Below are 115,343 nucleotides of genomic sequence, written 5' to 3' on the forward strand. Positions count from 1 at the left end.
CGCATCATGCGCGAGATCGCGGCCGGCCCCGGGCGCCTGCGTCCGGTGAGGCTCGAGCAGGGCATGATCCTCGAGTTCTGAATTTCCTCGCGGCGCCGGCTAGTGTGCTGAGTTAGAAATTCGCATACAAAATCGTTCAAGGCTGGCGAGGATGTCGTCAGTTGATTTGGTCCATGCGAAGGGTTTGGGATCATCGTTGTAGCGAGCAAGGTAGTCGCGGATGGCCTGCTCGAGTTGGCGGGTGGAACGGTGGGTGCCGCGACGAATCTGTTTTTCGGTGAGCTCGGCAAACCAGCGTTCGACCTGGTTGATCCAGGAGGCCGAGGTCGGGGTGAAATGGACGTGGAAACGCGGATGACGGGCAAACCAACTCCTGACCTTTGGCGTCTTGTGCGTGCCGTAGTTGTCCATCACCAGATGGATGTCCAGACCGGCTGGGACGTTGGCTTCGATGGTGCGCAGAAAGGCCAGAAACTCGCGGCTGCGGTGGCGTCGGTGCAGTTCCCCGATGACTTCTCCGGTGGCGACATCGAGCGCCGCAAACAAAGTCGTTGTGCCGTGGCGCATATAGTCATGCGTTCGCCGTTCGGGAAGTCCCGGCGCCAGCGGCAGGATCGGCTGGGTGCGGTCGAGCGCCTGGATCTGGCTCTTCTCATCGACGCACAACACCATCGCCTTGACCGGGGGATCCAGATACAACCCGACGATGTCGCGGACCTTGTCGACGAACAGCGGATCGGTCGAGAGCTTGAATGTTTCCTGCCGGTGCGGTTGCAGGCCGAAGGCGCGCCAGATGCGGCTGACCGCCGTCTGCGACATCCCCATCTCGCGCGCCATGCTGCGCGTACTCCAATGGGTGGCATTCTTCGGCACCGTTTCGAGCGTCTTGGCAATCACCGCATCGACACGGGTATCGTCGATCGTACGCGGCGCCCCCGAGCGCGGGGCATCGAGCAGGCCATCGAGCCGATTCGCGTCAAAGCGGTTGCGCCATTTCGATACCATCTGCTGCGACACCGACAAGCGTTGCGCGACAACCTTGCTGTCGACACCCGTCGCACACTCGAGAACGATCCGCGAGCGCAATGCGAGCGCCTGCGCGGTCTTACGCCGACGCGTCCAGGCTTCAAGCTGCTCGCGCTCGCTCTCGTTCAGCACGATCTCCACCTTCGGTCTGCCCATCGCTGCCTCCTGTCGCCAATCGTACGGCATGAGAGACCAGCGGATGAGCTAGTTGTTCAACAAATTTTTAACTCAGGACACTAGAATGGCTCGCCCCTGCACGCCCCGTTGAGTTCCCAGACACCACGAACAGGAATGCCCATGACAGCAGCGCCCGGACGAGCCGGGAAAGCGAGCGACGTTGCCGGCCGTCTCGCGTTTTTCAAAGGACTGCAGGCGATCACGGCGCGCATCGACGCCGCCGACGACGTCGATCGCGTCATCCTCGACCTTTCCGCCGACCTGTGCGCGCTGTTCGACGCCGACAGCCTGTGCTTCTTTGCCCTCGATGAGGCCGGCACGACGCTCGTTTTGCGCGTCAGGACCGGCGCGGCGCCCGCTGAAGCGCGACTCCCGGTCGCGGCGCACAGCATTGCCGGCTACGTCGCACTGCGCCGGCAGCCCGTCAATATTCGCGATGTGCAGGACCCCACCGAGCTCCGCGCGATTTCCCCGGAGCTGCGCTTTCACCGCAGCGAAGACGACGAGCGCTGCGGCTACCGCACGCGGCAAGTGCTTGCGGCGCCGGCCATCGATCCTGCGAGCGGCGCGCTGCAGGGCGTGATCCAGCTGATCAACGCGACGCACGGCGAGGACTTTTCGGCGGTCGCGAAAGACGGTCTGCTCGGGCTCGCGCAGGCGCTGGGTGTCGCATATGCCCGGCGCGGCAAAGCGCCGGCCGCGCTGCGCTCGCGCTACGACGCGCTGGTCGTCGACGGGCGCCTCGGCGCGGACGAACTCGACGAGGCGGTGCGCCGCGCCCGCGAAGGGGCGGCGACGGTCGATGACGTGCTCGTCGCGACTCGCGGCCTCGCGCTGTCCGAGCTCGGCCAAGCCGCGGCGCGCTTTTTCCACGTGCCGTACGAGCCCTACCGCCAGGATCGCGTCAAGCAGCTCGATCTGCTGCGCAACATCAAGCGCGAGTATGTGCAGCAGAACGGCTGGCTGCCGCTCGAAGAGACGCCCGAAGGCGTCGTCGTGCTCGCCTGGGACCCCGAGCAGGTCCGCGCGTCGCGCATCGCGCACAACGTGTTCCCGAAGCGCCGGCTCGCTTTCCGCGTGACGACGCGCGACGAGTTCGACCGCACCGTCGATCAGTATTTCGAGCCTTCGATGGAACTCGGCTCGGTGTCCGACCTGCTGCAGGACCTGCCCGAAGACGAGCAGGACCTGCCGGTCGCCGACGACGTCCTGGCCGCGGCCGACAACGAACTCGTCAAGCTCGTGAACAAGGTCATCATCGATGCGTACCGGCAGGGTGCATCGGATATCCATATCGAGCCGCGCCCGGGCAAGGACAAGACCCATATCCGCTTCCGCAAGGACGGCACGCTCGTGCCGTACATCCAGGTGCCGGCGAGCTACCGCAACGCGCTCGTGACGCGCATCAAGATCATGTGCGACCTCGACATCTCGGAACGGCGCAAGCCGCAGGACGGCAAGATCCGCTTCCGCAAGTTCGCGCCGCTCGACATCGAGCTGCGGGTCGCGACGGTGCCGACCGCCGGTGGCATGGAAGACGTCGTGATGCGCCTGCTCGGCCACAGCGAGCCGATCCGGCTCGAGCAGCTCGGGCTGACCGCGCACAACCTCGAGCGCCTCCGCCGCACGGTCGCCAAGCCCTACGGCCTGTTCTTCGTCTGCGGGCCGACCGGCTCGGGCAAGACGACGACGCTGCACTCGATCCTCGGCCATCTCAACACGCCGGAAACGAAGATCTGGACTGCCGAAGACCCCATCGAGATCACGCAGAAAGGGCTGCGCCAGGTGCAGGTCAACCGCAAGGCCGGGCTCGATTTCGCCACGATGATGCGCGCGTTCCTCCGCGCCGACCCGGACGTCATCATGGTCGGCGAGATGCGCGACCTCGAGACGGTGTCGGTCGGCATCGAGGCGTCGCTGACCGGCCACCTCGTGCTGTCGACGCTGCACACCAACAGCGCGCCGGAATCGATCGTGCGCCTGCTCGACATGGGCATGGACCCGTTCAACTTCGGCGACGCGCTGCTCGGCGTGCTCGCGCAGCGCCTGGCGAAGCGGCTGTGCATGCGGTGCCGGCAAGCCTACTGCCCCGACGAGGCGGAAGTCCTGCAACTGCTCGACGAGTATTGCGAAGACATGCACGCGACGCCCGAATTTCGCGCCGATCCGCTCGCCGCCCGCGCCGCAGCGTTCGAGCGGCTGCGCAGGACGCATGCGGACGCCGAAGGCCGCTTCACGCTGTACCGCCCGGTCGGCTGCGCGCAGTGCAACTCCGGCTACAGGGGGCGGGTCGGACTGCATGAGCTGATGCTCGCCTCGACCGAGATCAGGCGGATGATCCAGGAGCGCGCGCGCGTCACGCAGCTGCTCGGCGTCGCGCTCGCCGAGGGCTTGCGCACGCTGCGCCAGGACGGCATCGAGAAAGTGCTCGGCGGCATCACCGACATGGCGCAGGTGCGGCGCGTCTGCGTGCGTTGAACGGTTAGAATCCGCCGCTCGAACGAACAGGAGAACTTCCATGCACCGCATCGCCCCCAGCCTGCTCTCGGCGGATTTCGCCCGCCTCGGCGAAGAGGTCCGGAATGTGGTTGCGGCCGGCGCCGACTGGATCCACTTCGACGTCATGGACAACCATTACGTGCCGAACCTCACGATCGGCCCGCTCGTCTGCGAAGCGATCCGGCCGCACACTAGCGCGCCGATCGATGTCCACCTGATGATCAAGCCGGTCGATCGCATCGTCCCGGACTTCGCGAAGGCCGGCGCGAACATCATCACTTTTCATCCCGAAGCGTCCGAGCACATCGACCGCACGCTGCAGCTGATCCGCGACTGCGGCTGCCAGGCAGGCCTGGTGTTCAACCCGGCGACGCCGCTGCACTATCTCGACCATGTGCTCGACCACGTCGACATCGTGCTGCTGATGAGCGTCAATCCCGGCTTCGGCGGGCAGAAGTTCATTCCCGGTACGCTGCCGAAGCTGCGTGCGGCGCGCGAGAAGCTCGACGCGTACGAGGCGGCGAGCGGGCGGGGCATCCTGCTGCAGATCGACGGCGGCGTGAAAGTCGACAACATCGCGCAGATCGCTGCCGCCGGCGCCGACACCTTTGTCGCCGGCTCGGCGGTGTTCGGCGCCGGGCGCGACGCCGACCCGCACCGTTACGACAGCGTGCTCGCCGCGCTGCGCGCCGAACTCAAGAAGGCGGACGCGTGAGCGCGCAGCGCTTCCCGGTGCGCGCCGTGCTGTTAGATCTCGACGGCACGCTGCTCGACACGATCGCGGACCTCGCCGAAGGCGCTAACCGCATGCTCGCCGAGCTCGGCCGGCCGACACGGCCGCTCGCCGAGATCCATTCCTTCGTCGGTAAAGGCATTCCGCACCTCGTGCGGCGCTGCATGACCGAGAACGCCCGGGCGAGCGAAGCCGAAATCGAAAACGCCGTGACGGTCTTCCGTCGCCACTACAGTGAAGTGAACGGCCGGCACACGACGATCTACCCGGGCGTCCTAGAGACGCTCGAGGCGATGCGGGCGATGGAGCTGCGGCTCGCGTGCGTGACGAACAAGGCCGAAGCGTTCACGCTGCCGCTGCTCGAACGCATGCGGCTCGATCGCTATTTCGACGCCGTCGTCAGCGGCGACACGCTGCCGGTGAAAAAGCCCGATCCGGCCGTGCTGCACCACGCGTGCGGCCTGCTCGGCGTCGCCAGCGCGCACGCGCTGATGATCGGCGACTCCGCCAACGACGCGCTCGCCGCGCGCGCCGCCGGCATGCCGGTGCTGCTCGTGACCTATGGATATAGCGAAGGCATGGCCGTGGACACCATCGAATGCGATGGGCTACTATCGACCGCCACCGGGGCGCTCGAGCGCATCGAAGTCGTCTGACCGATCTGCCGTCCCGCTTGCACCCCTCATGAACGAATCGACATGACCCACCAGAACCGGGCTTCGGACAAGGAACGCAACGAGTCTGCCGCAGTGCTGCGCTGTTGGCGGCGCCGGTGCTCGTGGCCTGCGGGCCACTAAAACACGACCGCTTTCGCGGGACGCCCGCGCGCCCGCACTCCTTGTCCCGATCGAACCGTTTTTTGTGGAATTTCCATGCTTGAGCACGAATTCAACGCGCTGGCCGCGCAGGGCTACAACCGCATTCCGGTCACGCTCGAAACTTTTGCCGACCTCGACACGCCGCTGTCGATCTACCTGAAGCTCGCCAACGAACCCTACAGCTACCTGCTCGAATCGGTGCAGGGGGGCGAGCGCTTCGGCCGCTACTCGATGATCGGTCTGGCGGCCTCGACGCGCATCGAAGTCTACGGCCGCTCGGCGCTGCTCTTGACCGGCAACCGCCTCGTCGAGCGGCGCGACTACGGCGACCCGCTGAACTACGTCGCCGAGTTCATGGCGCGCATCAAGGTGCCGCCGCGCGACGGCCTGCCGCGCTTCGCCGGCGGTCTGGTCGGCTGCTTCGGCTACGACACGGTGCGCTACATTGAGCCGCGCCTCGCGAAGACCGAGAAGACCGACACGATCGGCACGCCCGACATCCTGCTGCTGCTGTCCGAGGAAATCGCGATCGTCGATAACCTCTCCGGCAAGCTGACGCTGGTCGTGTATGCGGAACCCGAAGTGCCGGGCGCGTTCAAGCGCGCGAAAAAACGCCTGCGCGACCTGCTCGCGCGGCTGCGCGCGCCGGCGACGATTCCCGCCGACGCGCACGCCGAATCGCAGCCCGCGACGTCGAGCTTCGGCGAGGACGCGTTCAAGGCGGCGGTCAACCGCGCGAAGCAGTACATCATCGACGGCGACATCATGCAGGTCGTGCTGTCGCAGCGCATGAGCAAGCCGTATGCGGCGAGCCCGATGGCGCTGTATCGCGCGATCCGCACGCTGAACCCGTCGCCGTATCTGTTCTATTTCAACTTCGAGGACTTTCACGTCGTCGGCGCGTCGCCGGAGATCCTCGTGCGGCTCGACGAGGACGGCGGCGGCAAGCGCGTCACGGTGCGGCCGATCGCCGGCACGCGCCCGCGCGGCGCGACGGCCGCGGACGACCTCGCGCTCGAAGCGGATCTTCTCGCCGACAAGAAGGAACGCGCCGAGCACCTGCAGCTCCTCGACCTCGGGCGCAACGACGCCGGCCGCGTCGCCGAGATCGGCAGCGTGAAAGTCACCGAGCAATTCACGGTCGAGCGTTACTCGCACGTGATGCACATCGTCTCGAACGTCGAAGGGCGGCTGAAGGACGGGCTCAACGCGCTCGCCGTGCTGCGCGCGACGTTCCCGGCAGGCACCGTGTCGGGCGCGCCGAAGCTGCGCGCGATGGAGATCATCGACGAGCTCGAGCCGGTCAAGCGCGGCATCTACGCCGGCGCTGCCGGCTACATCGGTTTCCACGGCGACATGGATCTGGCGATCGCGATCCGCACCGCAGTCATCAAGGACGGCCATATCCACGTCCAGGCGGGCGCCGGCATCGTCGCCGATTCGAACCCCGACGCCGAATGGACCGAGACGCAGAACAAGGCGCGCGCGATGCTGCGCGCGGCGGAAATGGCCGAATCGGGGCTCGATACGCGGGTCGACTGAACGCGCGGCCGGCAGCGCGATCCGCTCCCTAGACTGCCGCGAGCGCGCGATCGAGGTCCGCGACCAGGTCGTCCAGATCCTCGATGCCGACCGACAGGCGCACGAGCGCGTCGCCGATGCCGAGCGCGGCGCGCACTTCCGCCGGCACCGATGCGTGCGTCATGATCGCCGGATGTTCGATGAGGCTCTCGACGCCGCCGAGGCTCTCGGCGAGCGTGAACAGCTCGCAATGTTCGAGAAAGCGCCGCGCTTCGTCCTCTGCGCCTTTCAGCACCGCCGTCACCATGCCGCCGAAGCCGCGCATCTGACGGCACGCGAGTTCGTGCTGCGGGTGGCTCGGCAGGCCGGGATAGATCACCCGTGCGATTTTCGGATGGCGCTCGAGCCACTGCGCGACCGCGAGGCCGTTGGCGCAGTGGCGTTCCATGCGCAGCGCGAGCGTTTTCAGGCCGCGGTTGACGAGGAAGCAGTCGAACGCGCCGGGAATCGCGCCGACCGCGTTCTGCAGGAAGCCGAGCCGCTCGGCGAGCGCGGCGTCGCGCACGACGGCGACGCCGCCGACGACGTCCGAGTGGCCGTTGAGGTATTTCGTCGCCGAATGTACGACGACGTCGAAGCCGAGCGCGAGCGGGCGCTGCACCCATGGCGACGCGAACGTGTTGTCGGCGACCGCGAGCACGCCGCGGCGCTTCGCGACGCGCGCGACGACTTCGAGGTCGACGAGCTTCAGCAGCGGGTTGCTCGGCGACTCGACCCAGATCATCCGCGTCTCGGGCGTGATCGCCGCTTCGAGCTCGGCTTCGGAAGCGAGCGTCGAATAGCTGAAGCGCAGGCCCGCCGAGCGCCGCCGCACGCGCTCGAACAGGCGCCGCGTGCCGCCGTAGAGATCGTCGAGCGCGACGACGTGCGCGCCGGCGTCGAGGAGTTCGAGCACCGTCGCGGCCGCCGCCATGCCGGAGCCGAACGCAAAGCCCGCGGCGCCGTCTTCGAGCGCCGCGATGCAGCGCTCGTACGCCCAGCGCGTCGGGTTGTGGCTGCGCGCGTAGTCGAGCCCCTTATGCACGCCCGGGCTCGTCTGCGCGTACGTCGAAGTCGCGTAGATCGGCGTGATTACCGCGCCGGTCGCCGGGTCCGGTGCCTGCCCGGCATGCACGGCGAGCGTCGAGAATCCGGCTTTGTCGGTCATGGTCGCTTGACCCGGCGACGCAGGTGGTTCAGCAGGTCGATGCGCGTGATCAGGCCGACGAAAGTATCGCCGTCCATGACGATCACGACCATGCCCTGGTCGAGGATCTGTACCACGCGCGCGAGCGGCGCGTCCGGCTGCAGGGTTTCGAGCCGCGTGCTCATCACCGATGACACCGTGTCGCCGAAGTGCGTCGCTTCGCTGACGACCGCGTGCAGCACGTCGGACTCGTCGATGATGCCGACGACGTCGTTGCCGTCCACGACCGGCAGCTGCGACACCTGGTACAGCTTGAAGCGGCCGAACGCGGTCAGCAGCGTGTCGTCCGGGCGCACCGTGACGACCGAGCCTTCGGCGTAGCGCCGCTGCACGAGGTCGGTCAGGTCACCGCGGGCGGGGTGCGCGAGGAAACCCTGGTCGTACATCCAGAAGTCGTTGAACATTTTCGACAGGTACTTGTTGCCGCTGTCGCACGCGAAAGTCACGACGCGCTCGGGCCGCTCGCGGCTGCGGCAGTAGCGCAGCGCCGCGGCGAGCAGCGTGCCTGACGACGAGCCGGCCAAGATGCCTTCCTTCGCGAGCAGCTCGCGCGCCGCCGCGAAGCTCTCGGCGTCGTCGATCGTATAGGCGTCGGCGACCCCCGAGAGGTCGGCGATCGGCGGCACGAAGTCCTCGCCGATGCCTTCGACGAGCCACGCGCCGGCGTCGCTCATTTCGCCGGTCCTGACAAAATGCGCGAGCACCGAACCGGCCGGGTCGGCGAGCACCATTTTCACGTGCGGCGCGACCTTGCGGAAATAACGTGTCAGTCCGGTCAGCGTGCCGCCACTGCCGACGCCGCAGACGACCGCATCGAGCCGCTCGCCGGTCTGCGCCCAGATCTCCGGGCCGGTCGTCTGCTCGTGCGCGTCCGGGTTCGCGGAATTGCCGAACTGGTTGATATAGACCGAGTTCGGCGTGCGCGCGGCGATCGCCTCGGCCATGTCCTGGTAATACTCGGGATGGCCTTTGCCGACATCCGAGCGCGTCATGACGATTTCGGCGCCGAGCGCGCGCAGGTGGAAGATCTTCTCCTGGCTCATCTTGTCCGGCATCACGAGCTTCGTGCGGTAGCCTTTCGCGAGGCCGACGAGCGCGAGCGCGAGGCCGGTGTTGCCGGCGGTCGCCTCGATCAGCGTGCCGCCGGGGCGGATGCGGCCCTCGCGCTCGGCCGCGTCGATCATCGACACGGCAATGCGATCCTTGATCGAGCCGCCGGGATTCTGGCTTTCGAGCTTGATGAAAAGCTCGCATGACCCGGTATCGATGCGGGTGATCGGCAGCAGTGGCGTGTTGCCGATGAGGTCGAGCAGGCTTGCGGGCGCCATCGATGCCTCCTCCCGAGCCGGGCCGGACGTGGCTTGGAGCAAAATGTCACGGCGTCGCAAACTCGCCGCAAGCGTGCGACAGCACAGCGACGCGCGGAGTTCGCGCGAGCGCGGCAATTCGGGCCGCTTCGGCGCCGCCGCCGTTCTTGACGGGGCGGGCGGCTGCAGGCTGCCCCGGTGCTTTTCGAGCGGAATGCGCAAGCCGTATTGAACCCGATCGCCCGGAGAGCCTCTGAATGAGCGATGCCGCGATCGCATTCATCCGCTGTTCTTTCCCCGTCACCCCGCACACCATCATGGGAGGCCCCGATGACCGAAACCGTGACCATTGCCTGTCCGCACTGCCACGTCCTGAACCGCTTGCCCGGCGGGCGTCTCAGCGACGACCCGAACTGCGGCAAATGCCATCGGGCGCTCTTCACCGGCCATCCGGTCGAACTCGACGCCGCGAGTTTCGACGTGCATGCAGGTCACGGCGAGCTGCCGCTGCTCGTCGATTTCTGGGCGTCGTGGTGCGGCCCGTGCCGGACGATGGCGCCGGCGTTCGAAGAGGCCGCGGCGAAGCTCGAGCCGCATGTCCGCCTCGCGAAAGTCAATACCGAGGAGGCGCAGGATCTCGCGGGGCGCTACGCGATCCGCAGCATCCCGACGATGGTGCTGTTCCGCGCCGGCCGCGAAGTCGCGCGCCAGTCCGGGGCGATGAACACCGGGCAGATCCTGCAGTGGGCGAAAGCGCAGGGATTGTGAAGGTACGACGTCGAATCCACGAGGTCGACTGCTTCCGGTAAAAGTCTGCGGACTTCTCCTGCCGCCTGCAGGGCTCAATCGCAGCGTATGCGATGCAGCGCCGGATGAGTCCGGTCGATCTCTTCGATCGGGCGCTTTCTGCCCGCCGGCGACAGCGCCGTGTAGGCGCCGAGCAGGTCGGCGGGGAGCCGCCCGACGATGCCGGACAGATCGGCGAAGCGCACGCCTTGGCGCACGAGGTAGGCAATGTAGCTGTGGCGCAGCGCCGCGCCCGTGATCTCGTCTGCGCCCGGAACGCCCGCGTCGTGGGCGGCGTAAAGAAGCGTCGCGTCGAGTGCGTCGGGCGTTCCGCCGCTCGCGGCGGGGACGACAGGGCCGTCGGCCGTCTCGGGACGGTGTTCGCGGTACCGGCCCAACTGCGCCGCGAACGCCGCAGACAGCGGTACGACCCGATCGGGCAGGAGAATGCGGCGCTCGGCCAGATCGAGGGCCGGCCATTTCAGCCCTGCGAGCTCGTCGAACGACAGGCCGGAAAGCAGCGCCAGCGCGCCGACGCGAGCGTCGTCGGGCAGTTCGTCGAGCAGCTGCGCGATCTCGGCTTCGTCGAGTTCGCGCAGCACTGGCGCCGCGCCGGCGAGCAGCGCCGACGGCGCGAACTGACCGAGTGTCTCAGGCGAGCGCGCCGTCGGCAGCTGCACGCTGCGCGGCCACGCGGGTGCAATGACGAGCGACGGAGCCGGGGCGCTGCGGTTGAACAGCTCGACGATCCACGTCGTCAGCAGCGCGAGCAGCAGCGACGCCGTCACGCCGATCGCCGCGTCCCGGCCGTACTGGGGACGCCACGGCTCGGCCGGCGGGTAAGCCGCTTCGAGCGTCGTGACTTCCGGGACGCGGATGCGCTCGGCAGCCTGCAATCCGGTCGCCGTGACGACGGCTGCGCGGTGCATTTGCTCGAGTCCGGTGAGCTCCTCCTGCATCGCCTTGAACTCGCCCAGCCGCGCCGTGAACGCCTGGACCGTCCGCCGCTCGCCGCCCGCCTGTTGCGTCAGCCGGTCGACAGCCGCGCGCGCCGCTGCGACTTCCTCTTCAGCGTCGCTCAGCGCTGCCTGCTGCCCCTTTTCGCGGACCTGCTTCATCTGTTCGTCCAGGCTCGCGATCCGCATGCGCAGCGCCTTCGCGCGCGGATCGAACGCGAGGAAGTCCGGGGTATAAACCCGCTCCAGCTCGTGCTGCTCCTCGCGCAACTGCGACGCACGCTGCTCGAGGTTCGACAGCGTCGGGTTGTCGCGCGCGCGGACGATCGATTTACCGGCGGCAATCGAATCGCGCAGCGAACGCAGCTTCGCTTCGGCGGCGACGAGCCGGTCGTTCGCCGCGTTCAGCGATTGTCCGACGCCCTTGACCTGGGTGAGGACGCGGTTTTCATCACGTTCCAGCGAGACGATGTCGTGGTCGCGGCGGTAGTCGTCGAGCGCACGGCGCTTCTCGGCGACGCGCTCTTCGAGTTTCGCGGCTTCGTCCTGCGCCCGGGTCGCACGGCTGCCCGAATCCTGGCGATAACGCTCGGTGAGCTCGCTGCGGTAAGTGTCGATCAACGCGTTGACGAGCGGCGCGAGCGCTTCGGCCGGCCGGCCGCTCGCTGCGAGCTCGACAACGTCGGTTCCTTCGACCGGCGTCGCGTCGAGCATGCGCCGATAGTCCTCGACGCCATCGCCGCCCTCGTCGGCGCCGGCCGGCAGTGGCGTCCCGACGGCGGCGAGCCGGGCGGCCGCTTTCTCGACGAGCGGGCGGCTCGTGAGCACTTCGATTTCGGTCAGGAACGCCGCCCGGGCCGCCGTCCTGCGTTCGTCGGCGGTGTCGCCGTTGCCCGGCATGTCGATCCGCAGCTGCGCGACGGTGCGGTATTCGGCGGGACGCGAGTAGTCGTAGATCAGGCTCGCGGCGGCCAGCAACAGGAAACTCAGGCCGAAGACGGCGATGCGCCGCCGCTTGTGCGGTGGCGAGTACGCGGTCGAAGCGAGGCCGGGCCAGAACGGATCGACAGTGACCGGGCCGGTGTCGTCGCGGATCATGTCATCGATCCACAAAGAGTATTCGGGCCGCATGCTGCGGGGCGCGAACGGGCGCAGCGGGTCACCGCTGCACGACCCGCTGCGCAAACGCGCGAAGCGAATTCTTCCATGGGCCTGTCTCCTTCCTCGTCGCATCACGTCGACTTGACGTATGGATTAAGTGGATGAACTGCGTATGCCTATTGAAGCACTCCGGCGGGGAAAACTCATGCACGTATTCATCCGCTTACAGTCTCGCCGGGGCAGCGACCGAGCCCTGCCGTCCACGCTGCCTGTTGCCGTCTGCGACCTGTTGCGAGGGGAGCCGGGGGCGCATTGTGGCGCCATTGACGCAGGCTCGTGCGGTGCCCCGCAGCGTGCGCAAGATTGATTTGAGGCAGGGGCGAAATCGCGCGCGGTGCCCGCCCGCCCGGCTTTCAGCGGTGGCCCTTGGCGGACGGCCATGGGTCGTCGCGATCCTCGCGGCGCTGATCGAGCCGGTGCCGGATGCGCTGCGCCAGCGGCCCCAGGCCGAACGGATGATCGAGTGCGAGCGCCCGGGCGCGCTCGAGCAGTTGCGCCCGGCCCGGCGGAAAATGCCGATCCTTGCTCGCGAACACGATGCGGTTCGAGTCTTCGTCGGCGCGCACGGCGACCATCCTGCCGTCGAAGCTGTCGCGGATGCGCGACGCATAAAGCCCGTAGCGTCGGTCGCCCGACCACAGGTTCACCACCATCATGCCGCCTTCCGCCAGCGTCGCGCAGCAGTGATCGTAGAAGCCGGCCGAGCACAGTTGCTCCGGCATTCCGGCGGCATCGAAGCCGTCGACGAGAAGCACGTCCGGCGCTTCGCCGGGGTCGCGCACGTATTCGGCGCCGTCGCGACACACCACCTGTAAACGCGGCCCGTCCGGCGGGATTCCGAACGCATCGCGAAGGGCGATCACTTCCGGGTTGATTTCGACGGCGGTGACGCGGGTTGCGGGCATCGTCTTGAGGCAGTATTTGAGCAGCGAGCCGCCGCCGAGGCCGATCATCGCGACATGACGCGGCGCGGCGTGGAACAGCAGGAAGCCCATCATCGTGCGGGTGTAGTCGAGCGCGAGCGCGTCCGGATCGTCGAGCGCCATCTGGCTCTGGATCGTCAGCCCATCGAACTGCAGCGTGCGCTGGCCGTCGGCGTCGACGACGAACGGATGACCGTCGCCGCGCAGCGCCAGCAAACTGCACCAGCCCAGAAAGGTCTCGCTGTCGCTCACCCGCGGCCTCCTTGCGTTTGCCCATTGCGCTCGCAACAGGTGCACATTACATTGCAAACAATCGCACGCTCAATGTTAATTTCATGTTAATCGATATGAAAGAAAACCGCACTGCCCGCCTGACCCTGCTGATCGATCCGCAGAAGAAGAAGCTCTTCGAGGAAATCTGCGCGAGCAAGGACCTGACGCCGTCGCAGGTCGTGCGCCGCCTGATCCGCCAGTACGTCCAGGAGAACGCGGGCAGCCGGGAGTTGCCCGACTGGCTGAAGGACAACGATTGACACTGCTTCCGGCCCCACGTCGCTACTTTGAACGTGGCCTCCGCCCGCGTATCATTTGACCAGTTTTATGACCAACAGGGAGCAGGTCATGCGCACAGTCAGTCTGGCGGAAGCCAAAGCGCATTTCAGCGAACTCGTTACTCAGGTCGCCGGAGGCGAAGAAGTGGTGATTACCCGGCACGGGCAGCCCATCGTCCGCCTGAGCGGGGTCGAGAAGACGAAAGTGCCGCTTGCCTCTCGCGCGCGATTTCGCGCCCAGTTGCAACGTCTCGAACACCCCTCCGCGACCCTGATTCGCAGCCTGCGCGACGAAGAGCGCTGAGATGCTCTATCTGGACACCAGTTTCGTCGCCCCCTTGGTGTTGAATGAGGACGTGAGTCCACAAGTCGAAGCATTCCTGATAGAACAGGCGGCCGGGAGTCTCGCGGTCAGCCAATGGACGCGCGTCGAGTTTTGCAGCCTGATGGCCCGGGAAGTGCGGATGAAACACTTCAGTACCCAGACCGCAGAAGCGGTCATCGCGGAGTTCGAGACACTGCTTCAGGAGTCCTGTCAGGTCTGGCTGCCCAGCGCAGCCGACTATGAACTGGCCAGGACGTTGCTCGTCCGATTCGACACGGGCTTGCGCGGCGGCGATGCGCTGCATCTGGCCATCGCCAGGAACCAGCGGGCAGACAAAATCCTGACCCTCGACGAAGGCCTCCTCAAAGCCGCCAAACTTCTGAAAATTCCGGCCGGGCGCGGCATCCGTTAGCACTTCGTGATCCACCGCAGGCTGGAGCGCGTCATGACACCCCTGCACGAACTGTTGAGCCGCATCCGCTGGGACGAGGCCTTCGGCGCCGCGCAGTTCGAGCTCGGCTATTACGACCGGGTCGAGCGCCGCATCGTCCGCGTCGATCTGCGCGACCTGTCGTTCGACCCCGAAAACCGCGCGATGCTCAGGCTCGTCGACGACGAAGGCCACACGCGCAGTTTTCCGCTGCATAGGGTGAAGCAAGTATTCCGCAATGATCGCCTGATCTGGCAGCGGGAACGCTGAGGCGCCGTCCAGCTACGTCAATTCTGGCTGTCGTAGATCGCGTCCTCGATCCCCTCGTCCGACAACCCGAAGCACTGCTGTGCCACCTACGTCCGCAGCATCCGCGCCATACCCACCGGCGCCCGACCGCGGCCTTCGCCCTTCGGATAGAACCCCCGATCTCGGCGCCCCGCGCCGCCCACGGCGTCACCGCCTCGACCTCGGCGCGCAACCGGTCGCGCCGCGTCTGCTTCTTCTTGGCAGCGTACTCCAGCTCGGAAGAGCTCGATTGCGTCGGTTCAGGTCTCGTCGTCGGTCAACAGCCGCCATTATCTCAAAGGCATGCCAGCCGCGGACCGGTGACGGGGAAAAAATCAGCGGTTCCTTAAGGTTCATCGCCTTTGGACCCACTGCGAGTGAAACCTGGCCGTGCCCAGCGCGATGACCGGCTCTGCCAGCCGCTGTTGCTCAAGGCCGAGAGGATTGTTGGCGATGGCAACGTGACGGCAGCCGCGAAATGAGCCTGACGACGCCTCCATGTGGGGTCGCATCGGATTCGATACAATCCAATCCTATGTCCGCGTTTTCCTCATCCTCTGCGGCTCTCCATCGTCGGCGCTGGCGAAAGCCTGCCGCCTGATTGACCTGTTGCGCCTGTGTGGGCGCGCGAGCCTCCCCTTCTGCGTGTGACCCTGCCTTGTCCAGTGCGCAAGAAAGGGGGTGTCCAAATGAGGATTGTGGTAAAAAAGAAATAAATCAATAGGATGCATCGAATATGCTGCTGATGATCGACAACTACGACAGCTTCACCTACAACCTCGTCCAGTATTTCGGCGAGCTCGGGGCGGACGTCAAGGTGTATCGCAACGACGAGATCACGCTCGAACAGCTCGCGCTGATGAAACCCGCGCAGCTGGTGATTTCGCCCGGTCCGTGCACGCCGGCCGAAGCGGGAATCTCGGTCGCGGCGATCCGCGAGTTCGCCGGCAAGCTGCCGATCCTGGGCGTGTGCCTCGGGCACCAGAGCATCGGCGCGGCGTTCGGCGGCCGGGTCGTCCATGCGCAGCGCCCGATGCACGGCAAGACGTCGCCGGTGTTCCACGAAGGGCAGGGGGTGTTTCGTGCGTTGCCGAACCCGGTGACCTGCACCCGCTATCATTCGCTCGCGATCGAACGCGACAGCCTGCCCGACTGTCTCGAGATTACGGCGTGGACCGAAGACGGCGAGATCATGGGCGTGCGGCACCGCACGCTCGCGGTCGAAGGGGTGCAGTTCCACCCCGAGTCGATCCTCTCCGACCACGGCCACCAGCTGCTGCGGAACTTCCTCGAACAGAACTGAAACCGGCGCCGGGACGCCGCGAAACGCTCCCGCCCACTTTTACGAATTGCTCCTACAGGCCCGCCATGACCATCACCGCCCAGGAAGCGCTGCAGCGCACGATCGACCACCGCGAGATTTTCTATGACGAGATGCTGTCGCTGATGCGCCAGATCATGGCTGGCGAGATCTCGCCGGTGATGACTGCGGCGATCCTCACCGGCCTGCGCGTCAAGAAGGAGACGATCGGCGAGATCACCGCGGCAGCGACGGTGATGCGCGAGATGTCGACGCCGGTGCGCGTGCCGGGCGCGGACCAGAACTTCCTCGATGTCGTCGGCACCGGCGGCGACGGTGCCAACACGTTCAATATCTCGACGACGACGATTTTCGTCGCCGCCGCCGGCGGCGCGCGCGTCGCCAAGCATGGCGGGCGCAGCGTGTCGTCGAAAAGCGGCGCTGCCGACGTGCTCGAGGCGCTCGGCGTGAAGCTCGGCCTGACGCCGGAGCAGGTTGCCGAATCGATCGAGGCGACCGGCATCGGCTTCATGTACGCGCCGGCCCACCACAGCGCGATGAAGAACGTCGCGCCGGTGCGCCGCGAAATGGGGGTGCGCACGATCTTCAACATCCTCGGGCCGCTGACGAACCCGGCCGGTGCGCCGAACACGCTGATGGGCGTGTTCCATCCCGACCTCGTCGGCATCCAGGCGCGGGTGATGCAGCGCCTCGGCGCGGATCACGTGCTCGTCGTCCATGGGCTGGACGGCATGGACGAAGTGAGCCTCGGCGCGGCGACGATGGTCGGCGAGCTCAAGGACGGCGAAATCCGCGAATACCAGATTCACCCGGAGGACTTCGACCTGCAGATGGTCGGCAGCCGCAACCTGCGGGTCGAGACCGCCGACGAATCGAAAGCGATGTTGCTCGGCGTGCTCGACAACCAGGCCGGTCCGGCGCGCGAAATCGTCATCCTCAATGCTGGTGTCGCGCTCTACACCGCGAACCTCGTCGATTCGATCGACCTCGGCATCCGGCGCGCACGTGAGCTGATCGAGAGCGGCGCGGCGCGCGCGAAGCTCGACGAGTTCATCGCCTTCAACCGCAAGTTCGCGTGAGCGCAACGATGAGCGACATCCTCGACAAAATCCTCGCGGTCAAGCGCGACGAAGTCGCCAAAGGCCGCGCGGCACGCCCTCTCGCACAAGTCCGTGCCGAAGCCGAAGCGCTCGCTGCGCCGCGCGATTTCGTCGGCGCGATCGGCGCGAAGATCGCCGCCGGAGACGCTGCGGTGATCGCCGAGATCAAGAAGGCGAGCCCGTCGAAAGGGGTGATCCGCGAGGATTTCCGCCCCGCCGAGATCGCGCTGCAGTACGAGCGCGGCGGCGCCGCGTGTCTGTCGGTGCTGACCGACCGGCAGTTCTTCCAGGGGGCGCCGGCGTATCTGCAGGCAGCGCGGGCGGCCTGCGGCCTGCCGGTGCTGCGCAAGGATTTTCTCGTCGACCCGTGGCAGGTGTATGACGCGCGCGCGATGGGCGCGGATGCGGTGCTGCTGATCGTCGCAGCGCTCGAGCTCGCGGTGATGCGCGATATGGAAGCGATTGCTGCGAGCCTCGGCATGGCGGTGCTCGTTGAGGCGCACGACGCGGCCGAGCTCGATGTCGCGCTGCAGCTCTCGACGCCGCTCGTCGGCATCAACAACCGCAACCTGCGCACCTTCGACGTCAGCCTGCAGACGACGCTCGATCTGCTCGCGCGCGTCCCGGCCGGGCGCATCGTCGTCACCGAATCGGGCATCCTCGCGCCCGCGGACGTCGCGCTGATGCGGGCGAACGCGGTCAATGCTTTCCTCGTCGGCGAAGCGTTCATGCGCGTGCCGGACCCGGGCGAGGGATTGCGCGCGCTGTTCGGCTGAGCTGGACCGACGATGGCGCCCGCAGTCGAGACTTCGGTGCGGCGCCCATTTTTCCGCATCGCGGCCGGACTGCTGCTCGTCGTGCTGCTGCTCGTCGTGGCAGCGGCGCTGTTCGCGACGTGGCTGGTGCGCACTGAATCCGGCCTACGCCTTGCCGCCGACGCGGTCGGACGCCTGAGCGGCGGGCAGGTCGTCGTCGAGAACGCGGCCGGTCGTCTCGCCGGGCCGCTCCGGATCGGCGCGCTGCGCGTCGCCACCCCGGACCTGCGGCTGCGGCTCGACAACCTGGCGCTGCAGTGGAACCCTGTGGCGCTGCTGTTCGACCGCCATCTCGACATCGCGTCGGTCACGATCGACGAAGTCACGCTGGCACGTCGCCCCGCTGACGCGCCCGCTCCCTCCCAAGGTCCTCCGGCAACGCTCGAACTGCCGTTCTCGCTGTCGTTGCGGGCGCTGCAGGTCGGACGCGTCGCGGTGCTCGACTGGCCGGCCGAAGGGGCCAATGCGGCGCCGGCCGAGGCAGTGAAGTTCGAACTCTCGTCGCTCGCGGCTACGCTCGCGAGCGACGGGCGGCACCATCGGATCGAAGCCCTCTCCGCGACGCTGCCGTTCGGCCAGGCGAGCCTGTCCGGCGAAATCGACGGCGGCGCGGCGCCGTTCGCGCTGTCGGCGAGCGGCGCGCTGCAAGGCGAGCGCGCTGGCCATGCCTACACGCTGAACCTTCGCGCCGATGGCGACCTCGTCGCTCCGCACCTGCTTGTCGAAGCTGAAGGCGCAGGGCTATCCGGCAGCGCGGATATCCTCGCCGCGCCGTTCGAGCCGGTGCCGCTGCGCCGCCTGCGCGCCGCGCTCGGCGATCTCGACCCGTCCGCGTTCCAGCCGGACGCGCCGAAGGCCGCGCTGCGTGTCGAAGCCGACCTCACGTCCGCTCCCGGCGAAGCGTGGGTGCTCTCGGGGCCGATCACGATCGAGAACCGTGCGCCCGGTACGCTCGACCGCAACGCGGTGCCGGTCGAGCGCATCGCGGCGCAACTGCGCTGGACGCCGACCGAAACAAGTGCCGATTCGCTGCTCGTCGAGCTGCCCGGCGCCGGCACCGTCGCCGGAAACGTCCACTGGTCGCCGGACACCGGCACCGCATTCGGACGCGTGACCGCGATGCTGCAGCTCGCTGGCATCGATCCCGCCCGGCTCGACGCGCGACTGCCGAAAAGCGAAGTCGCCGGCACCGTCGAAGCGGCAGGCGACGCGTCGCGGCAGACGGCGCAGCTCGAACTGCGCGTCGGCGCCGCGCGGATTCGTGCCGACGGCGAACTGACGGCGACGGACGACGGTGCGCAAACGCTTGTCGCAACCGGCCAGCTTGCGGCGTTCGATCCGCACGCGCTGCTTGGCCGCGCGCCTGTCGCGAACCTGAACATGAGCTTCGAACTGCGGGGTGAACTGGGTGAGCCGCGGCGTTTCGACGTCCGCTGGCAACTGCAGCCGAGCCGGCTCGAAGGCCGGCCGCTGAACGGAAACGGCCACGTCGTCATCGATGGCGAGCGGCTCGCCGACAGCGACATCGACCTGACGCTCGCGCGCAACCGGGTGCAGGTGAAAGGCGCGTGGGGCGGGCGCGGCGACGAGCTGCAGATCGACGTTGATGCACCGGCGCTCGCCGCGCTCGGCGATGAATTCGGTGGCCGCGCGCGCCTCCAAGGGACCGTCAGCGGCACGCTCGAGCGCCCCGGCGCGAGGTTCGACCTGTCGGCGACGGCGCTGCGCGTGCCGGGCGGGCTGCGGGTCGCGGGAGTCGACGCGCACGGCCGGTTCGCCGACGGCATCGACGGGCCACTCGAACTCGCGCTCGACGTCAGCGGATTGGGCCGCGGCGAGGACGAGAACCTCATCGACCGCGCGAAGCTCGGCGTCAGCGGGAAAGGCACGGAGCACGTCATCGACTTCACGGCGAGCGGCCTCGAGGACGACACGGTGCGCATGCGCCTCGAAGGCAGGCTCGTGAGGACGCCCGAGGCTGGCGGTTCGGCAAACGCCGCAGGCGGGGCCCGAGGGGCAGCCAAACCCGACTCCGCGCCGCCCGCCGATCCGCGCGCGCGCTTCGCGTGGCAGGGGCGTGCGACGACGCTCGAAACCGGTGGGCGTTTCGAAGCGCGGCTGACTTCGCCGGCGCAGCTCCAGGTCGGGGCCGAACGCATCGCGCTCGGGACGGCGACGTTCGACGCCGGCGAGCGCGGCCGCATCCGGCTCGACGAAACGCAATGGACGCCGCAGTCGATCGCCGCCCGCGGTTCGCTGACCGGGCTCGCGCTGCGCCTCGCGAGCCGGCCCGACGGACGCAGCGAAGGGCGCCGCGAAGGGAGTGTTGGGCGCGAGCGCGGCGCGCTGGTGCTCGGGGCCGAATGGGACGTGCAGCTCGGGCAGAGCGCGAACGGCAGGGCGCGCGTGTACCGCGAGTCGGGCGACCTGAGCGTCAGCGGCGAGCTCCCGGCGCGGCTCGGCCTCGAACATCTCGAAGCCCGACTGACTGCGCGCGACAACCGCCTCGCGCTGTCGCTCGACGCGCGAGGCTCCGAACTCGGCGAACTGGTCGGTTCGGCGACCGCGCTCGCCGAACGCGACGCGGACGCGGGCTGGCGGCTCGTGCCGGACGCGGCGCTGCTCGGCTCGGCGCGGCTGGAAATGCCGTCGATCGCGTGGCTCGGGCGCCTGATGCAGGAAAACATCGTCACCGGCGGCAGCCTCGCGGCCGATTTCGCGCTCGCCGGCACGGCGGCCGATCCGCGCGCGAGCGGCAGCGTCGACGGACGCGGGCTGTCGGTCGCCCTCGTCGACGAAGGGCTGCAGCTGAGCGGGGGGGAACTGCGCGCGGAGTTCGACCGCGACCGGCTGCGCCTCGTCCGCCTCGAGTTCGTGTCGCCAAATCGCGTCCGGCCCGCCGACGGGCGCGTGCCGGTGGCGCGCTTCACGCGCGAGCCGGGCCGCCTCACCGCGTCGGGCCAGATCGCGCTCGACAGCGGAACGGGGCGTTTTGTCTACCAGGCCGACCGTCTGCCGATCCTGCAGCGGCCCGATCGCTGGCTGATCCTCTCCGGCGGCGGCACCGCGCAGAGCACGTGGACCAGCCTCCACCTGGAGGCGGAGTTTCGTGCCGACGCAGGATACGTCGAGCTCGCCGATTCGCCGCCGCCGAGCCTCTCCGAAGATGTCGTGATCCTCGGGCGCGAAACGCCGTCCGGCAAAGGCGGCTTCAAGCTCTCTGCCGACGTGCTGGTCGCGCTCGGCGAGAACCTCTACCTGTCGGCGCTCGGCGTCGATACGCGGCTCGCGGGCGAACTGCAGCTGCGCGTGCGCGACGGCGAGCGGCTCAGTGCGATCGGCACGATCGCGACCGTCGGCGGCACCTATCAAGGCTATGGCCAGAGCCTCGTCATCGAGCGCGGCCGGATCAATTTCCAGGGACCGCTGAACAACCCGGGCCTGAACATCGTCGCGCTGCGCAAAGGGCTCGCGGTCGAAGCCGGAGTCGCGATCGTAGGCAGCGCACGGCGGCCGCAGGTGCGGCTGGTGTCCGAACCGAACGTGCCGGACCCGGAGAAACTGTCGTGGCTCGTCCTCGGCCGACCGCCGACGGCCGGCGGCGGCGCCGACCTCGGCCTGCTGCTGCCGGCCGCGCAGGCGCTGTTCGGCGGGCCGGGCGGCGGCATCACCGAACAGCTGTCGCGCAGCCTCGGCTTCGACCAGTTCTCGATCGGGCAGGGGGAACTCAGCAGCGTCACGCGCGGTGCGACGAGCCGGGTGGTCGGCGAAGGTTCCGTCGTCACCGGCGAAGGCACCGTCAGCGGACAGGTGCTGTCGGTCGGCAAGCGCCTGTCGTCGGACCTGTTCCTGTCGTTCGAGCAGAGTCTCGGCGGCGCCGAAAGCCTCGTCAAGCTGACCTACCAGCTGACCCGACAGGTCTCCGTCGTGGCGCGCGGCGGCAGCGACAACTCGGCCGACGTCTATTACACAATCTCCTTCAAATAAACGGGAATGCACGTGCCGCAGCGTTGTCCTAGCAGCAGCGATTCCCAAGGAGGTGATCCGTATGACGGAACAGGAAATGCCCGCGGCACGTGAAACCGCCATTCTGGCCGGTGGCTGTTTCTGGTGCCTGGAGGCGGTGTTCAAGGATGTGGAAGGCGTGGAATCGGTGACGTCCGGCTATACCGGCGGACGCGTCGATTCTCCGTCCTATCGCCAGGTGTGCGAAGGCGGAACCGGCCACGCCGAAGCCGTGCGCATCGTGTTCGATCCCGAAGTGATCGGCTACCGTGATTTGCTGGAGATATTCTTCGTCATCCACGACCCGACGAGCCTCAACCGGCAGGGCAACGACGTCGGCACGCAATACCGTTCCGCGATTTTCGCGACGACGGACGAGCAGTTGCACGAGGCGCTCGCGCTGATCGAGGAAATGGGCGAGATGCGGGTGTATCCGTCGGCGATCGTGACCAAAGTCGAGCGGGCCGGCACGTTCTGGCCGGCGGAGGATGTGCATCGCGATTATTACGCGCGCAACTCGGATCAGTCGTATTGCCAGTATGTCGTCGCGCCGAAGATCGCGAAATTCCGCGAGAACTTCGCCAGCCGGCGCAAGCGTGGAGGGTAGAATCCGGATTTTCCCCTCAACCAGGAGAGTACCGATGTCCCAGACCACGACCGCCAGCGGCCTCATCATCGAAGACATGGAGGTCGGCAGCGGCGCGACGGCCGAAAAAGGCAAGAGCGTGTCGGTGCATTACACCGGCTGGCTCACCGACGGCCGCAAGTTCGATTCGAGCAAGGATCGCAACGATCCGTTCGAATTTCCGCTCGGCGCCGGCCACGTTATCCGCGGCTGGGACGAAGGCGTGCAGGGCATGCAGGAAGGCGGCCGGCGCAAGCTGACGATTCCGCCCGAACTCGGCTACGGCGCGCGCGGCGCCGGTGGCGTGATCCCGCCGAATGCGACGCTGGTGTTCGAAGTGGAACTGCTGAAAGTCCGCTGAGCACCGCCCATTTGGCGCCCAGCTGAACGCGACTTGCCGACCGGCACTCCGGGCCGCGCGCCGCTATCGGCAGCTGCGTCGCGCATGCAGGACGGGCGCCGCGATTCCCGCCTAGAGAGCTAACCTCGCGCGTTCCGAGCGGTCCAACCCGGCAACGGAAAGGCCGACGCCGCACGGGGCGTTTTTCCCGGTCCCGTCCTGCGGATCGGTCTCCACTCCGCGCCACTTCCGGCCGCAATCGCCACAAGCGAGCGCGGAAGAAAGTGCCGCATCTTCGACACCCGCGAAGGAGGCCAGCATGAGCGTATTTTCCACTCCCGATTTTGCCGACCACGAACAGGTCGTGTTCTGCAGCGACGACAAGCGCGGCCTGAAGGCGATCATCGCGATTCACAACTCGAACCTCGGCCCGGCGCTCGGCGGCTGCCGCATGTGGCCGTACGCGAACGAGGACGAGGCGACGCGCGACGTGCTGCGGCTGTCGCGCGGCATGACCTACAAATCCGCAATGGCGAAGCTCGCGCTCGGCGGCGGCAAGTCGGTCGTCATCGGCAACCCGCGCACCGACAAGACGCCCGCGTTGCTCGAAGCGCTCGCGCGCGCGATCGACCGGCTCGGCGGACGCTATATCGCGGCCGAGGACTCGGGCACCAGCGTCGCCGACATGAAGCTCATGGCGCAATTCACGCCGCACGTCTGCGGCGTCCGCGACAAGCCGGCCGAGCACGGCACGCGCAGCGGCGACCCGTCGCCGTCCACTGCATACGGCACGCTCGTCGGCATCCGCGCGGCAGTGAAGGAGCGGCTGGGCCGCGATTCGCTCGACGGCTTGCGCGTCGCGGTGCAGGGGCTCGGTCATGTCGGCCTCGATCTCGCTCGCCGGCTGAGAGCGGCGGGCGCCGAGCTGTGGGTCACCGACCTCTATCGCGAGCCGCTGCGCAGCGCTGGCAAGGAACTCGGTGCGACCGTCGTCGCGCCGGATGAAATCTTCGGCCTCGATGTCGACGTGTTCGCGCCGTGCGCGCTCGGCGCCGTCCTGAACGACCGAACGATCCCCGAGCTGAAGGCGAAGATCGTCGCCGGCGCCGCGAACAACCAGCTCGCTGAAGCGCGGCACGGCACCGCGCTGATGAACCGCGGCATCCTGTATGCGCCGGACTACGTCATCAACGCCGGCGGCATCATCGACGTGTATTACGAGCGCATCGGCAACTTCGATCCGGCGGCGCTCAGGCGGCACATCGAGGGCATCCACGACAACCTGCTGGAGATTTTCGCGCGTGCGCGCGCCGAAGAGCGGCCGACTGGCGAAGTCGCCGACGCGATCGCCGAGGAACGCTTCAGGCGCTGACGTCGTGGGCGCCGGCGGCAGCTGGCCACCGTCCGCGCTTTCCGCACGCGGTGACTCTGCGGCGAACGGCCGCCGTGGTTTACCATGTCCGCCGTTCCGTTCCCGTTGTCATCATGCGCACCCTCACTCCGCACCAGGCCCTGCTGCTGTCGATCCTCGCCGCGCTGACGACGATCGGCATGAAGGCGGGAGCGTGGTGGCTGACCGGCTCGGTCGGATTCCTCTCCGACGCGCTGGAGTCCCTCGTCAACCTCGCCGGCGCGTCGTTCGCGCTGCTGATGGTGTCGCTCGCGCGCGCTCCGGCCGATCCCGGGCACCCGTACGGCCACGGCAAGGCGGAGTATTTCTCGGCCGCGTTCGAAGGCATGCTGATTTTCGTCGCCGCGCTGGTGATTCTCGCGACGGCCGTCGAACGCCTGATCCATCCGCAGCCGCTCGGCGCGCTCGGCCTCGGCACGGTGCTGTCGGTCGGCGCGAGCCTCGTCAACCTGGTGGTCGCGCGCATCCTGTTCGACGTCGGGCGGGCGCATCGTTCGCTCGCGCTCGAAGCCGATGCGCGTCATCTGATGACCGACGTGTGGACGACCGCGGGGGTCGTCGCGGGCGTCGGCCTGGCGAGCCTTAGCGGCTGGCACTGGCTTGATCCGCTCGTCGCAGCCGGCGTCGCGGTGAATATCCTGCGCGAAGGCTGGAGCCTGATGCACCGCTCGGTCGATGGGCTGATGGACCGCGCGCTCGACGACGCCGAAATCCGGCGCATCGAGGCAGTGCTGCAGTCCTGCTGCAACGGCGGCGGACGCTTCGTCAACCTGAAAACGCGCGTCGCCGGCGCGATGCAGTTCGCGCATGTCGATCTGCGCGTGCCGGGAGACTGGACCGTCGCCCACGCCCATGCCCTTGCCGATGCGGCCGAGGAGGCAGTCAGCGCGCAGACCGGGACGCGCCTGACGACCCATATCGAGCCCATCGATTAGCTCTCCGCGGCACGCGCCGAAGACCTGCTCACGTCGTTGCCGCAGCCCCTCCGGGTTCGGCCATCGAATCGCCAATGATCTGCCGCGCGTAAGTCGTCTGCTCTTCGGTCGCGGTATGCGCGACGAGGACGACGTGGCCGCTCGCGAGCGCATCCTTGACGAGATCGGCGACGTCGCCCTTGCTGTTCTCCGCGCCCGCCGCCGCCCCGACGATCGCGCCGAGGCTCGCTCCCCAGCCGAGCATCGACAGCGCGCCGAGCACCGGGCTGGCGACGAACAGGCTGATGTTCGCCGCGGCGAGCGCCACGGTCCCCGCAGCGCCGGCGAGCGTCCCGACTGCAGTGCCGATCGCGCCGTCGCGCAGCACTTCCTTCAGCACGTCGTCGCTGTCGGCCGTGGCGTCCTCGTTCTCGCGGCTGCGGCCCGGTTCCAGCAGCGTCGCCTTGTCCCGTGGCAGGCCGCGCTGAACGAGCCGGTCGAGCGCTGCTTCGGCCGCCGCGCGCGTCTCGTAGACACCCAGTACTCTGTGCAGGTAGTTTTCCATCGTGTGCTCCTGTCCGGCGGACGGTGCGCCGTCGCACGCGTTTTCCGCATCCGGGATATTAACCCGGCGATTAAATACAACCGTTCGCCCTGAGCTTGTCGAAGGGCACGCCAGGGCTTCGACAAGCTCAGCCCGAACGGTATTTAGTTGCCGGGCTAATAGAGTGCGGCGGAGACGTTCGCGTTCCGAAGCGCTACCCGGATACTCCGGCGAAGGCTCTCCCTACGCGTGCTGCGACGCGGTCCGGGCTCAATCCTTGCGGGAGTCGTCGAACCGTTTCCGGCTGCGGCGCACGGCAAGGTGCGCGGCGAGTCCGATCGCAGCGATGAGGACGATGAAGATGAGCGGATGCAGCAGTTCACGCATGGAGCGTACTGTAGCGCGGCACGTGCCGGGGCGAGCGCGCGCTGCGCGCCGATTCCGTAAACTTCGTCGATGATGCGCCCGCGCCGATGACCCGCTCCGCCCGTCCCGTTCGCACGGCGATCCTGTTCGCCACGGTGTTCGTCGAAGGCTTTTCGTCGCTCGGCGCGGAGATCATCGCGTTGCGCCGCCTCGTGCCGCATCTGGGCAGCGCGATCACCGTGACGGCGCCGACGATCGGTTTCTTCCTCCTCGCGCTCGCGCTCGGCTACCAGGCGGGCGGGCGCGTCGAGCGCGATTTCCTCGGCCGCGTCAGGCGCAACTTCCTGATCGCTGCGGCATTGATCGCGGTCGGACTGGCCGGCCCGGTCGTCGACGCGCTGTTTGTGCACGTCACGCCGGCGCCGCTCGCGTACCTCGTCTTCGTCGCCGGCGTGGTATGCCCGATCGCGTGGCTGCTCGGCCAGACGGTGCCGGTGCTGACCAACGTGCTGCGCGACGATCGCGTCGGCGCGCGCAGCGGCGCGGCACTGTACTGGTCGACGCTCGGGTCGTTCCTCGGTTCGCTGTCGCTGTCGCTGCTGGTCATGCAGTGGCTCGGCGTTGCCGCAGCGATCCTCGTCTGCGCGGCGCTGCTCCTGTGCCTCGTGCCGTGGCTGCAGGATTCCGGGGAACGGGCGGTGGCGGCCGATCTGCCGCTCATCGCGCTGGTCGCCGTCTTCGCGTTCGGCGGCAACGTGCTGCTGCCGCAACAGATCGAAACCGCCTACGCCACTTACCGGGTCGGCCCGGTGGCGCTGCCGGATATGAACGACCCGCGGGTGTTCTGGATCAACAACCAGGTCGCTTCGATCATCGACGACAGCGACCCGCCGCGCTACACGCGTTACATCGAGCGGCTGCGCACGGTGATGCTCGACGAAATGGGTTTTCGCAACCGCAGCATCCTCGTGCTCGGCGCTGGCGGCTTCACGCTTTCGCATCGCGAACCGCTCAACGACTACCTGTACGTCGATATCGATCCGGCGATACGCGAACTGGCGGAGCGGGAATTCCTCGGTACCGGGAGTCGCGGGCGTTTCGTCGCCGCCGACGCGCGGCGTTTCGTCACCGACACCGACGAGCGCTTCGACGCGGTCGTCGTCGACGCCTACAGCGCGCTCACGAGCATTCCCGCGCATCTGGTCACGCGCGAATTCTGGCACGGGACGCAGCGCGTGCTGGCGCCGCAAGGCGTGATGTTCGCGAACCTGATCCTCGATTCACGCCTCGCGACGCCGTACGCACGCAACCTGCTCGCGACGATCCAGTCGGTCTATGGCCCGTGCGCGGTCGAAATCCTGTTCCGCGGCCGCCCGCTGTCGAACGTCCTCGTGCAATGCTTCGCCGGCAGCCCGCCGCCGGCCGCCGAGCCCTATACCGACGAGCGCAACCGCGCGGATATCGACGTGCTGCGCTCGGCCCCGGGCGATTAGCGCGGGGCCGAGCGCGCTGCGGGTGGTGCCGTTTCGCCGGCTTTCGAGCCTGCTCCGTGCGCATAGGCGTGGGTGAACTCGGCGCCGAGCAGGAACACGAGACTCGAGTAATACACCCACACGATGACGACGATGAACGTGCCTGCGGCGCCGAACCCGGAGGCGAGCGCGCTCTTTCCGATGTAGAGGCCGATGAGGAATTTGCCGATCGAAAACAGCAGCGACGTGACCGCCGCGCCGATCCAGACATCGTCCCACGCGATCGGGACGCTCGGCAGGATCTTGAAGATCATCGCGAAGAGTCCGGTGATGACGGCGAACGACACGAGGAAATTCACCGCCTGCAGCGTCAGCTCCCAGTTGCCGAACCAGCCGCCCCACCATTCGCCGAGCGCGGCGAGGGCGGCGTTGAGGATCAGTGACACGATCAGCAGGAAACCGACGCCGAGCACGATGCCCAGCGACAGCAGGCGCGCGCGCACCAGACCGCTGATGCCCGTTTTCTGCTTGTCCGGCGGGACTTTCCAGACGATGTCGAGATCGGTCTGCAGTTCGGCAAACACGGTCGTTGCGCCGACGATCAGCGTCAGCGTGCTGACGACGGTCGCGATCGTGCCGCCTTCGGGATCGCGCGCCGCCTCGAGCACGGTCTGGATGCCGGTCGCGCCGGTTTCGCCGACCATGCCGCCGAGCTGCGCAACGATCGCGTTGCGCGCCGCCTCTTCACCGAAAACCAGGCCGGCGATCGCGATCGCGATCAGCAGCAGCGGCGCGAGCGAGAACACCGTGTAAAAGGCGATCGCCGCGCCCATGCTCGACGCGCGGTCGTCGATCCACGCGGCGACCGACTGCTTTGCCAGGCTCCACAGCGTTCGTGCCGAAATTGCCACGGTGCACCTCCGATGGCGATTTTTCGCTGCGACGCTGGCAAACCGCGTACCCGCTGCCTGCAGTAGGGGCTGCCGCTTCAGATCTCGCGCGCGATCTCGGCGAGGATGTCGGCGCCGTACGCTTCGAGCTTGCGATCGCCGATGCCCGAAATGCCCGCCAGTTCAGCAAGGGTCACGGGCCGCGCGAGCGCGATTTCGCGCAGCGTCGCGTCGTGGAAGATCACGTAGGCGGGGACGTTGCGTTCGCGCGCGGTGGCCGCGCGCCATGCGCGCAGGCGGTCGAACAAGGTCAGCGGCACGCCGTCCGGGATCTCCAGGCGGGTGCTGCGGCTGCGTTTCGCCCGGCGCTTTTCCGGCGCAAGGCGCAGCGCGAATTCGGCTTCGCCGCGCAGCAGCGGGCGCGCGAGGTCGGTCAGCGTCAGCGCGCTGTGGCGGTCATGGTCGACGGCGAGGAGCCCGCGCGCGACGAGCTGGCGGAACAGCGTGCGCCAGGTCTTTTCGTCGAGGTCGGCGCCGATGCCGAACGTGCTGACCTTGTCGTGCTCCCAGTCGCGCACCTTGTCGGTGAGTTCGCCGCGCAGCACGTCGATGACGTGGCCGGCGCCGAAGCGCTGGCCGGTGCGGAACACCCCCGACAGCGCGCGGCGCGCCGCGTCGGTCGCGTCCCACGTGCGCGGCGGCTCGAGACAGTTGTCACAGTTGCCACACGCCTCGCCGGCTTCGCCGAAATGCGCGAGCAGGAACTGGCGGCGGCAGCCGGTCGTCTCGACGAGGCCGACCAGCGCGTCGAGGCGTGCTCGCGCGCGCCACTTGAAGTCGTCCGCGCCTTCGGACTCGTCGATCATGCGCCGCTGCTGCACGACGTCCTGCGCGCCCCACGCCATCCACGCCTGCGCCGCAAGGCCGTCGCGCCCGGCGCGGCCGGTCTCCTGGTAATAGCCTTCGATCGAGCGCGGCAGGTCGAGGTGCGCGACGAAGCGCACGTCGGGCTTGTCGATGCCCATGCCGAACGCGATCGTCGCGACCATGACGATGCCGTCCTCGCGCAGGAAGCGGCTCTGGTGCGCGGCGCGGGTTTCCTGCGCCATGCCGGCGTGGTAGGGGAGTGCGCGGATGCCCTGTTCGCCGAGCCACGCCGCGGTCTCCTCGACCTTGCGCCGCGACAGGCAATACACGATGCCCGCTTCGCCGGCGTGATCGTCGCGGATGAACGCGAGCAGCTGGGCGCGCGGATTGTCCTTGTCGACCATGCGGTAGCGGATGTTCGGCCGGTCGAAGCTCGACACGAAGCGCCGGGCGTCGCCGAGCGCGAGCCGCCGGGCGATTTCCTCGCGAGTTTCGGGGTCGGCCGTCGCGGTCAGCGCGATCCGCGGCACCGCCGGGAAGCGTTCGGACAGCACCGACAGCTGCAGGTATTCCGGGCGGAAGTCGTGGCCCCACTGCGACACGCAGTGCGCTTCGTCGATCGCGAACAGCGCGATGCGTCCGGCTTGGTGCAGCCGGTCGAGCGTCGCGAGCAGGCGCGCCGTCAGCAAGCGTTCGGGCGCGACGTACAGCAGGTCGAGCCGTCCGGCGACCAGATCGCGCTCGACCGCGGCGGCTTCATCGGCGGCCTGGCTGGAATTCAGATACGCGGCCGCGACGCCCGCTTCGCGCAGCGCGCTGACCTGGTCCTGCATCAGCGCGATCAGCGGCGACACGACCACCGCAGTGCCCGGGCGCATCAGCGCCGGGATCTGGAAGCACAGCGACTTGCCGCCGCCGGTCGGCATCAGCACCAGCGCGTCGCCGCCGGCGGCGACGTGTTCGACGATCGCCTCCTGCTCGCCGCGGAAGGCGGTGTAGCCGAAGACGTGTTCGAGAAGGTGGAGCGAGGAGGGAGGAGCTGCGGCGGGAGTCATCGGCGGCATTTTAACGGCGTCGTGCGCCGGCGGGCGGCCGATCGGCGTCGGGGGCGTTGCAGCGGCGCGCGCACCCGTTGCCACGCGCGCGAGTTCAGCCGCCGCGGATGCGCCCTAGGAGGGCCGTCGTCGAGCGCTCGTGCGCGAACGGAATCGAATGCACGGTGCCACCCCAGCTGCGCACTTCGCTGGCGCCGACGATCCGCTCGGGCGCCCAGTCGCCGCCTTTGACGAGGACGTCGGGCCGGGATTCGAGGATGCACGCGAGCGGCGTGTCTTCGTCGAACCACGTCACGAGGTCCACGCATTCGAGCGCGGCGATGACGGCAGCGCGATCCTCGAGCGGATTGACCGGCCGGTCGTCGCCTTTGCCCAGTCGCCGCACCGACGCATCGGTGTTCAGCGCGACGATCATTGCGGCGCCGAGCGCGCGCGCCTGCGCGAGGTAGGTCACGTGGCCGCGATGCAGAATATCGAAACAGCCGTTCGTAAACACGAGCGGTCGGGGGAGCGCTGCGACACGGCGCGCGAGTTCCTCGGGCGGGCAGATCTTGGTCTCGAAAGCGGGGAAAAAATGGCGCATTTTTCGTGTCGGAGGGGGTGACCGCCGCGATTCTAGCGCGGAAGCGCGCGGCAGGTTGGGCGCTGCAGCGCCCACGCTGCGGGAAAACCCTGACTCGGCCTCGCATTCCCGGTCGGCAGTAAGCGATTAGCACGTATTGCGCTGCAAAATATTGATGATGCTCAAAAACCTGTATTGCGAACGCTGATTTTGCTATGGCATGATCAGTTCGACTACACGGAAAAGTCTTTCATCATCAGGACGGAAATTCCTTCCGGGTAGCGGTTTGTTCTCGCCGGCGTGCAGCGATGCGCGGCTTCCGGCGCCGGCCGTCACGGTTCGGGAACCGGGCTCGCGCGTCATGCGCTTCCGCGTCCCCGGCGACGCCGACACTGCATTCGATAGAGGTTGGGACATGCGTCTTGCCGGTCGCGTTGCAGCTCCAGTCATCCTGCTCCCCGTAGCTTCCGCTGCCGTCGCGCAGAGCATACCGAGCAAATTCAACCTCCCGCCGCCTGTCACGTCGATCGGCGCCCAGATCTACGATTTGCACAACCTGATGCTGATCATCTGCCTGGTGATCTTCATCGCGGTGTTCGGCGTGATGTTCTGGGCGGTGTTCCGGCATCGCAAGTCGCGCGGTGCAGTGGCGGCGAACTTCCACGAGAACACGTCGGTGGAGATCGCCTGGACGATCATCCCGGTGTTCATCCTGCTCGGGATGGCGTGGCCGGCGACGAAGACGGTGCTCGACATGAAGAACACCGCGGACCCCGACATCACGATCAAGGCCACCGGCTACCAGTGGAAATGGGGCTATGACTACCTGCAGGGCGAAGGGCAGGGGATCCGCTTCGTCTCGAACCTGTCCACGCCGCGCGACCAGATCGAAGGCGCGGCGCCAAAAGGCGAGCACTACCTGCTAGAGGTCGATAACCCCCTCGTCGTGCCGGTCGGCAAGCGCATTCGGGTGCTGACGACCGCCAACGACGTGATCCACTCGTGGTGGGTGCCGGCGTTCGGCGTCAAGCAGGATGCGATCCCGGGGTTCATCCGCGACGCGTGGTTCCGCGCCGAGACCGAAGGCGTGTATCGCGGCAACTGCGCCGAGCTGTGCGGTCGCGACCACGGCTTCATGCCGGTCGAAGTGCACGTCGTGTCGCAGCAGGCTTACACCGAATGGGTCGCCCGCCAGCTGGCCGCCGGGGCGGTCGGCTCTGCGACCGCAGGCGCATCGGCACCGGGTGTCCCTCCGATGCCGGCCGCACCGGCTGCCGAAGGGGCTGCGCAGTCCGCTCCGGCGAACGCGGCCCCGGCAGGCAACTGAACGGCAGCACGAGCGCAGCACCCGCTCCGGCCAGCACGCCGGAGCGGAACGTCAAGGAGGCAGCATGGCCGCGGTAACTCCCGATCAGTTGCACGACCACCATCACGGCCCGACCGGGCTGATGCGCTGGATCACGACGACGAATCACAAGGACATCGGCACGATGTACCTGATCTTCAGCTTCGTGATGTTCCTGTCCGGGGGCGTGCTCGCGCTGACGATCCGCGCGGAGCTGTTCCAGCCCGGCCTGCAGATCGTGCAGCCCGAATTCTTCAATCAGCTGACGACGATGCACGGGCTGGTGATGATTTTCGGCGCGATCATGCCGGCTTTCGTCGGCTTCGCGAACTGGCAGATCCCGCTGATGATCGGCGCGAGCGACATGGCGTTCGCGCGCATGAACAACTGGAGCTTCTGGCTGCTGCCGCCGGCGGCGATCCTGCTGATCGGCTCGTTCTTCGTGCCGGGTGGCGCCACCGCCGCCGGCTGGACGATGTACGCGCCGCTGTCGGTGCAGATGGGCATCGGCCAGGACATGGCGATCTTCGCGGTGCACATCATGGGGATCAGCTCGATCATGGGCGCGATCAACATCGTCGTCACGGTGCTCAACATGCGCGCACCCGGCATGAGGCTGATGAAAATGCCGCTGTTCTGCTGGGCGTGGCTGATCACGGCCTATCTGCTGATCGCGGTGATGCCGGTGCTCGCCGGCGCGGTGACGATGGTGCTGACCGACCGGCATTTCGGCACGAGCTTCTTCAACGCCGCGGGCGGCGGCGACCCGGTGATGTACCAGCACATCTTCTGGTTCTTCGGCCACCCGGAGGTGTACATCATGATTCTCCCGGCCTTCGGCATCATCAGCCACATCATCCCGACGTTCGCCAGAAAACCGCTGTTCGGCTACGCGTCGATGGTGTACGCGCTTGCAGCGATCGCGATCCTGAGCTTCTCGGTGTGGGCGCACCACATGTTCACGACCGGCATGCCGGCCGTCGGGCAGCTGTTCTTCATGTATGCGACGATGCTGATCGCGGTGCCGACCGGCGTCAAAGTGTTCAACTGGGTTGCGACGATGTGGCGCGGTTCGATGAGTTTCGAGCCGCCGATGCTGTGGGCGGTCGGCTTCATCCTGGTGTTCACGATCGGCGGCTTCACCGGCCTGATCGTCGCGGTCGCGCCGATCGACATCCAGGTGCAGGACACCTATTACGTCGTCGCGCATTTCCACTACGTGCTGGTCGCCGGGAGCCTGTTCGCGCTGTTCGGCGGCGCGTACTACTGGCTGCCGAAATGGACCGGCCACATGCCTGACGAGCGCCTCGGCAAGATCCATTTCTGGTGCTCGATGGTGTTCTTCAACATCGCGTTCTTCCCGATGCATTTCCTCGGGCTCGCCGGCATGCCGCGGCGCATCCCGGACTACGCGCTGCAATTCGCCGATTTCAACATGCTCGCGACGATCGGCGCGTTCGGCTTCGGCCTGTCGCAACTGATCTTCATCGTCGTCGCGGTGAAATGCGTGCGGGGCGGCGCAAAAGCGTCGGCGCGCGCGTGGGAAGGCGCCGACGGGCTCGAATGGACGGTGCCGTCACCGGCGCCGTACCACACTTTCGAGGAAGCGCCGGTGGTGCGGTGATGATGATCATGACAAGGGACCCGCGCCGCTCGGCCAACATCCGCACTGCGCTGGTGCTGGCGGCGCTCGCCGTCGCGTTCTTCGTCGCCGTCATCTTCAAGTATGGAGTGTTCGCGCGATGAGCATGATTGCTGCCGAGAACCGCCGGCTGCTGTTCCGTCTCGCAGTGGCGGCGGTGGTGATGTTCGGCTTCGGCTTCCTGCTCGTGCCGTTCTACGAAAAGATCTGCGAGGTCGCCGGCGTGAACAACCTGCTGCAGCCGGACCGCGTCGCGAATTCGCAGGTGGACGCTTCGCGCACGATCACCGTGCAGTTCGACGCCAACACCCATGACCTGCCGTGGCGCTTCCGTCCGCTGCAGGCTGCCGTGAAAGTTCATCCGGGGGAACTGGTGACGATCGCGTACGAAGTGTCGAACACCCGCGATGAGCCCGTGACCGGACAGGCCGTGCCGAGCTACGGGCCGCAGCGCGCCGGGAAGTTCTTCCGCAAGCTGGACTGCTTCTGCTTCACGCAGCAGACGCTCCAGGCGGGCGAAAAGCGCACGATGCCGGTCGCCTTCGTCGTCGATGCCGAGCTGCCCGGTGAAATCACGACGATCACGCTGTCCTATACCTTCTTCGAGATTGCGGGGCGACGGGTCGTCGGCGCACCCGGAGGTGGAGCGGCCTCTTGAGCGATGCGCGGGACGATGGCCAATTGCCGGGCCCGGGCCGGGAGCCGGGCCCGGAACCGCAGCGCGAGCCGCGCCGGGCCGGTTTCTGGGCGACGTTCAGCGCGGTGCTGTGGTCGTTTCTCGGCGTGCGGCGGCACGACGCGTATCACCGCGACGCCACGTCGCTCGACCCGAAGCTGGTCGTCGTGGTCGGGCTGCTCGCGGGATTGCTGTTCGTGCTCGGCCTCGTCACGGTCGTGCACTTCGTCGTCGGAGCATAGAAGGCCTGGGAGGCAGTCATGACGCACACGCTGGACAAATACTTCGTGCCGGAGCCGTCCAAGTACCCGATCTTCGGCTCGATCGCGCTGCTGCTGTTCGCGTCCGGCGCGGTGATGTGGCTGAACGAGATCGGGCCGGGGCGATGGGTGCTGTTCCTCGGCGTCGCGACGCTCGTCTACATGCTGTTCGGGTGGTTCGGACAGGTGATCCGCGAATCCCAGAGCGGCAAGTACGGCAAGCAGGTCGACCGCTCGTTTCGCTGGTCGATGGGCTGGTTCATTTTTTCGGAGGTGATGTTCTTTTCCGCGTTCTTCGGCGCGCTGTTCTACGCGCGCGTGCTGAGCGTGCCGTGGCTGGCGAGCGGCGCGAACGAGGCGTTGATCTGGCAGGGTTTCACCGGCGCGTGGCCGTCCGACGGCCCGTATCTGGCGGACCCATTCACGCCGATGGGCGCGTGGGGCATTCCGGCGCTGAACACGCTGATCCTGCTGTCGTCGGGCGCGACGCTGACCTGGGCGCATTACGGCCTGCTGAAGGACAACCGCAGCCAGCTCAAGATCGGCCTGCTGCTGACGATCCTGCTCGGCGTGACGTTCCTCGGCTTCCAGATCTACGAATACGTCCACGCCTACCGCGAACTCAATCTGCAGCTCGACACCGGCATCTACGGCTCGACGTTCTTCATGCTGACCGGCTTCCACGGCCTGCATGTGACGATCGGCGCGATCATGCTGACGGTGACGTTAGGGCGCGTGCTCGCCGGGCACTTCAGCCCGGAGCACCATTTCGCCTTCGAGGCGACCGCGTGGTACTGGCACTTCGTCGACGTCGTGTGGCTGATGCTGTTCGTCGTCGTCTATTGGCTATGAGCCGAGGCGCTGCGTGATCAACCCCGACGCCAACCCCGCCATCAGCAGCACGAACAGCGCGATCGACAGCGCGACGCGCAGCGCAAGCGCATGCACGGTGCGCCGGCTCTTGCCCTGGTCGCGCAGCAGGAACACCAGCGCCGACGCGAGGCTGCCGACGATGAGCACCAGAAAGACGATCACGACGACGTTCATGACGGGACTCCGGCGAGCTGACGAAGAGTTCCATTCTCGTCGAAGCGGACGGCGGCGGCGATGATTTTTGGCCGCGTTCATCCGCTGCCGCTGGTCGCCGGCGTCGCGCTGGCGCTGCTGACCGCGCAGCTCGGCAGCTGGCAGCTGGGCCGGGCGGCCGAGAAGACCGCGCTGCAGGCGCGCATCGCGTCGGCGGCGGCCAGTGCACCGGTTTCCCCATCGGGATCGATGCCGGTGGCCGAATGGCAGCCGGTGCGGCTGCACGGCGAATGGGTCGCGGCGGCGACGATTTATCTCGACAACCGCATCCGGCGAGGCCGCCCGGGCTACGAAGTGCTGACACCGCTGCGCCTCGCAGGCGACGCCGGATGGGTGCTGGTCAATCGCGGCTGGATCGCGGCAGGCCCGGACCGCGCGGTATTGCCCGACGCGGCGCCTGCAGCGGGAGCCATCAACCTTGCCGGCATCGCCCGCGTGCCGCCGGCCGACCCGTTCACCCTTGCACCGGAGGCCGCGCAGGGGCGGGTCTGGCAGTACCTCGACATCGAGCGCTATCGCGCGCTGTCCGGGCTCGCGGTGCGCGACTGGATCGTCCAGCAGACTTCGGCTGCCGCCGACAGCCTGCAGCGCGACTGGCCGCGACCGGACGCCGGCATCGACCGCCACCGCGGCTATGCGCTGCAGTGGTACTCGCTCGCGGGACTGTCGCTGGTGATGACGGGCGTGTATGTTTTCAGGAGGCTCAGGTCGTGACGCAACGCAGTGCCAAACTCACGCTCGCCGTGCTTGTGCTGGTGTGCACCCTTCCGGTGGCGGCGTCGTATTTCGCCTATTACGTGTGGCAGCCGCAGGGCCAGGTGAACTACGGCGAGCTGATCCCGCTCGCGCCCCTGCCCGACGCGGTCCTCCCCGGCGTGGCCGGCCAGCCGCCGTTCGAACGGGAAGCGCTGGACGGCCGGTGGACGCTCGTCTATGCCGGCTCCGGCGCCTGCGGGGCGGATTGCGAACGGGCTTTGTATGCGACGCGCCAGTCGCGCCTCGCGCAGGGCAAGGAGATGACGCGTGTCGATCGGCTGTGGCTCGTCACCGACGATGTGGATCCGCCGGCGGCGCTGCTCGGCCGGCACGACGGCCTGCGCGTCGCGCGCGCCGGTTCGCCGTGGCTCGTTCGTTTTTCCGGCGCGGAGCGCGGCGTTCATGTGTTCCTGGTCGATCCGCTCGGCAACGTGATGATGCGTTTCCCTGTCCCGACCGACATCAAGGGGGTGATCAAGGACCTGGAGCGCCTGCTCAAGTATTCCGGGCTCGGGCGGGGATGACGACGTGCGCGCCGCGAACGCTACCGAAGAGGCCCCGATGACGCTCTACCGACGCCTGGTGCTGGCGGCGCTCGTGCTGACCACGCTGGTGGTCGTGTTCGGCGCCTATGTGCGCCTCTCCGACGCCGGCCTCGGCTGTCCCGACTGGCCCGGGTGCTACGGCCGGCTCACGCCCCACCACGCGTCGGCGGACATCCTGCAGACGCATGCTGCCGATCCGCACGGGCCGGTGAGCCTGCCGAAGGCGTGGAAGGAGATGATCCACCGCTATCTGGCGGCGAGCCTCGGGCTGCTGATCATCGCGATCGCCGTGCTCGCGTGGCGCAGGCGTAACGACGCGGCGAGTTCGCCGCGGGTCGCGGCTGCGCTCGTCGGCCTCGTGATCTTCCAGGGGCTGCTCGGCAAATGGACCGTCACGCTGCTGCTCAAGCCGGCGATCGTCACCGCGCATCTGCTCGGCGGCCTGGCGACCTTGGGATTGCTCGGGTGGCTAGCGCTGAAGGCGTGGCGCATGCCGCCGGTCGCCGTCTCGCGCGGCCTGCTGGTCGCGGCGCGGTGCGCGCTCGTGCTGCTCGTGGTCCAGATCATGCTCGGCGGCTGGACCAGCGCGAATTACGCAGCGCTCGCGTGCAGCGATTTTCCTGCGTGCCAGGGGAGCTTCTGGCCGCGTGCGGACTACGCCGATGCGTTCCAGGTCGTGCGCGAACTCGGCATGACGGCCGACGGCGAGATCCTGTCGTTCGCCGCCTTGACCGCGATCCACTGGTCGCACCGGATCGGGGCTGCACTGACGGCGCTGGCGCTGTCTCTGCTCGCATGGGCATTGTTCCGGCGCCCGGCGACGCGGGCAGCAGGCTTCGCGCTGTTTGCCGCGCTCGCGCTGCAGACCGCGCTCGGTGTCGCGAATGTCCTGTTCAGCCTGCCGCTGCCGCTTGCCGTCGCGCACAACGCGGGCGCAGCGCTGCTGGTCGGAGTGATGGTGACGATCAACTACCGGATGCGCGCCATGCCTCGCCTGGCCGCAATGGGGAGAAGCGAACATGAGCGTGCTGAACACGAGAACTCTTACGCTTGACCGCCATGCCGCCGCGCGGCGGCTGCACGCGTTCTACGTGCTGACGAAACCGCGCGTCAATACGTTGATCGTGTTCTGCGCGGTGATCGGCATGTTCCTCGCAGTGCCCGACGGGCTGCCCGATCCGAAAAGCGTCGTCGCCGCGACGCTGGGCATCGCTTTCGTCGCCGGCGCTGCCGCCGCGATGAACTGCCTCATCGAGGCCCACCTCGACGCACGCATGGCGCGCACCCGCCACCGCCCGCTGCCTCGCGGCGAACTTGTGCCCGCCGAGACGCTGCTCTTTGCCGGCGTGCTCGGCGGCACCGGGCTGACGGTGCTGTATCACTGGGTGAATCCGCTGACGATGTGGCTGACGCTCGCGACGTTCGTCGGCTACGCCGTCGTCTATACGGTCCTGCTCAAGCCGCGCACGCCGCAGAACATCGTGATCGGCGGCGCGTCGGGCGCGATGCCGCCGGTGCTCGGCTGGGCCGCCGTCACCGGCGAAGTCAGCGCTGACGCCCTGTTGCTGTTCCTGATCATCTTCGCCTGGACGCCGCCGCACTTCTGGGCGCTGGCGCTGTATCGCAGCGCGGACTATGCGCGCGCCGGCCTGCCGATGCTGCCCGTGACGCATGGGCCGGAATTCACCCGCCTGTCGGTGCTGCTCTATACCTGCATCCTGTTCGGCGTCACGCTGCTGCCGTTCGCGACGCGAATGAGCGGCCCGCTGTATCTCGTCTGCGCGATCGCGCTCGGCGCGGGCTTCCTGCGCCATGCGTGGCGCCTGTACGCCGATTACAGCGACGCATTCGCGCGGCGCACGTTCCGCTTCTCGATCCTGTATCTGTTCTTGCTCTTCGCGGCGCTCCTGGCGGATCATTACCTCCCGTTCTGATCCCGCTGCCGTTGCAGTCTGCCGACGTCCCGATGCTACGCACCCTGATCCTCGCGACCGCGCTTGCGCTCGCGGGCTGTACCGATTCTTCCCCGCCCCCGCCTTCTTTCCACGCCACCGATATCACCGGCGCCGAATACGGCAGCACGTTTGCGCTGACCGACCACCACGGCACGCCGCGCACGCTGGCGGATTTCCGCGGCAAGGTCGTGACGATGTTCTTCGGCTATACGCAATGTCCGGACGTCTGCCCGACGACGCTGTCGACGATGAGCGAAGTAATGCGCCTGCTCGGGCCGGACGCCGAGCGCGTGCAGGTGCTGTTCGTCACCGTCGATCCCGAGCGCGACACGCAGGCGCTGCTCGCGAATTACGTTCCGCAGTTCGACGCGCGCTTTCTCGGCTTGTATGGCGACGCTGCGCAGACGCAGGCGGTGGCAAAGGATTTCCGGATTTTCTATCAGAAAAGCGGCGATACCGAAGGGGCGAACTACACCGTCGACCACGTCGCTGGCACGTATGTCTTCGATCCGGCGGGGCGGTTGCGCCTGTATGTGCGGCATGGGGAATCGGCCGAAAACATCGCGGCGGACATCAGGGCGTTGCTCGCGGCGAAGTGATGTTCGCCTGCGAGCGCGAGGACGCTCGCCCGCAGGCGTCTGCGGGCAGGAGGCCGAAGCCTGCGACCGCTCCAACGAAAGTGCTTTCGCGTTTCCGCCCCCGCTGCAAGAAAACTCGGCGGCGCGTCGTTTTCCCGAGAGGCTCAGGCAGGCGCCAGCAAGCCCCGCATCTTCTGCATCGCCTTGGCCTCGATCTGGCGGATGCGTTCCGCCGACACGCCGTATTCGGCGGCGAGTTCGTGCAGCGTCGCGCTGTCGCCTTCGGTCAGCCAGCGCCGCTTGACGATTGTGCGGCTGCGGTCGTCGAGGCTCGCGAGCGCATCGTTCAGCCCTTCGTCCTGCAGACGGGCGAGTTGCGCCTGTTCGAGCACTTCCGAAGGCTCGGCGTTCGGGTCGGGCAGGTATGCGATCGGCGCGAAGTGATGTTCGTCGTCGTCCGGTCCGCCTTCGAGCTGGACGTCCCGTCCGGTGAGCCGGGTTTCCATTTCGACGACTTCCTCGGGTTTCACGCCGAGCTGCTTCGCGACCGCGACCACTTCATCCCGATTCAGCGTGCCGGTGTCCTGCTTGAGGCTGCGCAGGTTGAAGAACAGCTTGCGCTGGGCCTTCGTCGTCGCGATCTTGACGAGGCGCCAGTTCTTCAGGATGTACTCGTGGATCTCGGCCTTGATCCAGTGGATCGCGAACGACACGAGCCGCACGCCACGCTCGGGGTCGAAGCGCTTCACCGCCTTCATCAGGCCGATGTTGCCTTCCTGAATCAGGTCGGCGTGGGGCAAGCCATAGCCAAGGTAGCCACGCGAGATCGCGACCACCAGCCGCAGATGAGACATCACCAGTCCGCGCGCAGCTTCCAGGTCGCCTTCATCGCGCAGCCGCGTGGCCAGACTCACCTCTTCCTGCTCGGTGAGCAGCGGGATGCGATTCACCGACTGGATGTACTGGTCGATACTGCCGACGGCAAAAGGTACCGGGAAAGACAGGGCTTGGCTCATATATATGGGTCCTCCTCGAAACCAATGTTAGCACTCATGGCCTTGGAGTGCTAAGCGCCTGCCCGGCTTCCAGTTGGCGGCATCCGGAACCCGGGCATGCCGCGCCGGCGGCGCCATGCCCCGAGCACCGAAAACCTTTGCCGCCGGCCGTTTCCTCCGAGGGCTGCAGGCATGCTCATGGCGTTCCAGTCGCAGTGCAGCAATGCTGCAAACATATGCACGACGCCGCCGGGCAAAAGGGCAGCCATGGCCGGGCGTGCCGTATCGGGTATCCATGTTGCGTCGGTGCAACATCTTTTGTCGGCAGCGTGCGTTCCGGGCCTGCTCGACTTGCGCCTGCATGCTCCCGTTTTGCACAATCGGTTCAACTTCTCGCTTGAGAGGTAAGTCGGGCCGTGGTGGATCCCCCGGTCTCAGCTTCAAATTAGAGGAGAAATATTCATGCAGAAGAAACTGATTGCCCTGGCCGTCGCCGGCCTGGTCTCCGCCCCGGTTTTCGCGCAGTCGAACGTCACCGTGTACGGTGTCGCCGACGCCTTCTTCGGCTACGGCAAGATGGACGACAACAAGTTCACCGGCGTCGAGAGCGGCGGCTGGGCGGGTTCGCGCCTGGGCTTCAAGGGCAGCGAAGACCTCGGCAACGGCCTGAAGGCGGTGTTCACGCTCGAGTATGGCCTCGAACTCGACGACAACGAAGGCGTCGGCGCCGGCGGCCCTCGTGCCCGTCAGCAGTTCGTCGGCCTGCAGGGCGGCTTTGGCTTCATCGGTCTCGGTCGCCAGTACAATCCCGGCTACTACGTGTTCAAGTACGACGCGATCAACGTCATCCCGTTCAGCCCGCAGTTCATCCTCGCGGCTAACCAGGGTTCGAACATCGTCGCAGGCACGCCGGCTCGCGTCAGCAACGCAATCAACTACAAGTCGCCCGATTTCGGCGGTCTGACGCTGAACGCGATCTACGGCTTCAACGAAGCGAACCAGGACAACAACCGCCAGGCAGGCGACACCGCCGCGCTCGGCGCCGAATACGCGAACGGCCCGCTCGCGGTCGGCCTCATCTACAGCCAGGTGAAGCAGGACGCAGGCGCGATTCCGAGCGAGAAGTTCCCCGTTACCACTGCCGATGAAACCAAGAAGGAAGCGTATCTGGGCGCCGCCTACGACTTCGGCATGTTCAAGCTGATGGGCTCGTACCAGATCATCAAGGATGCCACCGCTGCGGAAGACGACAACAAGATCTGGCAAGTCGGCGGTGTGGTCCCGGTCAGCTCGGCCGGCAAGGTCCATCTGTCGTATGGCCGCACGGACGCCGACACGGACGACAGCGATGCCGCGGCCTGGTCGCTGATGTACTCGCATAGCCTGTCGAAGCGCACCCTCGCTTACGTGGGTTACACGCAAGTCGACAACGACGACGCGACCAACTATTCGGTCCTCGCCAAACGGACCGACGAGACCACTGGCGCGCCCCTCTTCGACGAAAACAGCCGCAACTTCCTGATCGGTGTGAACCACTCGTTCTGATCGTCTCCTGACGATTTGAACTCCGCGGGCGCTTCGGCGCCCGTTTTCGTTCCTGCTTGTTCCCGAAAAACGCCATCGTTGCGCTGTGCCGACCGTCTGCGCGCCACGCGACGATTCCCGAGGTGCTGGCCGGTTATCCTTGCAGCGGATGGACAGGCGTCTCTCGTCATGCATGACAATCCAGCGCCGGGCAGCGCGAGAATCCGCGCTGCTCAGCAGAATTGCCGACTGCCGATGGGCAGGCGGAAATCCGCCGAAGGGAGCTCCGCGGTACCGGATGACCTGTCGTCAGAACGCGACTACGTCCACCAAGAGGTGCGTCGTGCAGAGTGTTGCCGGAATTGATCCGCGAATCGGTTCCGCTGTTCAGGAACGATAAGCGTCGAGCACCGATGGTGGCTGGCGCCCGTTGTGGCGCGCCGTCGGTTCAGGCTGCGGAGCGCAGGCCTTGCAGATCGAGCAGCATCCTGTCCTGTTCAGCGGGCGAGAAGAACAAGCGGTAGAGGCTGCGGTCCCGCGTCGACTCCTTTCCGCCGATGCGCCGGATTTCACGTTCCGCGTGTTCGAGTGAAAGCCGCATCAGCACTGCCGGGGCGCCGACGCGGGGGCAGATGCGTTCCGGCCCGGCGACCTCGTAGCCCATCATGCGGCTGTAGAAAGCCGTGTGCCGGGGATGTACCTCGATGAAGAGATCGGTCATGCGATGCACGAGGCGCGTGATCATGAAGGTCAGGTGAAAAACCGACGCCAGCACGTCCGGTGAACTGTGCGACGGGTCCATCGCCAGCCGGGTCACTTCGCAGACCCGTGCGCCGTTGCTGCGCGCCTCGTCGATTTCGCCCTGATAAAGTGTGTCGGCGAGTAAGCCTCGGGGGGAATCGATGCCGACGGTCAGCGTGCCGAAAAGAAGGTCTCCCTTGCACGCCGCGAGCGTTGTCTGGTCAGCATGTTTCGGCAGCTTCGCCGGCTGCTCCGTCGCGAGCCCGCGCCACGAATACATGCGCTGGATGAGCTTGCTGATTTTGCCGTGTACCTCGTCCATCTCGTCATGGACCATTCGAACGTGATATCCATCCCGCGTGATCGCAAAGTCAGGATTCATTGCGCCGAATTTGTCATCGATGATTGAAAGGGAGGGTTTCAAGCGAGACTGCTTCGCTTTTTTAATGCCCTCGGCGTGGTAAGCTGATTCTGTCATGTGTGTTCGCGCCTCGTCGTTGGAGGAGGAAAGCGCCCGAATTCGGGGGCAAGAAGAGCGCGATCCGTTTCAGGCCGCGCGCCGAACTCTACCGGCAGGGGATTAGGGACACTGTAAGCGGTTGTGTATTTTTTCCTGCGGCATAAGGGGTTACGATTCGTAGCATGAAGGAAATTTGCTCGGTGCATGATGGGCGCCGATCCAGAAGGGGAGCATAGATGATGGTAGAGAGTGCATCGATGTCGGGGGAAAGTCTCCGCAAGTTCCTTGGGGTGACCGTCGCAGCGGGCCTGTTGTCGGGGTGTGCGACGTCCTCGTTTCCACCTGCTCCGGCGGTCGCGTCGGATGCCGCATACAACTACGTGATCGGGCCGGGCGACACCGTGAATGTCGTCGTCTGGCGAAACCCCGAGTTGTCGATGGCGGTGCCGGTCCGGCCCGACGGCAAGATCACGACACCGCTCGTCGAAGATCTCCCGGTGCTCGGGAAGGATTCCTCGACGCTGGCGCGCGACATCGAGCAGGCGCTCGCGAAGTTCATTCGCGAGCCGGTCGTGACCGTGGTTGTAACGAACTTTGTCGGCCCCTACAGCGAACAGATCCGCGTCGTCGGCGAAGCGGCGACTCCGCAAGTCCTGCCCTACGTGCAGAAAATGACTCTGCTCGACGTCATGATCGCAGTCGGCGGCGTCACCGAATTCGCCGACGGCAATGGCGCCTCGATCCTTCGCACCGGGGAAGGAAACAAGCAGTACAGCGTCCGCATCAAGGACCTGCTCAAGCGAGGCGACGTGTCGGCGAACGTCGAAATGCGGCCAGGTGACGTGCTGATCATTCCCCAGAGCTGGTTCTGATTTCCTGACTTGGGTTGCGTGCCTGCGCAACACGGCACGATACATCGATTCGTACGGTGACAAGGGGCGCTGATGGAAGAGCTATTTTCGCAGATAGCCGGGTACGTGCGGGGAATGTGGCGGTTCCGCTGGTGGGGACTCGCCTTCGCGTGGATCGCGGGCATCACCGGAGGCTTCGTGATCTATTCGATGCCCGACCGATACGAATCCACGGCCCGCATCTACGTCGACACGCAGTCGGTGCTGCGGCCGCTGATGTCGGGACTCGCCGTCCAGCCGAATACCAACCAGCAGATCGCGATTCTCAGCCGCACGCTGATCACGCGGCCGAACGTCGAAAAACTCATCACGATGGCCGACCTCGACCTGGGGGCGCGCACGCCGGCCGAGCGCGAGGCGCTCATCGCCGAGCTCACCGGCGGGCTACAGATCCGGGGCGCCGGGCGCGACAACCTGTTCACGCTGGCTTACCAGGACACTCATCCCGAGCGCGCGCAGCGCATCGTTCAGGCGCTGGTGTCATTGTTCGTGGAGTCGGGTCTGGTCGGCAAGCGGCAGGATTCGACGTCGGCTCGGCGCTTCATCGACGAGCAGATCGCCGGTTACGAACAGAAACTCGGTGAAGCGGAAAACCGCCTGAAGGATTTCCGTCTGCGCAACATGGCGTTGCTCGGGGACGGGCGGCGCGACTACGTTTCGCAGATGGCGGAATTGTCCACGCAACTGCGGCAGGCGGAACTTGAGCTGAAGGAAGCGGAGAATTCCCGCGATTCGCTCAAGCGTCAGCTTGTCGGGGAGGAGCCGGTGCTCCTCGCGCAGCCGCCCAACCCGCTGTCGGTTGCGTTGCCGGAAATCGACGGACGGATCGACGCGCTGAAAAAAAACCTGGATGGCCTGCTGCTGCGCTACACCGATGAGCATCCCGACATCGTCGGCGCACGGCGCGTGATTGCGCAGCTCGAGGAGCAGAAACAGAAGGAAGTCGAAGCAATGCGGCAGGCCGACACCGGCTCTCCGTGGGCGCCGAATGGCAATCCGGTCGTCCAGCAGATGAAGATTTCGCTCGCCGACGCCGAGGCGCGAGTCGCATCTCTCGGCGCGCGGGTGGGGGAATTCCGCTCGCGACTTGCGGAATTGCGGTCGTCGGCCGAACTCCTGCCGAAGATCGAAGCCGAGCAGACGCAGTTGAACCGCGATTACGAAGTGCATAAGCGCAACTACGAATCGCTGGTCGCGCGCCGCGAATCGGCCAATATGTCCGTAGAAATGACTGCCCAGGGCGGAGTCACGGAGTTCCGCGTGATCGACCCGCCGAGCTTGCCGAACAAGCCGGCGGCGCCGAACCGCGCGCTGCTGATGCCGCTTGCCGGGCTGATCGGGCTGGGCGCCGGAATCGCACTGGCTTTCCTGCTCTCGCAACTTCGCCCGGCTTTCGACAACGTGCGCTCCCTGCGCGAAATCACCGGCTTGCCGGTGCTCGGCGCAGTCTCGCTGGTCGCGGATCCGGTGCTGCAGAAGAGAAGACGGCAGGGGCTGCTGGCATTCGGCGGAGGCGTCGCGGGGTTCGTCGTCGTGGTCGCCGGGATGACCGCGATGGTTCAGTTGCTGCAGGGCTAGGAGAGATCAATCCATGAGTCTCATCGAAAAGGCCGTCGAGCGGCTCGGTCAGTTGCAGCGCGCCGACGGGCAGGCGCCGGAGGAGGAAGCCGGCACGGTGGTCGAAGCGCCGAAAACCGTCCACGTTCCCGACGCCACCTCGACCGCTTCGCAGGCGCGTGCCGCGCGGAGCGAACGTGCCGCGGAGATGCAACGGGCGGGTGCACACGCCGTCGACGTCGAACTCGATCTGGAGCGCCTGAAGCAAATCGGGCTTGTCACGCCAAACCACCCACGCTCGGTGATTGCCGAGGAGTACAGGGTGATCAAGCGCCCGCTGATTCGCAACGCGCAGGGCAGAGGGGCTGCGGCGGTGGCCAATGGCAACCTGATCATGGTCACCAGCGCGTTGCCGGGCGAAGGCAAATCGTTTACCGCGATCAACCTCGCGATGAGCATCGCGATGGAACTCGATCACACGGTGCTGCTGGTCGATGCCGATTTTTCCCGGCCGGCAGTTCTTTCGCGTCTCGGTTTGCCGCCCCGCAAGGGGCTCATGGACGTGCTGGTCGGCGACGTCGGGGATCTTTCCGAAGTCATGCTGCGGACCAACGTCGAGAAGCTTTCGATTCTCCCCGCAGGCATGGCGCATCAGCGCGCGACCGAACTGATCGCCTCGGACGCGATGAACCGCCTGCTCGAAGAAATGGCAACGCGCTACGCGGAGCGGATCATCGTGTTCGATTCGCCGCCGCTGCTCGCGACCACCGAAGCCCGGGTTCTCGCGACCCACATGGGACAGGTCGTGATGGTCGTCGAATCCGACCGGACGACCCACGGCACGGTCCAGCAGGCGCTTTCGACGATCGACGCATGCCCGGTCAAACTCCTCGTGCTCAACAAAGCGGCCGAGGGCGGGCGCGGCAGTCTCTACGGATATGGATACGGCTACGGATATGGTTATGGCGGAGGTTCTCGGACGGAAGAGTATGGTGCGGACTCGCGGACAGACGCCGCGGCCTGAAATTCGCTTGCGCTGCGGGAGCAGCACGAGCGTGAAACTTCTTGCGCTTGCCGGCTTGGCGATCGTCGCCGGGAGCGTGCACGCGCAGGTCTTCATCGTGCAGCCCTCGATCTATTCGAGGTTGACGTATTCCGACAACGCCCGCGCGACCGAGGACGGCGAGGGCGACTGGATCGCCGAAGTCACGCCGGCGATCGCGATTGCCCGCGACCAGGGCCGCATCACCGGGAAGCTCGACGCCCGCCTGCGCAGTGTCGTGTACGCCAACGACAGCGACCGGAACACGTCGTTTGTCGCGATGCAGGGGCAAGGGCAGATCGAAGCGGTCGAAGACGTCCTTTTCGTCGACATGGCAGCTTCGGTCAGCCGCAACAACAGATCCGAGCTGAGGGGTCGGGGGTCGGAGGACTTTCTCTCTACCGACAGCGACAACGAGACGCGGATCTTTTCGTTCGGCCCGCGTCTGCACTTCAGGCTCGGTGCCGGCCCCGAGGGGCTTGCCAGCTACCGGATGAACTGGTTCGACAGCGGCGCAGGCATCGTTTCACGCACGGTCGAGAACACGCGTGGCCAGCTCTCCGACCCGCACGCTTTCGCCAAGGTTGGCTGGGCGCTGGATTATTCGCGCGCCGATACGCGTTATGACGACGCGGCGGACAGCGAGTTATCGGAGGAAATCGCTCGCGCAACAATGTTCCTGCACGTGTCGCCCCAGTTGCGCCTGCGGGCCATCGCCGGCCACGAGTCGAACGAATATTCGGTGCGTTCCGGGGATAGCAGCTCGATCACCGGTGCGGGATTCGACTGGAATCCGACGCCGAGAACGAGTCTCTCCGCTACCGGTGAAGATCGGATTTTCGGGCGCAGCTATTACCTGGATTTCAACCATCTCCGGCCGCTGTCGTGGTGGAACGTTTCCTATTCGCGGGACATCACGTCGTCGACCGAGACGGACGGCAGCGTCTTCGACGATCCGGCCTTCGCGAGCCTCTTCGACGCGCTCGCGACCGAAGTGCCGGACCCGTTCGAGCGCGAGGCGCTGGTGCGTCAGCAACTCGGTTATCCGGGGCTCGGGCTGTTCGATACGTTCGTGACCAACAACTATTTCCTCGCCCGCACGCTGCGCGCCAGTGTGTCACTGGTGGGTGCGCGCAACGTTCTGACGCTGTCGCTACAGCGCAGCGAACGCACCCGCCTCGGCGAGCCGGTGGTCAACGACCCGCGCGACGATCTTTCGCTCTTCAACGACGTCGAGACGCGCTCGGGAACCGTTTCGCTGAGGCACAGCCTGTCCCCCACCGCGACGTTGAATAGCAGCCTCATCCGTTCCTATTCGGAAGGTTCAGGTACGTCCGACGCCGAGACGAGGCGGACGACGTTTTCGCTCGGGGTCAGCTCGCGCTTCGGTAGACGAACCACGGGGAGCCTGATTTACCGCCATCAGCGCGCGGCAGGGGCGAGCGATTTCACGGAAAACCTCCTGACTGCCAGTGTCGGCATGCAGTTCTGACCGGGGATCGAATGTACGAATCGTATTTCAAGCTCCGCGCAAAACCCTTCCAGCTCAATCCCGATCCGGCCTTTTTTTATGGCAGCCGGGGTCACCGACGGGCGATGGCATATCTCGAATACGGGCTGCACCAGAACGAGGGGTTCATCGTCGTGACGGGCGAAATCGGCGCCGGCAAGACGACGCTGGTGCGCAGCCTGCTCGAGCGCCTCGAGCCCAGCAAGGTCGTCGCGGCGAACCTGGTCAGCACTCAGGTCGATCAGAACGACATCCTGCGCATGGTCGCGGTGGCGTTCGGCGTGCCGAGCCGGGGGCTCGACAAGGCCGGCCTGCTGCTCGCGCTCGAAACCTATTTCGTGTCGCTCGCGGCTGCCGGCAAGCGCGCGCTGCTGATCGTCGACGAGGCGCAGAACCTCTACGAGAAAGCGGTCGAAGAGCTTCGCATGCTGTCGAACTTCCAGCTCGAGGATCACGCGCTGCTGCAGAGCTTCCTCGTCGGCCAGCCGGAGTTCAGGGAGGTCATGCAGAGTCCGCAGATGCAGCAGCTGCGCCAGCGGGTGATCGCCTCGTATCATCTCGGTCCGATGGACGCCGAAGAGACGCGCGCCTATATCGAGCATCGCCTGCACCACGTCGGCTGGGAAAACGACCCGGTTTTCGCCGCCGCTGCGTTCGATGCGATCTACGGCTACACCGGCGGCATCCCCAGACGTATCAACGCCCTGTGCGACAGGCTGATGCTGTCCGCGTTCCTCGCCGAGCGTCACGAAGTGTCCGGGGAAGACGTGCGCGAGATCGTTGTTGAGCTGAAGGAGGAGTTCGACCCGGCGCCGCGGCGGGGCACGAACGGAAAACCGGTTTCGTTCCAGGGCGGCGCTTTCGCACCGGGCTCGATCGATCCGGCTCGTCTGGTGGTCCCCCACGGGCTGGCCGGGCAGGTAGCCGGCATGGCGGCCGGCTTCGATGTGCAGCGCATCGAGGCGCGCATCGCGGGCCTCGAACATTCGCTGTCGGCCACGCTCGACGTCCTCAACCAGCTGCTGTCGGCGGTGCGGCGCGACGACACCACGGAGGATTCACCTCATGACTGAGCGAGGGGCGGCAGCGCCGGTGATCTGCGTCGTCGGGGCGCGGCCGAACTACATGAAAATGGCGCCGATCATCCGCGCCCTTGCAGCCCATCGGCCGCCGCTGCGCACGCTGCTCGTGCACACCGGGCAGCACTACGACAGCGCGATGAACGAGCGCCTGTTCGCCGACCTCGATCTGCCGCACCCCGAGGTGAACCTCGAAGTGGGTTCGGCGAGCCACGCGGTGCAGACTGCCGAAGTGATGAGGCGTTTCGAACCGGTCATCGACGAACACGGCGCGCGCGCGGTGCTGGTGGTCGGCGACGTGAACTCGACGCTGGCGTGCGCGCTGGTCGCGGTCAAGCGCCAGGTGCCGGTGGCGCACGTGGAATCCGGCCTGCGCAGTCATGACCGCAGGATGCCGGAAGAGATCAATCGCGTCCTGACGGACCAGATCTCCGATCTTCTGTATACGACCGAACGCAGCGCCCACGACAATCTCGCGCGCGAAGGGATTCCATCCGAGCGCGTGGTGTTCGTCGGCAACGTCATGATCGACAGCCTGCGCGCCAACCTGCCGAAGGCCGCGCCGCCGGCCGGGCTGCTTGGGGCCGCAGGGTACGCGAGCGAACGGATCGCCGGCGGCTACGGCGTCGTGACGCTGCACCGCCCGTCGAACGTCGATCATCCGCACACGCTCGGGCCGATCATCGAGGCCCTGCGCGAGATCAGCGCGCGCCTGCCGCTGGTGATCGCGCTGCATCCGCGCACGCGCAACAACCTCGAGCGGTTCGGCATGCTCGACCGGCTCGGCGCGCCCGGTTTCATTATCCTGCCGCCGCAAGGCTATCTCGAGATGCTCGGCCTGATGGCGGAAGCAACAGTCGTCCTGACCGATTCGGGCGGCATCCAGGAGGAGACGACCGCGCTCGGCGTGCCGTGCCTGACGATCCGCGAGAACACCGAACGTCCGATCACCGTCGAGCAGGGCACGAACACGCTCGTCGGCGTCGATCCGGCGGCGCTGCGGGCGGCCGTCCGTACGGTTCTCGACAACGGCGGCAAGCGCGGGCGGGTGCCGGAATACTGGGACGGCCACGCGGCACAGCGCATCGCCGCGCATCTCGCGGCGTGGCTCGACGCGCATGAAAAACAGGCGCAGCCGGCATGAGCACCGCGATCGTGAACGCGCTGACGATCGATGTCGAAGACTATTTCCAGGTGTCCGCGCTCGCCTCGCATTTCCCGCGCAGCGAGTGGGAGCGGATACCGTGCCGGGTCGAGCGCAACGTCGAGCTGATCCTCGAACTCCTCGAGCGACACAGGACGAGCGCAACGTTCTTCACGCTCGGCTGGGTCGCGGAGCGCTATCCGCTGCTCGTGCAGCGCATCGCCGCCCGCGGCCATGAAGTGGCGAGCCACGGGTACGCGCACGAGCGCGCGACTGCCCAGTCGCCCGAAGCCTTCCTCGCCGACATCGCGCGGGCGAGGAGCGTGCTCGAAGACCTCACCGGCCGGCCGGTCACCGGCTATCGCGCCCCGAGCTTCTCGATCGGCAAGACCAACCCGTGGGCGCACGACTGCATCGCGCAGGCCGGCTACGCATACAGTTCGAGCGTGTATCCGGTGCGGCACGATCACTACGGCATGCCGGACGCGCCGCGCTTCCCGTACCGACTGGATAACGGCCTGCTCGAAGTCCCGGTCACGACGATGCACTGGCTGGGACGCAACTGGCCGGCGGGGGGCGGCGGCTACTTTCGTTTGCTGCCCTACGCGGTGTCGCGCTGGCAGATCGACAAGGTCAATCGCGACGACCGCCACGCGGCGATTTTCTACTTCCATCCTTGGGAGATCGATCCGGGGCAGCCGCGGGTCAGGGCGGCGTCGGCGCGGACGCGGTTTCGCCACTACCTGAACCTCGACCGCACCGAGGCGCGCCTGTGTCATTTGCTGACCGACTTTTCCTGGGGGCGCGCGGACCACGTGTTCTGCTCCGGTGCTGCAAGCCCGTTGTCCCGAGAGCACTGACGATGGATCGGGTTCCGGTGGTCGTCAGGCAACTCACCGGCGCCGATCACGGTCGCTGGGACGCATTCGTCCGCGGCTGCCCGGACGCGACGTTCTTCCACCTGTCGGCGTGGCAAGGGATCATCCGTGAAATTTTCCGCCACCGGACTTTCTTCCTGTACGCGGAACGCGCCGGCGACATCATCGCCGTGCTGCCGCTCGCCGAAGTCAGGAGCCGGCTGTTCGGCCACGCGCTGACGTCCCTGCCTTTCTGTGTGTATGGCGGGTCGGCCGGGGATTCGGAAGGCGTTGCGCTCGTCGAGGCGGAGGCCGAAACGCTCGCGCGCCGCTTGCGCGTCCAGCATCTGGAACTGCGCAACCTCACCCCTCGCCACGAGGAGTGGCCGCGCCAGGACCTGTACGTGACGTTCCGCAAGGAAATCCAGCCGGATGACGACGCGAACCTGCTCGCGATCCCGCGCAAGCAGCGCGCGATGGTGCGCAAGGGCATCAGGCACGGACTGACGAGCTGCGTCGAGCCGGATGTCGAGCGTTTTTTCTCGCTGTATGCCGATAACGTGTTGCGGCACGGCACGCCGGCATTGCCGAAAGCATTTTTCGCGCGCCTCATGAAGGACTTCGGGCCGGACTGCGAAGTGCTCACGGTGAGCGATGCGGATGGAAATGCACTGTCGAGCGTGCTGAGTTTTTATTTTCGCGACGAAGTGCTGCCGTACTACGCTGGCGACGCAGTGATGGCGCGCGACGTCGCGGCGAACGATTTCAAATACTGGGAATTGATGCGCCGCGCCGCCGCGCGCGGCTGCCGGCTGTTCGATTTCGGCCGCAGCAAGATCGGCACCGGTCCGTTCAGCTTCAAGAAGAACTGGGGCTTCGAGCCACAGCCGCTGTCGTACGAATACCGTCTCTACAGGCGCGACTCGGTGCCGCAGAACAATCCGCTGAATCCGAAGTACCGCGCTTTCATCGCGCTGTGGCGCCGGCTGCCGATACGCGTGGCGAACGCGATCGGGCCGCACATCGTGCGCAACTTGGGATGATGGTCCTATGAAACGCGACGCGGATCACGACCGGCTCGCGGTCCCCGCTCTCCCGGCGGCCCAGGGAAGCTTGCCTGCCGGGTTCGTGACTGTTGCGGTCAACCTCACGGTGTCGGTCGTGTGGCTCCTCGCGTGGTACTGGCCGACGGCGAGCGAGATCGGGCGGATCTGGTGGCGCACGGAGACGTACGCGCACGGGTTGACGGTTCTGCCCATTTTCGCGTGGCTCGTGTGGCGCGCGCGGGAGCGAATCGGTGAATGGCGTCCGCAACCGGTGCCCTGGCTTGCCCTGCCCGTTGCCGCCATCGGGGTGGTGTGGATGGTCGGCAGGCTCGTCGGGGTCGCCGGGGCATCGCATTTCGCGCTCGTCGCGATGCTCGTGGCCGGGCTTGTCGGCGTGCTCGGCTGGCGGCTGTCGCGCATTCTGCTGTTTCCGCTCGCGTTTCTCGTTTTTGCGGTGCCGATCGGTGACTTCCTGTTGCCGGTGCTGATGGAGTACACCGCCGATTTCACGGTGTTTGCGCTGCGCGCCACCGGCGTTCCCGTCTACCAGGAAGGCTTGCATTTCATCGTGCCCAATGGCCGCTGGTCTGTCGTCGAAGCCTGCAGCGGAGTTCGTTACCTGATCGCCTCGACGATGGTCGGCGCCCTCTACGCATACCTGAACTACACGACGCTGCATCGACGGGCGCTGTTCATGCTCGTCGCAATGCTCGTGCCGATCGTCGCGAACTGGCTGCGCGCCTACATGATCGTGATGCTCGGCTACCTGTCGGACAACCGTATCGCGGCGGGCGTCGACCACTTGATCTATGGCTGGATTTTCTTCGGTGTCGTCATTCTGCTGATGTTCTCGATCGGCGCGCGCTGGCGCGAAGAGGTGCCGGCCCCCGTCCGGACTTCGTTGGGGCAAACGGGTTCGCGAACGAAATGGGCGGGGGCGGTGCCGGTCGCGCTCGCCGTCGCAGCGTTTCCGCTCGCGCACGGGATGATCGACCGTCCGGTCGAGGACTATTCGGTGAAAGTCGACTTGCCTGCGCCGGCGGCGGGGTGGCGTGAGGCGTCGGCCGATCTGCTGGGCTACCGGCCGCACTACGCGAACGCGCGCGGCGAGGCGTTCGCGATGTATCGAGGGCCCGACGGGCAACCAGTCGGCATGTATGCTGGCTGGTACGCAGACCAGCGCGACGGCAGCGAGATGGTCGCGTGGGGCAACGGTCTCGTCAGCACCGGCCAGGGCGAGGCTTACGTCGTTTCGCGTTTCGCTGTCGAGTCTCCGGCAGGGCGCGTCCAGGGAGCCGACCTGAACACCGCCGAAGGGCGAATGCGCGTCTGGCAGTGGTACCGCGTGAATGGGAGGGTTGTCACCGGCGAGGCCGAAGTCAAGTTGCGCCTTGCGCTGGACAGGGTGCTCGGACGGGCAGACCAGTCGAGCGTCATCGTGCTTGTCACCCCCGAGCTGGATGCCCCGCAAAACGCCGATGCCCGGCTGCGCGCCTTCGTGCGGGCGCATGAAGACGGGATCGACGCGGCGCTCGACGCGGCAGCGCGGGAAAGAATCCGATGATCGGTCGGATGCTCGTGATGCACGTCGTCTACCGCTTCGATGTCGGCGGGCTGGAAAACGGCGTCGTGAACCTCATCAACCGCATGCCCTCCGACCGCTTCCGGCACGTCGTCGTGGCGCTGACGCAGTGCGCGCCGGCATTCTGCCGCCGCATCGTTCGGCCCGACGTCGAGTTCATTTCGCTCGACAAACCGCCAGGTCACGGGGTCAAGGTCTACCCTCAGCTCTATCGCCTGTTCCGCGACAGGCGCCCCGCGATCGTGCATACCCGCAATCTCGCCGCGCTCGAAGCCGTCGTGCCTGCCCGTGCGGCCGGGGTTCCGGTGCGAATCCACGGCGAACACGGCTGGGATGTGGCGGACCCGGGCGGGACGCGGCGGAAGCTGCAGTTCGTGCGGCGGCTGTACCGTCCGTTCGTCAGTCGCTACGTGGCGCTGTCGCGGCACCTCGCGCTCTACCTTACCGACGCAGTTCGCGTCCCCGCCGCGCGCATCGAGCGCATCTGCAACGGCGTCGATCCCGCATGTTTTCGGCCGCCGGACGGCCCACGTCCGCCGATTGCAGGCTCGCCTTTCGGCGGGAACGATGAGGTGCTCGTCGGCACGGTCGGTCGCCTGGAGGCGGTCAAGGATCAGCGCAATCTCGTCCGGGCGGTCGCGCACCTCATCGCGCAGCGTGCGCCCGGCACGGACTGCCTGCGACTGATCATTGCCGGCGACGGCGCGTCGCGCAGCAGCATCGAAGCCGAAGTCCGCGCCGCCGGCATCGGCACTGTCGTGTGGCTTGCCGGCGAGCGGACGGACGTCGCCGATGTCATGCGCGGCCTCGACATCTTCGCGCTTCCGTCACTCGCGGAAGGCATCTCGAACACGATCCTCGAAGCGATGGCGAGCGGGTTGCCGGTGATCGCCACCGATGTCGGCGGCAATCCCGAACTCGTCGAGCATGGCTTTACAGGAACGCTCGTACCCTCATCTGATTATGTTGCGCTGGCCGATGCACTGGCACCATATGTTGCCGATGGAATGCTGCGCCGGCGACATGGCGATGCGGGCCGCGGCCGAGTCGATGCGGAGTTCAGTCTCGACGTCATGGTCGATCGCTATGCAGCGCTCTATCGAACCTCCATCGAGGCGGCGCTGCCGTTGCGCCGTGTAGCCTGACAAAGGAACTGCGTCATGTGCGGTATTGCCGGGCTTTTCGACTTTCGCGGCAAGCGCGATTTCCCCCGCGACTTGGTGCGCCGCATGAACGACGTGCAGGTGCACCGCGGGCCGGATGAAGGCGGTTACCACTTCGAGCCCGGTGTCGCGCTCGCGCACCGCCGCCTGTCGATCATCGACCTTTCCACCGGCCAGCAGCCGCTGTTCAACGAGGACGGGTCGGTCGCAGTCGTTTTCAATGGCGAGATTTACAACTTCCAGGAACTGGTGCCGGAGCTCGAAGCGCTCGGTCACGTCTTTCACACCCGCAGCGACACCGAAGTGATCGTGCATGCGTGGGAGGCGTGGGGCGAGGACTGCGTGCAACGTTTTCGCGGCATGTTTGCGTTCGCGCTGTGGGACCGCAACCGCGAGACGCTTTTCCTGGCGCGCGACCGGCTCGCCGTCAAGCCGCTGTTCTATGCGCTGCTGCCCGACGGGACGTTCGCATTCGGTTCCGAACTGAAAGTGCTGATGCAGCACCCGCTGCTCGACCGCCGCATCGATGCGCACGCAGTCGAAGAATATTTTGCACTCGGTTACGTCGCCGAACCGCGGACGATTTTCGCCGGGGCGAAGAAGCTGGGCGCGGCCGAAACGCTGTGCGTGCGGCGCGGCGAGCCCGTGCCGCCGCCGCGGTGCTACTGGGACGTGCACTTCACGCTCGACAATCCGCTGTCGCTCGCCGACGCGACTGCCGAACTCACCGCCCGGCTGCGTGAATCGGTGCGGCTGCGCATGATCGCGGAAGTGCCGCTCGGCGCTTTCCTGTCCGGCGGCGTCGATTCGAGCGCAGTCGTCGCGACGATGGCCGGCCTGTCCGACGAACCTGTGCACACCTGCTCGATCGCATTCGACGACCCCGCATTCAACGAGTCCGAGTTCGCGCAGAAAGTCGCGGATCGCTACCGCACGAACCATTACGTGGAGACGGTGAAGTCGGATGACTTCGACCTGATCGACACGCTCGCCGGTCTGTATGACGAACCCTATGCCGACAGCTCGGCGATCCCGACGTGGCGCGTCTGCCAGCTCGCGCGCAAACGGGTCACGGTCGCCCTGTCGGGTGACGGCGGCGACGAGAGTTTCGGCGGTTACCGCCGCTACCGCTTGCACCTGATGGAAGAGCGGATGCGCGGCGCGCTCCCGCTCGGCGTGCGCCAGCCGATGTTCGGCCTGCTGGGCCGCCTCTATCCGAAGGCGGACTGGGCGCCGCGCATGTTCCGCGCGAAGACGACGTTCCAGTCGCTCGCGCGCGATTCGCTGCAGGCCTATTTCCACTCGGTGTCGATCCTGGGCGACGCGATGCGCGCGCAACTGTTCTCGAACCGCTTCCGCAGCGAACTCGCCGGCTACAACGCGATCGAGGTTTTCCGCCGCCATGCGGCGACGGCGCACACCGAAGACGCGCTGGCGCTGATCCAGTATGTCGACCTCAAGACTTATCTCGTCGGCGACATCAACACCAAGGTCGATCGCGCCAGCATGGCGCACTCGCTCGAAGTGCGCGAGCCGCTGATGGATCACAAGCTCGTCGAATGGCTCGCGACCTTGCCGTCAGGCCTCAAGGTGAAAGGGCAGGAAGGCAAGTATCTCTTCAAGAAGGCGATGGAGCCGCTGTTGCCGAACGATGTGCTCTATCGTCCCAAGATGGGATTTTCGGTGCCGCTGTCCCGCTGGTTTCGCGGCCCGCTCCGGGAGCGTGTGCGCCAGACCGTGCTCGGCGAGACGCTTGCGGCGACCGGGATATTCAACCCGGACTACCTGCGCCATCTCGTCGACGCGCATCAGTCCGGCGCCCGCGACTACAGCTCGCCGCTGTGGTCGCTGATGATGTTCGAAGCCTTCGTGCGCAACGCCGGAGGGTATCCCGCGCGGGTGCCGGAGCTCGCCGCGGCGGTGTGACCGATGCGCATCCTGCACGTCCTCGACCATTCGCTCCCGCTGCACAGCGGCTACACGTTCCGTACCGCGGCGATCGTGCGCGAGCAGCGCGCGCTCGGCTGGGAGACGTTTCACCTGACGACGCCGAAGCAGGGCAAGTCGGCAGGGCCGGTCGAGGAGGCCGACGGGCTGCATTTCCATCGCACGCCCGCGCCTGACGAAGCCGGTCTGCTGGCGCAGATGCGGTTTACCGCCGCGCGGCTCGACGAACTCGTCCGCGCACTGCACCCGGACGTGATCCACGCGCATTCGCCGGTATTGAACGCGTTGCCGAGCCTGTGGGTCGCGCGCCGGCGCAAGCTGCCGGTCGTCTACGAACTGCGGGCGTCGTGGGAGGATGCGGCAGTCGATCATGGCACGACGACTGAAGGCAGCGTGCGCTACCGCCTGTCGCGCGCGCTCGAGAGCTTTGCGTTGCATCAGGTCGACCAGGTCACGACGATCTGCGAAGGCTTGCGCGGCGACATCGCGTCGCGCGGCATTGCGGCGGACAAGATCACGGTGATCCCGAACGCCGTCGATGCCGGCGCGTTCAAGTTCGGCGCCGAACCCGATGCCGCGCTGCGCACCGAACTCGGCCTGGACGGCAAGACGGTGGTCGGGTTCGCCGGCTCGTTCTACGGTTACGAAGGGCTGCACCTGTTGGTGTCGGCGCTCGCCCGGCTCGTCGGGCGCTTCCCCGAAATTTGCCTGTTGCTGGTCGGCGGCGGCGTGCAGGAAGAGGCGCTGCGGCGCCAGGCGCATGCCGAAGGGATCGCCGACCGCGTCGTCTTCACCGGGCGGGTCGCGCACCACCGGGTGCAGAAATATTACGAGCTGATCGACGTGCTTGCCTATCCGCGCCTGCCGATCCGGCTCACCGAGCTCGTCACGCCGCTGAAGCCGCTCGAGGCGATGGCCCAGGGACGCATGTTCGTCGCGTCGGACGTCGGCGGCCACCGCGAGCTCGTGCGCGACGGCGAAACCGGCTTCCTGTGCAAGGCCGGCAGCGTCGAGGCGCTCGCCGACGCGATCGCGTCGGTCCTCGGCAACCGCGAAGCGTGGCCGGGCGTGCGAGCGAACGCGCGCGCGTTCGTCGAGCGCGAGCGGACCTGGGCGAACAGCGTCAGCCGTTATCGCGATGTCTATCGCCGGGCGCTCGCGACGCGCGGGCGCGAAGCCTTGCTGGCCGGAGCGAGGTAACGCGATGTGCGGCATTCACGGCATCTATCGCTTTGACGCCGCGCCCGTTTCACCGGCGCAGCTGTCGGCGATGGGCGACGTGACGCGCCATCGCGGTCCGGACGACGAAGGCTGGCACATCGACGCGGACGGGCGCTGCGGCATCGCGATGCGCCGGCTGTCGATCATCGATCTGGCCGGCGGGCACCAGCCGATCTCGAACGCGGACGACACGCTGTCGGTCGTGTGCAACGGGGAGATCTACAACTTCCGCGAACTGCGCACCGAATTGCAGGAGCGGGGCTACCGCTTCAAGACGGGGTCCGACAGCGAAGTGCTCGTGCACCTCTACGACGCGCTCGGCGACGATTTCGTGCACCGTCTCGATGGCATGTTCAATTTCGCGCTGTGGGACGCGCGGCGAAAACGCCTGCTGATCGGGCGCGACCCGCTCGGCGTAAAGCCGCTGTACGTGCATCGTTCCGCCAGCATGCTCGCATTCGCGACCGAGGCGAAAGCGCTGCTCGAGCTTCCCGGCGTCGGACGCGAACTCGATCGCGAGGTGATCGCCGACTACCTCCACCTCGGGTACGTCGCCGCGCCGAACTCGATGTTCCGCGACATCCGCAAGCTGCCGCCGGCAACGCTGCTGTCGGTCGAGAACGGCGAAGTGCGGCAGTGGCGCTACTGGCGGCTGCCGTCGCCCGTCGAGCGTCGTGTCACCGAAGCGGACTGGATCGCCCGCATTCGCGATGGCATGGAACGCGCGGTGCATCGACAGATGGTCAGCGACGTGCCGATCGGTGCTTTCCTGTCGGGAGGCGTCGATTCGAGCGCCGTGGTCGCGTTCATGGCGAAACATTCCGAACACCCGATCCGCACTTACGCCATCGGCTTCGAGGGCGGCGAAGCCGAGCAGCTCTACAACGAGTTGCCTTACGCCCGGCAGGTCGCGAACCTGATCGGCACCGAACATCACGAGATCGTCGTCACGCCCGATGTCGTGGGCCTGCTGCCCAAGCTGCTGTGGCACCTGGACGAACCGGTGGCGGATTCGGCTTTCATCACGACTTTTCTCGTGTCCGAATTCGCGCGCCGTGACGTCAAGGTGATCCTGTCGGGCGTCGGCGGGGACGAGCTCTTCGGCGGCTATCGCCGCTACCTCGGCGGCCACTACGTGAAGAAGCTGCAGCGCCTGCCGCGCTGGTCGCGCCAGCTGATGTCGCGCACTGCGGCGATGCTGCCGAGCGACCGGCACTCGAAAGTGCTCAACACGATGCGGCTCGCACGCGGCTTTCTCGCGTCCGCCGAGCTGTCGCCCGACGAGCGTTATCGCCACTACCTGCAGGTGCTCGATCGTGCGTCGATCGCCGAGCTTATGAACGGCAAGACCGGCACGACCGACGCGTTGCGCGACGCCTTTGCCGCGGCCGGCGACGAAGACGCGCTGAACCGCATGTTCGCCGTCGACGCCGAAACGCAGCTGCCCGACGACCTGCTGCTGCTGACCGACAAGATGAGCATGGCGGTGTCGCTCGAATGCCGCGTACCGCTGCTCGACCGGGAACTCGTCGAACTCGCCGCCGCGATTCCCGAAGCGCTGAAAGTCAGGGACGGCCGCCTCAAGCACCTGATGAAGGAGGCGCTCGCCGACGTGCTGCCCGCGAGCATTCTCGATCGCAAGAAGCGCGGCTTCGGCACGCCGATGGGAGCGTGGCTGAAACGTGACCTCGCGCCGGTGCTGCGCCGCCTGCTGTCGGCCGACGTCGTGCGCGATCGCGGGCTTTTCGAGCCGAAAGTGATCGCCCGGCTGATGGCCGACCACGACGCGAACCGGATCGACGGCACCGACGCGTTGCTCGCGCTGATGAACCTCGAGATCTGGAGCCGCATTTTCCTCGACCGCCGCTCTCCCGACGACGTGACGACCGAACTCAAGGCGTACCTCCCATGAAGATCCTCTACGTCTGCCATCGCTTTCCGTTTCCGCCCAAGCGCGGTGGCAAGATTCGCCCGTTCAACATGATCCGGCATCTGTCGCAGCAGCATCAGGTGACGGTGTGCTCGATCGCCCGCTCGCATGCCGAAGCGGAAGAGGGCGCCGGCATCGCCCCGCACTGCGAGCGCTTCGAGATCGGCAAGGTGTCGAACCCGGTGCAGGTGCTGCGCATGGTCGCGCGCCTGCCGACGACGGTGCCGTCGTCGATGGGGTTTTTCTGGTCGCCGGAACTCGCCGACAAGGTCAAGGCGCTGCTCGACGCCGAGCGCTTCGACCTCATCTTCGTTCACTGCTCGTCGGTCGCGCAGTACGTGACGCACGTGCATGGCATTCCGAAGATTCTCGACTTCGGCGACATGGACTCGCAGAAGTGGCTCGAATACGTGCGCTACAAGCCTTTCCCGCTGAAGCTCGGCTACTGGCTCGAAGGCAGCAAGATGGAGCGGGAGGAAAGGCGCCTCGCGCCGCTGTTCGACCTGTGTACCGCGACGACGCGCGCGGAGTGGGAGACGCTCGAGAGCTACGGCACCGGCGTCGCGACCGACTGGTTCCCGAACGGCGTGGACGCCGAGTTCTTCAAGCCGGATGGCGACGGATACGACGCGGAAACGATCAGCTTCATCGGCCGCATGGACTACTACCCGAATCAGGAGTGCATGTTCGATTTCTGCGAACGCACGTGGCCGCTGCTGCGCGCGCGCCGTCCCGCCATGAAGCTGTTGGTCGTCGGCGCCGATCCGTCGCCCGCAGTGCAGAAGCTCGGGGAGTTGCCGGGTGTCACGGTGACCGGTTCGGTCGCGGACGTGCGCCCGTACATCCTGCGCTCGGCGGCGATGGTCGCGCCGCTGAACATCGCGCGCGGCACGCAGAACAAGATCCTCGAAGCGATGGCGATGGGCGTGCCGGTCGTCTCGAGCGGCGTCGCCGCGGGCGGCGTGGACGCGCTTGCCGATGAGCATTTCCTGGTCGCGAACGAGCCGGGGGAATACGCCGAGGCGATCCTGCGCCTCGTCGAGAACCCCGCTGAACGCGAGCGCCTCGCGCAGGCCGGGCGGCAGCGGATGCTGTCGCACCATGCCTGGCCGCGCTCGATGGAGCGCCTCGACGCGATCGTCGAGCGCTGCCTTGCCCGCCCCCGCGCCCACCTGATTCACGCCAACAGGGAAGTCATCCAATGAGAATAAGCATTTTCGGCCTCGGTTACGTCGGCGCGGTGTCGCTCGCGTGCCTCGCGCGTGACGGCCACCACGTCGTCGGCGTCGACATCGACGCCGCGAAGCTCGACCTGATCCGCGCCGGCACGACGCCGGTCGTCGAGGAAGGGATGGTCGAGCTGATGGAGAAAGTCGCGGCGAGCGGCCGGATCACGGTCACGACCGACACGCGCCAGGCGCTGCGCGACAGCGAGCTTTCGCTCGTTTGCGTCGGCACGCCGTCGGCGGCGAACGGCAGCCAGGACCAGGACGCGGTGCTCCGACTGGCGAAGGATCTGGGCCGCGCGATCGGCGAAAAGGACGCGCCGCACGTCATCGTGTTCCGTTCGACGCTGGTGCCGGGCACGGTCGAAGAGACGCTCCGCCCGATCATCGAAGCCGAGTCCGGCAAGCGCGACGGCGAAGGCTTTCACCTGTGCTTCCAGCCGGAGTTCCTGCGCGAAGGCAGCTCGATCCGCGACTACGACAAGCCGCCGTTCACCGTCGTCGGCGCGAATCACGCGTATCCGGTCGAGCGCCTGCGCGAACTCTTCGGCCACCTGCCGTGCAAGTTCCTGCAGACCTCGGTGCGCGCCGCCGAGATGATGAAATACTGCTGCAACAACTTTCACGCGCTGAAGATCACGTTCGCGAACGAGACTGCGCGCCTGTGCGAGGCGCTCGGCGTCGACGCGTTCGAAGTCATGAACCTCGTCTGCCAGGACACGCAGCTGAACATCTCGCCGGCGTACCTGAAGCCCGGCTTCGCGTTCGGCGGCTCGTGCCTGCCGAAGGACCTGCGCGCGACCACTTACTTCGCCAAGATGCATGACGTCGAAGTGCCGATGCTCGCCGGCATCCTGCAGTCGAACCGCCAGCACATCGACCGCGCGATCACGAAAGTGCTCGAGTCCGGCCACCGCAAGGTCGGCATGCTCGGCCTGTCGTTCAAGACCGGCACTGACGACCTGCGCGAAAGCCCGCTCGTCGTGCTCGCCGAACAGCTGATCGGCAAGGGGCTGCAGCTGTCGATCTACGACCCCGACGTGCAGCTCTCGCGCCTGCTCGGCGCGAACCGCCGCTTCATCGAAACCCAGTTGCCGCACATCGGCGAACTGTTGAAGGCGGATCTCGCCGAAGTCATCGCGTCGGCGGACGTGCTCGTCGTCGGCGTGTCGAACCCGCTGATCTTCGACGCGCTCGCGACGCATTCGCGTCCCGGGCAGTACGTGCTCGACCTCGTCAATCTGCCCAATGCGCAGATGATCGGGGCGCGGGTCGAAGGGCTGTGCTGGTGAGCTCCGACTCGCACCGCTCGGCTGCGCCGACCCGGCCGCTCCGTCCCCCGGATGCCGCTGCGGACGACAGGACGGGGCGGGGGCTCGGACGGTACCTGCGTGGCTGGTTGCTGCTGTTCTGGTGCAGCGCTTTCGCGGCAGTGGTGCTCGGGGCCACGCTTGTCCCGCATTTCTCCGATTCGGCCGAACTCGTGCGCATGCGAAATGCGTTGCTGTTCGACTCGCTACCGGCGAGTCACGAGTGGACGCCGGCCGACCCCCCTGCGGATTTTGCGATCGAAAATCGCCCGCCGAATCCGCTCTATGCGGGCGTGGTCGCGCGCGGAAACTTTCGCGCCGAAGACGGCGACTGGGTAACTGCGCTCGGCATCGCGCGACACCTGCTGGCCGGTGGGCGGCGCAACGGCGGCGCGATCCAGTCCGACCTGGACGAGACTTATCGCCGCATCACGAGCCACGCAGACGGTTACTGCGGCGATTTTGCCGACGTATTCACCGGCCTCGCGTCGGCTGCCGGCGTGTTCTCGCGACCGTGGGCGTTTTCATTCGACGGCTTCGGTGGACGGGGGCACATCTTCAACGAGATATGGGACAGGGCCGAACGGCGCTGGATCATGATCGATGTCTTCAACAACATGTATTTCACCGGCGACGACGGCCGTCCGCTGTCGGCGGCCGAGCTGCACGCGGCGTTGCAGCGCGGTTCGCCGCTCCGCGTCGTGCCGATCGCGGCCGCTGCCCGGCCCGGCTTCAAGTACGACGTCAAGGCGATCGACTACTACCGCCGCGGACTGCCCGAGTGGTACATGTGGTGGGGCAACAACGTCTTCGAGTACGACCAGGCGATCCTCGTCCGCCTCTTCGGTCGCGTATCGCGTTCGCTGGAGCAGATCGGCGGTATCGCGCAGGGTGCGCATCCGCACATCCGGGTGTTGCAGGACGACGCCAACCTGTCGCAGGTGGCGGCGATTCAGCGACTGAAGTGGCGCATTTTCGCCTTTCTCGGCGCGCTGCTCGTCGCTTTGTTTTCCGTGGTCATGTATCTGAAACGCGCGCGGCGCGCGCGGCGAGAAGGGGATCTGGCGCGGTCGGAGAGCGCACCGCACGCGTCGGACTCGCTGGTCGACTGAACGGTTCAGGAGTATCGGTGCTGCGCATTCTCACCTTCACTTCCCTCTATCCCAACCAGGAGCAGCCGCGCCACGGCGTGTTCATCGAAACACGCCTGCGCCAGCTCGTCGCCAGCGGTCGCGTGGAGGCGAAGGTCGTCGCTCCCGTGCCTTGGTTTCCACTCGCTTCGCCGCGCTTCGGCCGGTACGGGGCCTTCTCGCGAGTTCCGCAGCGTGAGCTGCGCCACGGCATCGATGTGCATCATCCGCGCTTTTTGACCGTGCCGGCGGTCGGGACCGCACTATCGCCAGCCGCGATGGCGGCGGGGGCTTTGCCGAGGCTGCGCGCATTGGCGCGCGAGGGTTTCGACTGCGACGTCATCGACGCCCACTTCTTCTTTCCCGACGGCGTGGCGGCGATGCTGCTCGGAAAGTGGCTGGCGAAGCCGGTCATGATCACGGCGCGCGGCAGCGACATCACTTATTGGCCCCGGTCGACGCTGCCGCTGTACATGATCCGCTGGGCCGCCCGTGCAGCCGGGTGTTGCGCTGCAGTGAGCCGGGCACTGGCCGACGAGATGGTGCGCCTTGGCCTCGGTTGCCAGCCGCCGCGCGTTCTGCGCAACGGCGTCGACCTCGCTCTCTTTCATCCCGGGGGGCGCACCGAGGCGCGCGCCGAACTCGGTCTCGAAGGCCGAGTCGTGCTCTCGGTCGGAAATCTGATCGAGCTGAAGGGTCACCATCTGGCGATCGAGGCACTGGCGGCAGTCCCCGGCGCGTCGCTCGTGATCATCGGCAGTGGCCCGAGGAGTCGAGGCTTCGCGCGCTCGCGGCACGGTTGGGGCTCGCCGCGCGGGTGCGCTTCGTCGGCGTGGTTCCCCAGGCGGAGCTGCGCCGTTACTACGTTGCAGCCGATGTCCTCGTCCTCGCGTCGAGTCGGGAGGGATGGCCGAACGTCCTCCTCGAGGCGATGGCCTGCGGTACTCCCGTCGTGGCGACGCGAGTGTGGGGGATGCCGGAAATCGTCGCTGCCCCCGAAGGGGGCGTCCTCGTCCCGCAGCGCACGGTTCCCGCTCTGCAGGCGGGCCTCGAGGCGCTGCTCTCCGCTCCCCCCGACCGCGCGGCCACCCGACGCTATGCCGAAGGCTTCGACTGGAGCGCGACGACCGCAGCCCAAATCGAGATGTTCGAGCGGCTCAGCTGTACCCGCTTCCCCGAAGGAGCGTCTTTCCGTGCGTGACATTCTGATTACCGCCATCGTCCTGGGCGCGCTGCCTTTCGCGTTTCGCCATCCCTACATTGGGGTGTACCTGTGGACCTGGCTCAGCGTCATGAACCCGCACCGGCTCGCGTGGGGCTTCGCGTACAGCGCACCGTTCGCTGCGATGGCCGCCGGAGCGACGCTCGTCGGGCTGTTCCTGACCAAGGATCCGGTGCGCCTTCCGCGCTCCGCGCCGGTCTACGTGCTGATCGCGTTCATCCTCTGGATGTGCGCGACGACCGCGCTGGCAATCTTTCCCGGGGAATCCCTCACGGGACTCCAACGGGTGTTCAAGATCATGCTGATGACGCTCGTCGCGCTGGCGGTGCTGCACGAGAAAAAGCACATTCAGGTCTTCGTGTGGATAAACACGCTGTCGCTCGCGTTCTACGGCATCAAAGGCGGCCTTTACACGATCCGCACTGCCGGTGGAGGGATGGTGTGGGGGCCGGGAGGGTTCATCGAAGGCAACAACGAGATCGGCCTCGCGATTTTGATGACGATTCCGTTCCTGTATTACCTGCGGCTCACAGCGGAAAACAAATGGGTGCGCCGCGGCCTGCTCGCGTCGATGCTGCTGTGCGCGGTCGCGGTGCTCGGCACACAGTCGCGCGGCGCGTTCCTGGCGATCGGAGTGATGTCCTTCGTGTTGTGGCTGCGCTCGCCGCGCAAGATGCTGTTCGGTTCGGGGATCGTCATCGCCGGCATCGCGGTGCTGTCGGTGATGCCGTGGTCGGTCGAGGAGAAGATCCGTTCGATCACCGAGTATCAGACCGACAGCTCGGCCTGGGGACGGCTGAACGCGTGGGAGACCGCGATCAACGTCGCGAACGACCGGCCGACCGGAGCGGGGTTCGATATGTACCACCCGTTCGTCTGGCAGCTCTATGCACCCGCAGCCGACGAGCGGCGCGCTTCGGATCCGTCGATCATCCGCGCGGCGCACAGCATCTATTTTCAGGTCCTCGGCGAGCACGGCTGGATCGGGCTCGGATTGTTCCTGCTGCTGTGGCTGCTCACGCTGCGCGAGGCCGCGCGACTAAGATCGCGAACGCGAGGCGATCCACGATTCACGTGGATCTTCCACCTCGCCGGGATGAGCCAGGTCTCGCTCGTCGGTTTCGCGGTCGGCGGCGCGTTCCTCAGCCTCGCCTATGTCGACTTCGCGTACAATGTCATGGTCATTCTCGTGGTCACGCAACGATGGCTGTTGCTCCAGCCCGAAATGCAGTCCGTGTCCGCGCGCGCGGCAGGGGGCGCGTTCGGCGCCCGGGCGACTGGTCCGATGCCGCCTCCGGTATTGCCGGGAGGGGCGAAATGATACGGGCAAACCAGTACAGCGCTGCGATACGAGGTTTTTTCCCGCAGTTCACAATGCAGCGGAGGGACTGCCGATGATCCTCCTGCGCGGCATCGGCCGCCTCGTGTCACCACCCGGGCCGCGGGGCAAGCTGTCGGTGCTGATCTTCCACCGCGTGCGACCGCGCTTCGACCCGCGAGTCCCGCGCGCGCTCCACGCCGAAGAGTTCGACCGGCTACTCGGCTGGGTCAAAGGGAGCTTCAACGTGCTGCCGCCCGACGAGGCGGTGGAACGTCTGCGTTGCGGCGACTTGCCGACAAGGGCGATGGCGATCACGTTCGACGACGGCTACGCGGATAACGCCGAAGTCGCGTTGCCGATCCTGCTGCGCCACCGGCTGAGCGCCGCGTTCTTCATCGCGACCGACTTCCTCGACGGCGGAGCAATGTGGAACGATGCCATTTCGACCGCTGTACGCGAGTGCGAGCTGGCCGAGCTCGACCTCGCGGAACTCGATCTCGGCGTGCACCGGCTCGACTCCCCGGAACGGCGGCGCGCGGTCATCGCACGGCTGCTGTCGCGCGTGAAGTACCTGCCGCGCATGCAGCGGGAAGAGACGGTGAGCGCGATCCGCGAACGATGCGGGGTGCGCGCGACCCCCGAGCTGATGATGCGCAGCGAACAGGTTCGCGCGCTGCGCGCGGCAGGGATGACGGTGGGAGGGCACACCTGTTCGCATCCGATCCTGTCCTCGATTTCGCTTTCGGAAGCGCGACGTGAAATTGAGGATGGCAAGGCGCGTCTCGAGGCGATTCTCGGCGAACGGGTGAAGCTCTTCGCCTACCCGAACGGCAAGCCGGGCAAGGACTACACCGACGAGCATGTACAGCTCGTGCGGCAGGCGGGCTTCGAAGGCGCGTTTTCGACGGGTTGGGGCGTTTCGGGCGCGGGAGCCGATCTCTTCCAGCTGCCGCGTTTCACGCCTTGGGACCGCAGTCCGAACGGCTTCGTATTCCGGCTCATCCGCAATCTCGTCCAGCCCGGAGTCGTGCGCGCATGAGCGGCGGCCTTGCCACCGGTTTCGCGCCCGGCGCCGCCGAGCGTGTCTCGCCGCGCGCATCGGTCCTGCAACTCGCGAAAGCAGCGGGACTTTTTCGTGTCGCGCGGCACCTGACGCGCAAGCAGCTTCGCATTCTCTGCTATCACGGCGTCTGGCTTGGAGGACCGCCGCATTACGGCGACTGCCTGTTCATGAGTGCGGCGCAGTTTGCCTCGCGCATCGAACTTCTCCGGCGGCTCGGATATCCGGTCCTGCCGCTCGACGAGGCCGTTTCGCGTCTCGCCGACGGGACGCTCCCCGAGTGCGCGGTCGCGATCACGATCGACGACGGCTGGTACAGCACGGCCGCCGCGATGCTCCCGATATTGAAGCGATACCGCCTGCCGGCGACCGTCTACGTGACGACGTACTACGCGCTGGCACGGCGGCCCGTGCTCAACGTGCTGCTCGGCTTCATGCTCGCGCGCTGCGAGCGGCTCCCGCCCTCCGAAGCGCTCCCCGAAGCGGCGCGAGCGCTGGTGCCGGAAAATCGCTTTCCGGGCGAAGAGGCGCGGCAGCGGATCGCCGCGGCGCTGTGCGATCATCTCGACCGGCTTCCCGCGCTCGACGCGCGATGGGAAGCGCTCGAACGCCTCGCGCAGGCGTTCCGCTTCGACCTCGGCGCTGTGCTTGCCGATCGCCGCTTCGACCTGATGACGGAAGACGAGATTCGCGCGATGCGCCGCGACGGCTTCGACGTGCAGTTGCATACCCACTCGCATCGGATGCACGGCTTCGATGTCCGGCGCGTCGGGGAAGACATCGCGCGCAACCGCGAGGCGTTGGGGCGCATCCTCGGCGAAACGGCGCCGCCGCTTGCCCATTTTTGCTACCCGAGCGGCGTGTATCACGAAACGGTATTCCCGCTGCTGCGCGAGCAGGGGATCCGCAGCGCGACGACGACGGAGTTCGGGCTCAACGGGCGCCGGGCGGACCCGCTCGCGCTGCGGCGGATCCTCGACTGCGAGTCTTTTTCTGATCTGGAAATGGAAGCGAGATTGTGCGGATTCTGGAGCTTGGCGAGCGCCGCCACACGGCGCCTGCGCCCGCGAGGTGCGCGCTGATGGTTTTTCGCGATGTGCTATGGGTTCTGGCGACGGGCGCGCTGGCACTGCAGTTCGCAGTACTGCACGCCGAACCGATGCCGCTTTCCGATGGCCCCGGCGGCGCGACCTGCCGCCACTACTCCGTTGCGGGACGGCTCGCGTGGGAGCGCAAGCTCGGGGACTGGGCGGACGCGGCGGGTGAGCGCTACGGGGAGCGTGCCTATGCGAGCGAAGCTTTGCGGGGGATGCGCAACGGCACACCCGTCGCGTTCGACGTTTCGGCGCTCGCAAGGCAATGGCTCAGCGGCGAACACCCGAATACCGGGATTTTCCTGCGCGCGACGGGGGGCAGCGGCAGCGTGCTGTTCCACAGCCGGGAGAGCAAGGATCCGGGCACCGAGCCCATCCTCGAGCTCGCATGGTCCGATGGCAGCCTGGACAGGCTCAAAGCCCGCGCCGACACGTTTCTCGACTGCTCGACGCATCGTAGCTCCGGATCGAGCCAGGTGCTGCGCGTCGGCTCGGACCAGACCGCGCTCCTCGTGTTCGAGCCGCCTCGGCCGCGCGGTCGCAAGCTGGCCGAGGCGACGCTGCACCTGCAGGCGTTCAAGCAGTACGCCAAAGGCGTGGAAGTCGGGGTGTTCCGCCCGGCCCCAAGGTGGGCGGACGCCGCGGAGACGGTCGAGGAGGGCCTTGCCGCGCGCTACCCGCGTGATGGCAATATCGCGAAGGATCGGGATGTGATTTTCGCGACCTCCTTCGAGACGCCGGACTGGAAAAACGGTTGGAAGCCGCTGTCGGGCAAGGCCGCGTTCGAAACCGTGCGGGAGGATGCCGGCAACCGGTTCGAGCCGCTCGACGGCGCTGCGCTGAAGACGACGCTGAGGGAAGGCGAGAACACTGCGCTGAACTTGAGCTACCCGCTCGGACAGAACGGCGGGAACGAGCCGGAGGAGCTCTATTTCCGTTATTACCTGAGATTCGGCGACGACTGGAGCCCCGATGTCGACGGCGGCAAGCTGCCAGGTATCGCCGGTACGTACGGCAAGGGCGGCTGGGGCATGCGGCGCGCGGACGGCACGAACGGCTGGTCCGCACGCGGCGCGTTCTCGCGCATGACCGTGGCGCCCGGCGGCGGAACCGTCACGCCGATCGGCTCGTATGTGTACCACGCCGACATGAAAGGCGACTCGGGCAATCACTGGGGATGGAATCTCGGGCCGACGGGGCTGCTGCGCAACAACAAATGGTACGCGGTCGAGCAATACGTCAGGCTCAATACGCCGGGGGAGCGCAACGGCGTCTTCCGCGCATGGATCGACGGTCAACTCGCTTACGAGCGCGACGGGCTGCGCTTTCGTGATCTCGACGGCATTCGCATCGAATCCGTCTGGCTCAACGTATATCACGGCGGGCGGGCGAAGTCGCCCCGCGACATGAGCCTCTACATCGACAACCTGGTCATAGCGAAGCGGTATGTCGGGCCGCGAGTGCCTTGAGTCGTGCGCGTGCAACTGGTGCTGCCTCGCCGGAATCGTCAGGCTGATCCGGGCAAAGACGACGTCAGGGGCAGATGCGACCCGGCCGGGCCGGGCCGTACTCTCGAAAGCGCGATCCCTCGTGTCCGTTCAACTCGCTATGGCGTGATCGGTTTATAGATCCACACGTTGCCGAGGGTCGAGTTTTCAACGCCGACGAATACGTCGAATCCTTCGACGTATTTCCACTTGCCGAGTATGCCGGTACCCACGGTTCTGGGGGGCACGCTGCTGGGGACGGGCTGCCGCGTGACTTTCCAGCCCGTGGTCGACAGCGGCTCCGGCGGCTCCACTATCCATATGTTTCCGGCTCCGCACCAGATCGCGAAATTCTCGTGTGCCCAGTTGTAATCCATGCCGCAATTATTGAGGTTGATTCCTGCTGCGTTGAGGCTATTGACAAAGGTCGCGACCGAGCCGGACACGGAAACGCGCTTCTCGCGATTTGATGCGCTCGCGGTCCTCAGATCCCAGAAGAAGAACGGGCTGGTGTTCGATCCGGTCCGCAGCACGATGTTGGCCACCGGATCATGCGCGCAAGTCGTTTTCCCGGTGGGACTGGACCAGTAAGCTCCGACTTTCGCGACCTTGTCGAGCCAAGGCGCGCCGAGCCTGGTGAATTGGTAGCGGTACAGATGCAATGCCGTACTGCTACCGGAGCGGGCCCCGACGTACACCACGTCGTAATCGGGCGACTCGTAACTGTACGCGGTGCAGCCGTTGACATGGGAGCTGGGGAGGGCCTGTCCGGCGAGATACCAGTGAAGGTCACGGTTCTCCCACATGTTGCCGCCGACGACCTCGGGATAGGGCGCAACGCGCTTGACGTGCGATCCGGTCGTTCCGCCGACCTTCATCGGGTGCGACAGAGCGGGATTGAACAAGTAGGGGCCCGTCTTTCTGAGTACGGTCGGATCCTTTTCCGAGCGCCGGACGTAGGCGCCACCCGAGTTGAAAATCGCGCCTCCGAAATTGAGGTAGCGATCGAAGATCGGTAGAAACTCGGCGTTGTCGTACGTGTGCGCGGACGCCGGTGCGGCGTCGGTGCCGTCGATCGCCATATAGGCACTCGAGCCGATGTATTTGATCTGGCTGGGTAGCGCGGCCCGTTCCCACTTCAACGTCCGAGAGCGCCACCGATACACGTCATTCCCTGAATAATTCGCGTGTCCGCCACCGTACAGGATGAGGTCGCCGCGATTGGTGTCCCACGCGAAGCTGCTCCACGCAGCGATGATCTTGTACGGCGTCGGGTTGCTCAATCCATACAAGGGGCGCAGGCTCGCGGGCGTCCATACGTCCGAGAAGTTGTTCGCGTTAACGCGCCTCCATGACCCTTCAGGCATTTTCAGGACGATATCCTGCAACGGGCCGCTCGCGTACGGCGTTTGAGCGAAAGCGGCGTCCGGCGTACCGATGTATGCGAGGGCCGCAAGCAGGACCGGCACTCGGGATCGCAACGATCGGGGCAGGGTACAAAACAGCGGGGCGGGAGTGTCGGAAAGCGGTATTTTCATTGGGGCCAGCCTCCAGTAGGGTACGGGATGCAAGTGCCCTCCCTGTGTCCTCGAATCCATCGCCGTGAAACCTCGGATATTCGCCCCTCCCGTGCAGTCTGCCGGACTCGATGAAGTCGAGCGGCCGGGGTCGCGAACCTTGGCGGGACACTCGTTTTCATTGTAATTAGTCGTTTCGGTTCGGCAAGGTACATTTCTTTTGCATTAAATTCTCTTGCACGCATTTACGACCTCGGAGTGCTGACGATCGCCGGATGAATCGGGTTGAGGGTTGCCATGTCGAACACGCGGTCGAGTATCAGGATCAGGGTCTGCCAGAGCGTCCTTGCTTTGGTCGCCGTGTTTTGCATCCCGCTCGGCGCCGCCGGACGCGGACCGGATCCGTCGGAGACGCTTTCGGCCCTTCGGCAAAACCATGCGGTCGTGCTCGGACGCGCCCGCGTGACGGGCGACTTCAACGAGACGGCGCGCAGCCATAAGCTCGACGTCACCGGTCCTCGCAGCCGGGATTTTTCCATCAAGATGGTCTGGGCGCCCGAGCGCAAGACCGCGTTGTTCGCCGGCGCGAACCATGGCGTGCCGCATCGCCTGAACGACGTGTGGGAATTCGACCTTGCGCAGATGGAATGGCGGCTACTGTACGAGCCGGACAACTCGCGCAGCTATCTCGGACTGGGAAGTGACGCGAGTGACGTTATGTTTCGCGATGGCATTCTGGTGACGAAACGCGGCGGCCCGGCGGTGGTGGGGCATACGTGGTCAGGCCTGACGTACGATCCCGAGCGCAAGCGGATGTTGTTCATGAGCACTTGGGTCACGAAACAGGACGACGCCGTAAAAATGCTGGGCGGCGATCCGGGAACCCGTTTCCGCGGCCCGCCGCTCTGGGCCTTCGATCCGCAGGCCCGCAAGTGGGATTTCGTGGAAACGGCGCGGCCGTGGCCGAAGGCGCCTTTCGGGGCGATGCTCGAGTACGTTCCCGAACTGCACGGTGCGATCTGGCACATGAACAACTGGGAGATGCGCGCGACGTGGCTGTATCGGAGCGAGCCGGGCACTTGGACCGACCTGAACGTAAACTCGGGGGAAAAGAGCATTGCGTCCCAGGCGCCGGGGCGCGAACTGGTCGGCTACTACGACCCGGTTCGAAAGATTGTCGTTGCACAGTGGAAACGGAACACCTTTCACTTCGATCCGAAGACGCGCAGATGGTCACGTGTCCTCTCAGCGACGGGGTCCGAGGATGTTCCAAGAGGGCACGATGCCCGCACCGCGTTCTACCACGACGCGGCGAGCGGCCACGGGCTGCTGGTGGACCTTGCGGCAAAGAAGGTCTGGGCTTACGACCCGGATGCGACGAAATGGACGGCGCTGGAGACCGAGGGCGATCCGATGCCGTCGGGAAAGCGGATGCTGGCGTATGCGGACGCTGCACGCAACGTACTGGTGGTGATTGACGACACTACCGTATGGGCGTATCGCTATCGCATGCCGCGTTCGGGGTGAGGGGTCTTGCCGGTCGGTGCGGGAACCAGCGCCCAGTCCTCGGGCGTCGGCAGGTGGATTGGGCAGGCGAGAGCGCCCCTCCGTCTGTCGGACCACTCGCGGGTGACGGCACTGGCGGACATGCAGGCAACTGGAGGATCGGAAGCATGACTGAGGCGGTGGGCAGGACGGGAGGATTGAGCAATTACATCGCCACGGCCGCCGAAGTCAGCGGGCAGCTCGCAGCCAACCGCTACCTCGTCCTGCTGCGGATGCTGTGCGCAAAAGCGCTATACGGTCTGTCCGCCGCCGAGTACGGTCTGTACGGCCTGCACCGCCGCCCTTTCTTCCGCGTCTCCGCGTACCGCACCAAGAAGCAGACCACCGCCTGGTTCAATCGCATCAATCCGGGCGACCGGAAACCGCTGGTTGAAGACAAGCTCGCGTTCCATCGAAAGTGCCAGTCGGCCGGGTTGCCGGTGCCCCCACTGCTCGCAGTCCTGTCGTTGCGCTCGCCGCGCGACGCTGACGGCTTTCCGTTGCTGACCCGATTCTCGGACATTCAGCGGCATTTCGCAGGCCACGACAGCGTCCGCTTGATCCTCAAGCCCCGCCGCGACGCGATGGGGACGGGGGTGCGCTTCGTCGAGCTCCGCTCGGGCGAGCCTTTCGACATCGAAGGCCGCCCGATCGACCCAGGCCCATTCGCCGACTCGCTGCACTTCGACATGCGGCGCGACGACTACCTCGTCCAGTCCTTCGTCCGCCCGCACCCCGATGTCGCGCGGCTCGGCTCTGGCAGCGCGCTCGGCACGTTGCGGATCGTCACGTTTCTCAAGGGAAGCGAGTTCTGGGTGCTGTATGCGCTGATGCGCATTCCCTCGCTCGGCAATGTACACGACAATTTTTCCGCAGGCGCGAGCGGCAACCTGATTGCCAACGTCGATGTCGAAACCGGGCGGCTCGGCCCGGCGTGGGGGCGGCGCAATGGCGGGTTCCCGCGGCTTCTCGAGTCCTTCGACTGCAACCCCGACACCGGCCTGCCGGTGCGCGGCGAAGCGCTGCCGCAGTGGGCGGAGATCCGCGATGCGGTGCGCCGCGCCGCGCACGCGTTCCGGGAGCTGCCGTTCCTCGGTTGGGATTTCGCACTTTCCGACGAGGGCATCGTCATCATCGAAGCGAATTCGAACCCCGACATCGTCGGCGCGCAGGTGTCGACCGGGAAGGGTGCGCGCGAGTTGCTGAGGCCGTTGTGCAGCGCCTGATCAAGAACACGACGCGGCGCGCACGGCGCAAGCTCGCCAACCTTCCCCCGCTTCGATGGGCATGGAGCGACCGCTATCTGTTGTTGCTTGCAATCGAGGCCGAACGGGCGCCTCAGGCAGCCCCCGGCGACGAATTCGACTGCAACAACCTCGAGCATCTGCGCTGTTTCCGCCAGACGGAACGCTGGCTGTCGCCGGAAGCTTTCATCGCCGAGGCGCGCGAGCGTATCGGCGCGGGGCTGCGGCTCTACACGGCGGTCGGCGACGGGGTGCTCCTTCACTACGGCTGGCTGGTCCCGTTGCAGGAGCGGGCCCAGTTTCCGTACGTCGCGCAGAGCTACGACTTTCCGGACGGAACGGCGGTATTGTTCAACGCCTACACACATCCTTCGGCGCGGGGCTCGGGCCTGCACGAGCGCTCGATGCGCCGGCGCGTCGCCGATGCCGCACGCCTGCCCGGCGTTCGCCATATCTACACTGCAATCGAAGCGCATAACGCACCGTCTCGTGCGGTCGCTGCCCGGACGGGTTTTCGTTGCGCGGAAGTACTGTACGAAGTCAGCCGCTTCGGCGTGGTCCGGCGCGGCAGGATGACGCCAGAAGAATATTTCAAAAGGGTGGAACCACGTGGCAGAAGCTTCCTTTGAAATGACGCCCGCGCAACGTGCGCGCCTGCCTGTGCTCGTGCCGGACGTCCACGCAATCGGCATGATCGGTGTGGTCCGCTCGCTGGGGAAGGCCGGCTACCCCGTGCATGCGTGCGCGAGCCGGGCCGACGCGCTGGGGCTGTCGTCCAATTTCGCGTCGAAGTCGACCCGTTGTCCAGCCTATGACGACCCCCAATTCCTCATCTGGCTCGACAACTACGTGCGCGACCACGGCATCCGGGCGATCGTGCCTAGCGAAGCCTTCCTTCTGGCAGTCCGTCCCGTGTTCGACCGTTACGCGCCGTTGCTGCCGGTTCGTCCCGACGAAGACTCCGTCTATGAAGCGTTCAGCAAGCCGGCGGTCCTGTTGCGCCTGCTCGAATCTCCGGATTCCGCAGCGCATCTTCCTCCCACGCTGTTCGTTCAGGACGGCGACCCGCTTCCGACCAAGGCACAGGTCGAGGCGCTCGGCCTCCCGATCTTCGTCAAGGGCGACGGGACGGACGACCGCATCGGCAATGACAACATCGTCGCGCGAGCCGATTCGGCAAGCGAAGCGCTCGAGCAAATCGTCAGGCTGCGCGAGCGCTACCGCCGGGTGCTGGTGCAGGGCTTTGTGCCTGGCCAGGGCACCGGCGCGTATTTCCTCGTGCATGAGGGCGAGATCCGGCAGGAGTTCATGAACCGCTGCCTGCACGAAGTCCCTCACACCGGCGGCTTCTGCTCGCTGCGCGACAGCTGGTGGCACGACGCGATGATGGAGGACGCGCGGCGCAAGATCCACCATCTCGGCTGGGAAGGCATCGCGATGCTCGAGTACCGCTGGGATCCGGAGACGGATCGCTTCTGGTTCATCGAACTCAACGCGCGCTTCTGGGGCGCACTGCACGTCGCGCTCTATGCCGGCGTCGACTTTCCGACGCAGCTGCTCGACACGTTCCATTGCGGAAATGCGCGGCAGGTGAAGACTTTCCCGCTCGGCCTGCAGGTCCGTTACACGGTGCCGTTCGAGATTGGCTATGTGATGTCGCGATGGAAGGACAAGAGCCTGCCCCTTGCCCAGCGGCTCGCCACTGCCGCAGGTGGGCTCATCCGGTGTCTGGATCCCGCAATACGGTCGGATCTGCTGTTTCCGGGTGACCGGAAGCTTTATTTTCTCCAGTGGTGCGACTTCTTGCACAGGACCGTGGCTCCGAGATTTCGGCTGCGAGGCAAGCGTGACGTCGCAGCCCCTGTCCCGAAAGAAAAGAGCGGTGTGACGACGACATGACAGGCGAGGAAAGCTTAGGAAAACCGCGTCCATCGAAAGCCTCGATTGTCCAGGGGCAGGGGGCATCTGAGACACAGCATGTATTTTTCAGGGGTGTCGATGTACGTAGCTGATCGCGGAAGACAGGTGGCGTCCACGATAACGGACTGCGTTCGCGCCGTTAAAAGAAGGGCCCGCACGGTTTGGCGGAGCGTCAGTTGGCGGTCCGAATACTTGGGCGTCTATGTCCGAGCGTGGGTGCAGCGGTCCCGGTTGGACGGGGTCACGTTTGTCGGAATCACTGGCAGTGCGGGGAAGACGACGACGAAAGACCTCGCTGCGGCTGTGCTCGGCACGCTCGGCCCATGTGCTCATACGGTGGCGTCTGAAAACGAGCCGATCTTCGCGGCGCGAACGGTGCTCGAGACAACGTCAGATCACCGCTCGTGCATCGTCGAACTGGCGGCATTTCGCCCGAATTGCCTCGACGAGTCGATTCGCCTGCTGCGGCCGAACATCGCAGTGCTTACGCTCATCGCGCGCGACCACTACACCCGTTTCAAGAGCGTCGAGGGAATCGCTGCCGAGAAGGGCAAACTCATTGACTCATTGTCCGCGGACGGCACCGCGGTGCTCAACATCGATGATCCGTTGGTGAGGTCGATCGGCGAACGGTGCAAGGGGCGGGTAATCTGGATCGGCGCCGGCGAAGGCGCGACGTTGAGGCTACGCGCGGCGACTTCTCGATGGCCCGACCCCCTGACACTCGAGATCGAGTTCGAAGGCCGAGCGTATTCCGTCCGGACGGGCCTGTACGGAACGCAGCTCGCATTGCCTGTGCTGGCCGCGCTCGGCGTAGGTGTCGCAGCAGGTGTGCCGATCGAGCGCGCAATCGCGGCATTGGCAGCGGCACAGCCCGCAGAGGGGCGAATGCAGATTGTCGAGGGGAGCGATGGTGTGGTGTTCGTCCGCGACGACTGGAAAGCGCCGCTCTGGTCGCTGCAGCCGCCGCTCGATTTCCTCCGGGATGCAAATGCGAAGCGCAAGGTCGCCGTCATCGGCACTTTGTCCGATTACTCGCTTTCCGCGTCGAAACTCTATCCAAAAATTGCCCGACAGGTATTGGAACTGGCCGACCTCGTCGTATTCGTCGGCCCTCATGCAATGCGCGCGTTAAAGGCGCGGCGGGGGAGCGACGACGATGCGCTGCATGCTTTTCCCGATATTCGCGACGCCGCGATCTGGTTGAGAACGGCGCTGCGGGCGGGCGATCTCGTACTCTTGAAAGGCTCGAACAGAGCGGACCATCTGGTTCGCCTGATGCTCGACCGATACACGAACGTCCTGTGCTGGCGTGAGCGTTGCAACCGTTCATATTTCTGCGGGCGATGTTCTCTGGTCGGGACCCCCGGGCCATCCACGGACGCCCATCGTCATTCAAACGAGCCTGCTGCGGACAACATCACAGCAGGCGCTCCGCTTACCTCGACGCCCGTCCTCGTCGGCCTCGGCAATCCTGGCGAACGGTACCGCCACACGCCCCATAACGTCGGCCATCAGATTCTGGACGAACTCGTTCGCGCTGCCCGATCCGAGTGGGTCGCTCGTCCGGAAGGGGCAGTCAGCACGATTGTCGTTAACGACGTCACCGTGAAGCTGTTGAAACCTGGTACGAGCATGAATCATAGCGGGTCCGTCGTGCGCAGCTTCCTTGAAGCGTCCGGTTGTCGCGCCGAGCAGTGCATTCTCGTCCACGACGATGTGGATATCGCTTTGGGCGATGTGCGAATCAAACGTGATGGAGGGGATGCCGGGCATAAGGGAGTGCGCTCGATTATTTCTGCTCTGGGCACCGGCGACATCACACGCATTCGCGTCGGTGTCCGGCGCTCGGGAGACGAGCGGCAGGCACGGCAGCTGGTGCTGGAAAAGTTTTCGGCGATGGAGGAACCCGCTTTATCCCGAGGCGTCGATCGAGCCACCGCACAAGTGTGGCAGGTGGTCGCTCAGATGAACTCTGTCCGACTTGCGGAAGTTCCGTAGGCCGGGTCAGGACGCCTTCACCTATCGATCCGGCAAAAGAAACGGATTTCCAAGGCGTGAACCCATTCTGAAGCTTCTCATGATCAGAACCTTATCCGAATTAGGTCGCAGGGTCGCCTACCTTGCCAGAAACCGGCGCGAGATCCTGCGCCTGTCTCAGCTCGATTGCAACAGCCATCCACTCGACCGGCGAAAAACCGAAAGGCAGCGCTATATCGACTTTCTCTATATGACTCTTCGATGGGGAGAGCCCTCTGCCTTGTATTACGCACAGCAAGTCGACCTGAATGGAAGAAACGTTCGCAAAGATTTTCTTCCATATCAACATTTTCGTCGCATCCGTGATTCTCACAATCGAAACGGTGTTCAGGGGAGAACGTTCAATTACGTGTGCCTGTTGCAGGACAAGCTTGTGTTTGAGCGCTATTTTTCATCGACCGGTGTGCCGACTGCACCGATACTAGGCGTTGTTAAGGATGGCCTTTTCAGCACTGTTCCGACCAATTCGAGCGCTTCCCGCGATTTCTGGGTCTGGGGCCAAGAAAAGTGTGCGCGCCAGGCTTTATTCTGTAAGCCTCAAGATGGTATCAAGGGCGACGGCGTGTTCAAGCTCGAATTCGCGGAAGGCCGGGCGTTCGTAAACGATGTCGCGGTCACGCGTCAGGAGCTGTTGAAGAAATTCGGACGGTCCTACCTCGTTCAGCGACTGATCCCTCAGCACCCTCAGATCGCCCGTTTCCATCCAGAGTCCCTGAACACTCTGCGGATGATTACATTCAGCGCCGATGGTGAAATTGAGCTGTTCTTGACGTACCTCCGAATGGGAGCCGGTGGACGTGTCAACGACAATAATAACGAGTCTCGTGCGGCTGTGCGCGTCGATGCCGAAACCGGCCGTCTCTACGATACAGGCTTTGCGATACACGGAGACGAGCCGGTGCTCGCCGCTGAACACCCTACTACCGGCTGCAAATTCTTGGGTCAGGAGATTCCCTATTTCGGGCGCTGCCGTGAACTCGCGATTTCCGCACATCGTCAGCTCCCGGGGCTCCTCAGTGTCGGATGGGATATCGCGATCACGCCGGACGGTCCGTTGTTGCTCGAAGGGAATGACGACTGGGGAGCGACGATTGCGATGTGGCTGATGCCGAATTTCCGGGAACAATTCATGGCCCGGACGTGGAAAAGGTGACCCGCCGGCGTCGTATTGAAGAATCGAAGCCCGGAACGGGGCAGTTGGTTCCGTTTCGCACCGGTTTTCGGATCCGCCGGGGAAAGGAAATAACTCTTTTGCTTGGGATGACCTCTATATGATGACCTCGCCTATTTCCATGAGATTGATTGAGGATCTCCGCGATATGAGAACGGAGTTCCTCGCTGCTTGTCTGAGATCGGCTGCCGGGTTCGAATATTCCCGTCATCCGGTGCCTATTGTCGCGATCACCGGCAGCGCGGGGAAGACCACCACAAAAGAATGCGTCGCGGCCGTCCTTGCCAGCACATATACGGTTCGCAGTACGGTCGGCAACAGAAACGACAGGACCGGAGTCCCCAGTACTTTGCTCGGGCTATCCAACCTGACGTCCCTGAAGAAATTCCTCGGGGCGACTCCTTCGTTACTGTCCAGGCTTGTCCGTGGCCAACCAGAGGCCGACTATCTCGTCCTGGAGATCGCCGCCCGACTACCGAATCAGATTCCCAAGCAGCTTCGTGTTTTTAGTCCGTCGATATCCATCGTTACGTCTATCGGTCCGGCTCATCTCGCGACCTTGGGCGCTATCGAGAACGTCGCCAAGGAAAAGGGAAGTATCGTCGCGGCCCTTCCTCATGACGGCTATGCGATCCTGTTTCAAGACGACGAGAATGTCCGGAATATGGCCAAACTCCATTCCGGCCAGACCTTGTTTTTCGGATTTTCATCCTCGGCGGATGTGTGGATGGACAGCCCGAGGCGCTCGGGTTCCGGATTGACAACGGTGCTGCATGACCCACATGGGGCGATGGAAATGTCATTTCCGCATCTTATGAACCGCCATCATCTGAATGCGGTCCTCGCGGCCTGGTGCGTCGGTCTGATTGCCGATGTGCCGCGTGGCGTCATGGCTTCGATCGTCCAGGATTACGCTCCCAAAAACGGCAGGGGGACAGTGTGGACGAACGGCAATAACGAACTCTTTTACGACGACACGTTCAACGCCAACCCCCTTTCGATGCGCGCAGCACTTGAAACGTTCAGGGAGATAGCAGGAGACCGTCGCCGTATACTGGTGCTTGGGGATATGTTGGAACTTGGCGAGGGAAGTGACGAACTTCACGAATCGGTGGGGCGTGCCGCTGCGGAGGTGGGAGATGTTCTGATCACCGCAGGAGAGTACGGCGGCAGCTATGTGAAGGGTTTTACCGAAGCCAATCGGAGCGGAAGTGTAGCGCGTTGCAAGGACGGCAGCGAAATTTACCAGGCGTTGTGCGCAGAGCGACGTCGGAACGGTGCGGTGCTCCTGAAGGGATCGCACGGTTCAGGGATGTACAAGGTGGTGTCGCGGATCAAGCAGGAGTCGATCGCGAGGCTGAATTGAACCCGGTTTTCAAACGTGAAACGTTGCTCGTCGGACGACAACGGGAGGCAATACAGGTGTGCCAGTCGAGGCTGCACGCCCGTTCGAAGACGGGCTGTTTCTCGACTTCGCGCCGGCACGCCATCGCGGGCTTTCACGCGAACTAGGCGGCTTGATGCTGTTTGGCCTGGTAAGCGTAGTCCGGGATCGTCAGCCCGTTGTTCAGGCGCCCTGCAGTTTTTGCGAGCTCCCGGCCGAGCGGTCCGCTCAGCAGCCCGTACTCGACGCCGGTCTGGACGGAAATGCAGCGAGGACGGGTGTTGATTTCGATGACTACCGGACCCTCGTCGGTGAGGCCGATGTCCCACCCGATGCACGGAAGGAAGTTCAGTCGCGTTGCACTTTCGCGGACGAGCGCTATGACTTCATTCCATTGGGGAATGATGATCCCCTGCAGCGGGGCGTGGGTAAAGGGGTGACGTGTCACCGCTTCCGGTGTCCCGCTGTCGAGACACACGGCCAGGCGCAGCGTACCGGTTTCCATCTCGATCGGAGCGATCAGTCCGCCGCCTGCCACATTATCGGTGGGGCTGTGCCCGCTACCCATTCTGAGTGCTGCGCCGAGCAGATCGACACCCTTTGTCGATGTCAAGGTCATTATTCGTGCAGTAGGGCAGACCTCGGGCACGATTTTCGCCAAGGCCTCATTAGGTTTCAGCCGGCGCTGGATCAGGAACCGGCCAAGTACGCCGTCGACGACGAGATGTCGAAGAATTTCCTCTACGGTAATCGGGATCCGGTCTGGAATTTGCTCCCATTTCCCGACGTTCGACTTCGAGCGCCCGACGGCCATCGCCCCCTCACCGAGGCTCCCGTCCGCGGGCTTGAAAAACAGTTCCTCTCCTTCGTTGTCGCACAGGAATCGTCTGGTCGCCTCGACGGTGTCTAGGCGTCGTCCGAAGAAAGGTTTGTGACCCGCGGCGGTGGTCGCAAGGGTGTCGGGGGTACGAATCCCCGAGGATGCCGCAAAGATGTGGAACAAGGCTTTGTCGCGCGCGATAACGTCGTAAACTGCAGGATTCAGCCGGTTGAAATAGCGCCATTTCTCGTAAGAGCCGAGGAAGGTTCGCTTTTGTTCGGCCGTCAGTGAATCACGGTATAGCGCGAGGTGGTAATAATCTTCGGCGCAAATCGCATTGCTGTGCAACAGGCGCGTTTGTTCGGTCACCCGCTTCCGGAATGTCCTGAAATCCGGGCGGCACTGGGCCCGGTGCCAGGAGAGGTCGGCGACAATCTGCTTCGAGAATTCGATGTATCGCTTGCACAGCCGAAGGAAATCGACGGCGGGATTTCTGCTGACCATTCTGTCGCCTCCTGCAGTGTTGACGCCGAGCTGGGGAACCGCGCTTCGGGGGGCGGATCGTCCTGCGCTCAAGCCTTTGACGCGAGAGCGGGTAACAGGCGCGTGTTCACGAGTTCGCTCTTCAGTCCACGTCTGAGCGCGACCTGAAGGAGGTCCACATCGTAGGTGGGATTTGTCTCCACGATTAAGGGGCCGCTGTCCGTGATTGCGACGTCCCAGCCGAGGGTGGCCAGATTCGGAAGCGACTTGTGGGCTGCGACGATCAGCTTCTTGAGCTCGGACCAGAATGGAAGCGCAAAGCCGGAGATTCGGTTTTGGGTGTCCGGGTGGACGTCGACATCCATCATTTCCGGCCAGTCCTTACGCTTCGAGCCTCTCGCGACTCCGACTATTCCCGTCTCCATTGTGATCGGTGCGACCAGATTGCCGGATGCCCCGTGCGAAAAATTGTCGGCGCGGTTCTTCCCGACTGGAATGCGAAGAACCGCATAGGGCAGGGCAACGATGCCGTTCTCGATGAAGGTGACCGCGCGGATCGTCCCGAGGGCATGGGAGGACATGATGCGGTGCAACTGTGCATGGGATCGCACCAGAGGTTGAACGATCCACCCGCGCCGCCCTTTCAGGCGCTCCAGGCAAAACGCATGAAGATCGGCAGCGGCGCCGTTTCGCTCGCAGAAACGCCAGTTGTCGTTCCCACGTCGTTCGGCAATGAAAGCGTCTATTCCCCAGGTTCCGTCGATCAGTTTGATGAAGACCCTGTCCGGCGCGGATCCCATTTGTTCAACCCACAAGGAATTGTCGACGCCATTCAACGTCGGGTCCTCGCTGGTACGGTCGATCGCGCCGAGAATCGGGATGCTCGGGAGCGCGTTGGCTTCGCAATGACGAAAGAAACGAAGCTTGTCGTTGACGATTTCCCGGTCCTCGGGCGCGTTAATCCGTCGCATGATCTTCTTCAGCCCGACATCGATGATGAATTCGGGCCAGTCGGTTCGCGGGACGCTGGCGAGATCGTAAAGCGAGTGAAAACGGGGGCCGATGTCAAAGGCGGCGCGGGCGACGAGGACGCTCGTCAGTCCGCGCGGCGCACGCAGCGGGTTTCCCGACGACGCCGATCGGATCGCATGACGGTAATCGGAGACGAGTGAAAGCGCTTTCATTGCAGGCCTCGCGCGAGCGATGAGGTGAGGTTGAATGTCCTTCCGATCGACCATGACATGGACTCAGGACACCGGTGATCCCGACGGCAGCGGTTCCTGCGGACGCGACGCGGTTTCGCGGAGCGAATCCTCATGCGCGCTCAGCCAATGCTCGAGCGCCATCAGTATCCACACCATTTCCCCGTAATAGCCGGGGTGCGCTGGCAGCAGCTCGTCGAGGAGTTTTCGCGCGAAGTCGCGCCGGACGATCCCGCGTTGCGCGAAATTTCTTACCGCTCCGCTGGCCAGATCTTGAAGCCCGGAATGCGACGTCGCCCACACGCCGAACGGCAGCCCGAACCCGTGCTTCTTCTTCGCGATGATCTCGTCGGGAAGGAATCCCTTCAGCGCTTCCTTGAAGAACCAGCGCAGCGTCAGACCCTTGAGCTTCCATTCGGGCGGCAGGCGCAGCGAGAAATCGACCAGTTCGTCCGACAGGAATGGGAAGCCGACGTCGAGGCCGGCCAGTTGCGTCGTGCCGACGACCTTGGGCAGGTCGTTGTCGGCCAGCGTGTATTTCCAGTCGAACGCGAGCATGCGATTGATGAGCTTGTGCGCGCGCACGTCGGACCAGGTCTGCCGCTGGATCTTCGCGGGGTGCTCGATGTCGATGCCGGCGAGGAAGTCGGGCGTGAATATCGACTCGATGCCGATGCGGTGGAGCAGGTTGTACATCTCGGTGCGGTCGGGAAGCGGTACGCGCGCCTGCTCGACGTAGCTCGCGCCCTTCCGGGCGAGCGGCAGCCGGTCGATGCCGGGAAGCGCCAGTGCCGGCTCGATGACGTGTTTGCTCAGCGCGCCCGGCACGAGGTCGTACCAGCTGAAGATGCGCTGCTTCGCGTAGCGCGAGTTTCCGCCGAAGAGCTCGTCGCCGCCATCACCGGCGAGCATCTTGTCGATGCCTTCGGCCCGCGCGCGCTGCGCGCAGATCCACGCGGGGACGGCCGAGGAGTTTCCGAACGGCTGATCGAAATGGGCGGTGACTTTCGGGATCGCATCGAGCAGGTCGTCCGGCGTGACATAGTATTCCCGGTGGTCGAGGCCGAAATGGCGTGCCGCGATGCGCGCATATTCCATCTCGTCGTATCCGGTTGCGTCGAATCCGATCGAATACGTGCGGGGAGGCTTGGCGAGCACTCTGCACAGCATGCCGGACACCGTCGAACTGTCGGTCCCGCCCGACAGGAACGCGCCGACGTTTCCGTCCGCGGCTTCACGGGCAACCGCCTGCTCGACGAGTTCGAGAAACTCGCGCTTCAGCGACGGAAAATCGCCGCTTCGCGGTTCGTCGAATACCGGCTGCCAATACGGCTCGGTGTTCACCGCGCTTCGTTCCCCGGTCACCGAATGGGCCGCGGGCAGGCGATGGACGTCGGTGAAAACCGTCTCCGGTGCAGGGATGTGATGGAAAAACAGGTAATCGAAGATTGCCTGTTTGCCGACGGCCCGCGCCGGCCCGGGTACGCGGTCCGCGCGGTCCGAAAAGGCGAAGATGCCGCCGTCCCGTGCGTAGCAGAAAGGAAGCGAACCGAAACGATCGACTGCGGCAAGGCAGCGACTGCGCACCGGGTCGATCATGACGACCGCGAACCGCCCGGCGACGCCCGCGGGTGCGCGTGCCCCGGACGATGCGAACGCGCGTAGCCACGCGACGGCCGGGCCGTCGTCGACCGCGATGCGGGCGAGGCCGGGGTCCCGGAAACGCGGTGCGCCCCACGCTGCGCAGACGCTGTCGGAGGACTGCGCGACCGACATGCCCGGCGCGATGGCGAGCATGCCGCCGGGGCAGTCGATGCGCTTCAATCCCTGAGCGAAGCGCATATCGAATCGGGGGGCTTCGCCCGTCAGACTGAAAAGCCCTTGAATCATCGGAAGCAAGAGCAACCTCCCTTGGTCGGTTTTCCGCGGGCGGCGGTGCCACCCGGGGTTCAAGCGCGGCGTCGGCGCAGGCCGCGCAACTTTTCCAGAAGATACGCTTCGGCGCCGTCGGGACGGCCGACAAGCCACCACAGCACGAGGATGGCGAGCGAATAAGTCGCCGCGCCGACCAGCACTTTCGAGGCAAGCAACAGGGGGCTTGGCAGCGCCATCGCCTCTCCGGTGTAAAAAACGGCGAATCCCATCAGGATCACGGCGCCGACTGGCCGAGCGATCGAGGCGAGGATGTCGGTGAGGCGCAATGGCGCGAACTGCCGGAGCAGCAGCGCAATGAACGCGACAAAACCGGTCACTGCAACGGCAAGACGCACCTGGGCAATGCCGAGTGCTCCGGCGTCCGGGAAGGCGAGCAGCGCGAGCGCGGCGAACAGGACGACCTGTCCCCATGCGGTGAGCGCGGTCAAGCGGGTCTTGCCGAAGGTCAGCAGGATGTACGTGCCGCTTGTCGTGATGGCCCGCAGGAAACCCATCACTGCGAAGATCTGGATGAACGGCACGGTGATGCGCCATTTCTCGCCGAGAAACACGGTGACGAGCTCGTCGGCGACGAGTGCGACGCCGATCGCGGCGGGCATCGCGATCAGCGTCTGCACCCCCTGCGCGAGCAGGAAGACGCGCTTGAGTTCGGCAAGATCGTTCTTGACGCGGACGAAGGCGGGAAACAGCACGCGGTTCAGCGGCGCGAGGAGCTCGGTGCTCGGCATCGACGAGATCTGGCCTGCGAGGGAGTAGGCGCCCATCACGCCGGCGTCTTCGCGTCCGCCGACGATGAGCGAATGCAGCTTGCCCTGCAAATACCCGCCGATGCTGCCGACCAGCATCCACTGCGAAATGCCGAAAATTTCGCGGAATTTGGCGAGGCTCGGCCGCGGGCGCATCGGATGCATCGTGTAGCTCTGAATCAGACCGACCGTGCGGCCGGCGAGGTTGCCGATCACCAGCGCCCAGTACGACTGCAGGAGCCACGCGGCGACGATCGTCACGACGAACCCCGCGAAGCGCTTCGTGAAGAGAAAGCGGAAGTCCTTTCCGAACTGCATGTTCTTCTGAAAGGACACGATGCCGATGTTTTCGAGCCCGTGCAGCACGAAGGTGAGCGCCAACGCCTGGATCACCGGCGCCACGCGGGGCTCGTTGAAGTAATCGGCGGCCCACGGCGCGGCAACGAAAACGATTGCCGTCGAGATGACGCTCTGGATCAGCCGGATCGTCCAGGCGGTGTCGTAGTCGGCCTGGGTCGCATTCCTGTTCTGGATCAGCGCGACGTGCACGCCCAGTTCGAACAGCACGTCGGCGAACATGATGACGAGCGAGGCCATCGCGATGATGCCGAAATCGGCCGGCACGAGCAGCCGCGCGAGGATCAGCATGCTGACGACACCGATCAGGCGGTCGGACCACCGCATCGCCACGGTCAGGAATGCACTGCGGACGACGCTCGTGGGTTTCCCGCTGCTCATCGCGATATCAGTCATCGGTGGCGCCTCGACACGGACTGGCGCATGTCTCGGGGTTCGCATGTTCGGGGCAGGCGCGTGTCGTGGGCGCGAACGGCGCAAGGACATGGCGCTGCTCGCTCTTCACGACGAGCGGCCTCGGGCGGGACGGCGAGGCGGGTCGGTTCGTCTTGCATGCAGAGCGAACCACGCGCGTCAGACCAGCACTTCGACAATCGGCGGATGCCCGAGAAAGCCCTGCGGGCTCGCGCTCGCGCCGTACGCGCCGGACTGGAACACGACGACGAGGTCGCCAGGCTGCGCGCGCGGCAACGTCATGCGTTCGCCGAGGAGATCGAGCGGCGTGCAGAGCGGCCCGACGACTGACGCGGCTTCGACGTCGGCGAGGCCGAGGCGATTGCCGATCGCGACCGGATAGTTCTTGCGGATGACTTGGCCGAAATTGCCCGAAGCCGCGAGGTGCTGGTGCAGTCCGCCGTCGGTGACCAGATAGGTATGGCCGCGCGACACCTTTCGGTCAGTGACGCGGCAGACATAGACCCCCGCTTCGCCGATGAGGTAGCGGCCGAGCTCGATGACGATCGCCGCGTGCGGCAGCTGGCGTGAGGCCTGCGCCTGCAGCGACGCGAGATTGTCGGCGATCGGCGCGAGCTCGAGTCGCTGCTCGCCGGGGAAATACGGAATTCCGAAGCCGCCACCGAGATTGAGAAACGCGACCTCGGCCGGGGCATGCTCGGCGAGCCGCAGGGCGAGCTCGAAGCTTTTCCGCTGCGCTTCGACGATCGCGTCGGCCTTGAGGTTCTGTGAGCCGGCGAAGAGGTGGAACCCTTCGAACGCGAGGCCTGCGCGGCCGATCTCGACGAGAAGCGCCGGCACCTGCTCGGCATCGACGCCGAACTGCTTCGGCCCGCCGCCCATCTTCATGCCCGAGCTCTTGAGCTCGAAGTCGGGATTCACGCGGACGGCGACGCGCGCCGGCAGCCCGAGTTCATCCGAAATCGCGGCGAGTAGCGGAACCTCGCGGAACGACTCGACATTGACGAGGATGCCGGCGGCGACCGCCTGCCGCAGCTCGCTTTCCTGCTTGCCCGGGCCGGCGAAACTGATGTCGCGGGGCGCAGCACCGGCGTCGAGCGCGACGCGCAGCTCGCCGGCCGACGCGACGTCGATGCCGTCGACGAGCGGCGCCATGTGGCAGACCAGCGCGGGCATCGGGTTCGCCTTCATCGCATAGTGCAGTTCGATGCCCGGCGGCAGCGCAGCGCGCAGCTCGGCGACGCGCCGCGTCAGCAGCGAGCGGTCGTAGGCGTAGAACGGCGTGCGCCCGACCCGCGCCGCGAGCTGCGTGAGCGGCAGGCCGCCGATCAGCAATTCCCCGTGGGCGATGTCGAATTGATCCATCCGCGCGTGGCCGGGAGGCAGTTTTGGCTCAATGCTCATGGTGTTGGCGAGTTCATTTCGACAAATTCAGAAGAGAGCGTCTTGCGGTCGATCTTGCCGTTGGGGTTGCGCGGCAGCGGTCCTTCCCGCACCTCGATGTGCGCCGGGACCATGTAGGCCGGCATTCGCTTGCGGCATTCGGTGAGCAGGGCCGGGACGTCCAGCACGCAGCCCTGCGCAGGGGTCGCGACGACGCAGATCGACTGCCCGAGAGTCGGGTGCGGAACGCCGAAGGCGACGCACTCGCCGACGAGACGGGTCGCGTAGAGGATCTCCTCGACTTCGGTCGGGCTTACGCGGTAGCCCGACGTTTTCATCATCTCGTCGCGTCGGCCGATGAAATACAGGAAGCCTTCTTCGTCCATGCGCACGTTGTCGCCGGAGAACACCGCGACCTCCGGCAACACCAGTCCTGCCTCGCGGCCGGGCAGCGGCTTGAAGCGCTCGGCCGTCTTTTCCGGATCGTTCCAGTAGCCGAGGGCGACGAGCGCGCCCCGTTGCACGAGCTCGCCGGGCTCGTTCGGCGCGCACGGCGTGCCGTCCTCGCGGAGCACCAGGACTTCCGAATTCGGAATCGCCTTGCCGATCGAGTCCGGGCGCCGGTCGACTTCCTCGGGTGGAAGGTAAGTCGCGCGGAACGCTTCGGTGAGGCCATACATCAGGTAGGGTCGCGTGCGCGGCAGCATTTCGCGCAGCTTCGTCAAGGTCTCGAGCGGCATACGCCCACCCGTATTCGCGATGTAGCGCAGATGTTCGGAGACGTCGTCCGCCCACGTCAGCTGCGAGAGCTGGATCCACAGGGGAGGCACTGCCGTGAGCCCCGTGACACGCTCGCGCGCGACCGCGTTGAGCACGTCGCGCGGCAGCAGGTAATTGATCAGTACGACGCGCGCGCCACTGTGGAAGGCCGTGGTAAGTTGCGAGAAACCGGCATCGAAGGACAGCGGCAGGGCGGCGAGGAGCGTGTCTTGCGGCCGGTTTTCGAGGTAGCTCGCGACGCTCTTCGCGCCGATCACCATGTTCCGGTGGGACAGCACGACGCCCTTGGGCCGGCCGGTGCTGCCGGATGTGTAGAGAATCGCTGCAAGGTCCGTATCGATGAGGCGGGCGGCTGGCGCTGGCCCGCCATTGTCGAGCAGCTCGTCCCAATGGTGGGCCGAAGTGCCGGACAGCACCGGCAGCTCGGCCGGCCGGCCCGTGAGCACGACGTGACGCAAGTCGTGGCAGTTTGCCAGCGTCGCGGAAAGCGCCGCGAAACGCTCCGGCGACGTCACGAGCACGCGCACGCTGCAATCCTGCAGGATGTACCCGACCTGCTCGGCCTTGAGGATCGGATTGATCGGGACGAACACGCCGGCTGCGCAGGTCGCACCGAACGCGGCCGTGACGAACTCGAAACGCTTGTCCAGATAGATCGCCACCCGCTCGCCGCGCGTCAGCCCGAGCCGGTCCAGCCCGGCTGCGAATGACGCGACGTCGCCGGCGAGCGCCCCGTAGGACAGGGTGTCGGAAGAGAAGGTGAGCGCGGGAGCATCGGGAGCGCGCTCGGCAGACGCTGAAACGAGGTGGTGCAGGAGAAAGGTTGCGTTCATCGTTCCGTGCCGAAAAGGGTTGAATGCCCGACTTTCATGACGGAAGTCTAGCCCAAGCGCGATCGACAAGACGCGACAATTCGTTTCCGCCGGCTCATCCGTCGGCAGGAGGGTGGAGGCGCAGCACCGGGCGTGACGCCGGGGACAGGCTGAAGTGCACGAAAGGCGGCGCACCGATCACGGCGACCTGCAGTTTTCCGAGACAGAGGAACGTCGCAGTGTGGAGCTTGCGCACGCCGAGTCGCGAGTGTGACGAAAGCGATGCCGGATTGAACGTGGATATGCGCGAGAAACTCCAGCGAACGCCTTGTTCGTCGAGATGCGAATTGGCCGCATCCCACAGGCGCGCAAACGTGCGGCCGATGCGATACGCGGGTTCGACGTAGACGTCGAAATCCCAGGCGCTGGAGTCCGGTTGTGCGAGCTCGTAGCGGCAGCGGACTTCGTCTTCCTCGTAGGCGTCGCGGGCAAGCCACAAAAAGCCGGAGAACTGGCCTTTCGATTCGGTCGCGAAGCAGGTGCTTCCGGTGCGGAAACGTCGGGCGATGACGGATTTCGCCCGGGGAAACTGCTGCACAAGTGGATCGTCCGGTCGTACCACCCTGACGGAATTCTTCGTCGAAGGCCGGCACTGCGCCTGAGCCGCAGGCGGGATCGGCTGCGCGACGAGCACGTAGCGGATGAGCCGTGCGCGCCCGCCGCTTGCCCGCTGCAATGCCCGCCCGAACGCGTACAGCAGGCCGTTTGCCCAGCCCAGCTTCTCGATGCTGGCGGAAAGCTTGGCGACCGGCATTTTCGTCAGCGGGAGGCGGGCGCGGCGCGATCGAGCAGCGACGCCAGCTCCCGGGTGCGCTCGCGCCGGGAAGCTCCCGCGATCGCGGTCTCGTTCGGTAACGTGCCCTGGTGCCGGTCGCCGACGAAGCGGCGCAGCAGATCGCCGATCGCGCCCGGGTCATCGAGTGGCGCGATGGCCTCGATCCCCGCGTTGCGAGCAACGCGGGCGGTATCGCCGGCCGGATCGGTGAGCGCCAGAATGGGGCGTCGTGCGCGCAGATACTCGTACAGCTTGGCAGGCACTTGGGCGTTGCAGTTCGCGGCCTGCAATATCAGCAGACCGTCCGCTCGCACCATCTCCGAAAGCGCGTCGCGGTAGGCAATCGGCGGCAAAATCTCGATCACTTCGGCAACGTCGTTGTCGGTTGTCAACTGCTGGATCAGCCCTTTGTGCACCGGCGCCCGAAAACGCAGGCGCAGGCGGTCGAAAGTGCTTCTGTCGCTGTGCTTGAGCTCTTTCAGCGCGGCAAACAGTGCAGTCGGGTCGCGCTCGCTCGGATAGACGATGCCGCTGTGGAGGAGCGTCAGCCGGTCGGCGTCGAGGGGCGAGCCGTCGTGCGTTCCTTCGAAAGTTTCTTCGTCGTAGCCGTTTTCCAGCAGGCTCATGCGCATGGCCCGCGCCGGGTATCGCAGCTGGTAATCGTGAAGTGCGCTGGGCGTCGTGAACGTGCTGAAGGCGGCGCGCGCAATGCCCGTTCTTTCGATTCGTTCGAAGCTCCGCCAGACCGAAGGATCCTCCGGGTAACCATCCTGAGCCATCGGGTCGCGAAAATCGGCGATCCACGGCAGGCCGCTCAGGCGCTGCAGCGTATGGCCGATGCGATGCGCCGTCGCGAGCGGATAGGTGGACCACAGCGCGTGAGGGCGATACTTTCGAATCGTCGCGAGTCCGGTCGGCACCGCACTCAGCCACCAGGACATCCAGCGGTCGGGACGCGCGAGTACCTGCGGGTAACGCTTGCCGATCGCGAAATGCCGCGCCGCATCCCAGGCGCGCGTGCGGATCACGGTCGTGCCGGGAGGAATATCGCGTAACTGATCGTTTCCGGTGCCGAGGTAAGCGCGCGGGTCGACGGTGAGTACGATCGGCTCCCAGCCGAACTCGGGAAGGTATCGGACGAACCGCAAAGTGCGCTGGATACCGCTGCTTCCCTTGATCGGAGGAAAGTGGAACGCAACCATCAGCACGCGTTTCATCGTGACAGCACTCCAGATGGACATTCTCTTGCGCCGCGCGAGGGCAACGGCGGTTCTGACGGTCTTGCGTTGTGGCGGACAAACGGGCGCCTATAATAGCAGCCACCTGTTGCAAGGCCTTATAATGTGCTTTGCCCTTCTAGCTATTTGGAGTATGTCGTTGGATATCAAGAAAGAAGTCTTGTCGATCCTCGACGAGGTGCTGAGCCTGAACGGGCGCACTTCCGGTTTCGACCTCGATACGCGGCTGCTGGGCGCCGTCCCTGAGCTGGACTCGATGGCCGTGGTCGGAGTGATCAATCTGCTGGAGGAGCGTTTCGGCATCGTCGCGGAGGATGACGAAATTGACGGAGCCACGTTCATGACTGTCGGGTCGCTGGTCGATTTCGTGGCGGGCAAGCTGAGCTGACCGGGCCGATGCCCGTCCGCCGTTCTGCTTTCTTTCTCCCCGTCGAAGGGGGCGAAAAGCGCTTTTGTCTTGTCACCGCGCCCGCAGGCGAACCGCGCGGCGCAGTCCTGTACGTTCATCCGTTTGCCGAGGAGATGAACAAATCCCGGCGCATGGCAGCGCTTGCGTCGTGGGCGTTTGCCGAACGCGGCTGGATGGTGCTGCAGGTTGATTTGGGCGGCTGCGGTGACAGCACCGGCGATTTCGGCGATGCGACCTGGCCGGGTTGGCTGATCGACGTCGATGTGGCATGGCGATGGCTGCGTGAACGGACGCGCGGGCCCATGGTCGTCTGGAGCCTGCGAGCCGGAAGTCTCGTGGTTTCAGACTGGTTGAAGACGCAGCCCGCTTCGATGCCTTTGCTGTTGTGGCATCCGGTCACAAACGGGCACCAGCACCTCACCCAGTTCCTGCGGTTAAAGGGAGTCAGCCGGATGATGGAGGATGGCGACGCGAAGGCGACGATAGCGGCCCTACGGGCGGAGTTGCAGGCCGGGCATCCCGTCGAAATTGCGGGTTATGCGCTGTCGCCGGACCTCGTCGGAGGGCTCGAAAAAGCCCGGTTCGAATTGCCGTCCGGCTTCACCGGATTGGTCGCCAGCCTCGAAATCGTCTCATCCGAGCGCCCCGAGCCCACTCCGGCGGTGGCGCTGCTCGCCGAACGCTGGCGGGAGCGGGGAGGGCAGTGGTCGGCCGATGCGATCGCCGGGCCGGGATTCTGGCAAACCCTGGAAGTCGAGGTCTGCCCGGCGTTGATCGATGCGTCCGTCGCTGCCCTCGAGAGCGTCGGCAATGAAGTACAGTGAGGACGCCGTCGTTTTCAGTTGCGCCAGCGAGACGCTGATCGGCGTGATCGCACTGCCGGAGCGCCCGTCCGGAGTCGGGGTCATGATCGTCGTCGGCGGACCGCAGTACCGTGCTGGCAGTCACCGTCAGTTCGTTCTCCTGTCCCGTTTCCTGGCCGAGCGCGGAGTAGTGTGCATGCGATTCGATTATCGCGGGATGGGTGATTCCACCGGAGGGACACGCGACTTCCGCGACGTGGACGGCGACATCGCGGCAGCGGTCGACAAGCTCTTCGCGCTGGCGCCGACTCTGGATGGCGTCGTGCTCTGGGGGCTCTGTGACGGCGCCAGTGCGTCGTGTTTTTATGTGCCGAACGATTCGCGCGTTGTCGGAGCAGTGCTCGTTAATCCGTGGGTCCGGACCGAAGCGGGTGAGGCGCAGACTTATCTCAAGCATTATTATCGGCAGAGGCTGACGGACCCGCGCTTCTGGAAAAAGCTGGTCGGAGGTCGGGTTTCCCTGCGCGCCTCGGTCGCCTCCTTGCTGGCGATGGCGGGCAGGGCGCGCTCCGGCGCGCCGCGTGCGAACTCCGCTTCTGCGGCGCCGCCCGATTTGCCGAACCGGATGTCGGCAAGCCTCGAGAAAGCTAAGATTCCATTCGCCATAGTCCTCAGCGGGAACGACTACGTCGCGAAGGAGTTCGAACTGGAAACGCGCAAGCGCCCCGCGTGGCGGACCCTGTTGGGCGACCGGCGGCGAGCGGAAGTCGTCACTTTCGCGTCGGCCGACCACACGTTTTCATCTGAAGAGAAGCGCGAGGCCGTCGCTGTGGCGACATGGAACTGGTTGGTGCGAAGAAACTTTTGCCGCGGGTCAACTGAAACGGCTGGGTGAAGGAGGTGTCGGGATGAGTCAGGCGTCGAAGGTTTCGGGAGGTATGTTGCTGACTGCGCTCTTCTTGCTGTCGGCGCCCCCGTCCGTGCAGGGCGAGGTGCTGGGCGAAGCCATCTGCGGTTCGCTGGATAACGCGTATGGCCCCTACGACTATCGGACTGACAAGCACAAGCTGGCGGTCGTCGAGAGGCACCATTTCAATCGAGACGTCGAGAGTCTGCGCGCGGGGATCACGACCTCGAAGGTGGGCGGGGACATCTCGTACACGCTGCGGGCGTTTCCGAACCATCACCGGGCGCTGCATGCCGTCGCGCGGCTCGCGGTGAAGGAAAAGAAGGCTCGCCCGGCGGGGTCGAAATATTCGATCGACTGCTGGTTCGACCGGGCGATGCGCTTCAGTCCCGACGACGGGATGGTCCCTCTGACTTACGGCATCTATCTGTTCCAGATCGGGAAGAAGGAAAAGTCGCTGAAAATGCTCGAGGCTGCAGAGAAACTCGGCGAAAACAGCGGAAACTTTCACTACAATGCCGGGCTGATCTATGCCGATCTCAAGAAGTACGATCGCGCGCTAGAGCACGCACATGCGGCTTATGCGAAAGGGTTCAATCTTCCCGGTTTGAGGGGGAAGCTCGAGAAAGCCGGAAAATGGCAGGATCCGGCGCCAAGGAAGCAGAACTGATCCGGGCTGCCTGAGGGGCGAGCGCATCCTGCCCGCCCCGTGATCGTGGGGAGTGCCCGCTCACTTACTCTTGATCATCGTGCCGACACCGTGATCGGTAAGGATCTCCAGCAGCAGCGCATGCTCGACGCGGCCGTCGATGATATGCACGGACTTCACTCCGTTTCGCGCCGCGTCGAGGGCCGAGGCGATCTTCGGTAACATGCCGCCCGACAGCGTTCCATCTTCGACGAGTTCGTCGATCTGGCGTGGCGTGAGGCCGGTCAGCAGGTTGCCGGCCTTGTCGAGCACGCCGGGTGTGTTCGTCAGCAGCACAAGCTTCTCGGCCTTCAGGATTTCCGCGAGTTTGCCGGCGACGACATCGGCGTTGATGTTGTAGGTCTCGCCTTCCTCGCCAACCCCGATCGGGGCGATGACCGGGATGAAGTCGCCCTGATCGAGAAATGCGATCAGGCTCGGATCGATCTTCGTGATCTCGCCGACCATGCCGACGTCCACCAGATCGCCAGGCGCGTTTTCCTTCTGCATCAGCAGCTTCTTCGCGCGGATGAAGCTCGCGTCCTTGCCGGTCAGGCCGACGGCCTTGCCGCCATGCTGGTTGATCAGATTGACGATCTCCTTGTTGACCTGCCCGCCGAGCACCATTTCGACGACTTCCATCGTTTCCGCATCCGTGACGCGCATGCCCTGGATGAACTCGCCCTTCTTGCCGACGCGGGCGAGCAGGGTTTCGATTTGCGGGCCACCACCGTGAACGACGACCGGATTCAGTCCGACGAGCTTCAACAGCACGACGTCACGCGCAAAACAGTCCTTCAGGTGCGGGTCGGTCATCGCATTGCCGCCGTACTTGATGACGACGGTCTTGTCGAAGAAGCGTTTGATGTAAGGGAGCGCCTCTGCAAGGATCTCGGCCTTGCGGGCAGGGTTGACGTCTTGCGGTTTGGTGATACCGGTCATGTAAAGGTCCTTCGACTGTGCGAGTGAGTTCGGGCCGGGCTTGAGCGGAAGGGCAGCCGAGGGGGCAAGTTTAATCCGTGAACCCTATGGCGCGTACTCCGAAGTCTGGAAGGCTCCGGGAGCCCACCGTTGCGGCGGCTGCAGTGCGCGCGTGCCGATCGGCAATGCGAACTCCGCTGCCGGGGCGAGACTGTAACCTCGCGCGTCCCCGGGGGGGCTGCCGAAGCGGCGCAGGATCGAGTCGGAGGCGAGCGTGAAGTCGAGGATGTCCGGAGCGCCGAGGAGCGCGGCGACTGCGGGAATATTGCCGCTGAACTCTCCGTGCGCACCGAGGGTGAATACGCCGAGGCCGACCGTGAGGTTGTTTACCGCCTTGACTTCGGTACGCGGCGGCAGCGCGCCCTTCCAGATCCGGAGGAACCACGCGCCGGTCATCCGCTCGCTGATCAGCGTGTTGTGCGACAGGTAAAGCCCGCTTTCAGGCCAGATGTTTCCTTCCGCCCCGTACGCTACGACGACCGGGTTCTGCGTCGCGGCGCTCTGGCCGATCACGTTGCCGACGACGAATGTCGTGCCGCCGTTGGGAAAATCGAGCTCGTACGAAGCTTCGCCGCCGGGGCCGTCGTGGATCAGGTTGTAGCGAATGTCATTATGGCGGGCGCGCGACTTGATGAGATGGCCTTCGTAGCCCTGATGAAAACGGCTGCCGGTGACTTCGAGGCGGGCGATGCGACCGACGTAAAGCAGATGCGGCAAAGCAACGTTGCGCGGGGCCTGGGCGAAAACGGAATTCTCGATGCGCAACTCGGTGTCCGGATAGTTTGCGGTGAGAATGCCGTTCTCGTTGCCGATAAAGCTGCTCGCGCTGACATGCAGCCGTCCGCGCTCGAGCCGGACCGCGGCGCCGTTTCCGTCCGGTACGCTTGCGCCCCGGAACTCGACGTTGTGGATCCGAACGTCCCCGTTGCGGATCACCCAGATCGCCTTGCCTTCGGCGCTGGCTCCATCCGCGATCAGAACGGGCCGCTCCCCGACGCCGCGGATCGTGATCTGCTTTTGTCGCCAGACCGCGACATCGCCCCGGTATTCACCCGGCAAGATTTCGACGATGTCCCCGTCCTTGGCGTGCTTTGCCGCGTCGGCGATGCGCGTAAAGGTTTCGTGCGGGCCGACGCGGAGGATTTCGGCGTAGACCGTAGCGCTGAATCCGAGCGAGGCGATCAGGACAGCATGGATGCGCACGGCGCTTCCGAAAAGGCCTTGTCGCGCCGGTTTCAACAAAAAATTCGCCCGGCGGACCAGGCGAATCTTCGAGACGCCATTCGGGCTGGGGATGTCACGTGATCGTCAGCCGCTTTGCCTGCGCCGGCGCTTTCTTCGGCAGGCTCAGTTCGAGCACGCCGTCATTGAACTTGGCGCTCGACTGGCCTTCGTCGATCTCCTGGCCGAGCTGGAAGCTGCGCGACACTTTGCCGAAATAGCGCTCGGTGCGCAGGACGCGCTCGCCTTCCTTGACGTCCTTTTCCTGCTTGCGTTCGGCGCTGATCGACACGACCGGGCCGTCGATGTGGACGTGGATGTCCTCTTTCTTGATGCCCGGCAACTCGGCGTGCACCTGGTACGTATTTTCGTCTTCCTTGACGTCGACCCGCATCTGCGGCGCTTCGCCCTGAATCCCGGCGGTCATATCGACGGGACGAACGAAAAACCCGCGCAGCAGATCGTCGAACGGATCGCGACGGATGAGATTGCTCATGTTTTCCTCCTATGCGCCAACACGGTCATCATGGGTTTGAACCGCTTACGTAGCCAATATAGGTGCGGGAGGCGGCTTTTCAAGCTTTCGGCCGCGCGGGGGAAGTAATATCTCGTGTCCTGTCCGGAGTATTTCCACATGAGCGACCTCACCGGGAACACGATCGGGAACGACGTGGCCACGAACAATTGCCCGCGTTGCGCCGCCGCTTTTACCTGCGGCATGGCGGCTGGCTTGCCGGCGTGCTGGTGCGCTGCGCTGCCGCCAATGGAGGCGATGCCGGACGCGGAGATCGGCTGCTACTGCCCGAACTGCCTGAAGACGCTGCTGCTTGCGGCGGGCGAGCCGCCCGCCGCTCTTTAGTCCGGAGCGGTCGGCTGCTGCGCAGCAAGCTGCGGCAGCATCAGGATCGCGTCGCGGTTGGTCCACGACGATGCTTTTCGGGCGGCTTCCTCGAGCGGCAGCCACAGCTGCAGCCGGTGCTCGGCGGGCGCGAGCCTGACCGGGCGCGGGGCGGGCACGCAGAGACTGAACACGTGCTCAGTGTTGTGGGTGACGCCGGGCGCATAGCGGGCGCGCCAGCCCTCGATGATTTCGAAGCGGTTCGTGTGGTGCCAGTCATGCAGCTGGCTCGAGGACACTGCCAGGCCGGTTTCCTCGTGCACTTCCCGGATCGCCGCCTGCAGCGGTGATTCGTCCGCTTCGAGGCTGCCGGTCACCGATTGCCAGAAACCGGGAGGAACCACCCGTTCGAGCAGCAGCACCTGGAGCGTCGCGGTGTGGATGACGACGAGGACCGAAATCGGCCGCTTGTACGGCAAGTCCGCCCTCACAGCGTGCGAAGGTGCACGATGCCGTTTGCCGTCAGCCCGACGAAAATCCACAGGGGAACGCCTTCGTCAGCTTGTTCGCGCACAGCTTCGTCGAAGATTTCCAGCGCGGTGATGAAATCGGCTTCGGCGGCGCCGCGCAAGCGGTCCGCATGTTCGAGGATGATCACGTAACCGTCCGCCGGGAGCCACGTCATGTCCCCGAGGCAGTCGGCAAGCGCATCCCAGTTCTGCCCGAACCAGTCCGGAAACTGGAGGCCGGCCGCGATCCGGGCGAGAAAATCCCCCTTGTCCGCGCAGCCGGACAGATCGACCTGCAAGACCGGGAAATCGAGCTCGTGCGCGGCGCGGGTGATCGCCTCCGCACCGTGCTGCGGCAGGTGGTAGACCCCTGCGCGCTCGGGCTGCTGCAGGACGGATGCGAGTTCGTTTTCGGCGATCATGGCTGGGGCTGGATTCTCCGGAAACTGCGGTAATGGTCGTCCGTATAGTAGAACACCGCGGGCGGGTCGCCGCCGGTCACGAGCCGCCGCGCCCCGCGATCCCGCGAACCCGGCGTCGGGACCGTGTATTCGCGATAGTAGCCGCGCGGGTGCTGCGGCAGGAGCCGTTCCCGGTTCTGGAACACGATGCCGTCGCGACGATAAGGAAACGGGCCGCCGCGCTCGATCAGCTGCAGCGTGGCGATCGCCTCGGGCGGCAAGCCCTGCAGTCCGGCGGCGGAAGGCGTATCGCGTGTGCACGCGGGCAGGGCCGCCAGCGCGGCGGCGAGGAACAGTGCGAATCGGAGTGCAAGTCGGCGCATCGGGTCTCGCGTGCAAGGGCGCTTACGGCCTCGAAATCGATGGAACAGCAGGCGGGGCGGGCGTCACGCCTGCGTGCGAACCGCGTGTTTTCTCGTCAGCTGGTGCATGAAGCCCGTGATTGCTTCGAGCCGGGGATTGGCCGGATCGAGCCGGCGCGTGCGGGCGATCAGACTGCGGGCGTGGGCGGCGAGACGCTCGTTCCAGCCGCGGTTCTCGATATGTCGCAGCAGCGCGAGCGCTGCATTGAACAGTACATGCGGATTGCCGGGCATTTTTTGCACCGCGCTCAGCATTTCCTGCACCGCGCCATCGTAATCGCCGCTCCTGACCTTGTCCGCGCCGGCCGCGATGAGGCCTTTCACTTCAAGATGGACGCGTTGTTCGAGTTCTTCGGACATGTCCTCGCGCCCTTTGGCGCGCAACATCGCCCGTGTTGTCTCGACTGTCCGCTCATCGGCGGAATTGCGCAGAATGTCCATCACCAGCATGCTGCCTTCGGTCTCGAGATCGTTGTCGAGGCAGGCCTTGGCGAACTCCTGCTTCATCCCGACAGACAGGCTGGAGACGTCGGCGCCGTCGCGGATGGCGGCCTGCAGCGCAGCCTGGGCACGCGCAGGCGACCCGGTCTGGCTGTGGTACAGCGCTTTCGACAGGGAACTGCACAGCGCCGTCGCAGGCAGTCCGTCCATCGACCGTTCTAGATCGCGGATCGTCGATTCGGCCTCGCTGACGCGGCCCTGGCCGAGTTGTGCCCGCACCAGCCGCACGTGGTCTTCCGGGTCGCGAAAATCCGAATACTTGCCTTTGCGCACCACTTCGGCCAGCGTGCGCTCGGCGCTCTGGTGGTCGCCGACCGCGAGCAGGACATTGCCGAGGTAACGCAGGCGCCCGATCCGGTGCGGCGACAGCGCGACCGCGCTGGCAAGAACCTCGCGGGCCTCGTCGATGCGGCCGCTTTCCTCGCGGGTCCGGGCGAGCCAGTCGTAGGCGTCGATGTAGCGCCGGTTCTCGGCGACGAGCGTCGTCAGGATGTCCTCGGCCTCGCGGTATTCCTTCCGCGCGAAAAGCATTTTCGCGAGGCCGAGGCGTGCCCAGGGGATGGTCTTCACAGCGAGGATTTCCCGGTAGCGTTCCTCTGCGGTGTCGGTGTGGCCGAGTCCGCCATGCAGCTCGGCTTCGAGGCGCATGAAATCGATCGCGTGGCGGGGGTGTTCGCGGCGGCCGCTGATGCACGCCTCGATCGCGTCGTGCGTTTCCCCCGCTTCGATCAGCCGATACGCCGGGCGAAAGGCGTCGCGCTTTTCGAACGCGCGCTCCAGCCGCGAATGGAGGGTGTCGGGAGTGAGCGGCTTGAGAATGTAATCGTTCGGCGCGAGCTCTGCGGCGCTGATGATCCGCTCGTAGTTGCGCTCGCCGGTGATCATGATGAACAGCGTGTCGAGCGGGATGATGTCCCGGGCTCGCAGGTCTTCGAGCAGGTGCTGCCCGTCCTGGCCGTCACCGAGGTTGTATTCGCACAGGATCAGGTCGTAGCGCCGCTCGCGCAGGCGAGTGATCGCCATCCCTGCCGACGGCGCGAAATTGACCGCAGCGATGCCGATGTTGTTGAGCATCGTGCGCAACTGACCGCGCATGCCCGGGTTGGCTTCGATGATGAGGACGTTGATGCGGTCGAGGTCTGCCATGAGGGTGCGACGGGATCGTGGAGGGCGCCGGGGAACGGTTCGTGCCGAAGCTTACGGCATCCGGGGCGTGATTTTTAGGCCCTTTCGCCGCTGTCGTTCGTCACGGCAAACAAAAAAGGGCAGATGGTGTCCCACCCGCCCCGTGTCGCTTCCGGTGTTCGGCGAGGCTCAGGCCTTCGCGACTTCGACCTGGGTTTCGAGCTTCTGCCGCAGGCGGATGTGCAGTTCGCGCAGCTGCTTGTCGTCGACTTCGCCGGGCGCGTCGGTCAACAGGCACTGGGCGCGCTGCGTCTTCGGGAACGCGATGACGTCACGGATCGACTCGGCGCCGGTCATCAGCGTCACGACGCGGTCGAGGCCGAACGCGAGGCCGCCGTGCGGCGGCGCGCCGTACCTGAGCGCGTCGAGCAGGAAGCCGAACTTCAGCTGCGCTTCCTCGTCGCCGATATTGAGCGCGCGGAACACCTTGCTCTGCATGTCGGCGCGATGGATACGCACCGAGCCGCCGCCGATCTCCCAGCCGTTGAGCGCGAGGTCGTAGGCTTTCGCGAGACATTCGCCGGGAGCGGACTCGAGCAGCTCGACGTGCTCGTCCTTCGGCGCGGTGAACGGATGGTGGCACGCGACCCAGCGCTTGCTGTCTTCGTCGTATTCGAACATCGGGAAATCGACGACCCACACCGGCGTCCACGCGGCACCGCTGACGTAGCCTTTCTCGTGGCCGAGTTTCGTGCGCAGCGCGCCGAGCGCGTCGTTGACGACTTTGGTCTTGTCGGCGCCGAAGAAGATCAGGTCGCCCGACTGCGCGCCGGTGCGTTCGAGGATCGTGCGCAGCGCCTCTTCGTGCAGGTTCTTGACGATCGGCGACTGCAGGCCTTCATCGTTCGGCTTCGTGACGTCGTTGACCTTGATATACGCCAGGCCCCGCGCGCCGTAGATGCCGACGAACTTGGTGTATTCGTCGATCTCGCCGCGAGTCAGCGCGGCACCGCCCGGCACGCGCAGCGCCGCAACGCGTCCGCCGCTCGTCGCCGGCCCGCTGAACACCTTGAACGCGACATCCTGCACCGCGTCGGTGACGTCGGTCAGTTCGAGCGTGACGCGCAGGTCCGGCTTGTCGGAGCCGTAGCGGCGCATCGCTTCGGCGTGGGTCATGCGCGGGAACGGATTCGGCAGCTCGACTGCGAGCGCTTCGCTGAACACGTAGCGGATCATGTCTTCCATGATCGCGGTGATCTCGGTCTCGTCGAGGAACGAGGTCTCGATATCGACCTGCGTGAACTCCGGCTGGCGGTCGGCGCGCAGATCCTCGTCGCGGAAGCACTTCGTGATCTGGTAGTAACGGTCGAAGCCGGCGACCATCAGCAGCTGCTTGAACAGCTGCGGCGACTGCGGCAGCGCGAAGAACTGGCCGGGATGCACGCGCGACGGCACGAGGTAGTCGCGCGCGCCTTCCGGCGTGCTCTTTGTCAGCATCGGCGTCTCGACGTCGATGAAGCCCTGGCCGTCGAGGAAACGGCGGAACGCCCTCGCGACCTTGTAGCGCAGCATCAGGTTCTTCTGCATCTGCGGGCGACGCAGGTCGATGACGCGATGCGCAAGGCGCACGTTCTCCGACAGGTTGTCGTCGTCGAGCTGGAACGGCGGGGTCACCGATGCGTTGAGCACTTCGAGCGTGTGGCACAGCACTTCGATCTCGCCGGACACGAGGTTCGCGTTCTCGGTACCCGCCGGGCGGCGGCGCACCTTGCCGGTCAGTTCGACGACGAACTCGTTGCGGATCGATTCGGCAGTGTGGAACGTCTCGGCACGATCGGGATCGCACACGACCTGCACCAGGCCTTCGCGATCGCGCAGGTCGATGAAGATGACGCCGCCGTGGTCGCGGCGGCGATGCACCCAGCCGCACAGCGTGACGGTCTGGTCAAGGTCGGCGGCGGTGACTTGGCCGCAGTAATGGGTTCGCATGGGTCAGGTTCCGGAAACGAAGCGCGGGCCGTGGGGCCGCGGGGTTACTCACTAAGCAGGGCGGGGCGGGGGCGCGTGCTGCGCACGGCTGGCGCGACCACCCCCATCGAAATGATGTACTTGAGGGCTTCATCGACGCTCATGTCGAGCTCGATGACGTCTTCCTTCGGCATCATGAGGAAGAAGCCGGACGTGGGATTCGGTGTCGTCGGCACATAGACGCTGACGTGGTCGCCTTTTAGGTGATTAGCGGCATCCCCGCCCGGCGCGCCGGTGAGAAAGGCGATCGTCCATGATCCATGGCGAGGGTACTGCACCAGCAGGGCTTTGCGAAAAGCCTGGCCGGTGCTCGAAAAGAGGGTGTCGGAGACTTGCTTGACGCCGTAGTACAGCGACTTCACCACCGGAATGCGGGCGAGCAGCGCTTCCCAGTAGCGCACGAGCTTCTGGCCGATGACGTTCGCCGCGATCAGGCCTGTCGCAAGCACGATCAGCAGCCCGACGACGAGACCCGCCCCCGGGATGTTGAAACCGATCGCGTTGCGTGGCTGCAGGCCGTCGGGCAGCCACTCGATGATCTGGTCGAGCGTGCCGACGATCCACGCCAGTACCATGAAGGTGATCGACAGCGGGATCCAGATCAGCAGTCCGGTGATGAAGTACTTCTTCACGCGCCGCGGCCGTGCTCAGCCGGCATGGCAGGCACACGCTCCGCCACAGCCGCCGGCAGGAGCGCTTGCGGTTTCCGCCGGCCGGGGAGCGGGAGTGCCGCCCTTGAAGTCGGTGGCATACCAGCCGGTACCCTTGAGCTGGAAGCCCGCGGCCGAAACCTGCTTGACGTAGGTGCCCTGACTGCAGCTCGGGCAGGAAGTGAGCGGGTCGTCGCTCATCTTCTGGAGATGTTCCTTCTGGAACCCGCAACTGTCGCAACGATATTCGTAAATGGGCATGGCAACCTCCGGAAAGCAAGCGCGTAAGTCTAACGCAACGCATCATGGGCGAGAAGTGAGCGGCAGCGGGACTCCGCCCGCTGTCGCTCCCTACAGATGAGGGCGGGGCCGTTCGTTTCAAGCCTGCCCGAGGCGGCTCACAGGCTGCCGAGGTACAGCTGCGTCAGCGGCTCGCCCCAGAACAGCGCCAGCACGCCAGCAGCGGCGAGATAGGGGCCGAACGGAATCGGCACGTCCCGGCCGTGCCGGGCGAAAACGATCAGGCCAAGGCCGGTGACCGCGCCGACGAGCGACGAGAACAGGATCGTCAGCGGCAGCATCTGCCATCCGAGCCACGCCCCGATCGCGGCGAGCAGCTTGAAATCGCCATAGCCCATGCCTTCCTTGCCGGTGGCGAGCTTGAACAGCCAATACACCGCCCACAGCGCAAGGTAACCGGCGATCGCGCCGACGACGGCTTCCGCGAGTTCGCTGTACGTGCCGTCGAGATTGAAGAGCAGGCCGAGCCACAATAGCGGGAGGGTAAGGTTGTCGGGCAGCAGCTGGGTGTCGAGATCGATGAAGGCGAGCGCGACCATCGCCCACAGGAAAAGTATTGCGCCGATGGCTGCGAGGCCGAAGCCGAAGTGCCACGCGGCGTAGCCGGACAGCATCGCGGTGAGCAGTTCGACGATCGGATACCGGCGGCCGATCGGCGCGCTGCAGTGACGGCATCGCCCGCGCAGGACGAGATAGCTGACGACCGGGATGTTCTCGAACGCGGTGATCAGGTGGCCGCAGTGAGGGCAGCGCGAGCGCGGCACCGCGAGATTGTAAGGTTCCTGCTCCGGGAGCGATTCGCCGCGCAGTTCGGCAGCCTGGGCGTGCCATTCGCGCTCCATCATGCGCGGCAAGCGGTGGATGACGACGTTCAGGAAGCTGCCGACGAAAAGGCCGACGAGCGTCGCGAGCGCGGTGAACAGGAGGGGGTCGTGAAAGAGGTCGGGCATCGGGAGGCTTGATTGAATCCGCCCCGCGGCGCTGTGCAAGCGCCGCTCCGGGCAGAAGGGAACACTTCAGACGACCTGGCCGAGCTTGAAGATCGGCAGGTACATCGCGACGACGAGACCACCGATGACCACGCCGAGAAACACCATGATGATCGGTTCGAGCAGCGTGGACAGTCCGGCGACGGCGTCGTCGACCTCCTGTTCGAAGAAGTCCGCGACCTTGCCGAGCATCGAGTCGAGCTGCCCGGATTCCTCGCCGATCGACACCATCTGCACGACCATGCTCGGGAACACTGTCGCATTCTGCATCGCCACCGTGAGGCTGGTGCCGGTGCTGACTTCGGTCTGGATCTGGCGCGTCGCCGTCACGTAGACGTGGTTGCCGGAGGCGCCGCCGACCGAGTCGAGCGCTTCAACGAGCGGCACGCCGGCAGCGAACATCGTCGCCAGCGTGCGCGTCCAGCGCGCGATCGTCGCCTTGCGGATGATGTCGCCGACCACCGGCAGCTGCAGCACCGCGCGGTCGACGGCGATCTGCATCGCTTCCGAGCGTTTGTACATCGCGCCGATGCCCGTCACCGTCGCCGCGATGATGCCGAAAAGGATGTACCAGTACGCGACGAAAGCGTCCGAGATCGCGATGACCATCAGCGTCGGCGCGGGCAGGTCGGCGCCGAAGCTGGTGAACACGTTCTTGAACTCGGGCACGACGAACAGCATGATCACGGTGACGACGATCGCCGCGACGACGACGACCGCGATCGGGTAGAACATCGCCGACTTGATCTTGCCCTTGATCGCGAGAACTTTTTCCTTGTAGGTCGCGATGCGGTCGAGCAGGCCGTCGAGAATCCCCGCCTGCTCGCCGGCGGCGACAAGATTGCAGAACAGCTTGTCGAAATAGAGCGGATGCTTGGCGAACGCCTGCGACAGGCTCGAACCGGTCTCGACGTCGGTGCGCACCTCGTTGAGCAATCGCGCGAGGCTCGGATTGCCGGAACCCTTGATGCCGATGTCGAAGGCCTGCAGCAGCGGCACGCCGGATTTCATCATCGTCGCGAGCTGGCGGGTGAAGAGCGCGATGTCCTTGTCGGTGATCTTGTGACCGCGCGACATCTTCTGCTTTCTGACCTTGCTCACCCGCACGCCCTGGCGGCGCAGTGTCGCCTGCACGAGCGACGGCCCGCCCGCGCGCATCTCCCCGCGCACGAGCTTGCCGTTCTTGTCCTTGCCTTCCCAGCTGTAGAGCGTTTCCCTGGAGCGCGCAGGGACTGCGCGTCCGGCTCGCGTTGTCGTCGCCATGAGGCTTGTATGTTCCCTAATCGTTGGTTGAAGCGAGGACTTCTTCGAGCGACGTGACGCCCTGCCTGACTTTCAGCAGTCCGGACTGGCGCAGATCCTTGACGCCTTCGCGCTGGGCCTGCGCCGCGATGTCCATCGAGTTGCCGTTCGTCATGATGATGTGCGCGATCTCGTCGGTGATCGGCATGACCTGATAGATCCCGAGCCGCCCCTTGTAGCCGCTGCCCTTGCAGCGCTCGCAGCCCACCGGGCCGTAGGGCTGCCAGCTGCCGTCGAGCTCGTCGGCGGAGAAGCCCGCCTGCAGCAGCGCTTCGATCGGGATGTCGACGGGCTGCTTGCACGTGCACAGGCGCCGCGCCAGCCGTTGCGCGGTGATCAGGATCACCGACGAGGCGATGTTGAAGGGCGCGACACCCATGTTCTTCAGGCGCTCGAGCGTCGTCGGCGCGTCGTTGGTATGCAGCGTCGACAGCACCAGGTGGCCGGTCTGCGCGGCCTTGATCGAAATCTCGGCGGTTTCGAGGTCGCGGATTTCACCGACCATGATGATGTCCGGATCCTGGCGCAGGAATGCCCGCAGCGATGCGGCGAAAGTCAGTCCGGCCTTGTCGTTGACGTTGACCTGGTTGATTCCGGACAGATTGATTTCGGCCGGGTCCTCGGCCGTGGAGATATTCACGCCGGCCTTGTTGAGCAGGTTCAGGCAGGTATAGAGCGACACGGTCTTGCCCGAACCGGTCGGCCCGGTCACGAGGATCATGCCGTAAGGCCGCTCGATCGCGTCGAGCAGGATCTTCTTCTGTTCCGGTTCGTAGCCCAGCGCATCGACGCCGAGCATCGCCGACGAGGCGTCGAGAATCCGCATCACGATCTTTTCGCCATGCAGCGTCGGCAGCGACGAGACGCGAAAGTCGATCGACTTGTTCTTCGACAACACGAGCTTCATCCGCCCGTCCTGCGGCACGCGTTTTTCCGAGATGTCGAGGCGCGAGATGACCTTGATCCGGGCGGCGATCTTCTCCTTCAGGATCAGCGGCGGCTGGGCGATTTCGCGCAGCACGCCGTCGGTGCGCACGCGGATGCGGTAATACTTTTCGTACGGCTCGAAGTGGATGTCCGAGGCGCCTTCGTTGATCGCGTCGATCAGCACTTTCTGGATGAACTTGACGACCGGCGCGTCATCGACTTCCTGCGTGTCCTCGCTCGGCGTTTCACCGGGACCTTCCTGCTGCTGCAGGAGATCCATGTCGAACTCTTCCCCGGTGAGCTCCCTCAGCGTCTGTTCAGCGGTTTCGGCGAGGGACTCGACCAGACGCGCGAGCCGGTCCGCTTCGACGACGACGAGGTCCACCTGCAGACCGGTCTGGAAACGGATCTCGTCGAGCGCGCGCATGTTCGACGGATCGGCGGCGGCGACGGTCAGACGGTTCTGGCGCTTGCCGAGCGCGACCACCTGGTGCTTGCTCATCAGCTTGCGGTCGATCGCGTCGCGCGCAATGCTCGCGCTGTCGACCGCCGAGATGTCGAGCAACGGGTAGCCGAACGTCTCGGCGGCGAACCAGGCGACCGCGCGGTTCGGCACCAGCTTGCGATGCGCAAGTTCGAGGATGAACCCGTTCGGCACGCTGGCAGCGCCTGCGGTGCACGACATCGCGTCGGCTTCCGACAACCGGCCGTGCTGGATCATCGCTCGGGCAAGGCCGCTCAGCGCGGCCTGGGGATTCGCTGCCATGTACCGCTCTTAACTGACGGACGCCCGATGTTGCATGCGAGCCATCTTCTTGTAAAGATTTGCAACGTCAGACGCCTGCCGGGAGCGCAGCGGCGGCGGCGCAGTGGCAGCGAGTTCAATTTGCGCGACCGAGGACGACCTCGAGGACGAAGCGGCTGCCGACATAGGCCAGCACCAGCATGAAGAAGCCCGCCAGCGTCCAGCGCAGCGCGACGCGACCGCGCCAGCCGCGCACCCAGCGCCCGACGAGCAGCGCGCCGAACAGCAGCCACGAGATGATCGCGAAAACGGTCTTGTGGTCCAGCCGGAACGGCTGGCCGAACAGCGCTTCGGAGAACACCACTCCCGAACTGACCGTCAGCGTCAGCAGGATGAAGGCGATGCCGATCAGGCGGAACAGCAGCGTTTCCATCGTCAACAGCGGCGGGAGGTTGGAGAGCGTGCGCGTCAGGCGGCCGCTGTGCAGCTGCCGCTCCGCGACTGCCATCAGCGTCGCATGCAGCGCCGCGAGCGTGAACAGGCTGTAAGCGAGCATCGAGATGATGAAGTGCGCCCGAAACATCGCCGAGCCGGCGTTGGCAAGGACGTGCTCGCCGGGGAAAAGCAGCGCCAGCAAGCTGCCGGCAACTCCCGCGGCGATGACCATCGCATGGAGGCCCTCGAGGCGGGCATAAAATGTTTCGACCCAGTAGAAGCAGATCGCGAGCCACACGACCAGCGATACCGCCAGCCCGAATCCGAAATGCATCGCCTCGCCGGGGAACAGCGCCCCGCGCAGCGCCAGTCCGTGGGCCGCCAGCGCGCCCAGCAGGGTCACGCGCTCCAGCGTCGACATGCCTTCCCGGGGCTTTGCTGCCGGCATCTGCTGGCGGCGCCACAGCCAGATGCCGAGGATCGCGTACAGCGACGCGGCCAGTAGATGAAGTAGAATCGTCTGCATAGATTTTCATAGTTTACTCCATGGGCGAGGGCCCCAGCCAACATGCTCGACAATCTCACTCAGCGTCTGTCCCGGGTCGTCAAGACCCTGCGCGGGCAAGCCCGGCTCACCGAGGACAACATCCAGGAAGCGATGCGCGAAGTCCGTCTCGCGCTGCTCGAAGCGGACGTCGCGCTGCCGGTGGTCAAGGACTTCGTCGCCCGCGTCCGCGAAAAGGCGGTCGGCCAGGAAGTCATCGGCTCGCTCACGCCGGGCCAGGCGCTGGTCGGCGTCGTCCATGACGAACTCAAGACGCTAATGGGCGGCGCCCATGTCGGGCTGAACCTCGCGACGCAGCCGCCGGCCGTGGTCCTGATGGCCGGCCTGCAGGGCGCGGGCAAGACCACTACTACCGGCAAGCTCGGCAAGCTGCTGCACGAGCGGATGAAGAAAAAAGTGCTCGCGGTTTCGGCCGACGTGTACCGCCCCGCGGCGATCGAGCAGTTGAAAGCAGTGTCGGCGCAGGCCGGCATCGACTTCTTCCCGTCGACGCCGGACCAGAAGCCGGTCGATATCGCGCTCGCAGCGATCGATCATGCGCGCCGCCATTATTACGACGTCGTGCTGCTCGACACCGCCGGCCGCCTCGCGATCGACGCGGCGATGATGGACGAGATCAAGGCGCTGCACGCGGCAGCCCGGCCGATCGAGACGCTGTTCGTCGTCGATGCGATGCTCGGCCAGGACGCGGTGAATACTGCCCGCGCGTTCAACGAAGCCTTGCCGCTGACGGGCGTCGTGCTGACGAAGCTCGACGGCGACGCGCGCGGCGGCGCCGCGCTGTCGGTGCGGCACGTCACCGGCAAACCGCTGAAATTCGCCGGCGTCGGCGAGAAACTCAGCGGGCTCGAGGAGTTTCATCCCGAGCGGATGGCGAGCCGCATTCTCGGCATGGGCGACATCCTCGGCCTCGTCGAGGACGCACGACGCGGCGTCGACGAGGACAAAGCGCGCGCTTTCGCGCAGAAGCTCAAGACCGGCAAGGGCTTCGACCTCAACGACTTCAAGGAGCAGATCGCACAGATGCGCAAGATGGGCGGTCTGTCGTCGATGATGGAAAAGCTGCCGGCGCAGTTTGCGCAGGCCGCCGGCAAGCTGCAGGGCGGAGGCGAGGAAAAGGCGATCGGACGCATCGAAGGCATCATCAACTCGATGACCGCGGCCGAACGCGCGAAGCCGGAAATCCTCAAGGCGAGCCGCAAGCGGCGCATCGCTGCAGGCGCCGGCGTCACGGTCCAGGAAGTCAACCGCCTGCTGAACCAGTTCGAGCAGACGCAGAAGATGATGAAACAATTCTCCAAGGGCGGCATGCAGAAGATGATGCGGGGCATGAAAGGCATGCTGCCCGGCATGATGCGCTGAGCCGGCCGCACGCGCGATGAGCGAAATCCTGATTGCCTTCGGCCGCGCGCTGCGCAGCCTTACCCGCCGCGGCGTGCTGGTGCATCTGCTGTGGCCGAGCGTCGTCGCGCTGCTGCTGTGGATCGGGATCGCAGTCTTCCTGTGGACACCGGTCGTCGAAGGCATCATGGCGTGGATCGACAGTTGGGCGTTCGCGCGCGACTGGCTGACCGGGTCCGAAATCGGTGCCGCGACGGTGCTGACGCTGGTGAAGATCGCGCTGGTGCTCGCGTTGCTGCCGCTGGTGTATGTGACGGCCGCGCTGCTGGTCGCGGTGTTTGCGTTGCCGATGATCCTCGAGCGCGTCGCGGCGCGCGATTACGCGGATCTCGAGCGGCGAAAGGGCGGATCGAACCTGGGCAGCGCGTGGAATGCGCTGGTCGCCGGCTTGCTGTTTCTGCTCGGCCTGCTTCTTTCGTTGCCGTTCTGGCTGATCCCCGGCGTCGGCATCGTGGTTTCGCTGGTGCTGACTGCGTGGCTCAACCAGCGCGCGTTCGGTTACGACGCGCTGATGCTGCACGCCGACCGCGAGGAACTGGCGCGATTGCCGCAGGTGCTGCGCCCGCCGATGTTGCTGCTCGGCGGCAGTTGCGCGCTCCTGGCGTATGTGCCGCTCGTCAATCTGCTGGCTCCGGCGTTCTGCGGCCTGGCTTTCGTGCATTTCATGCTCGAATCCTTGCGTCGCGAACGCATCGCGCGCGGCGTCACGGTGCTCGACGCGCTGCCCGGCGCTCCGTCATAGGGGAGTCCGCGATGGTTTTCGGCGCAGTCATCATCGGTGACGAGATCCTGTCCGGGCGACGGACCGACAAGCATCTTCCGAAGCTCATCGAACTGTTGGCCGTTCGCGGGCTCAAGCTCGGCTGGGCGCGATATGTCGGCGACGCGGCGCCGCGTCTCGTCGACACGCTGCGCGAAACTTTCGCGAGCGGCGACATCGTGTTCAGCTTCGGCGGCATCGGCGCGACGCCGGACGACCGCACGCGGCAAGCGGCCGCGGCGGCGCTGGGAGTGGAACTGGCGCTGCATCCGCAAGCCGAAGCGCTGATAAGCGAGCGCTTCGGCAACGAGATCAACGCGCACCGGCTGCAGATGGGGATGTTTCCGGTCGGGGCCGAAATCGTGCCGAATGCCTATAACCGCATCCCCGGGTTTTCGATCCGAAACCACTTTTTCGTGCCCGGCTTTCCCGTCATGGCGTGGCCGATGGTCGAGTGGGTGCTCGATACGCGGTTTCACGCCCTGCACCATGCCGACGACTACATCGAGGAAGCGATCACGGTATGGGACGCGTACGAGGGCCAGCTCATCGACCTGATGGAAACCGTCACGGCCGGCTATCCGGACGCGACGCTGTTCAGTCTGCCGACGGTCGCTGTCTCGGGTGAGCGACGCTCGATCGAGCTCGGCATGAAAGGTGCTGCCGCGTGCGTCGCCGCCGCGATGGCGCAGATCCGGCTGGAAGTGTCGGCGCGCGGCTACGAGTGGCAGGACAAGTGTTGAAACCGCGATCGTCGCGTGGTCCGGCCGCAACCGAGGAACCGCGCGTGATCCAGCTCGCGGGACAGGACGTGCCGTATGTGCTGCGCCGCTCGGTGCGCCGCACTTTCGCACTGCAGATCGATCATCGCGGCGTCAAAGTGGCAGTGCCGCAGCCCGCGCGCGAAGTGGATGTCGAACGTTTCATCACCGGGCACCAGGACTGGCTGCTCGGCAAAATCGCAGCCCGTCAGGCGCAGGCCGGGACGCTGCCGTTCGAGCCGGTTGACGGCGCGTGCCTGCCGGTGCTCGGCGAAAGCTGTCGCCTGCGTGTCGGCGAGCCCGGGCGCTCGTCGTACTGGCGACAAAGTCCCGATGGCACTGAAGAACTCGTCCTCGGGAAGACGCGCGATCCGCGCGGCGCGCTCACGCGCGCATTGCGCAAGCGTGCGTTGCCGTGGTTTGCCGAGCGTGTCGCCGCTTACTGCCTCTGGCTCGGGCGCAGCACGCCGCCCGTCCGGTTGTCGTCGGCGCGAACGCGCTGGGGCAGCTGCAGCTCGGTCAGCGGCATTCGCCTGCACTGGCGGCTGATCCATCTGCCTCCCGAACTCATCGACTACGTCGTCGCCCACGAGGTGGCGCATCTGGTCGAAATGAATCACTCGCCGCGATTCTGGGCCGTGGTCGCGCGGCTTTATCCCGACTGGAAAACAGCTCGCACCCGGCTGCGCGCGGCCGGACGTGCGCTGCCTCTCATCGAGCCCGGAAGCGGTGACGAAACCCTGAACGAAGACTGAGGACTGCCGATGCGAATCCTTCACACGATGCTGCGAGTGGGCGATCTGGACCGTTCGATCGCGTTCTACACTGAAGTTCTCGGCATGCGCCTGCTGCGTCGCCAAGACTATCCGGAAGGAAAATTCACGCTCGCCTTCGTCGGCTACGGCGACGAGGGCGACAGCGCGGTGATCGAGCTCACGCATAACTGGGACGTCTCGACCTATGAACTCGGCAACGGATTCGGCCACATCGCGCTGGCGGTCCCCGATGCCCGGCGGGCGTGCGACGAGATCCGCGCGCGCGGCGGAAAAGTCGTGCGCGAAGCCGGCCCGATGAAGCATGGCAACACCGTGATCGCGTTCGTCGAGGATCCGGACGGCTACAAGATCGAACTGATCCAGCGCGCCTGAACTCGCCTGCGTCAGGCCGCGCGGCGAATTGCCGCCGTTTCCTCGTCGAACGCTCCTGCCGCAGCTCGACTCTTGTCCGAGCGTGCCCCGGTCGCACGGGTCGGTCACGCGAATCCTTCGCGCTGCAACGGCGACGTCGCAGCTGCTGCGACGTGCAGCCGACCGCCCGCACTGCCAGTAATGGGCAGTTGAATCGGCGGAAGCTGTCGACCATCCTGAAGACATTGGCCGCGATGTGCTTCTCCCGGCGACTGCGTGAGCGGAACTCTTCCAACGTTCGCAGGTGTCCACGCTTGCAGCAGGCGCGACCGGTAACGGAGTGCCAGTGACAGGAAGTTTCCCATGTCCGATCCGACCTCAAGCGAGCGCCGCGAACATAATGCCAGCGAGGAATCGCGCCTCCACCAGATGCTGGTGGAGCTGCTGGAGAAAGCCGACGTGCGAATCGGTGGCGATCGTCCCTGGGATATCCGCGTCTTCGACGCCAAGCTTCCCGAGCGGGTTTTTTCGATGGGCAACGTGGGTCTCGGCGAAGCTTACATGGATGGCCACTGGGAAGCGGACCAGCTCGACGAGTTCTTCAGCCATATCCTGCGTGCCCACCTCGACCGGAAAGTCCAACCGCTGCGCCTGGCATTCCATGCGTTGCGCACCCGCCTGCTCAACCGACAAAGCCTGAAGCGGGCCTGGCGAGTGGGCGAGGCCCATTACGATCTCGGCAACGATTTCTACGCGGCGATGCTCGATCCGCGCATGACCTACAGTTGCGCCTACTGGGAGGGCGCAAGCGACCTCGCGCAGGCGCAGGAAGCCAAGCTCGATCTCATTTGCCGCAAGCTCGGCCTCGAACCCGGCATGCGGCTGCTCGACCTCGGGTGTGGCTGGGGCAGCCTGATGGGCTATGCCGCGGAGCGCTACGGGGTCGAGTGCATCGGAATCACCGTATCGAAGGAGCAGGCCGCGTGGGCGCAGCAGCGCTACGCCGGCTTGCCGCTGGAGTTTCGCCTGCAGGACTACCGGTCGGTCAACGAGCGCTTCGACCGCATCGCCAGCGTCGGCATGTTCGAGCACGTCGGACGCAAGAACTACCGCACTTTCATGGAAGTCGCGCGACGTTGTCTCGTCGACGACGGATTGTTCCTGCTTCACACGATCGGCAAGAACCAGCGCGACGTTGTTTCCGACGCGTGGGTCGACAAATACATTTTCCCCAACGGCGAGCTTCCGTCGCTCGGCCAGATCGGCGACGCCGTCGACGATCTCTTCGTCGTCGAGGACTTGCACAATTTCGGCGCCGACTATGACAGGACGCTGATGGCGTGGTATCGCAACTTCGAAGCGGCGTGGCCACGCTTCCGGGGCCGGCTCGGTGAGCGCTTTCGCCGCATGTGGCGTTACTACCTGCTGTCCTGCGCCGGCGCATTCCGAGCCCGCGACATACAACTGTGGCAGTGGGTATTTTCGCCGGAAGGCGTCCCTGGAGGATACCGGCGCCCGGCAACGATACGGCGGCAGGAGGCGGCGCGTGGATGAACGCGGTAAATGCGTCGACGCGCGGATTGGCAATCGCCGAAAGCACAACGCCAACCCCGAAGGATTGGCGCAAGTGCTCGATTCTAATGGTGGGCCCAGCAGGACTCGAACCTGCAACCAAAGGATTATGAGTCCTCTGCTCTAACCATTGAGCTATGGGCCCGGAAAGGAGGTGGATTGCCCGTCGCGGGGACGGGCGAGGAGGACGATCAGGCGTCGCTGTCGAGGAAGCTGCGCAGCCGCTCGGAACGGCTCGGGTGGCGCAGCTTGCGCAACGCCTTGGCTTCGATCTGGCGGATGCGTTCGCGAGTGACGTCGAACTGCTTGCCGACTTCCTCGAGCGTGTGGTCGGTGTTCATTTCGATGCCGAAACGCATGCGCAGCACTTTCGCTTCACGCGCGGTCAGCGAGTCGAGCACTTCACCGGTCGCGTCGCGCAGGCTCGAGTACATCGCGGCGTCGGCCGGGGCGAGGGTCGCCTGGTCCTCGATGAAGTCGCCCAGGTGCGAATCGTCGTCGTCGCCGATCGGCGTTTCCATCGAGATCGGTTCCTTGGAGATCTTCATGATCTTGCGGATCTTCTCCTCGGGCATCTCCATTTTCTCGGCGAGCGTCGCCGGATCGGGTTCCTGGCCGGTTTCCTGCAGGATCTGGCGGCTGATCCGGTTCATCTTGTTGATCGTCTCGATCATATGCACCGGGATGCGGATCGTGCGCGCCTGGTCGGCGATC

General features: G+C 65.6%; 107 protein-coding genes, 1 tRNA gene and 1 pseudogene (2 of these 109 only partly in view). 70 read left to right on the forward strand and 39 right to left on the reverse strand.

Features of this window, described 5'->3' with window-relative positions; translation table 11 throughout:
* On the forward strand, positions 1-81 hold the 3' portion of the coding sequence (locus tag PA01_11315) for a 3',5'-cyclic-nucleotide phosphodiesterase (GenBank protein KON82097.1). 687 nt of this gene lie to the left of the window's left edge; only the last 81 of its 768 coding nucleotides appear in the window; its start codon lies beyond the left edge, outside the window; the stop codon is at positions 79-81.
* Between the two features lie 18 nt (positions 82-99).
* Here the strand turns inward: PA01_11315 and PA01_11320 are convergent, their stop codons facing one another.
* Entirely contained in the window at positions 100-1,182 is a 1,083-nt protein-coding gene (locus PA01_11320) for an IS630 family transposase (GenBank protein KON82098.1), read from the reverse strand.
* A 135-nt stretch (positions 1,183-1,317) separates the two neighbouring features.
* On the opposite strand from PA01_11320, the gene PA01_11325 reads away from it, so the two are divergent.
* From PA01_11325 to trpE, 4 genes are all read left to right on the forward strand, one after another.
* Positions 1,318-3,681: an ATPase, T2SS/T4P/T4SS family gene (locus PA01_11325; GenBank protein ID KON82099.1), complete on the forward strand. Its 2,364-nt coding sequence runs from the start codon at positions 1,318-1,320 to the stop codon at positions 3,679-3,681.
* A gap of 40 nt (positions 3,682-3,721) precedes the next feature.
* Positions 3,722-4,417, forward strand: coding sequence for a ribulose-phosphate 3-epimerase (rpe, locus tag PA01_11330; GenBank protein ID KON82100.1), 696 nt, complete (start codon positions 3,722-3,724; stop codon positions 4,415-4,417).
* Positions 4,414-5,091, forward strand: coding sequence for a phosphoglycolate phosphatase (locus tag PA01_11335; GenBank protein ID KON82101.1), 678 nt, complete (start codon positions 4,414-4,416; stop codon positions 5,089-5,091). The genes rpe and PA01_11335 overlap by 4 nt, the downstream gene beginning before the upstream one ends.
* A 216-nt stretch (positions 5,092-5,307) precedes the next feature.
* Positions 5,308-6,795, forward strand: coding sequence for an anthranilate synthase component I (gene trpE / locus PA01_11340; GenBank protein KON82102.1), 1,488 nt, complete (start codon positions 5,308-5,310; stop codon positions 6,793-6,795).
* A 28-nt stretch (positions 6,796-6,823) separates the two neighbouring features.
* On the opposite strand, the gene PA01_11345 is transcribed toward trpE, so the two are convergent.
* Positions 6,824-7,981: a PLP-dependent aspartate aminotransferase family protein gene (locus PA01_11345; GenBank protein KON82103.1), complete on the reverse strand. Its 1,158-nt coding sequence runs from the start codon at positions 7,979-7,981 to the stop codon at positions 6,824-6,826.
* Positions 7,978-9,348 carry a pyridoxal-phosphate dependent enzyme gene (locus tag PA01_11350; protein ID KON82104.1) on the reverse strand — a complete coding sequence of 457 codons (1,371 nt, stop codon included), beginning with the start codon at positions 9,346-9,348 and terminating at the stop codon, positions 7,978-7,980. The genes PA01_11345 and PA01_11350 overlap by 4 nt, the downstream gene beginning before the upstream one ends.
* A gap of 309 nt (positions 9,349-9,657) precedes the next feature.
* On the opposite strand from PA01_11350, the gene trxC reads away from it, so the two are divergent.
* Positions 9,658-10,095, forward strand: a complete 438-nt coding sequence (gene trxC / locus PA01_11355; protein KON82105.1) for a thioredoxin TrxC — start codon at positions 9,658-9,660, stop codon at positions 10,093-10,095.
* Between the two features lie 74 nt (positions 10,096-10,169).
* Here the strand turns inward: trxC and PA01_11360 are convergent, their stop codons facing one another.
* The gene (locus PA01_11360) at positions 10,170-12,167 is read right to left on the reverse strand and encodes a hypothetical protein (protein ID KON82106.2); all 1,998 of its coding nucleotides are present in this window, start codon (positions 12,165-12,167) and stop codon (positions 10,170-10,172) included.
* Between the two features lie 416 nt (positions 12,168-12,583).
* A complete protein-coding gene (locus PA01_11365; protein ID KON82107.1) occupies positions 12,584-13,405 on the reverse strand; it encodes a transferase in 822 nt (273 codons plus the stop codon).
* An 83-nt stretch (positions 13,406-13,488) separates the two neighbouring features.
* Between PA01_11365 and PA01_11370 the strand changes: the two genes are divergently transcribed.
* Genes PA01_11370 through PA01_11385 form a run of 4 tightly spaced genes read left to right on the forward strand, consistent with a single transcriptional unit; the run spans position 13,489 to position 14,729 of the window.
* Positions 13,489-13,686 carry a CopG family transcriptional regulator gene (locus PA01_11370; protein ID KON82108.2) on the forward strand — a complete coding sequence of 66 codons (198 nt, stop codon included), beginning with the start codon at positions 13,489-13,491 and terminating at the stop codon, positions 13,684-13,686.
* 55 nt (positions 13,687-13,741) lie between these two features.
* On the forward strand, positions 13,742-14,008 hold the full coding sequence (locus PA01_11375; protein KON82109.2) for a type II toxin-antitoxin system prevent-host-death family antitoxin: 267 nt from the start codon (positions 13,742-13,744) through the stop codon (positions 14,006-14,008).
* 1 nt (position 14,009) lies between these two features.
* On the forward strand, positions 14,010-14,441 hold the full coding sequence (locus PA01_11380; GenBank protein KON82110.1) for a type II toxin-antitoxin system VapC family toxin: 432 nt from the start codon (positions 14,010-14,012) through the stop codon (positions 14,439-14,441).
* A gap of 33 nt (positions 14,442-14,474) precedes the next feature.
* Positions 14,475-14,729, forward strand: coding sequence for a DUF504 domain-containing protein (locus PA01_11385; GenBank protein KON82111.1), 255 nt, complete (start codon positions 14,475-14,477; stop codon positions 14,727-14,729).
* A gap of 23 nt (positions 14,730-14,752) precedes the next feature.
* Here PA01_11385 and PA01_18840 read toward each other — a convergent pair.
* Positions 14,753-14,982, reverse strand: a pseudogene (locus tag PA01_18840) (transposase).
* Between the two features lie 501 nt (positions 14,983-15,483).
* Between PA01_18840 and PA01_11390 the strand changes: the two are divergent.
* The 8 genes from PA01_11390 (at position 15,484) to PA01_11430 (ending at position 25,299) form a co-directional block, all read left to right on the forward strand.
* Positions 15,484-16,050: an aminodeoxychorismate/anthranilate synthase component II gene (locus tag PA01_11390; protein ID KON82112.1), complete on the forward strand. Its 567-nt coding sequence runs from the start codon at positions 15,484-15,486 to the stop codon at positions 16,048-16,050.
* Positions 16,051-16,115: 65 nt separating this feature from the next.
* A complete protein-coding gene (gene trpD, locus PA01_11395; GenBank protein ID KON82113.1) occupies positions 16,116-17,147 on the forward strand; it encodes an anthranilate phosphoribosyltransferase in 1,032 nt (343 codons plus the stop codon).
* A gap of 8 nt (positions 17,148-17,155) precedes the next feature.
* Positions 17,156-17,944 carry an indole-3-glycerol phosphate synthase TrpC gene (gene trpC, locus PA01_11400; protein ID KON82114.1) on the forward strand — a complete coding sequence of 263 codons (789 nt, stop codon included), beginning with the start codon at positions 17,156-17,158 and terminating at the stop codon, positions 17,942-17,944.
* Positions 17,945-17,956: 12 nt separating this feature from the next.
* The gene (locus tag PA01_11405) at positions 17,957-21,970 is read left to right on the forward strand and encodes a translocation/assembly module TamB domain-containing protein (protein ID KON82115.1); all 4,014 of its coding nucleotides are present in this window, start codon (positions 17,957-17,959) and stop codon (positions 21,968-21,970) included.
* A gap of 61 nt (positions 21,971-22,031) precedes the next feature.
* Complete coding sequence (msrA, locus tag PA01_11410) at positions 22,032-22,595, forward strand: peptide-methionine (S)-S-oxide reductase MsrA (GenBank protein KON82116.1); 564 nt, start codon at positions 22,032-22,034, stop codon at positions 22,593-22,595.
* A gap of 34 nt (positions 22,596-22,629) precedes the next feature.
* Complete coding sequence (locus PA01_11415; protein KON82117.1) at positions 22,630-22,974, forward strand: FKBP-type peptidyl-prolyl cis-trans isomerase; 345 nt, start codon at positions 22,630-22,632, stop codon at positions 22,972-22,974.
* A 298-nt stretch (positions 22,975-23,272) separates the two neighbouring features.
* On the forward strand, positions 23,273-24,325 hold the full coding sequence (locus PA01_11425) for a Glu/Leu/Phe/Val dehydrogenase (GenBank protein KON82119.1): 1,053 nt from the start codon (positions 23,273-23,275) through the stop codon (positions 24,323-24,325).
* Between the two features lie 113 nt (positions 24,326-24,438).
* Positions 24,439-25,299: a cation diffusion facilitator family transporter gene (locus tag PA01_11430; GenBank protein KON82465.1), complete on the forward strand. Its 861-nt coding sequence runs from the start codon at positions 24,439-24,441 to the stop codon at positions 25,297-25,299.
* Positions 25,300-25,327: 28 nt separating this feature from the next.
* Here the strand turns inward: PA01_11430 and PA01_11435 are convergent, their stop codons facing one another.
* Positions 25,328-25,843 carry a hypothetical protein gene (locus PA01_11435; protein ID KON82120.1) on the reverse strand — a complete coding sequence of 172 codons (516 nt, stop codon included), beginning with the start codon at positions 25,841-25,843 and terminating at the stop codon, positions 25,328-25,330.
* A 452-nt stretch (positions 25,844-26,295) separates the two neighbouring features.
* On the opposite strand from PA01_11435, the gene PA01_11440 reads away from it, so the two are divergent.
* On the forward strand, positions 26,296-27,681 hold the full coding sequence (locus PA01_11440) for a fused MFS/spermidine synthase (GenBank protein KON82121.1): 1,386 nt from the start codon (positions 26,296-26,298) through the stop codon (positions 27,679-27,681).
* On the opposite strand, the gene PA01_11445 is transcribed toward PA01_11440, so the two are convergent.
* The 3 genes from PA01_11445 to rfaE2 form a co-directional block, all read right to left on the reverse strand.
* Positions 27,678-28,571, reverse strand: coding sequence for a YihY/virulence factor BrkB family protein (locus PA01_11445; protein ID KON82122.1), 894 nt, complete (start codon positions 28,569-28,571; stop codon positions 27,678-27,680). The genes PA01_11440 and PA01_11445 overlap by 4 nt on opposite strands.
* Before the next feature lie 77 nt (positions 28,572-28,648).
* Complete coding sequence (gene recQ / locus PA01_11450; GenBank protein ID KON82123.1) at positions 28,649-30,481, reverse strand: DNA helicase RecQ; 1,833 nt, start codon at positions 30,479-30,481, stop codon at positions 28,649-28,651.
* Between the two features lie 85 nt (positions 30,482-30,566).
* Positions 30,567-31,055 (reverse strand): D-glycero-beta-D-manno-heptose 1-phosphate adenylyltransferase, encoded by a 489-nt coding sequence (rfaE2, locus tag PA01_11455; protein KON82124.1) that lies wholly within the window; start codon positions 31,053-31,055, stop codon positions 30,567-30,569.
* A 394-nt stretch (positions 31,056-31,449) separates the two neighbouring features.
* Here rfaE2 and coxB point away from each other — a divergent pair, with 394 nt between their 5' ends.
* The 6 genes from coxB to PA01_11480 all read left to right on the forward strand — a co-directional run bounded on the left by coxB (position 31,450) and on the right by PA01_11480 (position 35,809).
* Positions 31,450-32,361 (forward strand): cytochrome c oxidase subunit II, encoded by a 912-nt coding sequence (gene coxB, locus PA01_11460; protein ID KON82466.2) that lies wholly within the window; start codon positions 31,450-31,452, stop codon positions 32,359-32,361.
* Positions 32,362-32,425: 64 nt separating this feature from the next.
* Entirely contained in the window at positions 32,426-34,003 is a 1,578-nt protein-coding gene (ctaD, locus tag PA01_11465) for a cytochrome c oxidase subunit I (protein ID KON82125.1), read from the forward strand.
* An 8-nt stretch (positions 34,004-34,011) separates the two neighbouring features.
* Positions 34,012-34,125 carry a cytochrome oxidase small assembly protein gene (locus PA01_18845; protein KAI5913105.1) on the forward strand — a complete coding sequence of 38 codons (114 nt, stop codon included), beginning with the start codon at positions 34,012-34,014 and terminating at the stop codon, positions 34,123-34,125.
* Positions 34,122-34,679 (forward strand): cytochrome c oxidase assembly protein, encoded by a 558-nt coding sequence (locus PA01_11470; GenBank protein KON82126.1) that lies wholly within the window; start codon positions 34,122-34,124, stop codon positions 34,677-34,679. The genes PA01_18845 and PA01_11470 overlap by 4 nt, the downstream gene beginning before the upstream one ends.
* Entirely contained in the window at positions 34,676-34,939 is a 264-nt protein-coding gene (locus PA01_11475; protein KON82467.2) for a DUF2970 domain-containing protein, read from the forward strand. Before PA01_11470 ends, PA01_11475 begins: the two co-directional genes overlap by 4 nt.
* A gap of 18 nt (positions 34,940-34,957) precedes the next feature.
* Positions 34,958-35,809, forward strand: coding sequence for a cytochrome c oxidase subunit 3 (locus PA01_11480; GenBank protein KON82127.1), 852 nt, complete (start codon positions 34,958-34,960; stop codon positions 35,807-35,809).
* On the opposite strand, the gene PA01_11485 is transcribed toward PA01_11480, so the two are convergent.
* Positions 35,804-36,004, reverse strand: a complete 201-nt coding sequence (locus tag PA01_11485) for a twin transmembrane helix small protein (protein ID KON82128.1) — start codon at positions 36,002-36,004, stop codon at positions 35,804-35,806. The genes PA01_11480 and PA01_11485 overlap by 6 nt on opposite strands.
* Positions 36,005-36,064: 60 nt before the next feature.
* On the opposite strand from PA01_11485, the gene PA01_11490 reads away from it, so the two are divergent.
* From PA01_11490 to PA01_11510, 5 genes are read left to right on the forward strand one after another with little or no spacing between them, the layout of a single operon-like run.
* Positions 36,065-36,757 carry an SURF1 family protein gene (locus tag PA01_11490; protein ID KON82129.1) on the forward strand — a complete coding sequence of 231 codons (693 nt, stop codon included), beginning with the start codon at positions 36,065-36,067 and terminating at the stop codon, positions 36,755-36,757.
* On the forward strand, positions 36,754-37,323 hold the full coding sequence (locus tag PA01_11495; GenBank protein KON82130.1) for a hypothetical protein: 570 nt from the start codon (positions 36,754-36,756) through the stop codon (positions 37,321-37,323). The genes PA01_11490 and PA01_11495 overlap by 4 nt, the downstream gene beginning before the upstream one ends.
* Before the next feature lie 37 nt (positions 37,324-37,360).
* The gene (locus tag PA01_11500) at positions 37,361-38,398 is read left to right on the forward strand and encodes a COX15/CtaA family protein (protein ID KON82131.1); all 1,038 of its coding nucleotides are present in this window, start codon (positions 37,361-37,363) and stop codon (positions 38,396-38,398) included.
* Positions 38,364-39,278, forward strand: coding sequence for a heme o synthase (gene cyoE / locus PA01_11505; GenBank protein KON82132.1), 915 nt, complete (start codon positions 38,364-38,366; stop codon positions 39,276-39,278). The genes PA01_11500 and cyoE overlap by 35 nt, the downstream gene beginning before the upstream one ends.
* A gap of 32 nt (positions 39,279-39,310) precedes the next feature.
* The gene (locus tag PA01_11510) at positions 39,311-39,898 is read left to right on the forward strand and encodes an SCO family protein (protein ID KON82133.1); all 588 of its coding nucleotides are present in this window, start codon (positions 39,311-39,313) and stop codon (positions 39,896-39,898) included.
* 143 nt (positions 39,899-40,041) lie between these two features.
* Here PA01_11510 and rpoH read toward each other — a convergent pair whose 3' ends face one another.
* Positions 40,042-40,893: an RNA polymerase sigma factor RpoH gene (gene rpoH / locus PA01_11515; protein KON82134.1), complete on the reverse strand. Its 852-nt coding sequence runs from the start codon at positions 40,891-40,893 to the stop codon at positions 40,042-40,044.
* A gap of 441 nt (positions 40,894-41,334) precedes the next feature.
* Between rpoH and PA01_11520 the strand changes: the two genes are divergently transcribed.
* A complete protein-coding gene (locus PA01_11520) occupies positions 41,335-42,417 on the forward strand; it encodes a porin (protein KON82135.1) in 1,083 nt (360 codons plus the stop codon).
* A 427-nt stretch (positions 42,418-42,844) separates the two neighbouring features.
* Here PA01_11520 and PA01_11525 read toward each other — a convergent pair whose 3' ends face one another.
* Positions 42,845-43,615 carry a long-chain N-acyl amino acid synthase gene (locus tag PA01_11525; protein ID KON82136.1) on the reverse strand — a complete coding sequence of 257 codons (771 nt, stop codon included), beginning with the start codon at positions 43,613-43,615 and terminating at the stop codon, positions 42,845-42,847.
* 218 nt (positions 43,616-43,833) lie between these two features.
* Between PA01_11525 and PA01_11530 the strand changes: the two genes are divergently transcribed.
* The 16 genes from PA01_11530 (at position 43,834) to PA01_11605 (ending at position 64,234) form a co-directional block, all read left to right on the forward strand.
* Entirely contained in the window at positions 43,834-44,469 is a 636-nt protein-coding gene (locus tag PA01_11530; protein ID KON82137.2) for a polysaccharide export protein, read from the forward strand.
* 72 nt (positions 44,470-44,541) lie between these two features.
* A complete protein-coding gene (locus PA01_11535) occupies positions 44,542-46,086 on the forward strand; it encodes a chain length-determining protein (protein ID KON82138.1) in 1,545 nt (514 codons plus the stop codon).
* A gap of 13 nt (positions 46,087-46,099) precedes the next feature.
* Positions 46,100-47,089 (forward strand): XrtA-associated tyrosine autokinase, encoded by a 990-nt coding sequence (locus PA01_11540; GenBank protein KON82139.1) that lies wholly within the window; start codon positions 46,100-46,102, stop codon positions 47,087-47,089.
* 31 nt (positions 47,090-47,120) lie between these two features.
* On the forward strand, positions 47,121-48,599 hold the full coding sequence (locus PA01_11545) for a TIGR03016 family PEP-CTERM system-associated outer membrane protein (GenBank protein KON82468.1): 1,479 nt from the start codon (positions 47,121-47,123) through the stop codon (positions 48,597-48,599).
* Between the two features lie 11 nt (positions 48,600-48,610).
* Positions 48,611-49,690: an XrtA-associated ATPase gene (locus PA01_11550; GenBank protein ID KON82140.1), complete on the forward strand. Its 1,080-nt coding sequence runs from the start codon at positions 48,611-48,613 to the stop codon at positions 49,688-49,690.
* Positions 49,683-50,840, forward strand: a complete 1,158-nt coding sequence (gene wecB / locus PA01_11555) for a UDP-N-acetylglucosamine 2-epimerase (non-hydrolyzing) (protein KON82141.1) — start codon at positions 49,683-49,685, stop codon at positions 50,838-50,840. The genes PA01_11550 and wecB overlap by 8 nt, the downstream gene beginning before the upstream one ends.
* Entirely contained in the window at positions 50,837-51,700 is an 864-nt protein-coding gene (locus PA01_11560; protein KON82142.1) for a DUF3473 domain-containing protein, read from the forward strand. Before wecB ends, PA01_11560 begins: the two co-directional genes overlap by 4 nt.
* Before the next feature lie 2 nt (positions 51,701-51,702).
* Positions 51,703-52,740, forward strand: a complete 1,038-nt coding sequence (locus PA01_11565; protein ID KON82143.1) for a FemAB family PEP-CTERM system-associated protein — start codon at positions 51,703-51,705, stop codon at positions 52,738-52,740.
* Positions 52,741-52,747: 7 nt separating this feature from the next.
* A complete protein-coding gene (gene xrtA / locus PA01_11570; GenBank protein ID KON82469.2) occupies positions 52,748-54,307 on the forward strand; it encodes an exosortase A in 1,560 nt (519 codons plus the stop codon).
* Positions 54,304-55,470, forward strand: coding sequence for a TIGR03088 family PEP-CTERM/XrtA system glycosyltransferase (locus PA01_11575; protein KON82144.1), 1,167 nt, complete (start codon positions 54,304-54,306; stop codon positions 55,468-55,470). Before xrtA ends, PA01_11575 begins: the two co-directional genes overlap by 4 nt.
* A gap of 15 nt (positions 55,471-55,485) precedes the next feature.
* Positions 55,486-57,414 carry an amidotransferase 1, exosortase A system-associated gene (locus PA01_11580; GenBank protein ID KON82145.1) on the forward strand — a complete coding sequence of 643 codons (1,929 nt, stop codon included), beginning with the start codon at positions 55,486-55,488 and terminating at the stop codon, positions 57,412-57,414.
* 3 nt (positions 57,415-57,417) lie between these two features.
* Positions 57,418-58,635 (forward strand): glycosyltransferase, exosortase A system-associated, encoded by a 1,218-nt coding sequence (locus PA01_11585; GenBank protein ID KON82146.1) that lies wholly within the window; start codon positions 57,418-57,420, stop codon positions 58,633-58,635.
* A 4-nt stretch (positions 58,636-58,639) separates the two neighbouring features.
* The gene (gene asnB, locus PA01_11590; GenBank protein KON82147.1) at positions 58,640-60,568 is read left to right on the forward strand and encodes an asparagine synthase (glutamine-hydrolyzing); all 1,929 of its coding nucleotides are present in this window, start codon (positions 58,640-58,642) and stop codon (positions 60,566-60,568) included.
* The gene (locus tag PA01_11595; GenBank protein KON82148.1) at positions 60,565-61,791 is read left to right on the forward strand and encodes a TIGR03087 family PEP-CTERM/XrtA system glycosyltransferase; all 1,227 of its coding nucleotides are present in this window, start codon (positions 60,565-60,567) and stop codon (positions 61,789-61,791) included. The genes asnB and PA01_11595 overlap by 4 nt, the downstream gene beginning before the upstream one ends.
* Positions 61,788-63,104 (forward strand): nucleotide sugar dehydrogenase, encoded by a 1,317-nt coding sequence (locus tag PA01_11600; protein KON82149.1) that lies wholly within the window; start codon positions 61,788-61,790, stop codon positions 63,102-63,104. Before PA01_11595 ends, PA01_11600 begins: the two co-directional genes overlap by 4 nt.
* Entirely contained in the window at positions 63,101-64,234 is a 1,134-nt protein-coding gene (locus PA01_11605) for a hypothetical protein (GenBank protein ID KON82470.2), read from the forward strand. The genes PA01_11600 and PA01_11605 overlap by 4 nt, the downstream gene beginning before the upstream one ends.
* A gap of 241 nt (positions 64,235-64,475) precedes the next feature.
* Here PA01_11605 and PA01_18850 read toward each other — a convergent pair whose 3' ends face one another.
* A complete protein-coding gene (locus PA01_18850; protein KAI5913106.1) occupies positions 64,476-64,694 on the reverse strand; it encodes a hypothetical protein in 219 nt (72 codons plus the stop codon).
* Between the two features lie 357 nt (positions 64,695-65,051).
* Between PA01_18850 and PA01_18855 the strand changes: the two genes are divergently transcribed.
* From PA01_18855 to PA01_11630, 5 genes are all read left to right on the forward strand, one after another.
* Entirely contained in the window at positions 65,052-65,453 is a 402-nt protein-coding gene (locus tag PA01_18855; protein KAI5913107.1) for a glycosyltransferase, read from the forward strand.
* Complete coding sequence (locus PA01_11615) at positions 65,446-66,795, forward strand: putative O-glycosylation ligase, exosortase A system-associated (protein ID KON82150.1); 1,350 nt, start codon at positions 65,446-65,448, stop codon at positions 66,793-66,795. The genes PA01_18855 and PA01_11615 overlap by 8 nt, the downstream gene beginning before the upstream one ends.
* 73 nt (positions 66,796-66,868) lie before the next feature.
* Positions 66,869-67,834: a polysaccharide deacetylase family protein gene (locus PA01_11620; protein KON82471.2), complete on the forward strand. Its 966-nt coding sequence runs from the start codon at positions 66,869-66,871 to the stop codon at positions 67,832-67,834.
* Entirely contained in the window at positions 67,831-68,937 is a 1,107-nt protein-coding gene (locus PA01_11625) for a polysaccharide deacetylase family protein (GenBank protein ID KON82472.2), read from the forward strand. Before PA01_11620 ends, PA01_11625 begins: the two co-directional genes overlap by 4 nt.
* Positions 68,937-70,418: a hypothetical protein gene (locus PA01_11630; GenBank protein ID KON82473.2), complete on the forward strand. Its 1,482-nt coding sequence runs from the start codon at positions 68,937-68,939 to the stop codon at positions 70,416-70,418. Before PA01_11625 ends, PA01_11630 begins: the two co-directional genes overlap by 1 nt.
* Positions 70,419-70,555: 137 nt before the next feature.
* On the opposite strand, the gene PA01_11635 is transcribed toward PA01_11630, so the two are convergent.
* Positions 70,556-71,974, reverse strand: a complete 1,419-nt coding sequence (locus PA01_11635) for a hypothetical protein (protein ID KON82151.2) — start codon at positions 71,972-71,974, stop codon at positions 70,556-70,558.
* A gap of 276 nt (positions 71,975-72,250) precedes the next feature.
* Between PA01_11635 and PA01_11645 the strand changes: the two genes are divergently transcribed.
* From PA01_11645 to PA01_11680, 7 genes are all read left to right on the forward strand, one after another.
* Positions 72,251-73,480 (forward strand): hypothetical protein, encoded by a 1,230-nt coding sequence (locus tag PA01_11645; GenBank protein KON82153.1) that lies wholly within the window; start codon positions 72,251-72,253, stop codon positions 73,478-73,480.
* Positions 73,481-73,656: 176 nt separating this feature from the next.
* The gene (locus PA01_11650; protein KON82154.1) at positions 73,657-74,724 is read left to right on the forward strand and encodes a hypothetical protein; all 1,068 of its coding nucleotides are present in this window, start codon (positions 73,657-73,659) and stop codon (positions 74,722-74,724) included.
* Positions 74,712-75,371: an N-acetyltransferase gene (locus PA01_11655; GenBank protein ID KON82155.1), complete on the forward strand. Its 660-nt coding sequence runs from the start codon at positions 74,712-74,714 to the stop codon at positions 75,369-75,371. Before PA01_11650 ends, PA01_11655 begins: the two co-directional genes overlap by 13 nt.
* Before the next feature lies 1 nt (position 75,372).
* The gene (locus PA01_11660; protein ID KON82156.1) at positions 75,373-76,641 is read left to right on the forward strand and encodes a hypothetical protein; all 1,269 of its coding nucleotides are present in this window, start codon (positions 75,373-75,375) and stop codon (positions 76,639-76,641) included.
* A gap of 252 nt (positions 76,642-76,893) precedes the next feature.
* Positions 76,894-78,663, forward strand: a complete 1,770-nt coding sequence (pth, locus tag PA01_11665) for an aminoacyl-tRNA hydrolase (GenBank protein ID KON82157.2) — start codon at positions 76,894-76,896, stop codon at positions 78,661-78,663.
* A 79-nt stretch (positions 78,664-78,742) separates the two neighbouring features.
* On the forward strand, positions 78,743-79,855 hold the full coding sequence (locus PA01_11675; protein ID KON82159.2) for a hypothetical protein: 1,113 nt from the start codon (positions 78,743-78,745) through the stop codon (positions 79,853-79,855).
* 166 nt (positions 79,856-80,021) lie between these two features.
* A complete protein-coding gene (locus PA01_11680; GenBank protein ID KON82160.2) occupies positions 80,022-81,239 on the forward strand; it encodes a UDP-N-acetylmuramoyl-tripeptide--D-alanyl-D-alanine ligase in 1,218 nt (405 codons plus the stop codon).
* Positions 81,240-81,381: 142 nt separating this feature from the next.
* Here the strand turns inward: PA01_11680 and PA01_11685 are convergent, their stop codons facing one another.
* The 8 genes from PA01_11685 to PA01_11720 all read right to left on the reverse strand — a co-directional run bounded on the left by PA01_11685 (position 81,382) and on the right by PA01_11720 (position 92,241).
* A complete protein-coding gene (locus PA01_11685; protein KON82161.1) occupies positions 81,382-82,581 on the reverse strand; it encodes a hypothetical protein in 1,200 nt (399 codons plus the stop codon).
* 68 nt (positions 82,582-82,649) lie between these two features.
* Complete coding sequence (locus PA01_11690; GenBank protein ID KON82162.2) at positions 82,650-83,744, reverse strand: hypothetical protein; 1,095 nt, start codon at positions 83,742-83,744, stop codon at positions 82,650-82,652.
* Between the two features lie 63 nt (positions 83,745-83,807).
* Complete coding sequence (locus tag PA01_11695; protein ID KON82474.2) at positions 83,808-85,604, reverse strand: asparagine synthase C-terminal domain-containing protein; 1,797 nt, start codon at positions 85,602-85,604, stop codon at positions 83,808-83,810.
* A 107-nt stretch (positions 85,605-85,711) separates the two neighbouring features.
* Complete coding sequence (locus PA01_11700; GenBank protein ID KON82475.2) at positions 85,712-87,196, reverse strand: lipopolysaccharide biosynthesis protein; 1,485 nt, start codon at positions 87,194-87,196, stop codon at positions 85,712-85,714.
* Between the two features lie 177 nt (positions 87,197-87,373).
* On the reverse strand, positions 87,374-88,579 hold the full coding sequence (locus tag PA01_11705) for a pyridoxal-dependent decarboxylase, exosortase A system-associated (GenBank protein ID KON82163.1): 1,206 nt from the start codon (positions 88,577-88,579) through the stop codon (positions 87,374-87,376).
* A 35-nt stretch (positions 88,580-88,614) separates the two neighbouring features.
* Positions 88,615-90,210, reverse strand: a complete 1,596-nt coding sequence (locus PA01_11710; GenBank protein KON82164.1) for an acyl-CoA ligase (AMP-forming), exosortase A system-associated — start codon at positions 90,208-90,210, stop codon at positions 88,615-88,617.
* A gap of 94 nt (positions 90,211-90,304) precedes the next feature.
* Positions 90,305-91,003, reverse strand: coding sequence for a GNAT family N-acetyltransferase (locus tag PA01_11715; protein ID KON82165.1), 699 nt, complete (start codon positions 91,001-91,003; stop codon positions 90,305-90,307).
* 5 nt (positions 91,004-91,008) lie between these two features.
* Complete coding sequence (locus PA01_11720) at positions 91,009-92,241, reverse strand: glycosyltransferase (GenBank protein ID KON82166.1); 1,233 nt, start codon at positions 92,239-92,241, stop codon at positions 91,009-91,011.
* A 160-nt stretch (positions 92,242-92,401) separates the two neighbouring features.
* Between PA01_11720 and PA01_11725 the strand changes: the two genes are divergently transcribed.
* The 4 genes from PA01_11725 to PA01_11740 are packed head-to-tail and all read left to right on the forward strand — an operon-like array spanning position 92,402 to position 95,051.
* A complete protein-coding gene (locus PA01_11725) occupies positions 92,402-92,650 on the forward strand; it encodes a phosphopantetheine-binding protein (protein ID KON82476.1) in 249 nt (82 codons plus the stop codon).
* Positions 92,651-92,658: 8 nt separating this feature from the next.
* Entirely contained in the window at positions 92,659-93,495 is an 837-nt protein-coding gene (locus tag PA01_11730) for a hydrolase 2, exosortase A system-associated (protein ID KON82167.1), read from the forward strand.
* Positions 93,482-94,369 carry a hydrolase 1, exosortase A system-associated gene (locus PA01_11735; GenBank protein KON82168.1) on the forward strand — a complete coding sequence of 296 codons (888 nt, stop codon included), beginning with the start codon at positions 93,482-93,484 and terminating at the stop codon, positions 94,367-94,369. The genes PA01_11730 and PA01_11735 overlap by 14 nt, the downstream gene beginning before the upstream one ends.
* Positions 94,370-94,382: 13 nt before the next feature.
* A complete protein-coding gene (locus PA01_11740) occupies positions 94,383-95,051 on the forward strand; it encodes a hypothetical protein (protein ID KON82477.2) in 669 nt (222 codons plus the stop codon).
* Positions 95,052-95,111: 60 nt separating this feature from the next.
* Here PA01_11740 and argB read toward each other — a convergent pair whose 3' ends face one another.
* The 3 genes from argB to PA01_11755 form a co-directional block, all read right to left on the reverse strand.
* Positions 95,112-96,011 carry an acetylglutamate kinase gene (gene argB, locus PA01_11745; protein KON82169.1) on the reverse strand — a complete coding sequence of 300 codons (900 nt, stop codon included), beginning with the start codon at positions 96,009-96,011 and terminating at the stop codon, positions 95,112-95,114.
* Between the two features lie 84 nt (positions 96,012-96,095).
* Positions 96,096-97,253, reverse strand: a complete 1,158-nt coding sequence (locus tag PA01_11750) for a hypothetical protein (GenBank protein ID KON82478.2) — start codon at positions 97,251-97,253, stop codon at positions 96,096-96,098.
* Positions 97,254-97,347: 94 nt separating this feature from the next.
* Entirely contained in the window at positions 97,348-97,767 is a 420-nt protein-coding gene (locus tag PA01_11755; GenBank protein ID KON82170.1) for an Hsp20/alpha crystallin family protein, read from the reverse strand.
* Between the two features lie 138 nt (positions 97,768-97,905).
* Between PA01_11755 and PA01_11760 the strand changes: the two genes are divergently transcribed.
* Positions 97,906-98,130 carry a cysteine-rich CWC family protein gene (locus PA01_11760; GenBank protein KON82171.1) on the forward strand — a complete coding sequence of 75 codons (225 nt, stop codon included), beginning with the start codon at positions 97,906-97,908 and terminating at the stop codon, positions 98,128-98,130.
* Here the strand turns inward: PA01_11760 and nudB are convergent.
* From nudB to ccsA, 11 genes are all read right to left on the reverse strand, one after another.
* Positions 98,127-98,588, reverse strand: a complete 462-nt coding sequence (gene nudB / locus PA01_11765; GenBank protein KON82172.1) for a dihydroneopterin triphosphate diphosphatase — start codon at positions 98,586-98,588, stop codon at positions 98,127-98,129. The genes PA01_11760 and nudB overlap by 4 nt on opposite strands.
* A gap of 8 nt (positions 98,589-98,596) precedes the next feature.
* The gene (locus PA01_11770) at positions 98,597-99,040 is read right to left on the reverse strand and encodes a barstar family protein (GenBank protein KON82479.2); all 444 of its coding nucleotides are present in this window, start codon (positions 99,038-99,040) and stop codon (positions 98,597-98,599) included.
* Complete coding sequence (locus PA01_11775) at positions 99,037-99,402, reverse strand: ribonuclease (protein KON82480.2); 366 nt, start codon at positions 99,400-99,402, stop codon at positions 99,037-99,039. The genes PA01_11770 and PA01_11775 overlap by 4 nt, the downstream gene beginning before the upstream one ends.
* Before the next feature lie 63 nt (positions 99,403-99,465).
* On the reverse strand, positions 99,466-101,088 hold the full coding sequence (locus PA01_11780) for a response regulator (protein ID KON82173.1): 1,623 nt from the start codon (positions 101,086-101,088) through the stop codon (positions 99,466-99,468).
* 168 nt (positions 101,089-101,256) lie between these two features.
* Positions 101,257-103,056, reverse strand: a complete 1,800-nt coding sequence (gene aspS, locus PA01_11785; protein ID KON82174.1) for an aspartate--tRNA ligase — start codon at positions 103,054-103,056, stop codon at positions 101,257-101,259.
* A 44-nt stretch (positions 103,057-103,100) separates the two neighbouring features.
* Positions 103,101-103,727, reverse strand: a complete 627-nt coding sequence (locus PA01_11790; protein KON82175.1) for a DUF502 domain-containing protein — start codon at positions 103,725-103,727, stop codon at positions 103,101-103,103.
* 15 nt (positions 103,728-103,742) lie between these two features.
* Complete coding sequence (locus tag PA01_11795) at positions 103,743-104,006, reverse strand: zinc ribbon domain-containing protein (GenBank protein ID KON82176.1); 264 nt, start codon at positions 104,004-104,006, stop codon at positions 103,743-103,745.
* 137 nt (positions 104,007-104,143) lie between these two features.
* Complete coding sequence (locus PA01_11800) at positions 104,144-104,995, reverse strand: A24 family peptidase (GenBank protein ID KON82177.1); 852 nt, start codon at positions 104,993-104,995, stop codon at positions 104,144-104,146.
* 66 nt (positions 104,996-105,061) lie between these two features.
* Positions 105,062-106,297, reverse strand: a complete 1,236-nt coding sequence (locus PA01_11805; protein KON82178.1) for a type II secretion system F family protein — start codon at positions 106,295-106,297, stop codon at positions 105,062-105,064.
* 16 nt (positions 106,298-106,313) lie between these two features.
* On the reverse strand, positions 106,314-108,029 hold the full coding sequence (pilB, locus tag PA01_11810; protein KON82179.1) for a type IV-A pilus assembly ATPase PilB: 1,716 nt from the start codon (positions 108,027-108,029) through the stop codon (positions 106,314-106,316).
* Between the two features lie 115 nt (positions 108,030-108,144).
* Positions 108,145-108,969 carry a cytochrome c biogenesis protein CcsA gene (gene ccsA, locus PA01_11815; GenBank protein KON82180.1) on the reverse strand — a complete coding sequence of 275 codons (825 nt, stop codon included), beginning with the start codon at positions 108,967-108,969 and terminating at the stop codon, positions 108,145-108,147.
* A 42-nt stretch (positions 108,970-109,011) separates the two neighbouring features.
* Between ccsA and ffh the strand changes: the two genes are divergently transcribed.
* The 6 genes from ffh to cfa all read left to right on the forward strand — a co-directional run bounded on the left by ffh (position 109,012) and on the right by cfa (position 114,611).
* On the forward strand, positions 109,012-110,370 hold the full coding sequence (gene ffh / locus PA01_11820; GenBank protein ID KON82181.1) for a signal recognition particle protein: 1,359 nt from the start codon (positions 109,012-109,014) through the stop codon (positions 110,368-110,370).
* Positions 110,371-110,386: 16 nt separating this feature from the next.
* Positions 110,387-111,151 (forward strand): EI24 domain-containing protein, encoded by a 765-nt coding sequence (locus PA01_11825; protein KON82182.1) that lies wholly within the window; start codon positions 110,387-110,389, stop codon positions 111,149-111,151.
* 11 nt (positions 111,152-111,162) lie between these two features.
* Positions 111,163-111,912: a molybdopterin-binding protein gene (locus tag PA01_11830; GenBank protein ID KON82183.1), complete on the forward strand. Its 750-nt coding sequence runs from the start codon at positions 111,163-111,165 to the stop codon at positions 111,910-111,912.
* 47 nt (positions 111,913-111,959) lie between these two features.
* Positions 111,960-112,685, forward strand: a complete 726-nt coding sequence (locus tag PA01_11835) for a M48 family metallopeptidase (GenBank protein ID KON82481.2) — start codon at positions 111,960-111,962, stop codon at positions 112,683-112,685.
* 9 nt (positions 112,686-112,694) lie between these two features.
* Positions 112,695-113,078: a lactoylglutathione lyase gene (gene gloA, locus PA01_11840; protein ID KON82184.1), complete on the forward strand. Its 384-nt coding sequence runs from the start codon at positions 112,695-112,697 to the stop codon at positions 113,076-113,078.
* A gap of 342 nt (positions 113,079-113,420) precedes the next feature.
* On the forward strand, positions 113,421-114,611 hold the full coding sequence (gene cfa, locus PA01_11845; protein KON82185.1) for a cyclopropane fatty acyl phospholipid synthase: 1,191 nt from the start codon (positions 113,421-113,423) through the stop codon (positions 114,609-114,611).
* A gap of 87 nt (positions 114,612-114,698) precedes the next feature.
* Here the strand turns inward: cfa and PA01_11850 are convergent.
* Positions 114,699-114,774 (reverse strand) — tRNA-Ile (locus PA01_11850).
* A gap of 46 nt (positions 114,775-114,820) precedes the next feature.
* Positions 114,821-115,343: the 3' end of an RNA polymerase sigma factor RpoD gene (gene rpoD, locus PA01_11855; protein ID KON82186.1), read on the reverse strand. It continues 1,472 nt past the right edge of the window; 523 of the gene's 1,995 nt are visible here — the last part of the coding sequence; its start codon lies beyond the right edge, outside the window — the gene reads right to left on this strand; its stop codon occupies positions 114,821-114,823.

This window comes from Azoarcus sp. PA01 (assembly GCA_001274695.2).
GTDB lineage: Bacteria > Pseudomonadota > Gammaproteobacteria > Burkholderiales > Rhodocyclaceae > Aromatoleum.

Excerpts from the sequence above, each read along its gene's own strand:
- PA01_11320 (KON82098.1), bottom strand. The coding sequence starts at position 1,182 with ATGGGCAGACCGAAGGTGGAGATCGTGCTGAACGAGAGCGAGCGCGAG.
- PA01_11325 (KON82099.1), top strand. The coding sequence starts at position 1,318 with ATGCCCATGACAGCAGCGCCCGGACGAGCCGGGAAAGCGAGCGACGTT.
- rpe (KON82100.1), top strand. The coding sequence starts at position 3,722 with ATGCACCGCATCGCCCCCAGCCTGCTCTCGGCGGATTTCGCCCGCCTC.
- trpE (KON82102.1), top strand. The coding sequence starts at position 5,308 with ATGCTTGAGCACGAATTCAACGCGCTGGCCGCGCAGGGCTACAACCGC.
- PA01_11345 (KON82103.1), bottom strand. The coding sequence starts at position 7,981 with ATGACCGACAAAGCCGGATTCTCGACGCTCGCCGTGCATGCCGGGCAG.
- PA01_11350 (KON82104.1), bottom strand. The coding sequence starts at position 9,348 with ATGGCGCCCGCAAGCCTGCTCGACCTCATCGGCAACACGCCACTGCTG.
- trxC (KON82105.1), top strand. The coding sequence starts at position 9,658 with ATGACCGAAACCGTGACCATTGCCTGTCCGCACTGCCACGTCCTGAAC.
- PA01_11360 (KON82106.2), bottom strand. The coding sequence starts at position 12,167 with ATGATCCGCGACGACACCGGCCCGGTCACTGTCGATCCGTTCTGGCCC.
- PA01_11370 (KON82108.2), top strand. The coding sequence starts at position 13,489 with ATGTTAATCGATATGAAAGAAAACCGCACTGCCCGCCTGACCCTGCTG.
- PA01_11380 (KON82110.1), top strand. The coding sequence starts at position 14,010 with ATGCTCTATCTGGACACCAGTTTCGTCGCCCCCTTGGTGTTGAATGAG.
- PA01_11385 (KON82111.1), top strand. The coding sequence starts at position 14,475 with ATGACACCCCTGCACGAACTGTTGAGCCGCATCCGCTGGGACGAGGCC.
- PA01_11390 (KON82112.1), top strand. The coding sequence starts at position 15,484 with ATGCTGCTGATGATCGACAACTACGACAGCTTCACCTACAACCTCGTC.
- trpD (KON82113.1), top strand. The coding sequence starts at position 16,116 with ATGACCATCACCGCCCAGGAAGCGCTGCAGCGCACGATCGACCACCGC.
- trpC (KON82114.1), top strand. The coding sequence starts at position 17,156 with ATGAGCGACATCCTCGACAAAATCCTCGCGGTCAAGCGCGACGAAGTC.
- PA01_11405 (KON82115.1), top strand. The coding sequence starts at position 17,957 with ATGGCGCCCGCAGTCGAGACTTCGGTGCGGCGCCCATTTTTCCGCATC.
- msrA (KON82116.1), top strand. The coding sequence starts at position 22,032 with ATGACGGAACAGGAAATGCCCGCGGCACGTGAAACCGCCATTCTGGCC.
- PA01_11415 (KON82117.1), top strand. The coding sequence starts at position 22,630 with ATGTCCCAGACCACGACCGCCAGCGGCCTCATCATCGAAGACATGGAG.
- PA01_11425 (KON82119.1), top strand. The coding sequence starts at position 23,273 with ATGAGCGTATTTTCCACTCCCGATTTTGCCGACCACGAACAGGTCGTG.
- PA01_11430 (KON82465.1), top strand. The coding sequence starts at position 24,439 with ATGCGCACCCTCACTCCGCACCAGGCCCTGCTGCTGTCGATCCTCGCC.
- PA01_11435 (KON82120.1), bottom strand. The coding sequence starts at position 25,843 with ATGGAAAACTACCTGCACAGAGTACTGGGTGTCTACGAGACGCGCGCG.
- PA01_11440 (KON82121.1), top strand. The coding sequence starts at position 26,296 with ATGACCCGCTCCGCCCGTCCCGTTCGCACGGCGATCCTGTTCGCCACG.
- recQ (KON82123.1), bottom strand. The coding sequence starts at position 30,481 with ATGCCGCCGATGACTCCCGCCGCAGCTCCTCCCTCCTCGCTCCACCTT.
- rfaE2 (KON82124.1), bottom strand. The coding sequence starts at position 31,055 with ATGCGCCATTTTTTCCCCGCTTTCGAGACCAAGATCTGCCCGCCCGAG.
- coxB (KON82466.2), top strand. The coding sequence starts at position 31,450 with ATGCGTCTTGCCGGTCGCGTTGCAGCTCCAGTCATCCTGCTCCCCGTA.
- ctaD (KON82125.1), top strand. The coding sequence starts at position 32,426 with ATGGCCGCGGTAACTCCCGATCAGTTGCACGACCACCATCACGGCCCG.
- PA01_18845 (KAI5913105.1), top strand. The coding sequence starts at position 34,012 with ATGACAAGGGACCCGCGCCGCTCGGCCAACATCCGCACTGCGCTGGTG.
- PA01_11470 (KON82126.1), top strand. The coding sequence starts at position 34,122 with ATGAGCATGATTGCTGCCGAGAACCGCCGGCTGCTGTTCCGTCTCGCA.
- PA01_11480 (KON82127.1), top strand. The coding sequence starts at position 34,958 with ATGACGCACACGCTGGACAAATACTTCGTGCCGGAGCCGTCCAAGTAC.
- PA01_11485 (KON82128.1), bottom strand. The coding sequence starts at position 36,004 with ATGAACGTCGTCGTGATCGTCTTTCTGGTGCTCATCGTCGGCAGCCTC.
- PA01_11490 (KON82129.1), top strand. The coding sequence starts at position 36,065 with ATGATTTTTGGCCGCGTTCATCCGCTGCCGCTGGTCGCCGGCGTCGCG.
- PA01_11500 (KON82131.1), top strand. The coding sequence starts at position 37,361 with ATGACGCTCTACCGACGCCTGGTGCTGGCGGCGCTCGTGCTGACCACG.
- cyoE (KON82132.1), top strand. The coding sequence starts at position 38,364 with ATGAGCGTGCTGAACACGAGAACTCTTACGCTTGACCGCCATGCCGCC.
- PA01_11510 (KON82133.1), top strand. The coding sequence starts at position 39,311 with ATGCTACGCACCCTGATCCTCGCGACCGCGCTTGCGCTCGCGGGCTGT.
- rpoH (KON82134.1), bottom strand. The coding sequence starts at position 40,893 with ATGAGCCAAGCCCTGTCTTTCCCGGTACCTTTTGCCGTCGGCAGTATC.
- PA01_11520 (KON82135.1), top strand. The coding sequence starts at position 41,335 with ATGCAGAAGAAACTGATTGCCCTGGCCGTCGCCGGCCTGGTCTCCGCC.
- PA01_11525 (KON82136.1), bottom strand. The coding sequence starts at position 43,615 with ATGACAGAATCAGCTTACCACGCCGAGGGCATTAAAAAAGCGAAGCAG.
- PA01_11530 (KON82137.2), top strand. The coding sequence starts at position 43,834 with ATGATGGTAGAGAGTGCATCGATGTCGGGGGAAAGTCTCCGCAAGTTC.
- PA01_11535 (KON82138.1), top strand. The coding sequence starts at position 44,542 with ATGGAAGAGCTATTTTCGCAGATAGCCGGGTACGTGCGGGGAATGTGG.
- PA01_11540 (KON82139.1), top strand. The coding sequence starts at position 46,100 with ATGAGTCTCATCGAAAAGGCCGTCGAGCGGCTCGGTCAGTTGCAGCGC.
- PA01_11550 (KON82140.1), top strand. The coding sequence starts at position 48,611 with ATGTACGAATCGTATTTCAAGCTCCGCGCAAAACCCTTCCAGCTCAAT.
- wecB (KON82141.1), top strand. The coding sequence starts at position 49,683 with ATGACTGAGCGAGGGGCGGCAGCGCCGGTGATCTGCGTCGTCGGGGCG.
- PA01_11560 (KON82142.1), top strand. The coding sequence starts at position 50,837 with ATGAGCACCGCGATCGTGAACGCGCTGACGATCGATGTCGAAGACTAT.
- PA01_11565 (KON82143.1), top strand. The coding sequence starts at position 51,703 with ATGGATCGGGTTCCGGTGGTCGTCAGGCAACTCACCGGCGCCGATCAC.
- xrtA (KON82469.2), top strand. The coding sequence starts at position 52,748 with ATGAAACGCGACGCGGATCACGACCGGCTCGCGGTCCCCGCTCTCCCG.
- PA01_11575 (KON82144.1), top strand. The coding sequence starts at position 54,304 with ATGATCGGTCGGATGCTCGTGATGCACGTCGTCTACCGCTTCGATGTC.
- PA01_11580 (KON82145.1), top strand. The coding sequence starts at position 55,486 with ATGTGCGGTATTGCCGGGCTTTTCGACTTTCGCGGCAAGCGCGATTTC.
- PA01_11585 (KON82146.1), top strand. The coding sequence starts at position 57,418 with ATGCGCATCCTGCACGTCCTCGACCATTCGCTCCCGCTGCACAGCGGC.
- asnB (KON82147.1), top strand. The coding sequence starts at position 58,640 with ATGTGCGGCATTCACGGCATCTATCGCTTTGACGCCGCGCCCGTTTCA.
- PA01_11595 (KON82148.1), top strand. The coding sequence starts at position 60,565 with ATGAAGATCCTCTACGTCTGCCATCGCTTTCCGTTTCCGCCCAAGCGC.
- PA01_11600 (KON82149.1), top strand. The coding sequence starts at position 61,788 with ATGAGAATAAGCATTTTCGGCCTCGGTTACGTCGGCGCGGTGTCGCTC.
- PA01_11620 (KON82471.2), top strand. The coding sequence starts at position 66,869 with ATGATCCTCCTGCGCGGCATCGGCCGCCTCGTGTCACCACCCGGGCCG.
- PA01_11625 (KON82472.2), top strand. The coding sequence starts at position 67,831 with ATGAGCGGCGGCCTTGCCACCGGTTTCGCGCCCGGCGCCGCCGAGCGT.
- PA01_11630 (KON82473.2), top strand. The coding sequence starts at position 68,937 with ATGGTTTTTCGCGATGTGCTATGGGTTCTGGCGACGGGCGCGCTGGCA.
- PA01_11635 (KON82151.2), bottom strand. The coding sequence starts at position 71,974 with ATGAAAATACCGCTTTCCGACACTCCCGCCCCGCTGTTTTGTACCCTG.
- PA01_11645 (KON82153.1), top strand. The coding sequence starts at position 72,251 with ATGTCGAACACGCGGTCGAGTATCAGGATCAGGGTCTGCCAGAGCGTC.
- PA01_11660 (KON82156.1), top strand. The coding sequence starts at position 75,373 with ATGACGCCCGCGCAACGTGCGCGCCTGCCTGTGCTCGTGCCGGACGTC.
- PA01_11675 (KON82159.2), top strand. The coding sequence starts at position 78,743 with ATGATCAGAACCTTATCCGAATTAGGTCGCAGGGTCGCCTACCTTGCC.
- PA01_11680 (KON82160.2), top strand. The coding sequence starts at position 80,022 with ATGAGAACGGAGTTCCTCGCTGCTTGTCTGAGATCGGCTGCCGGGTTC.
- PA01_11685 (KON82161.1), bottom strand. The coding sequence starts at position 82,581 with ATGGTCAGCAGAAATCCCGCCGTCGATTTCCTTCGGCTGTGCAAGCGA.
- PA01_11690 (KON82162.2), bottom strand. The coding sequence starts at position 83,744 with ATGAAAGCGCTTTCACTCGTCTCCGATTACCGTCATGCGATCCGATCG.
- PA01_11695 (KON82474.2), bottom strand. The coding sequence starts at position 85,604 with ATGCGCTTCGCTCAGGGATTGAAGCGCATCGACTGCCCCGGCGGCATG.
- PA01_11700 (KON82475.2), bottom strand. The coding sequence starts at position 87,196 with ATGACTGATATCGCGATGAGCAGCGGGAAACCCACGAGCGTCGTCCGC.
- PA01_11705 (KON82163.1), bottom strand. The coding sequence starts at position 88,579 with ATGGATCAATTCGACATCGCCCACGGGGAATTGCTGATCGGCGGCCTG.
- PA01_11710 (KON82164.1), bottom strand. The coding sequence starts at position 90,210 with ATGAACGCAACCTTTCTCCTGCACCACCTCGTTTCAGCGTCTGCCGAG.
- PA01_11715 (KON82165.1), bottom strand. The coding sequence starts at position 91,003 with ATGCCGGTCGCCAAGCTTTCCGCCAGCATCGAGAAGCTGGGCTGGGCA.
- PA01_11720 (KON82166.1), bottom strand. The coding sequence starts at position 92,241 with ATGAAACGCGTGCTGATGGTTGCGTTCCACTTTCCTCCGATCAAGGGA.
- PA01_11730 (KON82167.1), top strand. The coding sequence starts at position 92,659 with ATGCCCGTCCGCCGTTCTGCTTTCTTTCTCCCCGTCGAAGGGGGCGAA.
- PA01_11735 (KON82168.1), top strand. The coding sequence starts at position 93,482 with ATGAAGTACAGTGAGGACGCCGTCGTTTTCAGTTGCGCCAGCGAGACG.
- PA01_11740 (KON82477.2), top strand. The coding sequence starts at position 94,383 with ATGAGTCAGGCGTCGAAGGTTTCGGGAGGTATGTTGCTGACTGCGCTC.
- argB (KON82169.1), bottom strand. The coding sequence starts at position 96,011 with ATGACCGGTATCACCAAACCGCAAGACGTCAACCCTGCCCGCAAGGCC.
- PA01_11755 (KON82170.1), bottom strand. The coding sequence starts at position 97,767 with ATGAGCAATCTCATCCGTCGCGATCCGTTCGACGATCTGCTGCGCGGG.
- PA01_11760 (KON82171.1), top strand. The coding sequence starts at position 97,906 with ATGAGCGACCTCACCGGGAACACGATCGGGAACGACGTGGCCACGAAC.
- PA01_11770 (KON82479.2), bottom strand. The coding sequence starts at position 99,040 with ATGATCGCCGAAAACGAACTCGCATCCGTCCTGCAGCAGCCCGAGCGC.
- PA01_11775 (KON82480.2), bottom strand. The coding sequence starts at position 99,402 with ATGCGCCGACTTGCACTCCGATTCGCACTGTTCCTCGCCGCCGCGCTG.
- PA01_11780 (KON82173.1), bottom strand. The coding sequence starts at position 101,088 with ATGGCAGACCTCGACCGCATCAACGTCCTCATCATCGAAGCCAACCCG.
- aspS (KON82174.1), bottom strand. The coding sequence starts at position 103,056 with ATGCGAACCCATTACTGCGGCCAAGTCACCGCCGCCGACCTTGACCAG.
- PA01_11795 (KON82176.1), bottom strand. The coding sequence starts at position 104,006 with ATGCCCATTTACGAATATCGTTGCGACAGTTGCGGGTTCCAGAAGGAA.
- PA01_11800 (KON82177.1), bottom strand. The coding sequence starts at position 104,995 with ATGCCCGACCTCTTTCACGACCCCCTCCTGTTCACCGCGCTCGCGACG.
- PA01_11805 (KON82178.1), bottom strand. The coding sequence starts at position 106,297 with ATGGCGACGACAACGCGAGCCGGACGCGCAGTCCCTGCGCGCTCCAGG.
- pilB (KON82179.1), bottom strand. The coding sequence starts at position 108,029 with ATGGCAGCGAATCCCCAGGCCGCGCTGAGCGGCCTTGCCCGAGCGATG.
- ccsA (KON82180.1), bottom strand. The coding sequence starts at position 108,969 with ATGCAGACGATTCTACTTCATCTACTGGCCGCGTCGCTGTACGCGATC.
- ffh (KON82181.1), top strand. The coding sequence starts at position 109,012 with ATGCTCGACAATCTCACTCAGCGTCTGTCCCGGGTCGTCAAGACCCTG.
- PA01_11825 (KON82182.1), top strand. The coding sequence starts at position 110,387 with ATGAGCGAAATCCTGATTGCCTTCGGCCGCGCGCTGCGCAGCCTTACC.
- PA01_11830 (KON82183.1), top strand. The coding sequence starts at position 111,163 with ATGGTTTTCGGCGCAGTCATCATCGGTGACGAGATCCTGTCCGGGCGA.
- gloA (KON82184.1), top strand. The coding sequence starts at position 112,695 with ATGCGAATCCTTCACACGATGCTGCGAGTGGGCGATCTGGACCGTTCG.
- cfa (KON82185.1), top strand. The coding sequence starts at position 113,421 with ATGTCCGATCCGACCTCAAGCGAGCGCCGCGAACATAATGCCAGCGAG.